Below are 115,343 nucleotides of genomic sequence, written 5' to 3'. Positions count from 1 at the left end.
TACTGCCGCTGGCCGTGGTCGCCAGCGCGGCTGATCCCTGCGGATCGGGTGGCAACCCCGTCGCGTGCGAGAACTCGAAGCCGGGCACTCCGATGTCCGACTGGTTCTCACCCAACGCGTACGGCAACGTCCAGGGGTTCTCCACCAGCCAGAGCGTCCAGGCCGGTGAGACCGTCCAGTTCAAGATCCAGTCGCCGACGCCCTACCATGTCTCGGTTCTCCGGCTCGGCTACTACGGGGGCGACGGCGCCCGCACGTTGTCGACCGCGGCCCAGGCCGCGGTGACCTATCCCGCCAACTTCACCAAGGACGGCACCGCCAACACCCCGATCGACACCACGGTGGTCGACGGAGTGCCGGACGGCAAGCCGCGCAACTGCACCAAGAAGCCCACCACCGGGCTGGTGGACTGCGGCAACTGGCCCGTCACGGCGAGCTGGACGGTGCCGAGTGACGCCGTCTCCGGTCTGTACATCGCCAACTTCGACCAGGCCGACGGCGAAGGCGTGATGCCGTACCCGTTCATCGTGCGCAACGACTCCAGCCACTCCGACATCGTCGTGCAGACCGACGACGAGACCTGGCAGGCGTACAACACGTGGGGTGGCCAGAGCCTCTACGACGGCGGCGGTCCCGCCCCCGACGGGCGCGCCTACGAGGTCAGTTACAACCGGCCGCTGAGCGTCGGCGGTGACAACGGGATCTACGGTTCCGAGTACGAGATGATCTCGTGGCTGGAGCAGAACGGCTACGACGTCAGCTACATGACCGGGCTCGACGTGTCGACCCGGGGCCCGCAACTGCTGAACCACAAGATGTTCATGTCGTCGGGCCATGACGAGTACTGGACCCAGGACCAGTTCACGAATGTGCTGAACGCGCGGCACGCCGGGGTCCACCAGACGTACTTCAGCGGCAACGAGGTGTTCTGGAAGACCCGGTTCGCACCGAGCATCGACGGGGCCAACGTCGCCAACCGCACGCTGGTCTGCTACAAGGAGACCAAACGGTTCCTCGCCCAGCCCGACGGCATCCCCGACCCCAGCGGCATCTGGACCGGGACCTGGATGGACCCCAACAGCACCGCCAACGGGCAGCCGTTCCAGCCGGAGAACATCCTCACCGGCTCGATGTTCACCGTGAACGGCTACCGCAGTGACGCGATCACCGTGCCGGGCACCTACAGCAAGCAACGGCTCTGGCGCAACACCACGGTCGCGAGCCTGACCCCGTCCCAGACCGCCACCTTCCCGACCGGAACGCTCGGCTACGAATGGGACAGCGATCTGTCCAACAGCACCAGACCCGCCGGTCAGATCGACATGTCGTCCACCACGGTGGACATCAACGACGGCAAGCTCCGACTCGACTACGGCAACACGTACGGCAACGGCACCGCGACGCACAACCTCGTCGCCTTCCGTGACCAGACGTCGCACGCCCTGGTGTTCGGGGCCGGCACCGTGCAGTGGTCGTGGGGCCTGACCAACATCCCGACGAGCAACCCGGACGACGCGGTGGTGACCGCGGACAAGCGGATGCAGCAGGCCACCGTGAACATCCTGGCCGACATGGGTCTGCAGCCGAAGACCCTGCAGAGCGGTCTGGTCCTGGCGTCGGCCTCCACCGACACCGTCGGTCCGACCATCAGCGTGACCAGCCCGGCGGCCAATGTCACCGTGCCCGCGCTCAAGCCGCTCACCATCAGCGGGACCGCGGCCGACTCCGGCGGCGTGGTGGCCCGGGTGGAGGTCTCCACCGACGGTGGAACCACCTGGAACCCGACCACGGGACTGACGTCCTGGAGCTACAGCTGGACCCCGACGAGCCCGGGCGCGGCGCAGATCAAGGTGCGGGCCGTGGACGACAGCGTCAACATCGGCGCCACCACCACGGTTCCGCTGACGGTCGGCCCGCAGCAGTGCCCCTGCACCGTGTGGCCGGCGGCGGCCGTTCCCGGCACCGTCAACGCCGGTGACGGGAGCTCGCTGGAGCTCGGTGTGAAGATCCGTTCCTCGGTGACCGGATCGATCACCGGTGTCCGGTTCTACAAGTCCCCGGCCAACACCGGGACCCACACCGGCAGCCTGTGGAGCGCCACCGGCCAGCGGCTGGCCACCGGCACCTTCACCAACGAGACGGCGTCCGGCTGGCAGCAGCTGAACTTCGCCTCACCGGTGCCCGTGAAGGCGAACACCACGTACGTCGCGTCGTACTTCGCCCCGAACGGCGGATACTCCTACGACAGCACCTTCACCGGGAACTCCGCGGGGCTGGCACCGCTCACGGCGCTGCAGAACGGCACCGACGGCGGCAACGGCGTGTACCACTACGGTGCGACGAGCGCCTTCCCGTCGACGGCCTCGACGGGCAGCAACTACTGGGTGGACGCGGTCCTGGACACCTCCGGCGCGAGCACCGTCCCGCCCGCGGTCAGCACGACCACACCGCAGTCCGCGGCGACCGGCGTGCCGATCACCTCACCGGTGAAGGCCATCTTCAGCGAGGGTATCGACGGCGACACCCTGACGTTCACGCTGAAGGACGCGGGCGGCGCCTCCGTTCCCGGGACCAAGGTGCTGACCGCCGCGAACAGCGCGACGTTCACACCCTCCACCGAACTGGCGCTGAACACCACGTACACGGCGTCCGTGCAGGCCGAGGACCTGTGGGGCAACGCGATGGCGGCGCCGACGACGTGGAACTTCACCACCAGTCCGACACCACCGGTCGTCAACTGCCCCTGCACCCTGTGGCCCGGCAGCGCCGTACCGACCACGGCCAACACGACCGGAGACACCAACTCCCTCGAACTGGGGACCCGGTTCCAGTCGGCGGTGAACGGCTACATCACCGGCATCACCTTCTACAAGGGTCCGGGAAACACCGGCACGCACACCGGCACCCTGTGGTCCTCCACCGGCACGCTGCTCGCGACCGGAACCTTCGGCAGTGAGACCACGTCCGGGTGGCAGCAGCTGCTCTTCGCCACCCCGGTGCCCATCACCGCGGGTACCGGCTACGTGGCCTCCTACCACGCACCGAACGGCAACTACGCGGTCGACGGCGGCTACTTCAGCGGGGCGCACCAGTCCTATCCGCTGGTCGCACCGGCCGACGGCAGCGGTGGCTCCAACGGGCTCTACGCCTACGGGACCACCTCGTCGTTCCCGAACGGCTCCTACGGGTCCGCGAACTACTGGGTCGGCCCGATCTTCACCACGACGCCGCCGGCCCTGGCCCAGACGGACAGTTCCACGGAGGTGGTACCGGCCAAGTAGTCCCGAGCCGGTCCGGGGCGGCGCCCCGGACCGGTCCGTTCGACCAACGTTTCCACCCGTACCCACCGGTCCGGGTCGGGGGAGGCGGCCCGGTGGGTCCGGGCCGCCTCCCCCGAGGCCGACCGGGGATTGGCTTCCTAACGATGAGCACCGTCAGCGTCGTGATCCCCTGCTACAAGTACGGCCATTTCCTGGCCGACTGCGTGCGCAGCGTGCTGGACGAGCAGGAGGGCCTCGATGTCCGGGTGCTGATCATCGACGATGCCTCGCCCGACGACTCCGCGCAGGCCGCGCACGCGCTGGCGGCCGCCGACCCGCGGATCGAGGTCCGGGTCCACGAGAAGAACAAGGGGCACATCGCCACCTACAACGAGGGCCTGCTGGAGTGGGCCGACGGCGACTACGTCGTCCTGCTCTCGGCGGACGACCGGCTGGTCCCCGGGGCGCTGGTGCGCGCGGCAGCGCTGCTGGACGCCCATCCGGAGGCCGGATTCTGCTACGGCAGACCGCTGCGCTTCCAGCACGGCGGCCCGCTGCCCAAGGCCCGCACCCGGAGCACCGGTTCCGTCGTCTACCCCGGGCAGTGGTGGCTGGAGCGGCGCTTCCAGGAGGCCACCGGCTGCATCACCTCGCCCGAGGTGGTCGTCAGGACCAGCCTGCAGCGCAAGGTGGGCGGCTACGATCCGGCGCTCCCGCACGCGGGCGACATCGAGATGTGGATGCGGCTCGCGGCGCACGCCGACGTCGGCTACATCCAGGGCGCCGACCAGGCCTTCTACCGAGTGCACGGCAACAACATGTCCACCACGGACTTCGGCGGACAGCTCGACGACCTCCGCCAGCGTCTGGTCGCCTTCGACGCGGTGCTCGACAAGTGCGCCGACCTGCTGCCACGGGCCGACCGGCTGTCGGCCGCGGTGCACACCCGGCTCGCCCGCTTCGCGCTGCGCCGCGCCTACCGGGCCTACGACCGCGGGCGTACCGATGTGGTTCCCGTCGATGAACTCGTGGCGTTCGCCGGTGAGTGCCTGCCGGGTTACGAGAAGCTGCCCGAGTACCGGGCGCTGCGCCGGCGGCAGCGGATCGGCGCGCGGACGATGCCGTATCTGCAGCCCCTGGTGCTGTCGGCGGTGGCCGACCGCGGCCGTGAGTGGCTCTGGTGGCAGTCCTGGAAGCGCCGGGGCATCTGATGGTCCTGATGGTCCGCCGACGCCGGTTCCCGGCTGCCTCAGCGGGGCAGCGGAACCGCCTGGATCCGGTCCTCGGCCGGACGCGGCCGGGCGGTGTCCGCGCCGCGGCGCAGCCGCCTGCGGTTCAGGAACTGGTCGGTCCACAGGGCGGCCAGCACCCCGCCGACGGCGCCCAGCAGCGCCACCCCGGCGAGCCCGCGGCTCTTGGTGCCGAGTTCCGCGGCGGCGCTGGGCGGCACCAGGAGGTCCACGCTCATCCGCGACGCGGACGGGATCCCCTGCGCCGACTGCATGTCCTGCAGGTGCTTGGTGTAGACCTCGATGATCTGCCGCACCGCCGCGTCCGCGGCGATCAGCTCCGGCTGTTCCGCCTGGACCTGCAACGAGGGGATCAGATAACGCGGAGTGGCACTGGTGCCGCTGTTGCGCGGAATCAGTTTGTACGTGCCGTGCACGCCGGCGGCGGCCAGTTCGGCCTCGCCCGCGGACGATTCCATCTGCTGGATGATCGCGTAGGAGACGGCGGCGAGCGGCGGCTGCAGATTCGCGAGCTGGTTCGGCTGGTTGTCGGTCACCGGCGGCTTGAGCACGACGACCGCCGAGCTCAGATACGACTGGGCGGGCCGGAGTACCTGATAGGCGCCGGCAGCGGTGAGCAGCACCGCCAGTACGAGTACGTACCAGCGGCGGAGCAGCGCACGGACGAGCTCGCCAGGCGACACGGGACTTCCTTCCGTCAGGACCGATACTCGCAGTTCACCGGGGAAGCCGCCACCGAATCGGGCACCCCGCGGACGGCACGGTGCCCGCGCCGGTACGACCTATGCTGGCCGGGGCCCCGGACCGACCGGCGCCGCGCAGGGGTGCCGGGGGTGGGTTCATGAGCCTCAGTGAGATCTGTGCCGTGCTGCGCAGGCGCTGGTACTTCATGGTGCCGATCACCCTGCTCAGTCTCTTCGCGGGCCTGTACCTGAACCGGACGGTCCCGGTGGCCTACCAGTCGCAGAGTTCCGTCGCCCTGCTCGACTCCAGGGGAGTCGCCAAACTGGCTCCGACCTTCGGCAACCCCATATCGAACGCCGGCGGTTCGCTGATCGTCACGGCGGACGTCCTGATCCGCACCCTGGCCTCGTCCGACTCGGCGCGCGACCTGAGCACCCGCGGTGTCACGGACCCGTACACGGTCGCCTTCGCGGCGAACACCTCAGGACCGCTCATCACCCTGACCGTCACGGGCACCGACCGGGCGAAGGTGCTCAACGAGACCACCACCATCACGGACTTCGCCGGCGAAGCGCTCAAGGCCCTCCAGACCGAGGCCAAGGTCTCGCCGGCGTACTTCGTCCAGACCACGCCCGTCGTACTGCCGCAGGTACCGGTCTCGCAGCTCAAGAGCCGGTACCAGCAGGTCATGGGCGTCATCATCATCGGCGTCGCCGCCGCGTTCGCGCTGTCCTTCGTGACCGAGAGCATCGCGTTGACCCGCCGCCGCAGGATCGCGGGATCGGACATCGACCCCTGGCCCGCCAAGCGGGTTCCCAGGGGCCTTTGGGGCCGGCGGCTGGACGCCACCGCGATCCTCACCGGGTACATGGCGCTGGCCCTCTTCATCCCCTCGGACCTCGCGCTGCCCGCGCTCGGCGGCGTCGGCACCCCCGCCAACGTCTTCGCCCTGCTCGGGCTCTTCTGGTACCTGGCGGCCTGGCTCACCGGCCGGATCCGCCCGGCCCCGGGCACCCGGCTGCCGCGGGTGGCGATGTGCCTGCTCACCGTCGCGGTGTTGATGTCCTACCTCGCGAACGCGGGCCGCAGCAGTTCGCACAAGGAGATCCTGGCCGCCGACCGGGGACTCATCGGGCTCCTGGTGTGGGTGTCCCTGGTGGTCCTGGTCTCCGCCGGAATCCAGACCCGCGACCGCCTCGACGTCCTGATGCGCCGGGTCATCGTGATGGGAACCGTGGTGGCCGCGATCGGCTACTACGACTTCTTCACCGCGACCAACATCGCCGACCACATCAACGTCCCCGGCCTGAACACGAGCGTCGCCCAGATCACCGCCATGGACCGCGGCTCCTTCACCCGGCCGCGCTCCACCACCGCGCAGCCACTGGAGTTCGGCGGGATGCTGGCCATCCTCGTCCCGTTCGCCATCCATCAGGCTTTCGATCCGGTGCGCAAGCACCTCAGCGTGTTCCGCCGCTGGGGGCCCGTCGCGATCATGGGCGGCGCCCTGCCGCTGACGGTGTCGAGGACGTCCATCATCGGCGCCCTGCTGGTCGCCCTCATCATGATGCCCCGCTGGACACCGCAACGGCGCTGGAGCGCGATCGGCCTGCTGATCGGGTCGGTCGCCTGCTTCAAGGTGATCATCCCCGGGCTGATCGGGACCATCACCACCCTGTTCGCGACGTTCCTGAACAACTCCGACAGCAGCACCCAGGCCCGCACCGTGAAGTACAGCGCGATCGTTCCCTATCTCACCGAACGTCCGCTGTTCGGACGCGGCTTCGGGACGTTCATGCCCGACCTCTACTTCTTCACGGACAACCAGTACATGATGACCCTGGCCGAGATGGGCGCCCTGGGGCTGGTCGCGCTCCTGACCCTGTTCATCGCCGGGATCCACAACGGGGGCGCCATCCGCCGCCTCGCCCGTACCGAGTCCGACCGCGAGCTGGGGCAGGCGTTCTTCGCCTCGGCCGTGGTCGCCCTCGTCATCAGTGCGACGTTCGACGCCCTCGGCTTCCCCATGTTCGCCGGAATCTTCTTCCTGACCCTCGGCGCCGGCGGCAGCTACCTGGGCTTCATCCGGCGCGACGCGGAAGCCCGGGCGGCCGACGTGCCCGCCGCCCCGCCCGTGACCCCGTCCGCAACCGAACCGAGGACCGCCGCGCCCGTCCGGCGCGAAGCCGAATCCCAACTCGTGGAGTCCTGATGCCCCCCAAGAACGCGGCCGAGGGCACCGGCCCTGTCGCCGTCCTTGTCGTCACCTGGAACAGCGCCGCGGTGCTCCCGGAGTTCATCGCCTCGCTCCCGGCAGGCATGGCCGGTCTCGACTGGCGGCTCGTCGTCGCCGACAACGACTCGGCCGACGACACCGTGGCCGTACTGAGCGCCCTCGCCCCCGACGCCACCGTCGTCCAGACCGGCCGCAACGCCGGATACGCGGCCGGTGTGAACGCGGCGCTGGGCGCCGCCGCGCAGTGGGACGGCGGCTTCCGTGCCGCGCTGGTGTGCAACCCCGACATCCGCATGCGGCCGGGCTGCGCCAAGGTGCTGGTCGACGCGCTCGGCAGCGAGCTGCCCGACGGCGACCGCGTCGGCATCAGCGTGCCCCTGCTGTACGAGGAGGAGGACGGTGCGCCCCTGCAGTCGCTGCGCCGCGAGTCGAGCGTGACCCGGGCGCTCGGCGAGGCGGTCGTGGGCAACCGCAGGGCCGGCCGCTTCCCGCGCTGGAGCGAAATGGTCACCGACCCCGCCGCGTACGAGGGCCCGACCCGGGCCGACTGGGCGACCGGGGCCCTGATGGCGCTGTCGAAGGACTGCCTGGACACCTGCGGTGCGTGGGACGAGTCGTTCTTCCTCTACTCCGAGGAGACCGAGTACTGCCTGCGGGCCGGGGACCACGGCTATGCGACCCGGCTGGAACCCGCGGCCAGTGCGATGCACCTCGGCGGCGACTCCCAGGTCTCGCCGCGCCTGTGGACCCTGCTGACGCTCAACCGCGTCCGGCTCTACGGGCGCCGGCACGGACCGCTGGCGACCACCGCCTTCCGGGCGGCGGTCCTGCTGCGGGAGACCTCGCGGGCAGCGCTCGGCCGGCCCGCGAGCAGGGCCGCCGCGGCCGCCCTGCTCAGTTCGTCCGCACTGCGCGCGACTCCCGGGCCCTGAGGCCGGACAGCCCTAGGCAGGCGGCACCGAGCCCTCCCACGCCGTGTAGAAGCTCGCCGGGTTCACCAGGTACCGGACGGTGGGGCACGGCACATGCCGCACCTCATGCCGTCTGCTGTAGCGGCGGATGAGCTCCCAGTCCTCCCGCGGCAGCACCTCGGGGGTCCGGCGCAGCCGGCTGAAGTGCAGCGAGCCGTTGCGGCGGGCCACGAAGGCGTTGGTGTCCAGGAAGGATTCCCGGGCCGACCTGCGGCGGTCGAAGGGCACCGACAGGATGTCCATCTCGGTCCCGTCGGGCAGGACGCGGCGCAGCGCGGTGTAGACGCCGTCGGGTCCGCCGGGCGCCTCCAGCACCGCCAGCGCCTGCTCCAGGTGGTCCGGCTCCCACAGGTTGTCGTCGTCCAGGAAGGCGACGTACCGCGAGCGGGTCAGCCGGATCCCGACATTGCGGACGATACCCGCGGTGGCGGTGTTCCGGGACAGCGACACCGCGAACAGCCGCGGGTCGTCGGGCAGTTCCGGCAGCCCCGCGCAGTCGTCCACGACGATGACGACGTGGTCCCGTACGGTCTGGTCCAGCGCGGAACGTACCGCTTCGAGCAGTGCCTCCGGACGCCGGTGGGTGGCGATCACGGTCGCGACCAGCGCTTCGGGGACCTGACCCAGGACAGCCGCCAGCCGAGCCGTCTCGGCGGTCTCGAAGCGGCGCAGCCGCAGGGCGGAGGGCGCCAGCACGAGCTTGTTCCTGGTCTCGAAGAGCACCAGCCAGCCGAAGGCCCACTTGAGCAGTTCCCAGGGGGCGCGGGCGATACGACGCATCGTTTCCTCTCTCATGTCGCCGTTCCGGGACGTGCGTGGTGTCCGCGGCGTCGCCCGGAGCCGCCGCTCAGCAGCAGGTGGAGCGGCCGCTCGACGATCCGCCACAGCAGCGCGGCAGCGCACAGGGAGCCGGCCAGCATGGCCAGTTCCACCGCGATCACCTGCGCCACCCCCCAGTCGGGGGCGCCCGCCGCCGGGACGTGCAGGGCCTTGCTCGCGAAGCGGATGACGAGTTGGTGCACCATGTAGAAGGCGAAGGAGACCTCGCCCAGCCAGACCGCCCGGCGGGTCGACCACAGCGTGCGCCGCCCCGCGAGGTCGGCGGTGGCGAGCGCCGGGATCAGCAGCGCCAACGGTACGACGGTGGCCGCGACGTAGCCGAAGCGCACCGGAAGATAGCCGACCGACACATACGCGGCGACCAGGAGCAGGCCGGCGGCCCAGATCGGGAAGCGGATCCACTGCCCGGTACGGACGATCCGGGCGAGCACCATGCCGAGGCAGAACTCGCTGATCCGGGTGGCCGGCAGGACGTAGAGGAACCAGTACGCGGTCGGCTCCGACCAGCCCGCCGTGACCAGCGGGAGGCAGCAGGTCAGCACGGTCAGCCCGGCCGCCAGCGGCCACAGCGCCCGCGGGCCCAGCCGGGTCAGCCCGCGCAGCAGCCAGGGGAAGAGCAGGTAGAAGAAGGCCTCGCAGGAGAGCGACCAGGAGACGGTGTTGAGCCCGAAGTAGACGTCCGGGTCGCGGCTCCAGGACTGGACGAGCAGCAGGTTCGGGACGACGACGCCCGGGGAGCCGCCGCCGGTGGCCGATGCCGCTCCCCCGGCCACGGCGACCAGCGCGGCGAGCGCGGTGATCAGGTGGTTCGGGTAGATCTTCGCGGCACGTTTGCGCCAGCTCCGGCGGGCCCGCTCCCCCGGCCTGGCGGACCAGGTCAGCACGAAGCCGCTGAGGATGAAGAAGAAGGACACGCCGATCGCGCCGTGCCCGAACACCCGGCCCAGCAGCAGGTCGCCGCTGGACCCGGCCGGGAAGAGGTGGGCGACCTGCAGATGGAACCCGAACACCAGGAACGCCGCGGCGAACCGCAACCCGGTGAGCGAGGGCAGCCGCCCCCGCTCCGGGGTATCCGCGGTCGGCGCCGCGGTCGGTTCCGTGGTCGGCGGCACCGCGATGGACCGCGGCGTCAGCCGGCCGGCGTCAGGCACGGCCTCGGTCATGTCATCCCCCAGTAGGTCCTGCTGCGGGCACGACCGGAGTGCCGTCCGACATCCGGTTCCCGCTCCAGACGTTCCCCGACCCGCCGGTGTTCCAGTGCGCGACCGCACCGTAGTGGCCGCTGCCGGGGTGGTACTCCGACGAGAAGACGTTGTTGATGACCTGGATCCCCTTGGCGCCGGCGCCCCCGCCGTACAGCGCGTAGGAGCCGCCGGCCAGCCAGTTGTTGTCCACGACGGTGCTCAGGACCGCGCCGGTGTCGTCGTACAGACCGATGCTCGCGGTCCCGCCCTTCTCGACGCCGACCGGGTTCAGCAGGGTGTTGTGCCGGACGATCAGCGGGGCGGAGCCTGCGCCGTCGCTGATCACGGCATCGGTGTGGGCCCACTGGCCGGACGAGTTGATGAACGGGACGAGGCCGTGCACGTAGTTGTCGTGCAGGTTTCCCTGCCCCATGGACAGCGAGTTGCTGAACACCGAGATGTCGCACCATCCCACCTCGATGGAGCTGCCGCCCATGTTGGAGACCCCGTAGTCCTCGCCGCCGTTGTCCGGTCCCTTGCCGGGGATCCCGGTGATGGTCGAGTGCAGCACCCGCAGGCCGCTGAACTTCGGGCGGAGGTTCACACCCCACCAGTTGGTGGAGGTGATCCGGCTGTCGATGATCGTGACGTTGTTGGCGTAGATGTCGAGCGAGCCGGTGATGTCCCAGCCGCGGATCACCGTGCCGTCCTTGGTGATGCTCAGCGCGCCGGTGTTGTGCGGCTTGAGGGCGATGCGCGGCCCGGTGGTGGTCGCGTCGGGGAAGCCACAGGCGGTGGGCGACGCGCACGGCCCTGATGCCGGGAACTTCCCGGTGCCGGTGCTCGCGCCCCCGGTGGTGGGGGGATGCACCGTCGGGAGGGGTACGGGCGTGCCGCTGCCGGCTCCGGGCACGGTCGTGCTGCTGCCGGGCGTGGGCGTGGGCGGGGCGGCGTCATCGGGGGGAGGCGACCCTCCTGGACACGTCAACGCACTGTCCGGGCAGTCCGCGACCGAGTGCTCACCGGTGCTGGAGCGGGTCGCCAGAAACACGGTCAGGACGCCTGCCAGCAGGACCCCCGCCAGTAAAAAGAGCACTATGCGGCTTCGTCTTCGGAGCATGTGGCCCACCTCGTGGTCTCTCGTCGGTACACGGTGCCGGGCCAGTTGCCCTGGTGCATGTCGTCGGGTGGTTCATCGGTTCACGCGATCTTCCGGTGCCGGCCGCCGCTGGGCCGGGTGCCACGCAGGAAGTCGCGGCTGGGCAGTACGCACACGATGTAGCTGAGCAGCGCGGCGGTGCCGATGGCGAAGAGGGCGGGCTTGCTGTCGCCGATGCCCCGCTCCAGGCCGAGGATGACCGCGGCCATCACGCCCCCGCCGAGGAAGGGCCAGGCGCAGGCCCGGCCGATCGACCGCAGGCTGATGCCTCCCCGGCTGAGCGCGAAGAGGAACACCGGCACCACGAGGCCGCCCGCGACCAGGACATGGCCCTGCGCGACCCCGACGATGCCCTCGGCGCGGCCGGCGAAGATCAGTACCGGGATGAGGGCGACCAGCCACAGGCCCTGCACCATGATCAGCGAACGGCGCTGTCCGATGGCGACCAGGCAGTCGTACGCGAGCTCGCAGCCGATGCGCACCAGTCCGAGCACCATCAGCCAGGGCAGTGCCTTCGCGGCGGGAAGCCACTGGTCCCCGTAGACGAGTCCGACGATCGGGCCCGCGAGGACCCCCAGCAGCACGCACAGCGGGACCGTGCCGGTGATCAGGACGCCCAGCGCGCGGCTGAACCCCTGGGCGAGCGCCTGTGGCGAGTCGGCCAGCCGGGAGAACCCGGCGAAGGAGACCCGGCGCGCCGCCTCGGAGATGATCCGCACGGGCCAGCCCGACATGTTGAACGCGAGCACGTAGAAGCCCAGCGCCACCTTGCCGGTGGTCGAGCCGACCACCATCGTGTCCACGTTGACCACGCCGAGGGCCAGCATGCTGGCCCCGGCGAGCGGCAGCCCGAACCGGAGCAGCGCCCGCGCCTGCTCCGGGTCCCAGCCGAACCTCAGCGTCCCCGGGGCGGCCAGACAGCAGCCGATCAGGGCCGCGACGTTCCCCACCACCGCTCCCCAGGCGAAGCTCATCGCGCCCCAGCCCTCGAAGGCCAGCAGCAGGGTCACCGCGGTGCTCAGCACGAAGTTGAGCGCGTCGATGACCATCCGTTTGCCCTGGGCGAACTCACGGGTGAGGAAGCCTGCGGGCACCTGCGACAGCCCGTCGAGCACCACACAGATGCACATCACCCGCAGCACGCCCGAGGCTTCGGGCGAGCCCAGCAGCCGCGCCACGGTCGGGGCGGCGGTGAACAGCGCCACGTACAGCACACAGCTGGAGATCGCGCTGAGGGTCAGCACGGTCGGCGCGAACCGGCGGGCGTCGCCCTCCCAGCGCACGATGGCCAGCCCGACGCCGAGTTCGTTCGCGGACAGCAGGACCAGCAGCACCGTCTGGGCGATGCCGTACACGCCCCACGCCGCCGGCCCCAGGACGAAGCGCGCCAGGATGATCCCCGTCGCGAAGTTGCCCAGTCGCATGACGACGGTGTTGATCAGGCTCCACCGGGCGGCCGACCTGACCTTCTGGCCCAGCGACGGCGGGGCCGGGGCCGTTTCCAGGTCGGCTGCCGGCCCGAGGGCGGATTCCGTGCCGGGCCCGGCCCCGTCGAGCACCGGGGGGACGGATATGCCGGTCGTACCGGGCGTTTCGCCGGCCGTGGTGGCCGTTACGCGTGCCCTCTCCATGAGACGACTCCTTGTCGAGCGGCTCGCAGGATGCGCGGGTCACACAAACCGATGCGCTTCTGTCTCGGTTGCTTCGGAGTCGGACTCCTCGACGGGCTTCGACCACCGGGGAGCCGGCCGGACCGTCGGTGTTGCCGTGGATGGTGCCGCGGGCTGTCCGGCCGGCTCCCCCGCCGCCGTCTTCTGGACCGCGGCCGGTTGCGGCGCCGCCGGCTGAACGGCGGCCGGCGGAACGGGACCTGCGACCGGCGGTGCCGCCGGCTGCTCGTCCGTCCCGTCCTCGACGGCCGGCACGCTCGCGACCACCGGCTGCGAGGCGGGCCGCGGCCGCCGCCGGGCCTCGACGTAGAACGCGGCCACCATGCTGGACACGAACCCCAGCAGGCCGGCCATGATCAGGTATTGCAGCCGCTTCTTGGTCTCGGCCACCGGGTTCTGCGGGGGCACGACCGTCGTCATACGGATCATGGCGTTCGGAGCCACCGACTGCTCCGTCTGGAACTGCTTCAACCGGGCCTCGGCGTACGTCGTCAGGATCTTGTCCGACTCCAGAACGCTCGCCGGGTCGGTACCCGTCACCGTGAGCCACATGAGCGGGCCCTGCGCGTTGTCGGCGATCTTCGCCTGGTAGACCCCGGTGAGGCCCTGCGCCCTGAGGTCCACGATCGAGGCATCGGAGTTCAGATTGCGGGCGAGGCTGTCCGCCATCCCCGTGAGCGAGGTCTGCGTGCTCAGGAAGGGGTTGCCGTCGAAGGCGACGGTGGCCTTCTGCGAGTTGAGGAGCGCCACCGTGCTCTGCGACTGGTACGTGACCGGCACCATCAGATACACACCGGCCGTCAGAGCTGCGGTGAGCAGCAGTCCGGGCAGCAGCACGTACCAACGCCTGCGCATGACCCGGCAGATCTCTGCGAGATCCATGGTGTTCCCCCTCGCGGCCCACGTTCGTGGGTATCGCGCGCCGCGGCGGCCGCGGCACTGTCGTATCTGTTCCGGTCGCCGGCCCGCCCCCGTGCCGACTGTGATCGAGCATATGGTGCATCCGGACCGGGTGCGGCCTGTTCCGGCCCCACTTCGGGCGGCCGTCCCACCGGCCGCCCGACTCCCGTCCGGACCGTACCTAGTTGCCCGGGTCGTCCTGCACCCGCAGGTCGGTGGGTCTCAGCCGGCCGCTCGCGCCGCCCCCTCCCAGCAGGACCTCGGCGATGCGGTCGCTGGCGTGCCCGTCCCACAGCTCCGGGCAGCGGGCCGCGGGCGGGTTGTCGAGCACCCGGTTCACCGTGGCGACGATCCGCTCGGGATCCCGGCCCGCCAGCACGTTGGTGCCCTGCTCGACGGTGATCGGGCGTTCCGTGTTGTCCCGCAGGGTCACGCACGGCACGCCCAGCGCGGTGGTCTCCTCCTGGATGCCGCCCGAGTCGGTCAGGACGACACGGGCGGAGTCCTGCAGGGCGATGAAGTCGAGGTACCCGGCCGCCGGCACCAGCCGGATCCCGCCGGGCACGCCCAGTTCGGCCAGCCGCCCGGCCGCCCGCGGGTGCACGGGCAGCAGCAGCGGACAGCGGCCGGCGATCTCGCCGAGCGCCTTGAGCAGCCCGGTGAGCGACTCCGGGTCGTCCACGTTGGCCGGCCGGTGCAGGGTGACCAGGCCGTACTCGCCCCGGGTGAGCCCGTACCGCTCCAGGACGTCCGACTTCCTGGCCCGTTCCAGGTTGGCGAGCAGGGTGTCGATCATGACGTTGCCGACGACATGGATCTGGTCGTCCCGGTACCCCTCGGCGCGCAGGTTCACCGCGGCGTCGGGCGACGGGGCCAGCAGATAGTCGCTGACCCGGTCGGTGGCGACGCGGTTGACCTCCTCCGGCATGCTCCAGTCGCGGCTGCGCAGCCCGGCCTCGACATGGGCCAGCAGCGGGCCGGCCTTCGCGGTCACCAGGGCGCAGGCGAGGGTGGAGTTGATGTCCCCGACCACCACCACCGCGTCCGGTGCCACCTCGTCGAGCAGCGGCTCGAAGGCCGCCATCACCCGTCCGGTCTGCTCGGCGTGCGTGCCCGAGCCGACGCCGAGGAAGCGGTCGGGGGGCCGGATCCCGAGGTCGCGGAAGAACACCTCGTTCATGGACTCGTCGTAGTGCTGTCCGGTGTGGACGAGAACCACCTCGGCGCCCCGGCGCTCCAGGGCGTCCATCACCGGTTTGATCTTCATGTAGTTGGGTCGCGCTCCGGCGACGCAGATGATCCTCATCGGGTCAGAGCACCTCGATCGTGGGTCCGGCGGACAGCTTGCGACGGCAGTCCAGGACGAAGGAGGCGTGCTCCGTGACGAGGTCGTAGTCGAAGGAGTCGTGGTCGGTGAGCAGGACGACCACATCGGCCGCCGCCAGCTCCTTCTGGGTCGGCTCGACCCGGACGAGCCGGGTGTCGACCGCCATGCTCTCCACCACGTGCGGGTCCGCCGCCCTGACCTTGGCGCCCATGTTGAGCAGCAGCTGGGAGATCCGCAGCGCCGGCGACTCACGGGCGTCGCCGGTGTTCTTCTTGTAGGCCAGTCCGAGCAGCAGGACGCGCGAGCCGTTCACCGAGCGGCGCTTGGTGTTGAGGACGTCGATGATCCGGCGCGTCACGTAGTCGGGCATGTGGCTGTTGATGTCGTTCGCCAGCTCGACGAAGCGGAAGCTCTGGCCGAGCTCACGCTGTACCCGCCAGGACAGGTACGAGGGGTCGATCGGCAGGCAGTGGCCGCCGACGCCGGGTCCCGGGGTGAACTTCATGAAGCCGAACGGCTTGCTGGACGCCGCTTCGATGGCCTGCCAGACGTCGATGTCGAGGTGGCGCGCGAACATCGCTATCTCGTTGACCAGCGCGATGTTCACATGCCGGAAGGTGTTCTCCAGCAGCTTGGCCAGTTCGGCCTCCTTCGGCGAGCCGACCGGCACCGTCGTGTCGACCAGGTCGTCATAGAAGCTCTGCACGGCCTTCAGGGACGCCGCGTCGACTCCCGAGACCACCTTCGGCGTCTGCTGGAAGCCCCAGACGGGGTTTCCGGGGTCGATGCGCTCCGGGCTGTAGCCGAGATGGAAGTCGGCTCCGGCGGTCATTCCCGAACCGTCCTCCAGGAGCGGTCCGAACAGCTCCTGGGTGGTGCCCGGATAGGTGGTCGACTCCAGGACGACCGTCGCCCCGGGGCGCAGATAGCGGGCCAGCGTGCGCGCCGACTCCTCGATGTAGCGCAGGTCCGGCACACCTTCGTGCAACGGGGTCGGCACGGTCACCACGGCGACGTCGAAGCCGCCGCAGTCCCGGGCCGACTCGCTCGCCCGGTACGCACCGCTCGCCGTGACGGCGCGCAGCCGCTCGGAGGAGACGTCCTCGACGTAGGACTCCCCCGCCGCCAGGCTCTTGACCCGCTGGGTTGCCACGTCGTAGCCGATCACCTCGTGACCGACCTCCGCGGCCCGAACGGCCAGTGGCAGCCCGACATATCCCTGTCCCACCACGACGACGCGCATCAGTATCTCCTGTTCGCGAAACCGGTTGCCGGTGTGCGGTGGATGAGCTCCCGCGCCGTCATGGCGAGGAAGAGAGCGTTGGTGGTGAAGTAGCGCTTGCCGAGCCGCCGCGGTTCCTGCAGCGTCCGGTAGAACCACTCGAGGCCCATCCGCTGCCAGACCTCGGGCGCTCGCTTGGTGATGCCGGCCAGGATGTCGAAGGAGCCGCCGACGCCGTGCACGACATGGGCGTCGGTCCGCTTGCCGTAGCCGGCGGTGAAGATCTCCTTCTTGGGCGACGTCATCCCGAGGAACAGCAGCTGTGCGCCGCTGTCGGCGATCGCGTCGGCGACGGCCTCCTGCTCGGAGTCGGCGAAGTAGCCGTTGCGGCTGCCGGCCACCCGCAGGGCGGGGAAGCGCAGACCGACCTGCCGCAGCATCATCTGGAGCACCTCCTCCTTGGCGCCGAGGAAGTAGACGGACATGTCCGCCTTCTCGGCCGCCGCGAGCAGGCGCATGAACAGGTCGATGCCCGCCACCCGCTCCGGCAGCGGTGCCCGCAGCACCTTGCCGGCCCAGACCACCGCCTGTCCGTCGGCGAGGACGAGGTCGCAGCCGGCCACCGCGTGGGCGAGTTGGGGATCGCGCCGCATGTTCACCAGCTTCGCGGCGTTGACCATCCCTATTTCGAGCTGTTCGCTGTTCCGCACCGCTTCGAGGCAGCGCTGAACGGTCTCATCCATCGTCATGGCGTCCAGTGCGACGCCGAACAAGATCTGCCGCTTCATCTCTGCGCTCCCCCGAGCCATGCGAACAGCATCCAGCCGAACTCGTACGGGCGGCACTCGCGGTCCACCGAGGCCGGGCGGAACACCCGGTCGAGCGGTGTGAGCCGTGCCGTCGGAGCGACGCGGGTGGTGAGCCCGCGGGCGGCGCGGACGGCCTTCTTCGGGTCGCCGCGGTAGACCTTGCGCCAGGTGACCCCGAGCTCGTCGAGGATCAACGGCTCGGGGACGGCGCCGGCTCCGGCGGACCGGGTCAGCTCCGGTACCTCCGTCATCCAGCGCAGCCCGCTGCGGATCGCCGCGGCGAAATCGGTGCCTCCCGCGTCGGCGAGGTCGAACAGCGCGGTCGGGGCCATCGCGTGCTGGTGGACGCTGTAGACGGGATACCCCTCCACGACACCCGCCCGGCGCGCGTCGTAGTGCCACCACCACTGGCCGCCGTCGCCCTGCAGTGCGCAGATACGGGTGGCGCACGCGTCGGACGCGGCGAGCGCCTCCGGGTCGTCACCGCTCGCATGGGCGCGGGCCAGCGCCTGCAACGGGTAGGTCTGGTCGGCGAAGCACGCCACATGCGACCGGTACCAGGGCACCAGGCCGGGTCCGGTGGCGTGCGGGAACAGCGGGCTGTTGCCGATCCTGGCGCGCAGCAGCCGGTCACGGGCGGCGGTGAGCCGGCTCTCGACGTCCACCGTGCCGCGGGCGGCCGCCAGGGCGGACAGCACCCAGGCCGCCTCGACCGTGTACTGGGGCCGGCCGGGCTCGTCGAGTGCGGCGACCCGTTCGAGCGCGTCCGACAGTTTCGGGTGGCCGGTCTCGGCGGCGGCCCAGGCGATGAGCGCCGCGTCCCCGAGGTTCCGCACCGCGGGCAGCCGCTGGACCAGCAGTCCGGTGAACTCCTCGGCGGTGTGCCCGCCGAGGACGGCGCGCTGCCGGTCCTCGGGCAGGAACCTGGCGCCCAGCGCGGTGATCGCCGCGTACCGGGTGCTCGTCCCGCGCTGCTCCAGGTGCCAGGAGCCGTCGGGAGCGGCGGTTCCCGCCCTGGTGAAGACGAAGGTGTCGCTGCCGGGGAGGTACATCCCGGGCAGTCCCGCCTCGGCCACCGCGAGGAGGCGTTCGGCGAGGGCGTGCAGCGGCTGGTCCGCGGCCGCCAGTGCTCCCAGTCGATCCGTGGTCATCGCACCCTCACCCCGATCACACACATCGCGGGGTGTTGCACGGTCGGTTCGGTGCGGATGATCGGTTCGGTGCGGATGAAACGTTCATGCCGTTGATCAGGCCGTCGGTCCTCCCGACGGCGCCCGCTGTGCACACCCGGCGAATCGGGTGCGTCGGCGAGACGTCTGCGCGGACCACGTATGTCCGAGCGGTGCGGCTCTGGCACACCTACCCCCCCTCTGGTCTCTCCTGGTTCAGACTTGCGGTTCTCGCTCCGCGGAGAGGGCCGTGCGTGACGCCGCCCGGGTCGGCCCCACGGCATCGCCCCCCGATGCCGTGCGCCGCTCGAACGTCGCACTACCTGCGTGCCCTTCCGACCACGTGTCGGAATCAGCCACGCCTGAACAGGCAGCATCCGTCGAAGCGGTTCTCACTTCGACCCAACTGCCACAGGTGCCCCCACCGCGTACAAACCCCCACTGCGCACCGCTTGTTGCGTGCTCAGCTCGCGCGTACATACACACGGTATGCCTACGGATGTTCGCTGATCGGCGTTTTGAGGAAATGGCGCCGCTCAACCTCTGTGTGCCTCGTCAGCCACGCTCGAAGAGCGCGCCGTCCTTCTCGTCGTGCAGCACGCCGGTGCTGGGACACTCCCAGACGCCCGGCTCGCCGTCGCGCTCCAGCAGCTTGACCCCGGCCCGGCCGACCCAGCCGATCCGTCGCGCCGGCACCCCCGCCACCAGGGCGAAGTCCGGTACGTCCCGGGTGACCACGGCCCCCGCCGCGACCAGTGCCCAGCGGCCGACCCGCACCGGTGCCACACACACCGAACGGGCGCCCAGCGAGGCGCCTTCCGAGACCTCCACACCGACGGGCTCCCAGTCCCCGCCACGTTTCTGCTTGCCCTCCGGATCCACCGAACGCGGATAGAAGTCGTTGGTGAGCACGACGGCCGGGCCGACGAAGACGCCGTCGCCGAGCACCGCCGGCTCGTAGACCAGTGCGTAGTTCTGCAGCTTCACGTTGTCGCCGATCCGGACTCCCGGACCGACGTAGGCACCCCGGCCCACGATGCAACTGCGACCGAGCCGGGCCTGCTCACGGATCTGCGCCAGATCCCAGACGGTGGTCCCGTCGCCGAGTTCGGCCGTGTCGTCGACCTGGGAGGTGGGTTGAATCCTGACACTCACGGCGCTGTCCCCTAACGGCGGGCGAGGGTGCACAAGTTGTGCAGGTCGAGCATAGGGGCTGTGAAGAGATCAGCCCCCGTCAGTCAACGGACTGTTCACGGAATCGCCTTCGGGACCGCATTCGGGACCGGATCCGGCCAGGGCCACCGCCGACGCCGGAACGGTGGCTTGGACTCTTCGACGGAGCTGCTGGACTCCCGGGTTGCCGACGTCACGGGTCTTGACATGCCCGAGCGCCGGAACGGGAGACTACGGCGTCAAACCTCCGATGACTTGATGGGCGGGGACCGAACCTGTCCGGTGTGTCCCAGGAAGGGAACCTCAATGTCCCGATCTCTCGACCCTCAGCACCGCGCCGAACACTCCGAACGTCCCGAAGGCCCCGAAGGTCCTGAACGCACCGCGGAAGGTTCGTCGCCGTCCCGCCGCGCATTCCTCGGCGGCTCGGCCGGTGCGATTCTGGCCCTCGCCGGGCTGCCGCGGTTCACCGCGCACGCGGATCCGGCCATCGTCCGCCCGTCCGCGGCGTCGCTGGTGCCCGAGGCCGATGCCGTGGCGCTGTGGTACCCGGCTCCGGCGAGCGAGGCCACGATCATGGAACAGGGCCTGCCCATCGGCAACGGCCGGCTCGGCGCGATGGTCGGCGGCCATCCCTCGCGGGACTTCCTCTACCTCTCCGACGCCACCCTGTGGACGGGCGGCCCGAACGCGTCCCTGGGCTCCGACGGACAGTTCCCCTACGGCACCGGCGATTTCGGCACCTTCGGGCTGCTGGCCAAGGCCTTCCTGAACCTCCCGGCGCACACCCCCCTGCGGTGACCGACTACCGGCGCCGGCTCGACCTCAGCAACGGGCTCGTCACCACCACCTACCGGCTCGGCGGCGTCACGTACCGCCGTGAGGTGTACTCCAGCCACCCCGACGAGGTGATCGTGGTGCGGCTGACGCAGAGCGGCGGCGGCTCGTACACCGGCGGTCTGACGCTGAACGGGACCCGCGGCGAGGCCGTCACCGCCGACAGCGTGGCGGCCACCGCGTCGTTCGCCGGCACGCTCGCCAATGGCCTGAAGTACGCCACCGCCGTACGGGCCACCGGAACCGGTGGAACGCTCTCCGCGGCCGGCTCCGACGTGACGTTCTCCGGGTGTACCGAGGTGCTGCTCGTCATCAGTGGCGGCACCAACTATTCTCCCACCGCCGCCGGGTTCAAGGACCCGTCCGCCGATCCGAAGGCCATCGCGGCCACCCGTGCCGCCACCGCCGCCGGGCTCGGCGGCGCCGCGCTGCTGGCCACCCACACGACCGACTACCAGACGTTGTTCACCTCGATGACGGTCAGCCTCGGCACGTCCTCGGCCGCGCAGCGGGCGCTGGACACCGGCGCCCGGCTCACCGCCCGCGCCGCTTCCGCCGCCGCCCCCGACCCGGAGCTGGAGGCCTCCTACCTGCAGTTCGGCCGCTATCTGATGATCACCGGTTCGCGCGGCAGCGTTCCGCTGAACCTCCAGGGCCTGTGGCTGGACCGCAACGATCCGGACTGGATGGGCGACTACCACACCGACATCAACGTCCAGATGAACTACTGGCTGGCCGACCGGGCGGGCCTCGCCGGCTGCTTCGAGGCGTTCGCGGAGTACTGCCTCGGGCAGCTGCCGTACTGGCAGGACCGTACCCGGACGCTGTTCAACGACTCCCGCAACGGCTTCCGCAACAGCAACGGCAGGATCGCCGGCTGGACCACCGCCATCTCCACCAACGTCTGGGGCGGGCTCGGATGGTGGTGGCATCCGGCCGGCAACGCCTGGATCGGCAACTCGCTGTTCGAGCACTACGAGTACACCCAGGACGCCGGCTATCTGGCCAGGATCTACCCGCTGCTCAAGGGCGCCTGCGAGTTCTGGGAGGCGCGGCTGATCACCACCACCGTCACCGACCCGGCCACCGGGGCCTCCCGCCAGGTGCTCATCGACGACAGCGACTGGTCACCCGAGCAGGGGCCGACCAACGCGAAGGGGATCACGTACGCGCAGGAGCTCGTCTGGCAGCTCTTCGAGAACTACCGCACCGCCTGCGCCGCCCTGGGCCGGGACGGCGCGTACGCCGCCACCGTCGCCGGGCTGCAGAGCCGGCTGTACCTGCCACAGGTCAGTGCCACCACGGGCTGGCTGGAGGAGTGGATGAGCAACGACAACCTCGGGGAGACGGCCCACCGCCATCTCTCCCCGCTGATCGGCCTGTTCCCCGGCGACCGCGTCAACCCCGCCACCAGCCCGGCCGCACTGCTCACCGGCGTCACCAACCTGCTCACCGCCCGCGGCATGGAGAGCTTCGGCTGGGCCTGCGCCTGGCGGGCGCTGTGCTGGGCGCGGCTGCGCAACGCCGACAAGGCCTACCAGCTGGTGCTCACCGTGCTGAAGCCGTCGGTCGGCCACAGCAACGGTGCGGCGGCCAACATGTTCGACATGTACAGCATGGGCTCCCGGTCCACCTTCCAGATCGACGCCAACTTCGGTACGCCGAGCGCCATGATCGAGATGCTGGTCCAGTCCCGGCCCGGCACCGTCGAGCTGCTTCCCGCGCTGCCCGGCGCCTGGGCGGCCGCGGGCAGCGTCACCGGTATCGGCGTCCGCGGCGGCTTCACCGTCGGGTTCGCCTGGAGCGCGGGCCAGGTCACGTCGATCACGCTGCACAGCGTGGGCGGCACCCGGACGACCGTCCGGGCCGGCGCCTGGAGCCAGGACGTCACGCTCTCCCCCGGCGGCACCACCACCCTGGTCCCCACCCCCGCGCCGACCGTCTTCACCCTGGTCAACCGCCGCAGTGGCAAGGCCATCGACGTACCCGGCGGCTCCACCTCCACCGGTACGGCGCTCATCCAGTACGGCGCGCACGGCGGAACGAACCAGCAGTGGACGTTCACCGGAACGGGCGCCGCCGGCAGTGAGCGGTTCCGGATCACCAATGTCCACTCCGGACTGGCGATGGACGTCAACGGCGGGTCGACGGCCGACGGCGCCACCATCATCCAGTGGACCCCGTCGGGCAGCACCAACCAGCAGTGGACGCTGGCCGACGCGGGCGGCGGCTACGTCAAGATCGTGAGTCTGCGCAGCGGCAAGCTCCTCGGAGTGGCCGGTGACTCCACCGCCGATCTGGCGGCCGTCGTGCAGCAGACCGACACCGGCAGCACGAGCCAGCAGTGGCGGCGGACGGCCGTGTGAGCGGCGGCGCGGCGCACGGGGGTGACCCGTGCGCCGGACCGCCGGCGCGTAGCGTGACCCTCTGCGTTGCCGGGCCGGCGGGTCCTGGCGAGCGTCACCGTCCCTGAGGAGTTGTCGTGTGGCATGACCTGATGTCCGTTCAGGTGCCGATCGCGGAGAAGATCGTCCGCACCGTCCTGGTCTACGCCCTGATCCTGATCCTGTTCCGGCTGGCCGGAAAACGGGGCCTGGCGAACCTGAACACCTTCGACTTCGTCGTGATCTTCCTGCTGTCCAACGTCGTGCAGAACGCCATCATCGGGGCGGACAACAGCCTGCTCGGCGGGGTGATCGGCGCGTTCACCCTGATCGCCGTCAACTCCGCGGTGAACCGCTGGCTGGCCGGCGACCCCCGCGCGGAACGGCTGCTGGAAGGAACCCCGACCACCGTCATCGAGGACGGCGAGCTCGTGCCGCAGGCCATGCGCGATCTGGCGCTGAGGTCCGCCGAGATCGAGCACGCGGTCCGGATGCAGAACGGCGAGGCCATCGCGGATGTGGCCTCGGGCCGGCTGGAACCGGACGGCCATCTGATCATCACCCTCAAGCCCGCCGAGCAGAACGCCACCCGCGGTGACGTCGAGGCGCTGCAGGCCCGCCTGACGGCGATCGAGAACCTGCTCAAGGACCTCGCCGCGGGCCGGCCCTCGTAGGTCGTGTCTTTGACGTCCCGTCAGGGCACCATGAGGCCATGCTGCTGCGTCAATTGGAGTACCTCGTCGCGCCGGCGCGGGAGCGGCACTTCGCCCGCGCGGCGGCGGCCTGCTACGTGTGCCAGCCGTCGTTGTCCGCCGGGATACGCCGGGATACGCCGGCTGGAGCATGACGTACGGCTGCACTACACCGGCTCTTCGACGAGAAGCTGATCGGCGCCATGAAGCGCGGCGCCTATCTGATCAACACCGCCCGCGCCAGGATCTGCGACCGGGACGCGGTCGACCGCGCGCTGCGCGGCGGACAGCTCGCGGGGTACGCCGGTGACGTCTGGTACCCGCAGCCCGCGGGGCCCGACCACCCCTGGCGCACCATGCCCCACCACGGCATGACCCCGCACATCTCCGGCTCCACGCTCGCCGCCCAGGCCCGGTACGCCGCGGGGACCCGCGAGATCCTCGAGTCCTGGTTCTCCGGTGCGCCCATCCGCGACGAGTACCTCATCGTCGACAAGGGAGCGCTGGCCGGAACGGGCGCCCACTCCTACTCCACCAGCACGCCCGCCGCCCGCTGAGGCCCGGGAAACACGAAGGCCCGCCGGCCCGGGATCGCTCCCGGGCCGGCGGGCCCCGCCGTGCGTCGCTCGTCAGCCGAGGGTCGCGATGGCGTCGTTGAACGTCTTCGACGGACGCATCACGGCCGAGGCCTTGGCGTCGTCGGGACGGTAGTAGCTGCCGATGTCGGTCGGTGAGCCCTGGACGGCGATGAGCTCGTCGACGATGGTCCGCTCCTGCTCGGCCAGCGTCGTGGCCAGACCCGCGAACGCGCCGGCCAGCTGCGCGTCGTCGGTCTGCTTCGCCAGCTCCTGCGCCCAGTACAGCGCCAGGTAGAAGTGGCTGCCGCGGTTGTCGATGCCACCCAGCTTGCGGCTCGGCGACTTGTCCTCGTTGAGGAACGTGCCGGTCGCCCGGTCGAGGGTGTCGGCGAGGACCTGGGCGCGCGCGTTGCCCGTGGTCTGCGCCAGGTGCTCGAAGCTGACCGCGAGGGCGAGGAACTCACCCAGGCTGTCCCAGCGGAGGTAGTTCTCCTTGAGCAGCTGCTGGACGTGCTTGGGGGCGGAGCCGCCGGCGCCCGTCTCGAACAGGCCGCCGCCGTTGATCAGCGGGACGACGGAGAGCATCTTGGCGCTCGTGCCGAGCTCCAGGATCGGGAAGAGGTCCGTCAGGTAGTCGCGCAGCACGTTGCCGGTGACCGAGATGGTGTCCTCGCCGCGGCGGATGCGCTCCAGGGAGAACGCCGTCGCCTGCTCCGGGGTCTTGATCTCGATCTGCAGCCCGTCGGTGTCGTGCTCGGGCAGGTACGCCTTGACCTTGGCGATCAGGTTGGCGTCGTGCGCGCGGCCCTCGTCGAGCCAGAACACCGTCGGGTTGCCGGTGGCGCGGGCCCGCGTCACGGCGAGCTTCACCCAGTCGCGGATCGGCACGTCCTTGGTCTGGCACATGCGGAACACGTCGCCCGCGCCGACCGTCTGCTCGAGTACGGCGTTGCCGTCGGTGTCGACGACCCGGACGGTGCCGGTGGCCGGGATCTCGAAGGTCTTGTCGTGGCTGCCGTACTCCTCCGCCGCCTGCGCCATCAGGCCGACGTTCGGGACGGAGCCCATGGTCGCCGGGTCGTAGGCGCCGTGCGCGCGGCAGTCGTCGATGACGACCTGGTAGATGCCGGCGTAGCTGCTGTCGGGGATGACGGCGAGGGTGTCGGCCTCCGAGCCGTCCGGGCCCCACATGTGGCCGGAGGTGCGGATCATGGCCGGCATCGAGGCGTCGACGATGACATCGCTCGGGACGTGCAGGTTGGTGATGCCCCGGTCGGAGTCCACCATGGCCAGCTCGGGGCCCTCGGCGATCTCGGCCTCGAAGGACGCCTTGATCTTCGCGCCCTCGGGCAGCGACTCCAGGCCCTTGAGGATGCCGCCGAGCCCGTCGTTCGGGCTCAGGCCGGCCGCGGCCAGGGTCTGGCCGTACTCGGCGAACGTCTTCGGGAAGAAGGCCCGCACGACGTGGCCGAAGATGATCGGGTCGGAGACCTTCATCATCGTGGCCTTCAGGTGCACCGAGAACAGCACGCCCTCGGCCTTGGCCCGGGCGACCTGCGCGGTGAAGAACTCACGCAGCGCGGCGACCCGCATGACGGACGCGTCCACGACCTCGCCGGCGAGCACGGGTACCGACTCGCGCAGCACCGTGGTGCTGCCGTCGTCGCCCACGAGCTCGATGCGCAGCGAACCGTCCGCGGCGATGACCGTGGACTTCTCGGTGGAGCGGAAGTCGTCGGCGGTCATGTGCGCGACGTTCGTCTTCGAGTCGGCCGTCCACGCGCCCATGCGGTGCGGGTGCGCCTTGGCGTAGTTCTTGACGGACGCGGGTGCGCGGCGGTCGGAGTTGCCCTCGCGGAGCACCGGGTTGACGGCGCTGCCCTTGACCTTGTCGTAGCGGGCGCGGACGTCCCGGTCCTCGTCGGTCTTCGGGTCGTCCGGGTAGTCCGGCAGCGCGTAGCCGATCGACTGCAGCTCGGCGATGGCCGCCTTGAGCTGCGGGATCGAGGCCGAGATGTTCGGCAGCTTGACGATGTTGGCTTCTGGGGTCTTGGCCAGCTTGCCGAGCTCGGCGAGCGCGTCGTCGACACGCTGGTTCTCCGCGAGACGCTCGGGGAAGCTGGCGATGATGCGGCCGCTGAGCGAGATGTCGCGGGTCTCGACGCGGACGCCCGCGGTCGAGGCATAGGCCTGGATCACCGGCAGGAGCGAATACGTCGCCAAGGCCGGGGCCTCGTCAGTGTGCGTATAGATAATGGTCGAGTCAGTCACCAGTACTCCGCTTCACGTCGACAAACGTCTCGACATCAAGATATCTCGTGAGCGCCGCTACCTGAAACCGACCCCCGGCGTCGGGCGGCGGCGCGCCCGCCGTGGCGGCTTCCGGGACCGGACGTCCGTGGCCGAAAAGGCGCACTTGCCGCAGGGTTCGCTCCGCCAGCACACTCACACCGGCACTCTTGCGGCATCCCCCACCCGAACCGGAAGTCCTGCGGTGCCTTCCGGATTCAAAGTTGTCATGCACCTGTCGCTACGTGCCTTCCCCCACACGAGAGGAAGAACGGTGAAGAACTTCCTGAAGCCACTCGGCCTGCAGCGCGGCCTGAAGCCCCTCAAAAGGTACGCGGCGCTCGGCGCGATCACCCTCGCCGTCTTCAGCCTGCAGCCCCTCAGCGCCCAGGCGACCGCCCCCAGCCCGGAGCCCGGGCCGTCCGTCGTCGGTGGCACCCGCGCGGCGCAGGGCGAGTTCCCCTGGATGGTCCGGCTGTCCATGGGCTGCGGCGGCGCGCTGTACACCCAGCAGATCGTCCTCACTGCCGCGCACTGCGTGAACGGCAGCGGCGCCAACACGTCCATCACCGCCACGGCGGGCGTCGTCGACCTGCAGAGCGGCAGCGCCATCAAGGTCAAGTCCACCCGGGTGCTGCAGGCCCCCGGCTACAACGGCAGCGGGAAGGACTGGGCGCTGATCAAACTCGCCAAGCCCATCAACCTGCCGACCCTGAACATCGCCGGCACGACCGCGTACAACTCCGGCACGTTCGACATCGCGGGCTGGGGCGCCAGAAGCGAGGGCGGCGGCCAGCAGCGCTACCTCTACAAGGCCAAGGTCCCGTTCGTCAGCGACGCGTCCTGCAGCAGCTCCTACGGCGGCGACCTGATACCCGGCGAGGAGATCTGCGCCGGCCTCTCCCAGGGCGGCGTCGACACCTGCCAGGGCGACTCCGGCGGTCCGATGTTCCGCAAGGACAACAACAACCAGTGGATCCAGGTCGGCATCGTCAGCTGGGGCGAAGGCTGCGCGCGAGCCGGGTACCCGGGCGTCTACACCGAGGTGAGCACCTTCGCCTCCGCAATCCAGAGCGCCGCCGCCGGCCTCTGAGCATCCCCCCACGTACGGTCCGCCGCCCGCGCGAAGCCACGCGCGGGCGGCACCTGCGTTCCCCGGCCCGGCTCGCCGGGGCCGCCTGGGGTGCGGCTCGCCGTATCCGGCCGATCGGTCCGCGCCGGGGCAGACTGAGGACATGCCAGAACTGCCGGAGGTCGAGTCCCTCACCCGCTTCCTGGCCGAACACGTCGTCGGCCGTTCCGTCGCGCGGGTGTACCCGCTCGCCGTCCACGCGCTCAAGACCTACGACCCGCCGCCGAACGCGCTCGAAGGCCTCGTCTTCGAGAGCGTGACCCGGCACGGGAAGTTCCTCGACCTCCAGGCCGGGGACCTGCATCTGGTCATCCATCTCGCCCGCGCCGGCTGGGTGCGCTGGAACGACGCCCTGCCGGCGGAGCCGCCGCGCCCCGGCAAGGGCCCGCTCGCGCTGCGGGTACGGCTCACCGAACCCGACGGTGCCGGGTTCGACGTCACCGAGGCCGGCACCAAGAAGCACCTCGCGGTCTACGTCGTACGGGATCCGCAGGACGTACCGGGCATCGCGCGGCTCGGGCCCGACCCCCTCTCGGCGGCCTTCACCCCGGAGGTCTTCGCCGGGCTGCTGAAGGACGACCGCCGCCAGATCAAGGGCCTCCTCCGCGACCAGAGCACGATCGCCGGGATCGGCAACGCCTACTCCGACGAGATCCTGCACACTGCCAAGATGTCGCCGTTCAAACTCGCGGCCAATCTCTCCGAAGACGAGGTGGCCCGGATCTACGCGGCGATCGGATCGAACCTCGCCGACGCGATCGAACGGTCCGGCGGACTCGCCCTGCGCGATCTCAAGAGCGAGAAGAAGAGCGGGCTCCGGGTCCATGGGCGGAAGGGCGAACCCTGCCCGGTCTGCGGCGACACCATCCGCGAGGTGTCCTTCAGCGATTCCGCGCTGCAGTACTGCCCCACCTGCCAGACCGGCGGCAAACCCCTCGCGGACCGGCGGATGTCCCGGCTGCTGAAATAGCGGCCGCAGGGAACGCTGCTGAGGCACCGATGGTGGTCAGCCCCATGGCCAGCCGGCCAGCGCCGCCGCCACACCGAGCGTTCCCGCTCCCAGCAGGGCGCTGACCACTCCGCGCCGGGCAGCGAGCAGCCAGAGGGCGGCGGCCGCCAGCACGGCGTACTGCCAGCCGTTCCGCAGGGCCAGGGAGAGCGGGATCGCGGATCCGGCGATGGCCCCGATCACGGCGGGACCGGCGCCGGTGAAGAACGCCTGCACCCGCTCGCTGGAACGCAGGGCGTCGAAATGCCGCCCGCCGAGGATCACGAACAGGAACGACGGGGCGAACGCCACCGCGGCGGCCAGCAGACCACCCCACCCTCCACCGGCCGCGTACCCGACCACGGCGACGGTCTGCACGACCGGGCCCGGGGTGATCTGGCCGAGGGCGACGGCGTTGAGGAACTGGCCGTCGGTCATCCAGTGGTAGTGGTCGACGGCGTCCGCCTGCATCAGCGGAATGATGACGAACCCTCCGCCGTACGACAGGGCTCCCACCTTGAGCGCCACCCAGGCCAGCGTCAGCATTCCCCCGCCGAGCACCGGAGCGGCAGCCGCTACCGGCCACGACGCGACACGTGGGCCGATGCGTCGGTCGCGGGCGCGTACGGCGATCTCCACCAGACCCGCCGCGAGCAGGACCAGCACGAGCCATGGCCCGGTCAGAGCGGCAGCGGCCGCACCCGCCAGCGCGTACCCGAGCCAGCGGGCACGGGCGGAACGTGCCTTCCCGGCACGCTTCCAGCTGCCGGGAGCCAACGACCAGGCCGCATGCACGGCAACGGCGGCGACGGCGGAACCAGCCCCGGCGGCCGCCCCGCGCACCCACAGCGGCGGGTTCCCGGACAGGAACAGCGCAGCCAGGGCCAGGATCAGCGCGAGGCCCGGCAGGATGAAACTCAGGCCGCCGACCAGCGCGCCGGGCAGGCCGCGCAGGCGCCAGGCGGTGAGAATCGCCAGCTGCGTGGAGGCCGGGCCCGGCAGCAGGTTCGTCGCGGTGATGGAATCCTCGAACTCCTCCGCCGGGATCCAGTCGCGGCGCTCCACACACAACTGCCGCAGGAGAGAGATGTGGGTCGGTGGTCCGCCGAAGCCGATACAGCCGATCCGACCCCACTCCCGCGCGATCGTCACCAGCCCCACCTGGCCCGTACCCGTGCTCCGGTCCGCGCTCCGGTCCGCGCTCCGGTCCGCCCTCACTCGTCGCTCGTTCCTCACGTCATCGGCTCGTACGGCGCCGTGACCCTATAGGACCCCGGTGACGTCGAGGTGCCGCACTTCCGCGCGGGTCGGACCGGCGGCGGGCAGGACACGGCGAGCCGTATGGATTTCGTTAAGACTGGTGAGCGACAACCAGTGGCACTCGGGTCGGCCCGATGACCTTTGGAAGACGTATTCCCCTGCTCTGCAAGGGAGTTGGCGGACAATCCCACCGGATCGCGGGCTCTGCGGCGCCCTGTCCGCCGCCATCCGGAACGCCGGGCGGCCCTTACGCTCCCCCGCGTGGCGAGAATCGTGGATGGAATCAAGCGGGTAGTCATCGGGCGGGCGTTGCCGAGCGAGGGGTTGCAGGAGACGCTGCTGCCGAAGCGGCTGGCGCTGCCGATCTTCGCGTCGGACCCGTTGTCGTCGGTCGCGTACGCCACGCAGGAGATCCTGCTGGTGCTCACCCTCGGCGGGCTGGCCTTTCTCCATCTGACGACCTGGGCGGCGATAGCCGTGGTCGGCCTGATGGCGGTCGTGGTGCTGTCCTACCGGCAGGTCGTGCACGCGTACCCGTCCGGCGGCGGATCGTACGAGGTGGTCGCCACGAATCTCGGCCCGTCCGCGGGACTCGTGGTGGCCGCATCGCTACTGGTCGACTACGTGATGACCGTCGCGGTATCGGTCGCCTCCGGCGTCGACAACATCATCTCCGCGGTGCCCTCGCTCAACGACTACCGCACCGCCATGGCCGTGGGGTTCGTGGCCCTGCTGGCCGCGGTGAACCTGCGCGGGGTGCGCGAGTCCGGCCGGGCGTTCGCGGCGCCCACGTATCTGTTCGTCGCGGGCGTGCTGATCATGTGCGCCACCGGGCTGTTCCGCTGGCTGGTGGGCGACGCCCCGGTGGCGGAGTCAGCCGCCTATGGTGTCACCGCGGCCCCTGGTAACAGCAATCTGACGGGTCTGGCGCTGCTGATGCTGGGCCTGCGGGCGTTCTCCAGCGGCTGCACCGCACTCACCGGCGTCGAGGCGATCTCGAACGGCGTGCCCGCGTTCCGCAAGCCCAAGTCCCGCAACGCGGCGTCCACGATGACCGCGATGGGCCTGATCGCCGTCGTGATGTTCTCCGGAATCACCGCCCTCGCGATGATCGCGAAGGTGCACATCACCGAGGACACCTGCCGGCTGACCGGCTTCGCCGGGGACTGCGCGACCACCCCGCAGCGCACCGTCATCGCCCAGCTGGCCGCCGCGATCTTCGGCGGTGACCACAGCTTCGGTTTCTTCTTCATCCAGGCCGCCACCGCGCTGGTGCTCGTACTGGCCGCCAACACCGCGTTCAACGGCTTCCCGTTGCTGTCGTCGATCCTGGCGCAGCACCGCTATCTGCCCCGTCAGCTGCACACCCGCGGCGACCGGCTCGCGTTCTCCAACGGCATCGTCGCGCTGGCCGTCGTCGCCGGTGGCCTCCTCTGGGTGTTCGACGCGTCGGTCACCAACCTCATCCACCTGTACATCCTGGGTGTCTTCACCTCCTTCACGCTGTCGCAGACCGGCATGGTCCGGCACTGGAACCGCGCCCTGCGCGACGAGACCGACCCGGCGCAGCGCCGCCGGCACCAGACCGCCCGGCTGATCAACGGGCTCGGGGCGTTCGTCACGGGGTTGGTGCTGGTCATCGTGCTGCTGACGAAGTTCATGCAGGGCGCGTACCTGGCGGTGATCGCGGCGGTGGCGTTGTGGCTGATGATGCGCGGCATCCGGCGGCACTACGACAGAACCGCCGCCGAACTGGCCGTCACCGACCCGACGGACGAGACGGTGCTGCCCGCGCGCGTGCATGCCGTCGTGCTGGTCTCGAAGGTCCACAAGCCGACGCTGCGGGCCCTCGCCTACGCCCGCGCCTGCCGCCCGGACACCCTCGAAGCGCTCACCGTCTCGGTCGACCGCGACGAGGCCAAGGTCCTGCAGGACCAGTGGGACGCCTTCGGGATCGACGTACCGCTGAAGACGTTGGCGTCGCCCTACCGGGAGGTGACCCGCCCGGTCGTGGAATACGTACGGTCGCTCAACCGCACCAGCCCCCGCGATGTGATCAGTGTCTTCATCCCCGAGTACGTCGTCGGGCACTGGTGGGAGAACCTGCTGCACAACCAGTCCGCACTGTGGCTCAAGAGCCGGCTGCTGTTCACCCCCGGCGTCATGGTCATCAGCGTGCCCTGGCAGCTGAGCTCGTCCGAACACCGGCCGCAGCGCCCGACCCGCCGCGCCCCCGGCTCCGTCCGCCGCGGCGAACCCGCCCTCACCCCCTGGGCGAACCACCCCGACCCCGCCGCCGAACCCGACCGGGCCCCGCACGTCGACACCCACTGACCCCCGGCCACCCATCACCCGACCACCACGAGCTGCCCCGGGCCCACCGGCGAGATCAACCGGCCCGGGGCAGCTCCATGTTCCGGTGCCTGCGCTGGGCCGCCACAGGGAAGGTGGTGGCGGCCCAGCAGGGTCCCGCCCGGCCTGACGGCCGGCGTTCGACGGTGCGACGGCTTCTCCGTGCTGTGTGTGCGCCCGGGACGGTGCCCCCGAGCCGTCGCCGTGCGACGTACCGGCCGCGATGGTCTCTGTCATGTCCGCGGCCCTCCAGCTTCACATCACGAACGGCCGACGACCGTTCCCGAACAGAGCCTCAACCCCGACATCGGTCACGTACACGGTTCTTGATACGCCTCTGACAGCGCACCGTCGATTCTTGACGCCGGGCTGACGCATCCCCCGAAAGCGCTGTCAGGAGACCGTCAGGGTTCGGCCGCTCCCCTTGAGTCCGGGCTCCGCAGTCTCCTTGGATGGAGACGTGAACAGCTGCCTGCGCCATGACGACCGGCCACCGCATACGGTGCCGCCGGCTGCGCCCTGTTCACCTCCGGTGCGCTGACGCACTTTCCCCGTCACCGCCCATCGCTCGACGAGCCCGGTGGCGCGTTTCCCGGCACCTCTGTGCCGTCTCGCTCTCCTGAGCCCTGTTCCACAACCAATCCGTAAACCCGCAATCCCCCATCCCGGAGTGGATCATGTCTTCACCCTCCTCACCCGTCCGTCCCACCGCGCTCGTCACCGGCGCCACCTCCGGTATCGGCTGGGAGACCGCCCGGCTGCTCGCCGAACAGGGCAGCACCGTCATCGTGCACGCGCCGGACCTCACCTCCGGGCAGCAGGCCGTCACCCGGCTGGTGGCCGCCGGCGTCGCGGCGTCCCAGCTGGACCTCGCGGTGGCGGACTTCTCCCGGCTGGAGGAGGTGCGGGCGATGGCCGCCAAGGTCGCCGACACGCATCCCGTACTGGACGTGCTGGTGAACAACGCGGCGGTCGCCGCCCCCGAGCGCCACACGATGACGCCCGACGGCAACGAGATCGCCTTCCAGGTCAACTTCCTCGCCGCGTTCCTCCTCACCCGCGAACTGACCGGGCCGCTGACCGCCCGGCCCGGCAGCCGCGTCGTCAACGTGTCGTCGTCCATGCACCGCACGGCGTCCATCGCCTGGAACGACCTGAACCGCTCCCGCCGTTACTCCCGGCTGGCTGCCTACGCTCAGTCCCAGCTCGCGCTGACGATCTTCGCCAGGGCGGGCGCGGGATCGGACGCCGGCTGCACTTCCGTCAGCGTGCACCCGGGTATCTGCGACACCGCCCTGCTGCCGCTGTACGCGCACGAGGGCGACTCGTCCGCCGAGGGTGCCGCCCGTGTGGTCCGGCTGTGCGACCCGGCGACCGAGCTCGTACCCGGTGCCTACTACGACCGCACCGCGGTCTCGCCCGCCGCGCCGGTCGCCATGGAGGACCGCACCGTCCGCCGGCTGTGCAAGGTCGCCGACCAGTTGGTCGGCCGGGCCGGCTGAACCACTGAGACCCCGAAGCGAGGCGGTACATGTCCAAGCGCGCCCGTAAGAAGAAGGCCCGCCGCAAGAAGAAGGCCCATCACGGCAGGAAGCCCAACGGCCGTTGAGACGAGGGCGGTGCGGTTCCCGTGGGGGGATCCGCACCGCCCTTCCCGGCCCTCCTGCGCACCTGTCGGCGCGTAGGAGGGGCACGGACCACCAGCTCTCGCCCACCACCACGTACCGTCGAACGGAACCCCGAACCCCGTGATAGAGCTGTCCCGCCACGCCCTCCCGGCCTCCGGGCCCTGGGTGGACTGGTTTCCCGGCGGTTCCCCCGGCACCGGAGCTCTCGCCGAGCATGCCCGCACCGCCACGACGGGGCGCTGGTGGGCCGACCGCCCGATCCGGCCCCGTGCCATCGCGGTCTCCTGCGCGGGCCACGTCCTGCTGCGGGGCGATCCGCGGGCCGTCGACCCCGGCGCCTTGGCGCCGCTGACCGGCGGCTGCTTCGACGCGCCGGACCGCTTCCTGCCCGTCCTGGGGGCTGCCTTCCACCGGATCACGCCGTGGGAACGGATGATGTGGCTGCGCACCGGACCGGCGCCGGCCTTCGGGCCGCCCCCAGGCGCTACCGTCCGGCGGCTGACCGCTGCCGACCGGCACACGATCCGGCATCTCGGCCCCGACCTGCAGTGGGTGACCAGCAGTTGGGGCGGAGCCCTGGCGGCCGCCGCGTCCGGCCACGTCTGGGGCGCGTTCCGCGACGGCCGGCTCGTCTCCCTGGCCGGTACGTACTTCCTCGGCAGCCGCTACGAGGACCTCGCCGCAGCCACCGCACCCGATCACCGCGGTCAAGGGCTGGCCCTGGCCTGCGTGACGGGCCTCTGCGCGGACATCTCCGCGCGCGGCCACGAGCCGAGTTGGACGTGCTCCCGTGACAACCGGCCGAGCCGCCGGCTCGCCTGGGCGGCGGGCTTCCGGCTGGTCCGCGAGTACGTCCACCACGTTGCCGGAGCCCCGGCCGTCCTGGGTCGGCGAACGCCGGTACCAGCAACGCCGGTAGCGGAGCCGCGCGCACTGTCCCCGGTCAGGGGATGATGCGCACCGCCCGGTACGCGTATCCGTCCTGACCGGGCGCTTCCCAGGTCAGCTGGACCCGCTGTCCCGCGCTGAGCGACCGGAATCCCTCGGCCACGATGTCGCTGAAGTGACCGAAGCAGCCCCCCGGTGTCTCGGCGCAGTCGAGAACACCCCAGCCCGCTTCGTCATCCCACTCCCGCACCACGGCCGGAACGGTTGATGTCCTCGAGATCCTCATGACGTGTCCGTGGCGGGGAGGTCGGGGCGGATCGGTGGGTGGTCGGCTACGGACGGTACGGAGAGGACCATCGTGAAGCCGCCGCCAGGGGTGTCCTCGGCGTTCAGGGTGCCACCCATCGCTTCGGTGAAGCCGCGGGCGACCGCGAGACCGAGGCCGACTCCCGCTCCCCGCGGGGCGTCGCCGTACCGCTGGAAGGGGGCGAAGATGCGGCTCTTGGCCTCGTCCGGGACACCCGGGCCGCGGTCGACCACGCGTACCTCGACCCGGTCGGCGATCGCGCTGGCCGTGACCAGCACCGGTTCACCCCCGGGGCTGTACTTCACGGCGTTCTCGACGACGTTGGCGACCGCGCGCTCCAGCAGCCCCGGGTCGACGGCGACCATCGGCAGGGCCTCCGGGATGTCGAGGACGACGCTGCCCTCGGGGACGCCGCCGAGTGCCATCGGCACCACCTCGTCGAGGTAGATCTCGCGGATCAGCGGGGTCACGGTGTCGGTCTGCAGACGGGACATGTCGAGGAGGTTGTCGACGAGGTGGCCGAGCCGGTCCGCTCCGTCCTCGATGCCGGCGAGCAGTTCGGCCTGGTCGGCCTCCGACCAGGCGACGTCGTCGGAGCGCAGTGACGTCACGGACGCCTTGATGCCGGACAGCGGTGTGCGCAGATCATGGCTGACGGCGGCGAGCAGGGACGTACGGATGCGGTTGCCCTCGGCCGACTCGCGGGCCTGCGCGGCTTCGCTCTGCAGTCGCTGCCGGTCGAGGACGACGGCGGCCTGGGCGGCGAAGGCGCCGAGCACCCGGCGGTCCTCGGCGGGCAGCACCCGTCCGGACAGGGCGAGGGCGAGGTGATCGCCGACCGGCATGTCGACGTCCGCGTCCTCGGGGCGCAGCACGGCACGCGGTCCGACGCTCCCGGTGCACGTCCAGGGCGCGACGTCGCTCTCGCGTTCCAGCAGGGCCACCGACTCCATGGTGAACGTCTCGCGGACCCGTTCCAGCAGGGCGTCCAGGCTCGTCTCACCGCGGAGCACGCTGCCCGCGAGGAAGGAGAGTATCTCCGACTCGGCCCGCAGGCGGGCGGCCTGCTGGGTCCGGCGGGCGGCGAGGTCCACGACGGAGGCCACCGACACCGCCACCCCGACGAAGATCACGATGGCGAGGATGTTCCGCGGGTCGGAGACCGTGAACTGGTGCAAAGGCGGGGTGAAGTAGTAGTTCAGGAGGAGCGAGCCGAACGCGGCGGAGGCGAGCGCCGGCAGCAGCCCGCCGAGCAGCGCGGCGGCCACCGTCAGCGACAGGAAGAGCAGCATGTCGTTGGCGAGGCCGAGGTCCGCCCCCGAGCTCGTCAGGAGCACCGAGAGCAGCGCGGGGCCCAGCAGCCCGGCCAGCCAGCCGGCGACGATGCGGGAGCGGCCGAGCGTGGCGCCGTGGTGCAGGGGCAGCCCGCGTCCCTTGGCGACCTCGTCGTGCGTGACGATGTGCACGTCCAGGTCAGGGCCGGAATCGCGGGCGACGGTCGCGCCGACACCGGGCCCGAAGATGTACTGCCAGGCCTTGCGGCGGCTGGAACCCAGCACGATCTGGGAGGCGTTGACGCCTCGTGCGAACTCCAGCAGCGCCTGGGTGACGTTGTCGCCCACGACGTGGTGGAAGGTGCCGCCCAGGTCCTCGACCAGCGTCCGCTGGCCGGCGAGTTCCTTGGGTGAGGCGGAGCTGAGGCCGTCGCTTCTGGCGATGTAGACGGCGAGCACCTCGCCGCCGGCGCCCTTCTCGGCGAGGCGGGCGGCGCGGCGGATGAGGGTGCGCCCCTCGGGCCCGCCGGTGAGGCCGACCACGATGCGTTCCCGCGCCTGCCAGGGAGAGCGGATGTTGTGCTCACCGCGGTACTGCTGGAGGTACTCGTCGACCCGGTCGGCGACCCACAGCAGCGCCAGCTCGCGCAGCGCCGTCAGATTGCCGGGGCGGAAGTAGTTGGACCGGGCCGCGTCGACCTTGTCCGGCTTGTAGATGTTGCCGTGTGCCATCCGGCGGCGCAGCGCCTCAGGGGACATGTCGACCAGCTCGATCTGGTCGGCACGGCGAACCACTTCATCGGGCACGGTCTCCCGCTGCCGGATGCCGGTGATCGACTCGACCACGTCACCGAGCGACTCCAGATGCTGGATGTTGACGGTGGAGACGACGTCGATTCCCGCCGCGAGCAGTTCCTCGACGTCCTGCCAGCGCTTGGCGTTGCGCGAGCCGGGGACGTTGGTGTGCGCGAGTTCGTCCACCAGGGCGACGGCCGGGCGGCGCTCCAGCACCGCGTCGACGTCCATCTCCGTGAAGACGGCGTCGCGGTACTGGAGCTCCTGGCGCGACACCTGCTCGAGGCCGTGCAACAGCACCTCGGTGCGCGGTCGTTCATGGTGTTCCACGAACGCCACGACACAGTCGGTGCCGCGCTCCACGCGCCGGTGGGCCTCGGACAGCATGGAGTAGGTCTTGCCGACCCCTGGTGCCCCACCGAGGTAGATGCGGAACTTGCCGCGCGTCATGATGCAGATCTCCGTGGTCGGGGGTCTTCAGATCTCAAAGCGGTAGCCCATGCCGGCCAGGGTGATGAGGTGGCGGGGGTGCGCCGGATCCGTTTCGAGCTTGCGTCTGAGCTGGGCCATGTAGACGCGGAGGTAGTTGGTGCGGGTGACGTGGCCGGGGCCCCACACCTCCTGGAGCAGTTGTCGCTGGCTGACGAGCCGTCCCCGCTCGCGGATGAGGATCTCCAGCAGGTGCCATTCCGTGGGGGTGAGTCGCAGATCCCGCCCGGCGCGCCGGATCTTCTTGGCGAGCAGGTCGACGGTGAAGTCGGCGGTCTCGACGAGTGCCGGACCGTCGTAGCGCGCCACGGTCTCCTTCGAACGGATCGCCGCCCGCAGTCGCGCCATCAGCTCTTCCATGCTGAACGGCTTGGTGACGAAATCGTCCGCGCCCGCGTCGAGAACCTCGACCTTCTCGTCGGAGGTGTTGCGGGCCGAGACCACGAGAATCGGTGCCCGGAACGAGCCGCGCAGTTCCCTGATCACGTCGATGCCGTCCATGTCGGGCAGGCCGAGATCCAGCAGGACGGCGTCCGGAGGACGCGCACCGGCGAGTCGCAGGGCGGTTCCCCCGTTGGGTGCCGTGTCGACCTCGTACTTGCGTGCCTTCAGATTCATCTCCAGAGCCCGCACGAGCTGTGGTTCGTCCTCCACCACCAGCACCCGGGTCATCGGTGTGCCGCCTTCCTGTCGTGCGTGAGGGAGTGTGTGCCGGAACGCGGCCGGGTCTGCGGCCCGAGAGAGACGTCTCGGGCCGCAGACCTCCGGCCGCGCACCAGCTGTAACGCGATCAATGCGCGATGAGCGCTTTGAGGGCGATGTTGAGCTGCAGGACGTTCACCCGCGGCTCACCGATGAAGCCGAGGATCCGGCCGTCGGTGTGGTCCCGCACCAGCTTCTCGACCTGCTGGGCGTCGAGCTTGTTGAGCGCGGCGACCCGGTGGACCTGGAGCTCGGCGTACTCGGGCGAGATCTGCGGGTCGAGGCCGGAGCCGGAGGAGGTGACGGCGTCGGCCGGCACGTCCGAGGGCTTGACCTTGAAGTCCGCCGTGGAGTTGTCCTTGACGACGGCGGCCTTGGCCTCCGTCACCCACTTGATCAGGTCCGCGTTGTCGCCGGAGCGGTTGGTGGCTCCGGAGAGGATCAGCGAGTACTGGGTGTTGACCGAGTTGGTGCCCAGTCCGTTGGACGGCCGCGGCTGGAACCACTTCAGGTCGGGCGCGGGGGTCTCCTCGCCGTTCTTCAGCGGCAGGTTGTAGGTCTGTCCGATGAGGCTGGAACCGACGACCTTGCCGCCGTCCTTGATCTCCGAGCCGTTGGCCTTGTTGTTGAACAGGCCCTGGGCTATGCCGGTGATCAGGAGCGGGTAGAGCACGCCGCAGACCAGGGTCAGGACGAGCAGCGCGCGCACCCCGGCTCCGAACAACCGCACGGTGTTTCCAAAGGAGTTGTTCATGACGTCACCCGATGCCAGGGATGAGGGAGATGAGCAGGTCAATGATCTTGATGCCGATGAACGGGGCGATCAGGCCGCCGAGTCCGTAGACCGCGAGGTTGCGGCGGAGCATCTTGTCGGCGCCCATCGGCTTGTACCGCACGCCCCGCAGGGCCAGCGGCACCAGCGCGATGATGATCAGCGCGTTGAAGATGACGGCCGACAGGATCGCGGACTGCGGGCTGTGCAGGCTCATGATGTTGAGCTTGTCCAGGCCCGGGTACGCGACGGCGAACATGGCGGGGATGATCGCGAAGTACTTCGCGACGTCGTTGGCGATGGAGAACGTCGTCAGCGCGCCACGGGTGATCAGCAACTGCTTGCCGATCTCCACGATCTCGATGAGCTTGGTGGGGTTGGAGTCCAGGTCCACCATGTTCCCGGCCTCCTTGGCGGCCGAGGTACCGGTGTTCATCGCCACACCCACGTCCGCCTGGGCGAGTGCGGGAGCGTCGTTGGTGCCGTCACCGGTCATCGCGACGAGCTTTCCGCCCGCCTGCTCCCGCTTGATCAGCGCCATCTTGTCCTCGGGAGTCGCCTCCGCGAGGAAGTCGTCCACCCCGGCTTCCTCGGCGATCGCCTTGGCGGTCATGGGGTTGTCACCGGTGATCATCACCGTGCGGATGCCCATCCGGCGCAGCTCGTCGAACCGCTCCCGCATGCCCTCCTTGACGACGTCCTTGAGGTTGATCACGCCCAGCACGCGGGCGCCCTCGGTGTCCTCGACGGCGACGAGCAGCGGCGTACCGCCGGCCTGGGAGATCGCGTCGGTGAGCGCCTGGGCGTCCTTGGCGACGACTCCGCCGCGCTCGTTGACCCAGGTGATGACCGAACCGGCCGCGCCCTTGCGGACCTTACGGCCGTCCACGTCCACACCCGACATGCGGGTCTGGGCGGTGAACGCGACCCAGTCGGCGCCCGTCAGCTCGCCCTGCTGCCGCTCGCGCAGCCCGTACTTCTCCTTCGCCAGCACGACGATGGAACGGCCTTCCGGCGTCTCGTCGGAGAGCGAGGAGAGCTGAGCGGCGTCGGCGAGCTCGGCGTCCGTGGTGCCCTGGACGGGTACGAACTCGGACGCCTGGCGGTTGCCGAGGGTGATGGTGCCGGTCTTGTCGAGCAGCAGCGTGGAGACGTCGCCCGCGGCCTCGACGGCCCGCCCGGACATCGCGAGCACGTTGCGCTGCACCAGCCGGTCCATACCGGCGATGCCGATCGCCGACAGCAGCGCGCCGATGGTCGTCGGGATGAGGCAGACCAGCAGCGCGACCAGCACGATCATCGACTGCTTCTGGCCGGCGTAGATCGCGAACGGCTGGAGCGTGACGACCGCCAGCAGGAAGACGATCGTCAGCGAGGCGAGCAGAATGTTCAGCGCGATCTCGTTCGGCGTCTTCTGCCGCGAGGCGCCTTCCACCAGCGCGATCATCCGGTCGATGAACGTCTCGCCCGGCTTCGTCGTGATCTTGATGACGACGCGGTCGGAGAGCACCTTCGTGCCACCGGTCACCGCGCAGCGGTCACCGCCGGACTCCCGGATGACCGGCGCCGACTCACCGGTGATGGCCGACTCGTCGACGGAGGCGACACCCTCGACGACGTCCCCGTCACCGGGGATGACGTCGCCGGCCTCGCAGACCACCAGGTCACCGATGCGCAGTTCGGCACCGGGAACGCTCTCCTCCACGCCGCCGTTGAGCCGCCGCGCGACGGTGTCGGTCTTCGCCTTGCGCAGGGTGTCGGCCTGCGCCTTGCCGCGGCCCTCGGCCACCGCCTCCGCCAGGTTGGCGAAGATCGTGGTGAGCCAGAGCCAGCCGGCGATGGCCCAGCCGAACCAGTCGCCCGGATCGGTGAACGCGAAGATCGTGCTCAGCACGGAGCCGATCTCGACCACGAACATCACGGGGGACTTGACCATCACCCGCGGGTCGAGCTTGCGGACCGCGTCCGGGAAGGACCGGATCAGCTGCTTGGGGTCGAACAGGCCCCCGCCGACGCGTGCGCTGTCGGTCTGGTGACCGGTGGGCACGTCCTGGTGCGGGGCACGGGTCGGAGTGACAGTGGACATCGAGTCCTCTTGCTTCAGACGAGTGGTCATGACCCCAGCCCCTCGGCGAGCGGCCCCAGCGCCAGCGCCGGGAAGTAGGTCAGGCCAGTGACGATGATGATCGTGCCGACCAGCAGCCCGGTGAAGAGCGGCTTGTGGGTGCCCAGGGTGCCCGCGGTGGCCGGGACCGGCTTCTGCTCGGCGAGCGAGCCGGCCAGCGCCAGCACGAACACCATCGGCAGGAACCGGCCGAGCAGCATCGCGAGCCCGATCGTGGTGTTGAACCACTGGGTGTCGGCGTTGAGCCCGGCGAAGGCCGAGCCGTTGTTGTTGGCGCCCGAGGTGTACGCGTACAGGATCTCGGAGAAGCCGTGCGCGCCCGAGTTCGTCATCGACGTCATCGGGGTCGGCAGCGCCATGGCGGCGGCGGTGAAGCACAGCGCCAGTGCCGGGGTGATGAGGATGTAGCAGGCCGCGAACTTGATCTCGCGGGTGCCGATCTTCTTGCCCAGGTACTCGGGGGTGCGTCCCACCATCAGGCCCGCGATGAACACCGCGATGATGGCCATGATCAGCATGCCGTAGAGGCCGGAGCCGACACCACCGGGAGCGATCTCGCCGAGCTGCATGCCCAGCATGGTGATACCGCCGCCGAAGCCGGTGAACGAGGAGTGGAACGAGTTCACGGCGCCGGTCGAGGTCAGCGTGGTCGCCACCGCGAAGATCGACGAGCCGCCGACTCCGAACCGGGTCTCCTTGCCCTCCATCGCACCACCGGCGATGTTGAAGGCCGGGCCGCCGTGGTGGAACTCGGTCCACATCATCAGCGCGGTGAAGCCGATCCAGATCGTCACCATCGTGGCGAGGATCGCGTAACCCTGCTTGACGCTGCCGACCATCTTGCCGAAGGTGCGGGTGAGCGCGAAGGGGATGACGAGGATCAGGAAGATCTCGAAGAGGTTCGAGATGCCGTTCGGGTTCTCGAAGGGGTGCGCCGAGTTGGCGTTGAAGTAGCCGCCACCGTTGGTGCCCAGCTCCTTGATCGCCTCCTGGGAGGCCACCGCGCCGCCGTTCCACTGCTGCGAGCCACCCATGAACTGGCCGACGCCGTGGATACCGGAGAAGTTCTGGATCGCGCCACAGGCGACCAGCACGATCGCGCCGATCACGGCGATCGGGATCAGGATGCGTACGGTGCCGCGCACCAGGTCGGCCCAGAAGTTGCCGAGCTCACCGGTGCGGGAGCGGGCGAAGCCGCGTACCAGGGCCACCGCCACGGCGAGGCCGACGGCCGCCGAGACGAAGTTCTGCACCGCGAGGCCGCCGGTCTGTACGACGTGGCCCATGGCCTGCTCGCCGTAGTACGACTGCCAGTTGGTGTTCGACACGAAGGACGCGGCGGTGTTGAACGCCTGGTCCGGGTCGATCGCGGAGAAGCCGAGCGAACCGGGCAGGCTGCCCTGGATCCGCTGCATCACGTAGAGGAAGAGGACGCTCGCCGCGGAGAAGGCGAGGACACCGCGCAGGTACGCGGGCCAGCGCATCTCGGTGGACGGGTTGGCGCCGATGGCCTTGTAGATCCACTTCTCGACACGCAGGTGCTTGTCGGAGGAGTAGACGCCGGCCATGAAGTCGCCGAGCGGACGGTATGCCAGTGCGAGCGCGGCTATCAGCGCGAGCATCTGGAGCACACCGGCGAGGACGGGGCTCATATCTGGACTCAGAACCTCTCCGGGTAAAGAAGGGCGAGGACGAGGTAGCCCAGGAGGGCGACGGCCACGACGAGGCCGACGATGTTCTCGGCGGTCACAGCTTTGCCACCCCCTTGGCGATGAGAGCCACCAACGCGAACACCGCGATCGTGGTGACGACGAAGGCCATGTCGGCCATCGTGTGCTCCTAGAAGAGTCGGAATCTCTGACCCCCGAAGCAAACCTCCTGAACAGGCCGCTTCCTCTTTCGTTGATGCGTCCCTTACGGCCACTGGCACGCTTTTGACGCCTCTCTTACGCACCCGGCCCCACCTGCGGAAAAGCCGGCGCCAAGGGCTGCGCACGCCGGATTCCGGACGCCTGCTCCGCCGCTGGTGCGCCCCGCGCCGCCGCCCGATCCTGACGCGTCCCTGAGGCGCCGGCGGTGGCCGTCGGGCCGGGCCCCGGCGCAGACTGGGACAGGTCCCGGTCCCGGTGCAGGGGGAGGTCCTATGGCGGACGGAGTCGTCGGCGTCTTCGCCGGTTTCGCGGCGATCAGTGGCGTGGTGGTGTCCCTGGCCGGGCTGGCCGGGTTGCGGGCCATCCGCCTGATCGGCGGCGTGGGGGCCGAGGCCCGGGCCCTGGTCAAACGCACCGGGCCGGCCGCCACCGACTCCGCGGTCCGGCCACTGCTGCAGTTCACGGTGGCGGACGGCCGGGTGGTGGAGATCTCCTCACCGGTTCCCGCGTCCAGGCGCCGGCCGCTGACCGACGGCTCCCTCGTGCGGGTGCGCTACGACCCGGTCGACCCGCGGGACGTGGTGGTTGTCGGCCGGGAGCGCCGCGGCCTCGAGTACGCACTGGTCGGCATCGGAGCGCTCTTCGTGCTCATCGGCCTCGGCCTGCTGATCGCCTGAGCCGCCGCGACGGCGGCCCGAACCCTGCGAACGGATCCGGGCCGGCCCTCCCCGCTGCCCGTGCGTCGCCGGACGGCTCCGCATCCCGGCAGCGGGATGCGGAGCCGGTGGCTCACTGGTCGGACGGAGCCGCCAGGCGGAAGCGGAGTCGGCAGATGACGGCGTCCGTGTCCCGGCGGACGGCGTGGGCGACGACCGCGCCGCGCTGGTTCTGCAGCAGGCGCTGCCACATGTGGGCGGGCTCTACCTCCGGGATCAGGACGGTGATCCGGGTGCCGGGCTGATCGGCGGCCATCTGACGTACGAGGGCGGCGACGGGGCGGCCGACGGAACGCGTGGGTGACGGCAGGTCGCGCAGTTCGACGCCGGGCGACCACAGCGCCCAGTCGCGGTGCAGGGCCTCGGTGCGTTCGCGGTCGTCGGGGTCGGTGACGGTGACCGCGATGACCTCGTCGCCCAGGGAGACTGCGGCGGTCAGCGCCTCGCTGGTGAGACGGGACAGCGACGCCACTGGGACGATGATCACGGACCGGTCGCGGTGCGGGGCGTCGGGAATGAATCCCAGGCCCAGCCGGCCGGCGATGCGGACATAGGCGCGGTGGACCGCCTCGAAGAGCAAGACGAGGAGCGGGAGCGCCAGCACGATCATCCAGGCGCCCTCGGTGAACTTGACCGACGTGGTGATCACCGCGGCGACACCGGTCAGTACGGCCCCGAAGCCGTTCAGCGCCGCCTTCGCCCGCCACCCCGGCGATCGCTCCGCGCGCCAGTGGCGCACCATGCCGGTCTGGCAGATGGTGAAGCCGACGAACACCCCGATCGCGAAGAGCGGCACGAGCGTGTTGGTGTCGCCGCCCGAGAACACCAGCAGCAGCGCGGACACGGCGGCGAGCGCCAGCACGCCGTGGCGGTGGACCTGACGGTCGGCCTTGAGACCGAAGACGTGCGGGAGGAAGTTGTCCCGGGCCAGCAGTCCCATCAGCACGGGCAGCCCGCCGAACGAGGTGTTCGCGGCGAGTGCGAGCAGCACGACGGTCGCGAACTGGACGACGTAGAAAGCCCAGTTGTGGCCGAGCGAGGCGTCGGCGAGCTGGGCGAGCACGGTCACGCCCTCGACCGGCTGGAGGTGGAAGCGGCCGATGAGTACCGACAGGCCGATCAGCATGACACCGAGCAGCCCGCCCAGTGCCACCTCGGTGCGCTGGGCGCGCTTGCGCGCCGGGGCGCGGAAGGACGGGACGGCGTTGGCGACGGCCTCGACACCGGTCAGGGCGGAGCACCCCGCCGCGAACGCCTTCATCAGGAGCAGCGCGCCGACCGTGGTCGCGTTGGCGCCCAGCGCGGAGGCGTGGCCGGCCGCGGCCTCGGTGCTGGCAGGGGCGTCACGGAACAGCCCGACGACGATGATCGTGAGGATCGAGCCGACGAAGACCGCGGTGGGGATGATGAACGCCCTGGCCGAGTCGACGATGCCGCGCAGGTTGACGGCGGTGACGAGCACCAGGACCGCCAGGCAGATCCACACCCGGTCGCCGTACAGGGAAGGGAACGCCGAGGTGAGCGCGGCCACTCCGGCGGTCACCGACACGGCCACGTTCAGGACGTAGTCCAGGATCAGGGAGGCCGCCGTCACCAGGCTGGTGCGCCGCCCCAGGTGCCGCTTGGCGACCGCGTACGAGCCGCCGCCGTCCGGGAAGGCCGCGATCACCTGACGGTAGGAGGCGACGAGGACGGCCAGCAGGCCGGCTATCGCGAGGGTGACGGGAAGGGTGAACCCGAGCCCGTACCCGCCCGCCGCGGCGAGCACCAGGACGATGGCCTCGGGGCCGTACGCCACCGAAGCCATCGCGTCCAGCGACAGGGCGGCCAGCCCTTGCAGCGCGGTCAGCTTGTGCTGCTCCTGAGCCGGGTCCGGGGGCTCCCCGTCGGATGCCTCGAGAGTCGGCTCGCTGGTCAGAACGGACATCGTGGTCGTACCTCCATGGTGTGGATACCCAGCGTGGAGGCGGCTCCCGGAGCCGATGCGCCGTCCGTACGCGGTCCTGACGCCGAACGGCGCCATCTTGACGCTTTCCTGTCGCCGTCTTCACCCCCGCCATCAGAAGGCCGTCAAGAGCCCAGGGGCCCGCGTCAGCGATGCGTCAACGGCCGCTGCCAGCACCGCGGCCGCTCCTACCGTCTGCCGCATGGGACGCGCAGACGAAGCCGAGGACGTACTTGCCCACGACCGGACCTGGGAGGGCGAGGCGTTCACCGCGCTGTCCTCCTCGGCGGCGGTCCTCGCGCTGCTGCTGGTCATGGACTGGGGGTCGGGCGGGTTCAACACGACCCGCGCCGTGCTGTGGACCGGGCTGGCGGCCCTGCTCTATGTCATCCTCCATCCGCCCCGGGTGACCGCGGGCCACGGATGGCTGGCGGTCGGCGGACTGCTGCGCGAGCGGCGCGTCCGCACCGACTGCCTGGTATCGGTGCGCCGCATCGACGGCGTCGCCACCCGCCTCGTGCTGCGCGATGTGTACGGCAACCGCGCGGAGTTCAACCCGAAGGTGCTCGCCGCGAACCCGGCCCTGTGGCTGCTCGTCAACGCGGGGGCGTGCCGCTCGTGGGAGAGCGGCACGCTGCTCTGCGGCTGGACCGAGGTGGAGGCCATGGCGGCGCGGTACGGAATCGGCCCTTCGCTGAGTGCGTGAGTCCGGCCGAACCGGTGACGTGACCGAGGTGCTTCCGTCCGGGCGATCGACGTTAAAAATCCATCAGCGATGCATCAAAGCACGGTGTTTCGACGTGCGGCGTGTCTAGCGTCGGCCGTATGGGACGGCGAACCGCACGCTCCGCTCCGCTGGGCGGGGCCTATTCCGCGGACTCGGGTTGGACAAGCGCCCGCGACCGCTTCTGGGCCGGAGAGCTCCGATCGGCGGCGGGCTGCGCCGGTGCGCTCTTCGCCGCGCTGACGCTGGCCGACGCCTGGAAGGGACAGCTCACCGCGCCGCGTGCCGGGATCTGGGCGGCGCTGGCCGTCCTGCTGTTCGCCGTGCTCGCACCGGCGAGGGTGTCGGTGGACCAGGAGTGGCTGGTCTCGCGCGGACTGCTGCGCCGCCACCGGGTCCGCACGGACCACCTGGCGAGCGTCCGCTGGCACCAGGGCACGGCTCCCCGGCTCGTCCTGCGGGACACGCTCGGTGGCGTCGTCGAACTGAACGCACGGGTGCTCGTCGACAATCCGCTGCTGTGGATCGCGCTGGATGCCGGTGTCCGCCACTCCCTCGGCACCGGGACCCTGCAGAGCGGGGCCGGTGATCTGCTGCGGGCGGCGGAGCAGATCGACGGGGCCGCGGCGCGGGCCACCTTCCGCGCATCCGGGCTGGAGTAGCGGGCGACGTCGAACGCTCACGTCAGCGGAACTCCGCCAGGCGGGGGCGCAGCCCGAGGACGGTGAGGACGGCCGCTGCGAGCAGCGCGCCACCTGCCGGCCAAAGGCTCCCGGCGACGAGGGCGCGTCCGTCACCGGCAGCGTCGTCGAAGGCCGCGCGGTTGATGCCGATGACCTTCTGCAACGCGGTGTCGTACTGCGCGAAGTGGTAGTTGGACGCGCCCTGACTCCAGCCGATACCGAATTCCACGGCGTCCTGCAGGCGGCCCTGTTGCACCAGGCCGCGGATGGTGCGGTCGTCGCGCTCATAGACCGCGTAGGCCTGGACGGCCGATTCGGCGGCGGCGCGTTCACCGGGGAAGGTGATGTTGCGGAACTCGTTGCCGTAGTAGCCGGTGAAGCGCAGATCGCGGTGGTCGGCGCCGTAGGCGGTCCACGCCTCGTCGAGGCGGGCGTTGTAGGTGTCCAAGGTGGCGCCGGGCAGGGTGAGGAGCCGCTGCGACGTGTCCTGGAAGGCCTGCTCGTAGGTGCCGTGGCGCTGTACGTCGAGCAGGAAGCGGCTCTCGTCGGCGTTGGCGTCGTAGGACAGCGCGCGGGCCTGGGACAGGGCCACGACGGAGTCGAAGGCGTCATGGCGGGCGACGCGCAGATCCTCGGCCTCGGTCGCCAGCGCCGTGGCGCCAAGGACGGTGGTCAGCACCGTGCAGACCGTGGCGGCGAGAAGCCCCGGGTTGATGATCCGGCGGAAGCGGCGTGCCAGATACAGCTGAGTGGCGACCAGGACGACGGTGAGCGCCAGTCCCAGGGCGATGACAGCAGCGGTCTGTCCCCCGAGAGTGCGGTGCCGGGCGTTGTAGGTCGCCTCGAACGCGCCGTCGTTGGTCTGTCCCAGGTGCTCCGCCTCCGGCAGCAGCGTCTGCCGGAGTAGGTCCGTGGCCGTGCGGTAGTCGGTGAGGGCGTCGGTCTTGCGCCGGTCGTGGGCGTCGTTCTCCAGGGCGCGGCCGATGAGTTCCTGGTAGCGGGCGAAGTCGTCGGTGAAGCGGACGACGGTGGCCTCGGCCTGCGGGTCGCCGTGGGCGGCCCCGGCCAGCAGGAGGAGTTCGGCGCTGACGGTGTGGCGGGCGGCGGCGTAGACCTTCTCGGCCGCCTCGTGCTGGGCCGGCATGGCCGCCACCTGGGGGCCACCGCTGGACAGCAGCTGGTTGGCGGCCTGCGCGTCCATGTCGTTGAGCGCGAAGTACAGATCACCGGCACCGGTCACCCGCGGGGCGTTCCGCTGGGTGATGTCGTCCCAGGTGCCCGCCACACCCAGGCCCGCGGCGGTCACCGTCGCGGCACACGCCAGGACGAGCAGCAGCACCGCCGACCGCAGCAGCCGCAGGCGCTCGGGAGTCGAGTTCCAGAAGCGGCCGCGCAGCGCGGCCGCCAGGATCGCGGGCTTCGACGGTCCGGGCCGCCGCTGGGGAGGCAGCGGCGGCCCGGCGGGCTCCCGGCCGACGGGCCGGTTGTGCCCCAGGAGGGCGGTGTCGGCATGGGGCGCAGGCGTTCCGTCAGGGCCCCCCGGCCCGTTGCCTCGCGATATACCGGCCACGATGGTCTCAGCCATCCAACGGCCCTCCAGCCTCGCACCACGGACGGTGGTCCGTCCCCCTGACACGACAGCCTTCCGCTCAACAGTTCTACGGGGTAAGGGCGTTGATGATCTCCTGACGCCTGGTGGGTGACTCTTGATGAGTTCCTGACGACCACCGCGGCAGTGGGCTCCCGTCAGCCCAACCCTTCGGTCCCGGCGGCGGGGAGGGAGACGACCATGGTCAGGCCCCCGCCGGGCGTGTCCTCGGGGGTGAGGGTGCCGTCCATCGCCTCGGTGAGACCGCGGGCCAGGGCCAGACCGAGCCCGATGCCAGTGCTGTTGTCGGTGTCGCCCAGCCGTTGGAACGGTTCGAAGACCCGGTCCCGGTCGACGTCCGGCAGCCCCGGACCCCGGTCGACGACCCGCAGTTCCACGCGGTCGGCCAGCGCGCTGGCGCTCAACAGGACGCACTCCCCGGGCGGTGTGTGCCGGGCGGCGTTGCTGATGAGGTTGGCGATCACCCGTTCCAGCAGCGGTGGATCGGCCAGCACGGCAGGCGCCGCTTCCACGCCCTGGAACTCGACATCAGGACCGTCCGCGGGCAGCGAGTCCAGAGCCGCTGGCAGGACTTCCTCCAGTGCGGTGGCCCGCAGGTTCAACGTGAGCGCGCCGGCCTGGAGCCGGCTCATGTCCAGCAGATTGTCCACCAGCCGGTTGAGCCGGATCAGGGACTCCTCAGCGGTGGCGAGCAGTTCCTCGCGATCCTCCTCGGAGAAGTCGACGTCGCGGCTGCGCAGCGAACTGATGGCCGCCCAACCGCTGGCCAGCGGGGTGCGCAGATCGTGGCTGACGGCGGCGAGCAGCGCGGTACGCATCCGGTCGGCGGCCTTGACCGGTTCGACCTCGGCGGCCGCTTCGGCGAGCCGGTCCCGCTCGACCGCGGCGGTGACGTGCGCGGCGAACGCGGTCAGGACGCGGCGCTCGGAGGCGGGCAGCGTACGGCCGCGCAGCACGAGGAAGGAGTCGGAGCCCACCGGCACCCGGAGGGCGGTGTCGTCGGCCATCGGTCCCTCGACCAGTTCGGCCGAGTCCATGCCGAACGTCTCCCGCGCGCGTTCCAGCAGGGCCGGGACCGCCTGGTCGCCGCGCACGATGTTCCCGGCGAGTGATGACAGCGTCTCCGCCTCGGCCGTCGCCCGGGCCGCGCGTCGTGACAGCCGCAGTGACCGGTCCACGATGGCGGCGACCGTGCCCGCGACGGCGGCGAAGACCCCCAGCGCCAGGATGTTGTTGGGCTCGGAGATGGTGAAGTGGCCGACCGGCGGGATGAAGTAGTAGTTGAGCAGGAGCGAGGCGGTCACCGACGCGACCACGGCCGAGACCACGCCGCCGACGCACGCCACGCCCACGACCACCATCAGGAACAGCAGCGCCTCGCTGGTGAGGTTGAGGCTCCCCCGGGTGTGCGTCAGGATGAAGGTGAGGGCCACCGGAAGCACCAGACCGGAGACCGGCCCCGCGATCAGTCGCGAGGTCGGCAGCGTACGGCGCCGCGAGGGCAGCAGCCGCCCGCGGCCGGCCCGTTCGTGCGTGACCATGTGGACGTCGATGTCGTCGGACAGGCCGACGGCCGTCTCGCCGATGCCGCGCCCGGTGAGGAAGCGCTCGAGACGGCCGCGGCTGCTGGTTCCCAGTACCAACTGGGTGGCGTTCTCGGCGCGGGCGAACTCCATCAGTGCGGTGGGCACGTCGTCGCCGACGACGGAGTGGTAACTGCCGCCGAGGCTCTCGATGAGCTGGCGCTGCTTGGCCAGGGACGCGGGTGAGGAGCCGGTGGACAGTCCGTCGCTGCGGGTGATGTGGACGGCGAGCAGATCGCCCCCCGCGCTGCGATCCGCGATACGGGCGGCCCGGCGGATGAGGGTCCCGCCCTCCGGGCCGCCGGTCAGGGCCACCACGACGCGTTCACGGGTCTCCCACACGCCCGCGATGCCGTGCTCGGAGCGGTACTTCTGCAGTGCCTCGTCGACCCGTCCGGCCACCCACAGCAGTGCCAGTTCGCGCAGCGCGGTGAGATTGCCGACCCGGAAGTAGTTGGACAGCGCGGCGTCCACCTTCTCCGGGGCGTAGACGTTGCCGTGCGCCATACGGCGGCGCAGTGCCTCGGCCGGCATGTCGACCAGCTCGATCTGGAAGGCCCGGCGGACGACGTCGTCCGGCACGGTCTCGCGCTGCGGCACCTTGGTGATCTTCTCGACGACGTCGTTGAGCGATTCCAGGTGCTGGATGTTGACGGTCGTGACGACGTCGATCCCGGCGGCGAGCAGTTCCTCGACGTCCTGCCAGCGCTTGACGTTGCGGCCGCCGGGCACGTTGGTGTGCGCGAGCTCGTCGACCAGCGCCACCTCGGGATGCCGTTCCAGCACCGCGTCGAGGTCCATCTCGGGGAACTCGGCGCCGCGGTAGTCGCGCCGGGTGCGGGGCAGCACCTCCAGACCGTCGAGCATGTCCTCGGTGTGCCGGCGCTTGTGGCACTCGACGAACGCGACCACCACATCGGTGCCGCGTTCCCTCCTGCGGCGGCCCTCGTCGAGCATCCGGTAGGTCTTGCCGACGCCGGGGGCCGCGCCCAGGAAGACCTTCAGCCGTCCGGGCCGAACGTCCGTAGTCACCAACGCGCCGTCCTCCTCCTGCCGAAAGCTCGCCCCGGCCGCACAGAGGGAACCTGTGCGGCCGGGGCGCGGTGTGTGCTGTTCATCATCGGGCGAGATCGGCCAGGGCAAGGTTCAGCTGGACGATATTGACGCGTTCCTGACCCATGAAGCCGGCGTTGCGTCCCTGGACGTGGTCAGCGACCAGCTGGCGGACCGTGTCCACCGGCAGGTTCCGGGCCCTGGCGACCCGTGCGACCTGCTCATCGGCGTAGGCCTTGGAGATGTGCGGGTCGAGACCCGAACCACTCGCGGTCAGGGCGTCCACCGGAACCTGGTCCGGTGCGACGCCGTCGAAGGCTGCGACGTCCTTGCGCCGCTGCTCGATCGCCTTGATCAGGTCCTCGTTGTTCGGGCCGAGGTTGGAGGCGCCGGACGCCTTCGGGTCGTAGCCGCCGGCGGAGGGCCGGGGCTGGAACCACTTGGGGTCGGGCAGCGCCGCCTCGTCCGCGTCGTCGGGGTTCTTCTTGGGGAGGTCGAAGGTCTGACCCAGCAGGCTGGAACCGACGACCTTGCCGTTCTGCCGCACCTCGGAGCCGTTGGCCTGGCCGGGGAACACGGCCTGGGCGATGCCGGTGACCGCCAGCGGATAGATGATGCCGGTGACGACGGTCAGCAGGAGCAGCATGCGCAGCGCCGTCAGGTGCTGGCGGACTGCGGCCGGGAAGAGCTTGGACATGGGGAACACCTTCTTTCGCGGGTCAGCGCAGTCCGGGGATGAACTGGATGATCAGGTCGATGACTTTGATGCCGATGAACGGGAGGACGAGCCCGCCGAGTCCGTAGACCATGATGTTGCGGTTGAGCAGGGCCGCGGCCGAGGACGGGCGGTAGCGGACGCCTCGCAGCGCGAGCGGGATCAGCGCGATGATGATCAGCGCGTTGAAGATGATCGCCGAGGTGATCGCGGACTGCGGGCTGTGCAGGCTCATGATGTTGAGCTTGTCCAGGCCGGGGTACGCGACGGCGAACATGGCGGGGATGATCGCGAAGTACTTCGCGACGTCGTTGGCGATGGAGAACGTCGTCAGCGCGCCACGGGTGATCAGCAACTGCTTGCCGATCTCCACGATCTCGATGAGCTTGGTGGGGTTGGAGTCCAGGTCCACCATGTTCCCGGCCTCCTTGGCGGCCGAGGTACCGGTGTTCATGGCCACGCCCACGTCCGCCTGGGCGAGTGCGGGAGCGTCGTTGGTGCCGTCACCGGTCATCGCGACGAGCTTTCCGCCCGCCTGCTCCCGCTTGATCAGCGCCATCTTGTCCTCGGGAGTCGCCTCCGCGAGGAAGTCGTCCACCCCGGCTTCCTCGGCGATCGCCTTGGCGGTCATGGGGTTGTCACCGGTGATCATCACCGTGCGGATGCCCATCCGGCGCAGCTCGTCGAACCGCTCCCGCATGCCCTCCTTGACGACGTCCTTGAGGTTGATCACGCCCAGCACGCGGGCGGTGCTGGTGTCTCCCTTCCGGACGATCTCGCCGACGACCAGGGGTGTGCCGCCGGCCGACGAGATGCCGTCGACGGCCGGGCCGACCTCGTCGGTGGGGTGGCCGCCGTTGTCGCGGACCCACTTCATCACCGCGGTGGCGGCGCCCTTGCGCAGCGACCGGTCGGCCAGGTCGACACCGCTCATCCGCGTCTGTGCGGTGAACGGCACGAACGTTGCGTGCCCGAGCTCCCCTTCGGCCCGGCCGCGCAGTCCGTACTTCTCCTTCGCCAGCACGACGATGGAGCGGCCCTCGGGCGTCTCGTCGGACAGCGAGGACAACTGTGCCGCGTCGGCGAGCTGCTCGATGTCCACCCCACCGACCGGCAGGAACTCGGCTGCCTGACGGTTGCCGAGGGTGATGGTGCCGGTCTTGTCGAGCAGCAGCGTGTTGACGTCACCTGCGGCCTCGACGGCACGGCCCGACATCGCCAGCACGTTGCGCTGCACCAGCCGGTCCATACCCGCGATGCCGATCGCCGACAGCAGCGCGCCGATGGTGGTCGGGATGAGGGCGACCACCAGGGACACCAGGATGACGATGGACTGCTCGGCGTTCGCGAAGATCGCCATCGGCTGGAGCGTGACGACGGCCAGCAGGAAGACGATGGTGAGCGAGGCGAGCAGGATGTTCAGCGCGATCTCGTTCGGCGTCTTCTGCCGCGAGGCGCCTTCCACCAGGGCGATCATCCGGTCGATGAACGTCTCACCGGGCTTGGAGGTGATCTTGATGACGACGCGGTCGGAGAGCACCTTCGTGCCACCGGTCACCGCGCTGCGGTCACCGCCGGACTCCCGGATGACCGGGGCCGACTCACCGGTGATGGCCGACTCGTCGACGGAGGCGATGCCTTCGACGACATCGCCGTCGCCCGGGATGATCTGACCGGCTTCGACCACCACATGGTCGCCGAGCCGCAGTTCGGCGGCGGGGACCGACGCTTCCTTGGCGGTCTGCGAGCGCGGCTGCCAGCCGTCGAGCCGGCGCGCCACCGTCTCGGTCTTGGTGCGGCGCAGCGTTTCGGCCTGTGCCTTGCCGCGTCCTTCGGCCACGGCCTCCGCGAGGTTCGCGAAGATGGTGGTGAGCCAGAGCCATACGGTGATCACCCAGGCGAAGACGCTGGGGTCCTTGATCGCGGACAGCGTGGTGAGGACCGCGCCGACGCCGACGACGAACATGACGGGGTTGCGGACCAGCGTGCGCGGATCGAGCTTGCGCAGCGCGTCGGGAACGGCCTTGAGCATCTGCTGGGGATCGAGGAGACCGCCCGAGACGCGGTGCGGTCCCTGGGAGGCGGGCGGCGGGCCGCCCGGCGATGCCGGTGGTCTGGCGGTGGTGAGGGACATCAGTGCAGACCTTCCGCGATCGGGCCCAGCGCGAGCGCGGGGAAGTAGGTGAGACCGACGACGATGAGGATCACGCCGACCAGCAGGCCGACGAACTGCGGCCGGTGGGTCGGCAGGGTGCCCGCGGTGACGGGCACGGGCCGCTGTTGGGCCAGCGACCCGGCCAGCGCCAGCACGAAGATCATCGGTAGGAAGCGGCCGAAGAGCATCGCCAGGCCGAGGGCGGTGTTGTACCACTCGGTGTTGACGCTGATGCCCGCGAACGCCGACCCGTTGTTGTTCGCGGCCGAGGTGAACGCATACAGGACCTCGGAGAACCCGTGTGCGCCGGAGTTGAGCATCGAGGCCCGCTCCCCCGGCAGCGCCATCGCGAACCCGGTGCCCACCAGTACGACCGCCGGGGTGGTGAGGATGTACAGCGAAGCGAACTTCATCTCGCGGGCGCCGAGCTTCTTGCCCAGGTACTCCGGGGTGCGGCCGACCATCAGTCCGGCGACGAAGACGGCGATGATCGCGAGGATCAGGATGCCGTAGAGGCCGGAGCCGGTGCCACCGGGTGCGATCTCGCCCAGCATCATGTTGAAGATCGTCATACCGCCGCCGCCGGGCGTGAACGAGTCGTGGAAGGAGTTGACGGCGCCGGTCGAGGTGAGCGTGGTCGACACCGCGAAGAGCGCCGACGCCCAGATCCCGAACCGCTGTTCCTTGCCCTCCATCATCCCGCCGGCCGCGTGCCCGGCGCTGCTGCTGACGCTGTGCAGCTCGTTGGCCGTCACGATCGCGACGGAGCCCGCCCAGATCAGGGCCATGACCGCGAGGATCGCGTAGCCCTGGCGGTTGTCACCGACCATCCTGCCGAAGGTGCGCGGCAGCAAGAACGAGATCACCAGCAGGAGGTAGATCTCCAGCAGGTTCGTGAACGCGTTGGGGTTCTCGAAGGGGTGAGCGGAGTTGGCGTTGTAGAAGCCGCCGCCGTTGGTGCCCAGCTCCTTGATGGCCTCCTGCGAGGCCGCCGGTCCACCCGTGAGTGACTGGTGGTCGCCCGCCAGCGTGGCGATGTCGTGGATCCCGTGGAAGTTCTGGATGGCGCCGGCCGCGACCAGGACCAGCGCGAAGACGAACGCCATCGGAACCAGGAGGCGTACGACAATGCGCGTCAGGTCCACCCAGAAGTTGCCGACCCGGTCGGTCCTCCTGCGGGTGAAGCCGCGGATCAGCGCGGCGACGACCGCGATGCCCACCGCGGCGGAGACGAAGTTCTGCACCGCCAGGCCCATCATCTGGACCAGGTGCCCCATCGTCACTTCACCGGAGTACGACTGCCAGTTCGTGTTGGTGACGAAGGACGCCGCGGTGTTGAACGCCTGGTCCGCCTTGACCGGTGGGAAGCCGATCGAGAGCAGCAGGTGGTTCTGCAGCCGCTGGAAGCCGTAGAGGAAGACGACGGAAACGGCGGAGAAGGCCAGGACGCTGCGGAGGTAGACCGACCACCGCTGGTCTGCGTCAGCGTCCACCCCGCCGAGCTTGTAGATACCGCGCTCCACCCTCAGGTGTTTGGTGGTGGTGAGGACATGGGCCATGTAGTCGCCCAGCGGGCGGTAGGTGAGGGCCAGCGCCCCGACCAGGGCGAGGATCTGGAGCCATCCGGCGAGAGTGTCGTTCACTAGAACTTCTCCGGGAAGATGAGAGCCAGCACCAGGTACCCCAGCAGGCCCGCGGCGACGACGAGGCCGACGATGTTCTCAACGCTCACAGCCGGTCCACCCCCTTGGCCACCAGGGCGAGAACGACGAACACGGCAACCGTGACGCCGATGAAGACGAGATCGGACATGGGCGATGCACCCCTGATGTCATGAAGGACAGCACCGCGCGGCAGGAGCCGGACGGTGATGGGAAAGGACCCCGCAGTGGCACCGGCCGGAACCGGCCTCCATACCGAACTGCGCGGAAGTTCCACTGAGGAGTGCCTTTAACGCTTCCCTGGCACCTATCGGCAGGACATTGACGCTGCCTTGACAGGGGTTGGGCCGATAGGGTCAAGGCGGTGTGCCGGGAAGACTGGTCGGCGAGACGGGCCTGCATGGCCTGAACTCGATCCAGGGGGCGGCATGCGCGGTGTGGGTACGGTTCTGATTCTCGTGGTGCTCGCCACCGTCGTGGCCACCGGAGCCCGCCGCTGGCGTATCCCCGCACCCTCCCTGCTCGTCGTCGCGGGCCTCGTCGTCGCGCTGCTGCCCGGAACGCCGGAGATCCGTGTCACTCCCGAGATCATCGGGCTGGTGGTGCTGCCGCCGCTGCTGTACGCCAGCGCCGAGGAGCTCTCCCTGCGCGAGCTGCGCGCGGTCTGGAAGCCGGTCAGCATCCTCGCGGTCGGCCTGGTCCTGGCCTCGGCGGCGGCCGTCGGCGCGGTCGCATGTCTGCTCACCCCGCTGACCTGGCAGCTGGCCCTGGTGCTGGGTGCGGTGCTGGCCAGCACCGATCCCGTGGCCGTCACCGCGCTCGGCAGGCGGCTGGCGCTGCCGCCGAAGGTGCAGACCCTGGTACAGGCGGAGAGCCTGTTCAACGACGCCACCTCCCTGGTGCTCTTCCGGGTCGCGGTCAGCATCGCCGTCGCGTCCACGGCAGTGTCCTGGCAGAGCGCCGGCGGCCAGTTCCTGCTCCTGGCCGGTGGCGGCACCCTCATCGGAGCCGCGGTCGCCCTGGTGGTGTCGGCGATCCGGCGGCGGACCGAGGACCCGGTGCTGGAAACGGTGATCGCACTCGTGACCCCGTACGCCGCCTACGTCCTCGCCGAGGCGGCCCACACCTCCGGCGTGACCTCCGTGGTGGTCGCCGGAGTCGTCCTCGGCGGACGGGGCGACCGGCTGACCAACGCGGGCATCCGCCTCCAGTTGCACGCTGTCTACGGCACCGTGGTGTTCCTGCTGGAGAGCGTCGTCTTCAGTCTCATCGGCCTGGCTCTGCCCACCCTCATCTCCGCGCTGTCCGACGAGGACCGGCTGTGGCCGCTGCACGCGGTCGCCCTGGCCGCGACGCTCGTCGCCGTACGGATGCTGTGGATCTTCCCGCTCTCGGCCGTCGTCCAGTGGAAAGGCGGCCGGCGAGCCTCGTGGCGGGTGCCGGTGGTGATGTCCTGGGCGGGCACCCGGGGCGTCGTACCGCTGGCGGCCGCGCTGTCCATCCCCCTCGTCACGGACGACGGAGCCGCGCTCGGCCACCGCCCCCTGGTTCTCGTCCTGGCCACCTCGGTCGTCGTCGTGACCCTCGTGGCGCAGGGCTTCACCCTCGCCTCGGTCGTCCGGCGCTCCGGGATCGCTCTCGAACCCGACCACACCGAACGGGAGGAGGCCACCGCCCGCTGCGATCTCGCCGAGGCGGGCATCCGCCGCCTGGACGAACTGTCCGAACTCGAAGCCGCCCCCGACGTGGTGATAGACCGTCTCCGCCGCAGCTTCCAGTCCCGTATCGACCACGCCCACGACCGTCTCAGCGACGCCGATCACACCGAATCCGCCGACCACGTCTACCGCCAGCTGCGCCGCGACCTGATCGTGGTGGAGACCGCCGAGCTCCAGCGCCTCTACGACGACCACCGGATCAGTGACACCACCCGCCGTCGGTTGCAGCGTTCGCTGGACCTCGAGGAGGCCCGTCTCGCGGGCACCTGACCCACCATCCGCCCACGGGTGCCGGCGTCACCACAGGTGCCGGTATCAAGATCGCGCAAGGGCCCGGCCGGAAAGCGCCAGGGATACGTCAAAAGCACGGCAGTCCACCAGTGGTGGACGGTTGGCTGACAGCGCCGGTCCGCTCCGGTGCTGCGCCGAGTGGTCCCGCCGGGCAGCCCGCGCCCGTATGCCCAGGGGTAGATCCCGTATGTCTTTCACGGCGCCTGAGAAGGCTTCCGCCCGCGACACCCCCGCACCGCACCGGACGGAGGGCCCGCACCGCATAGCCGCCGGGCTGATGGACCCTCAGCAACTGATCAGCTCTTTCCCGGAGGCGCTGCGGAAGCTGCACCCCCGGGTGATGGTGAAGAACCCGGTGCTGTTCGTCGTGGAGATCGGCGCGTCCCTCACCACCTTGTCCGCGGTCTTCGCGGCGACCGTGTTCGCCTGGCTGATCACCGTGTGGCTGTGGCTGACCGTGGTCTTCGCCAACCTCGCCGAAGCCGTCGCCGAAGGGCGGGGCAAGGCGCAGGCCGAATCGCTGCGCAGAACCCGTACGGAGACGGTCGCCCGCCGTCTGCACCGCTGGCACTTCGGGGAGACCGACTGCCCGGAGGACATCGTCCCGTCGACGGAACTACGGCCGCGGGACGTCGTGGTCGTCGCCGCAGGCGAGGTCATTCCCGGGGACGGCGAGGTCATCATCGGCATCGCCGCGGTCGACGAGTCCGCCATCACCGGTGAATCGGCCCCGGTCATCCGTGAATCCGGCGGCGACCGCTCGTCCGTCACCGGCGGCACCCGGGTGCTGTCCGACCGGATCATCGTGCGGATCACGTCGAAGCCGGGCGGCACGTTCATCGACCGGATGATCGCCCTGGTCGAGGGCGCGGAGCGCAAGAAGACCCCCAACGAGACGGCGCTGAACATCCTGCTCGCCTCGCTGACGATCGTCTTCCTGCTGGTCGTCGTCACCCTGCAGCCCATGGCCGGTTACGCGCACTCCGCCCAGTCCACGGTCGTGCTGGTCGCCCTGCTGGTGACCCTCATCCCGACGACGATCGGCGCGCTGCTGTCGGCGATCGGCATCGCGGGCATGGACCGGTTGGTGCAGCGCAACGTCCTGGCGATGTCCGGCCGGGCCGTCGAGGCGGCGGGCGACGTCTCGACCCTCCTGCTCGACAAGACCGGCACCATCACCTTCGGCAACCGGCAGGCCACCGCCTTCGTCCCCGCCGCCGGGATCGAGGACCGGCAGTTCGCGGACGTCGCCCAACTGTCCTCCTTGGCCGACGAGACCCCCGAGGGCCGGTCCGTCGTCGTCCTCGCGAAGGAGCGCTACCGGCTGCGCGCCCGCGACCAGGGCGAACTTCCCGGCGCGCGCTTCATGGCCTTCTCCGCGCAGACCCGGATGAGCGGTGTCGACCTGGCGGACGGACGCATGATCCGCAAGGGCGCCGCCGCCGCGGTGGCCGCCTGGGTCACCGGTCAGGGAGGCACGGTCGAGGAGGGCCTGGACCGCGTCGTCGCGGAGATCTCCTCATCGGGCGGTACCCCGCTGCTGGTCGCGGTGTACGACGGCTACGGGCCCCGCGTTCTGGGAGTCATCCACCTCAAGGACGTCGTCAAGGACGGCATCCGCGAGCGCTTCGCCCAACTGCGCCGGATGGGTATCAGGACCATCATGATCACCGGCGACAACCCCCGCACGGCCGAGGCCATCGCCGCGGAAGCCGGCGTGGACTCCTTCCTCGCCGAGGCCACTCCCGAGGACAAGCTGGCCCTGATCAAGCGCGAGCAGGAAGGCGGCAACCTGGTCGCGATGACGGGCGACGGCACCAACGACGCGCCGGCGCTCGCGCAGGCCGATGTGGGGGTGGCGATGAACACCGGTACCTCGGCCGCCAAGGAGGCCGGGAACATGGTGGACCTGGACTCCAACCCCACCAAGCTCATCGAGATCGTCGAGGTGGGCAAACAACTCCTCATCACCCGCGGTGCGTTGACCACCTTCTCCATCGTCAACGACGTCGCCAAGTACTTCGCGATCATCCCCGCCATGTTCGCCGGCGCCTACCCGGGCCTGGACGCCCTCAACATCATGGGCCTGCACAGCCCCACATCGGCGATCGCCTCAGCGATCATCTTCAACGCCCTGATCATCGTCGCCCTCATCCCCCTCGCCCTGCGCGGCGTCCGCTACACCCCCTCCTCCGCCTCCGACCTGCTGCGCCGCAACCTGATGGTGTACGGGCTCGGCGGCCTCGTCCTGCCCTTCATCGGCATCAAACTCATCGACCTGCTGGTCCAGTTCATCCCGGGCATCGGCTGAGGTCGTACGGGCACCAGCCTGGTCCCCTTGGCGTGACCGGCCTGCGCCTCCCCCGCCGCTCCGTGGTCGGGTTCCGCGGGGACACGGCCGCGGCTCAGGGGCGTGGGGGCGGGCGTCCCGTGGTCGGGTTGCGTACGCTGACCTGGCCGTCTCGTCGACGGCCGGCTCACTTCGCAGTCCGATCAGCCCGAAGGAGTTCACGGTGGCCACCTCCGACCAGGCGGAATCCGGATCCGGGGGCCGGGCCCCGTGGCGTCTGCGTCCGTGGCTGCTCGAGGGCCTGGCGGACATGGGCAAGCAGGGGTCGGGGGCGAAGGCGCAGGCTCCCGGTGCGCACCACGGGCAGCGGTGGTGGCGGGTGATGTGCCTGACGGGGCTGGACTACTTCTCGACGCTGGGTTACCAGCCGGGTATCGCCGCCCTGGCGGCCGGTCTGCTGTCCCCGCTGGCCACGGTGGTGCTGGTGGCCGTGACTCTGGCGGGCGCACTGCCGGTGTACCGGCGGGTGGCGGAGGAGAGCCCGCACGGCGAGGGTTCGATCGCGATGCTGGAGCGGCTGTTGTCGTTCTGGAAGGGCAAGCTGTTCGTGCTGGCCCTGCTCGGCTTCGCCGCGACCGACTTCCTGATCACGATCACCCTGTCGGCGGCCGACGCCACCGCCCACCTGGTGGAGAACCCGCACTTCACCAGCGCTCTGCACGGCCACCAGATGGCCATCACCCTGGTGCTGGTCGGCCTGCTCGGCGCGGTGTTCCTCAAGGGATTCACCGAGGCCATCGGGATCTCGGTGGCGCTGGTGGGGGTCTACCTGGCACTGAACGTCGTGGTCGCGGTGGTGGGGCTGTGGCACGTGATCAAGGCGCCGCACCTGATCACCGACTGGTCGTCGGCGCTCACCACCGAACACGGCAACCCCTTCGCCATGATCGGTCTGGCCCTGCTGATCTTCCCGAAGCTCGCGCTGGGCCTGTCCGGATTCGAGACCGGCGTGGCCGTCATGCCCCACATCGAGGGTGATGCGGGCGACACCGAGGATCGGCCCACCGGGCGCATCCGGGATGCGAAGAAGCTGCTGACCACAGCCGCGGTGATCATGAGCGTCTTCCTCATCGTCACCAGCGTGATCACGACCCTGCTCATCCCGCAGGAGGAGTTCAAGGCCGGCGGACAGGCCAACGGACGGGCCTTGGCCTACCTGGCCCACCAGTACCTGGGCTCGGCCTTCGGCAGCGTCTACGACGCGTCCACCATCGCCATCCTGTGGTTCGCCGGCGCCTCGGCCATGGCCGGCCTGCTCAACCTGATGCCCCGCTACCTGCCGCGGTACGGCATGGCACCCCACTGGGCGCGCGCGGTGCGCCCCATGGTGCTGGTCTTCATCGCCGTCGCCTTCCTGGTGACCTGGATCTTCAACGCCGATGTGGACGCCCAGAGCGGCGCCTACGCCACCGGCGTCCTCGTCCTCATCACCTCCGCCGCGGTCGCCGTCACCATCGCCGCCCGGCGGGCCGGGCAACGCGGCTGGACGGCCGGCTTCGCCACCATCGCGCTGATCTTCCTGTACACGACAGGGGCGAACATCGTCGAGCGGCCCGACGGCGTGAAGATCGGCGCCTGCTTCATCGCGGGGATCATCGCCATCTCCCTGCTGTCCCGCATCGCCCGCGCCTTCGAACTGCGGGTCACCGACGTGGTCCTCGACGCGGCGGCCGAGCGCTTCGTACGCGATGACGCCACCCGCAAGCTCCGGTTCATCGCGAACGAACCGGACCGCCGCGACGAGGCCGAGTACCACGACAAACTCCAGCAGATCCGCGCCGACAACGACCTCCCCGAGGACGAGGACTTCGTCTTCGTCGAGGTCACCGTCCTCGACCCCTCCGATTTCGAGAGCGAGGTGAAGGTGACCGGCGAACTGCTGCACGGCCGCTACCGCGTACTCGCCCTGGAGAGCTCCACCATCCCCAACGCCCTCGCCGCGCTGATGCTGCACGTACGGGACCTCACCGACCGGCGGCCGCACATCTACTTCGAGTGGACCGAGGGCAACCCCTTCGCCCAGTTCCTGCGGTTCTTCCTCTTCGGACAGGGCGAGGTCGCACCCGTCACCCGCGAAGTACTGCGCGAGGCCGAACCCGACCGCGACCGACGCCCCCGCGTCCACGTCGGCTGAACCCAGGCCGCTCAGCGCAGGCGAAGAGCGTGTCAACATCGCGTCACCCGCCCATGGGCGGAGATCAACGTTGTGTCAGGAACAACCCCGCACAGACACCCAGCGCCTAGGATCGAACGCAATCGAACTGTGAAACGGGGGAAACAGTCGGATGGAAGGGGCACGCCCGGAAGTGGCCGCAGTACTGGATGTCGGGTGCCACAGCGCGTTGCTGGCAGTGGTCCGGCGGCGAACCGGCGGCGGGTTGAAGCCGGTCTTCTCGTACAAGGCGCGGCTGCGGTTGCACGAGGCGCTCGACCGAAGGGGCCGCATACGCGAGGCGGGAATCACCAGCGTGCAGCGCGCGGTGGCCGAGGCGACGGCCGCCGCCCGGTTCGGCTGCCCGTCGGCGGTGTTCCCCTTCGCGACCTCCGTCATCCGGGACGCGCCCAACCGCGACGAGATCATCGCGCGGGTGGCCCGCGCCACCGGGACCCGGCTGCGGGTTCTGCCCGGCGAGGAGGAGGCCCGCCTGGCCTATGTGGCGGCCCGGCAGTGGGCGGGCTCCGGGACCGGCTCGCTGCTGATGCTGGACATCGGCGGTGGCACCGTGGAGATCGCCTCGGGCCGCGGAGAGCAGCCCCGCAGCACGCTTTCGCTGCCGCTGGGCGCCCGCCGGATCACCCGGGACTGGTTCCCGGCCGGCACCCTCCCGTCGGCGGGGCGTCTGCAGGAGATCCGCGAGTACCTCAGCCATGCCCTGGGGACAGTGCCCGACCTGCCGGTGGCCTCACGGAACGGGCGCGTCGTCGCCTGTTCCAAGACCTTCGAGCAGCTCGCCGAACTGGCCGGCGCCCCGTGCCCGGACATGAAGCCCCATGCCGGGCAGCAGCTGACGCTGCCCCAGTTGCGCAGGTGGATCCCGGTGCTGGCCGCAGCGGACCCCGCCCTGCTCACCCAGCTGCCGGGCATCTCCCGGCACCGCGCCGGACAGTCCCTGGCCGGCGCTCTGGTCGCCGAGGCCCTTCTCTCCGCGTGCGGGGCCAAGAGCGTAGACATCTGCCCCTGGTCCACCCGGGAGGGACTACTGCTGGAGCGCCTCGGCACGGCCTCCGCGGCACCCCGGAACGACCTCCCCCTCGTCGGCTGAACTGCGGCTCACCCGGCTCGCCGATCACACCCTGTCCTCCTTCTCCCGCCGTCGGAGAGACCGGCACCCTGGGCGGATCCGGGAAGCCGGGCTTGCGGTGATCGCGTGTGCCTGTTGCGTCATCTGGGCTGCGCTGGCACGGATCGCATCCTTGGTGGCGGGTACGGTCACCGGTTCGTTGGCGATGCTCGCGTTCGGCCTCAGCTCGGTGATCGACGGTTCAGCGTCGGCGGTCCTGATCTGGCGATTCAGACGTGAACCCGATCGAGCGGGCGGCCCCTCCCCTGATCTCCGCCAGGTCGAGCGGGTCGCAACGCGGACCGTCGCCGTTGCGATGATGGCGTCAGCGGCATACGTCCTGGTCCAGGCCGGCCGCGCACTGATCCAGCAGGCCCGTCCCGAGCAGGGTGCCCTGGGCATCGGGCTCCTGATCGGCTCCGTACTCGTGCTTCCGCCGGTCGGTGTCGTCAAACATCACCACCGCCGTGCTGTTGCTCGTGGTCGGGCCGGTCGTGTCCCAGCTGGCCGCCCGGGCCCACCGCCTCCAGGTGATCGCCATCACCGACGCCGAATACCTCGCCCAGATCCACCACACGGCCAAGCTGGCCCAATCGGCCACCCCCTACGGGCGTGGTCGACCAGGTACGAGCGCAGCTCGTCGGACTCGTACACCCTCGTCCTGCCACCCGGCTGGAAGTAGATACCCCTGCGCCAGGGCACCGACGACGCCGTCCACCGCATCCTCGACCTGACTTTCGAGAACTTCCCGCGCGACGAGGTCTTCACCTACCGCCGCGATCTGGAGAAACGCCTCGCCCTGCAGATCCGGCAGGCCAGGGACGCCGCCGGGCTCGATCTCTATCTGCCGGTGGAGTTGATGCACGGCATCCCCATCGCCGCGTCGATTGTCGTCTCCGAGGTGTCCTTCGGTTCGGTCGAGGACATCGACCCCGACATGGTCGCGCTGCGGCTCGCCACCGCCGCGGACGGCAGTGAGACGGTCCTGCTGGACGGCGCGATCGCCGTGCGCACCGACAGGGTGGCTGCGGCCGATCCCGCCCGGCAGGCCGAATTCCCGTCCCGCCGCGTGGACTTCGTCATCTCGGTTCCGCAGGATCCCGACCGCTGGCTCGCCGTCGTGTTCTCCACCATCAGCGCCGGCGACCCGTACGACGAGATGTCCGAACTCCTCGTCGGCCTTTTCGACGCCATCATGTCGACCTTCCGCTGGGAGAACCGATGACCGCCGCCGGCACCCTCACCTGGTCCCAGCGCCCCGCCGACCACTGGGCAACCGCCGAAGCGCCCTCCGACGCATGGATCCCGCTGCCGCTCGACTTCGACGGCACGCCCTGGCCCGACGCCACCGCGTATGCCGCCTGGGCAGCGGAGTCGGTGGCCGCCCGGCACCCCGTGGGCGCTCCCTCCGACCTGCACACCCGATGCGAGCAGACCATCCTCAGCGCCTACGGAACGCTCATCGGCACCGTCCCCGCTCACCTGCACTTCCTGTACTGGCCCGACCCCGCCAGACCGCCGCTTCCCGTCTTCGTCGCACTCTGGCAGGCCGAGCACAGCACCGAGGACGCCCTGCTGTACTACTCCGGCGCCCGCACCGGCGAGGAGACCGAAGGCGCCGAGCCCCCGATCATGGAGATCTTCATCAGCGACCACCTCGGCGAGGGGCTGCGCGTCCTGCGCTTCGGCCCCTTCGGCCCCTTCGGCTCCTTCGGCCCCTTCGGCTCCTTCGGCGACGGATCGGAAGGAACCTCCGAGGCGCTGCTCGCCACCCTCGGCTACGCCTGGCGCGCCGAGGCCCATGCCATGGACGTCCAGATGTTCGCCTTCACTCCCGACCTCGGCCTGCTCTACGCGGCCCTCGCCGACCTCGACGCCTTCGCCCGCGTGATCGTCCCCACCCCGGATCCGGGAACGTGACGCCCGCGCCGCACCGCGCCTGGGAGCGTGAGTCAGTAACGTGCGAGCGACTGGTAGCACGCAGTGTTGAGGAGCGGTTCAGGTGCGGGCCAGTGCGGTGGTGATGAAGCGGGCGGCGCGGGTCAGGGCCGCGTCGGCCTCGTCCAGCAGGCCCTCGAAGGCCTGGAAGACGTGGGGAACGTCGGCGGTGATGTCGAGCTGGACGTCGACCCCGGCAGCGGCCGCCCGGACGGCGAACCGGGTGGAGTCGTCCAGCAGGACCTCGTTGGAGCCGGCCTGGAGCAGCAGCGGTGGCAGTCCGGTCAGGTCGGCGTGGAGGGCCGGGCTCAGCAGGGGCTGGTCGGGGTCCTGTCCGGCCAGGTAGTGGGCGAAGACGGTGGTCAGGTCCGCGCGGGTGAAGAGCGGGTCGGCGTCGTGCTTGGTGGTCATGCTCTCGCCCGAGCGAGTGGCGTCCAGGCCTGGGGAGAAGGCGACCGCGGCGGCCGGCATCGGCAGTCCGGCGTCGCGGGCGGTGAGCAGGGTGGTGATGCTGAGACCGCCGCCGGCCGACTCCCCGGCCAGGACGATCTGCTCGGCCGGAGTGCCCTGGTCCAGCAGGTCGCGGTAGGCGGCGAGGCCGTCCTCGACGGCAGCGGGGAAGGGGTGCTCGGGGGCGAGCCGGTAGTCGACCGAGACGGCGCGGACGCCGGTGCGGCGCACCAGCGCGGCGGTGAGTTGCAGGGCCGTGGCGGGTGAGCCGAGGACCCAGCATCCGCCATGGAAGTAGAGGATCGTCCCGGTGGCGGGGTTGCCCTGGGGCTCGACGGTCAGGGCGGGACGCCCGCCGAGGACGGAGGGGGTGACGGTCACCCCGGCCGGGGCCGGGCCCGAGGTCATCTGGGTTTCGAAGTCCTTGCGCAGTTGCTCCGGCGGGAGGCTGCCGTCGAACGGTGCCTGCCGCATCAGGGTGTCGATTGTCGCGCGCTGTGCCTTGCTCATGCGATCCTCCAGATGAGTGCCGTTCTTCACTAGGAACTATATTCCTAGGAATATCATTCCCGCGAATCTGGAGCAGAGTGTGACCGACCTCTCACAGGTGTTCATGGACCTCGTCCGCTACGAGACCAGGCTCTACAACGCGCTGGGCGAACGACTGCGCGCCGAGCACGGTCTGACGATGGGCCAGTTCGAGTTCCTGCGCATCATCGACGCTCGGGACGCCTGCCGGGTCAACGACCTGGCCGAGGAGGCCGCCATCACCGTCGGGGCAACCAGCAAGGCGGTGGACCGCTTGGAGGCCGCCGGCTGGGTGGTCCGGCGACCCAATCCCAGCAACCGCCGCTCGTCCCTGCTGGAACTGACCCCCGATGGCGGCACGCTGCTGGCCGCTGCCACGCCCACTTTCGAGGACGGGCTGCGCTTCTGGCTCGCCGAGCCGCTGACGGCCGGCTCGCTGGAGCGGTTGGCATCCACCGTCGCCCTGCTGCGCAGGACGCTGGAGGACGCCTCGGCGGGAATGCCTGCCGGCTAGGGCCTGTCCCAGCAATGGGCTACCCGCCCGTGTTTCGTGATCATTCGTGCGGGGGGATGGTGGTCAGCGCAGTGGGGACGGTTGTTCGGGGTCGAGCCGGCCGAAAGAGTCGGTCGCAGGGCCGTGGGGCGGTGGCGGACAAGCGGTTCCGGGCGTTCGACCCGCACCACGCGGACGCATCCCGGCGAACGCCGCCCTCAAGGAACGGACGGCCCGCAAACTGCGGACCACACCAGGCAAGGCCGCCTACTGCCGCCCCAAGGCCATCGCCGAACCGTCCTCAGACAGATCATCACCTGCCACAACGGCGCCTAGCCTTCCGGTGCAGGTGGTTCCCCGATCGGGAACAGGATCGGGGAGAGCAGATGTTGCGTCCGGTCCGGTGACGGCTCGTGGCCCAGCTGGGCCACGATCGCGGCGCGCATTCCGCCGATCATCTCGGCGAGTTCGTCCTGGCTGAGCCACAGCGCGTGCTGCCGGTAGCCCACCGAGTCGGCGGTGGGGTCGGCGTCGTCCCGGTCGAGGTAGGCGTTGAACTCGGCGATCAGAGTGGCCATCGCGACGGCGAACGCCCGGCGGTGGTCGTCCACCGAGACCGACGCGGCCGCGTCGGCGCCGATCACCGCCCGCTCCCGGTGCAACCGGTACGTGCGTTCCACGGCGCCGCGCACCCGCTGCTCACCGTCCACCTCCAGCACTCCGCCGTCGGCGAGCAGGGCGACGTGCCGGTACACGGTGGCCTTCGAGGCGTCGGTCAGGCGGGCGCACAACTGGCTGGTGGTGAGGGCCTGTCCGCCGGACAGGGCGTGCACGATGCGCAGCCGCACCGGATGTACGAGGAGTTCCAACGTGTCCACGGTGGCATGATCTCATATGCGATACCGTTCGCAATGTTGAGAACGTAGGACGGGCCCGGGTCGGCTCCTGCCTGCCTCAGTCGGCATCTGTCGGCCTCCGTCGGCCTCTGTCGACCCGGGACGGTCCGGCATGCCCAGACGCCGAAGGAGCAGCGATGCACCGTCCCTCACCCGAAGTTCACCCCGGGACCACCGCCGACGCGGCGCCGTCCGGGCCGCCGCTGGGACGCTTCCATGACGTGGACGGGCGGCGGCTGGCGCTGCACCGCTCGGGCACGGGCGGCCCGAGCGTGGTGCTCCTGCCCGGCGCAGGACTGGTGGGCCTGGACTTCCTGAACATCCAGCAGGGCGCGGCGGAACGCACCACGAGCGTGCTCTACGACCGCGCCGGAACCGGCTGGAGCGAGGACGCCGAGCTCCCCCGGACCCCTACCGACGTGACCGACGAACTCCGGCACCTCCTGCGCGCCGCCGGCGTCCCCGCGCCCTACCTGCTGGCCGGCCACTCCCTGGGAGCGATGTACGCACGCCGCTACGCCCAGCGCTTCCCCGACGAGGTGGCCGGCCTGCTCCTGCTCGACCCCGGCCACGAGGACATGCTCTCTTACCTGCCGCGGCAGGTGGCCGAGATGAACGACCGGATGAAGCCGGACCCGGAGCAGCTGCCGGAACTGACGGAGGAACAGATCCGCTCCGCCCGCGGCCAGTACACGCAGCTCTACGCGCAATGGCCGGATCCGCTGCGCGAGGTGCTCATCGAGCACCACCTCACCACCTGGCGGACCGGCATCCGCGAGACGCTCAACTTCGAGGACGAGGTCTACGACGAGCTCCGGCACGGCGGACCGCTGCCCGACGTTCCGCTGACCGTACTCACCACCACGGGCAGCAACCCGTACTGGGCCCGCTTTATGTCCGACGAGCTCCAGCGCGAGGCACACGACGGCGTGCACGCCCTCCATGCGGCGCTGGCGGGATCCGTTCCGCGCGGCGAGCACCGCGTCATCGACGGCGCGTCACACCAGTACGCCCATGTCACGCACCCTGACGCCGTACTGCGGGCCCTCCACGATCTCCTCGACGCCACGACGGACAGCGGAGCGTAGAAACGACCGGGCGGCGCACGCCGACGCGGGGTCGGAGTACGCCGCCCAGGGGCTGAAGGAGTTGCGGGAGGTGGCCCGCACTGTCATGGCGGTTACTTCGGGTCCTGGTTGAACTTCGAGGTCGACCAGAAGTATCCGAGCACGGTCAGGCCCAGGCTCCAGGCGACGGTGAGCCATCCGTTGTTGCCGATCCCGGTGCCGAGCAGCAGGCCGCGCAGGGTCTCGATGGCCGGGGTGAAGGGCTGGTACTCGGCGATCGGCCGGAACCAGCCCGGCATGGTGTCGATCGGGATGAAGGCGCTGGAGAAGAGGGGCAGCAGGATCATCGGCAGCGCGTTGTTGCTGGCTGCCTCAGCGTTCGGACTGATCAGACCCATGCCGACCGCGATCCAGGTGAGTGCCATGGCGAAGAGCACGAGCAGCCCGAACGCCGCCAGCCACTCCAGGACGGTGGCGTCCGTGGACCGGAAACCGATGGCCACGGCGACCGCGCCGACGAGCACTACGCTCATCACCGACTGCAGCACACTGCCGACGACGTGCCCGACGAGCACCGAGCCGCGGTGGATCGCCATCGTCCGGAAGCGGGCGATGATGCCCTCGGTCATGTCGTTGGAGACCGACACCGCGGTCCCGACCACGGTGCCGCCGATCGTCATCAGCAGGATGCCCGGAACGATATAGGCGATGTAGTCGGAGCGGTCGGCACCGCCGCCACCGATCCCAGCACTCATCACGTCGCCGAAGATGTAGACGAAGAGCAGCAGCAACATGATCGGCGTGAGCAGCAGGTTCAGGGTGAGGGACGGGTAGCGCCGGGCGTGCAGGAGATTGCGGCGCAGCATCGTGTTCGAGTCGCGGACGGCGAGGGCGAAGGCGCTCATCGGACGGTCTCCTTGGACTGGTTGGGCTGGTTGGGGACGGTGCTTCCGCCGGTCAGCGCGAAGAAGACGTCGTCGAGGTCGGGGGTGTGCACCGTCAGCTCGTCCGCCTCGATCTCGGCGGCGTCCAGCCAGTCGAGGATGGCGCGCAGCTCGCGCTGGCTGCCGTCGCAGAGGATCTGCAGCGCCAGCGCCTCGTCGTCCCGGGTGACCTCGCGCAGCGCGACGGCGGCGGCCCGGTACGCGGCCGGGTCGGTGAACCGCAGCCGCACATGGCCGCCGGGGATGAGCCGCTTCAGTTCCTCCGCGGTGCCTTCGGCGGCGATCTTCCCGTCGTTGAGCACGGCGATACGGTCGGCGAGTTCGTCGGCCTCGTCCAGGTACTGGGTGGTGAGGAAGACGGTGACGCCGTCGGAGACCAGCTCGCGGATGATCCCCCACATGTTGTGGCGGCTCCGCGGGTCGAGGCCGGTGGTCGGCTCGTCGAGGAAGATGATCCGCGGATTGCCGACCAGCGTCATGGCGATGTCGAGGCGCCGCTTCATGCCGCCCGAGTAGGTGGAGGCGGGCTTCTTCGCGGCCTCGACGAGATCGAAGCGCTGCAGGAGTTCGGCGGCGACCTTCCGTCCCTCCTGCTTCGGCAGGTGGTGCAGGTCGGCCATGAGGAGCATGTTCTCCTCGCCGGTGATCAGGCCGTCGACCGCGGAGAACTGCCCGGTGACACCGATCGCGGCCCGCACCGCCTGTGGGTCGGCGGCCAGGTCGTGGCCCGCGACCTGGGCCTGTCCACCGTCGGCGGTGATGAGCGTGGAGAGGATCTTGACGGCGGTGGTCTTGCCGGCTCCGTTCGGGCCGAGCAGCGCGAAGACGGTGCCGGCCGGGATGCGCAGGTCGATCCCGTCGAGGACGAGCTTGTCGCCGTAGGACTTGCGCAGGCCGACGGCGGAGACGGCGGCGGACGGCTCCTGACCGTCACCACTGCTGGGCATGGGCATGACAGATGAAGGCATGGGCCTCTCCCGATCGAAGGCTGGAGCGGAGCGACTGGATGGGGCGACTGCAATGGAGTGACTGGAAGGGAGCGACTCAAAGGGAGTGTGGGCCGGGCTCTCAGGCGCGGGCGCGACGGACGTCGATGTTGCCCCAGCGGGTCCGGGCGCGGACCTCGACGGTGTCCTCGGTCTTCTCCGGGGGCTCGGAGGCGTCGAGCGCGTTCCGTACCTGCCCGCGGCCGGAGCTGACGTCGAGCCAGGCGGCGGTGCCCTCACGGATGCCGATGTCGATGGCGCCGTAGTTGGTCTCCAACTGAACGTTCCCGCGCGCGACTTCGGCGACGCGCAGGGTGCCGTTCGCGGTGGTGGCGGCGACCGAGCCCTCGGCGCGCTCGATGGTGATGTCACCATTGGAGCCGCTGACCCGCAGGTCGCCGGTCGCGGTGCCGACGGTCGTGGTGCCGTGCGAGTTCTTCAGGACGGCCGTGCCGCTGACGGTGCCGACGCGCAGGCTGCCGGAACTGGTGGTGACCTCGGCGGAGCCCTCGACGTGGTCCACGGTGATGGACCCGTGGGACGCGGTCAGGTGCAGCGGCCCGGTCGTGTCGAGGCGGACGTCACCGGACGACGTCTTCACCCGGACCTCGCCGAGCCGGCCCTCGCCCAGCACCTGGGTCCAGGAGCCGGTCATGTCGACGCGCGAGCCCGTGGGCAGCTCGACCGTCACGTCGACGGCGCCGGTGGCCCCGACGAGATAGCGCGTCTTGGGAGTCCTGATGGTCAGGACGCCGCCCGAGTAGGTGACCTCGGTCTGCTCGGCGGCCCGCACGTCCTTGTCCTTCTTCGGGTCGCGGGGCGTCACGTCCACGACGGTGTCGGCGCGGTCGGCCGCGGTGAACTGGATGGATCCCGCGTCCACGCGGGCGTTGACCGAGATCGGCTGGGGAGTGTCGAAAGCAGGCATGGCTGTCCCGTCCTCTTGGGTCGTCTTGGGTTTTCGTGCGGGTATGCGTGCGGATACTCGTGCGGGTAGGCGTGCGGGTTCGGTCAGTGCACCCAGCCCGTGAAGCTCTGGCCGACGGTCCTGGTCTTCCCGGGGGTACGGGGGGTGGCGGCGTCGCCCGTGTCGACCGCGGCCGACACGACACGTACGAGCCATGCGTTGACCGAGAGGCCCTCCCGCGCCGCGGCGTCCTCGGCGCGGTTCTTGAGGTGGGCGGGCAGGCGCAGATTGACACGTGCCGTGCCGCCCTCGTCCGTTTCGGCGGGCACCGGGGCCGGTGCGGGCGCCGGTGCGTCGAGGGGTTCGTTCCGGTCCTCGTGTTGCGGCAGCACCACCACGAAGTCTGGGTCGAGACCACGCAGTCGTACGTCGACCGAGCCGGGGGCGAGTTCACGGGTGACCTCGGCCATGGCGGCGGACAGCACATTGAGCATGGTCAGGCGGGTGGCCGACTCCAGCGGCGCGGTCAGCCGCTCGGCGAGCTCGCGGGCTTCGTCACCCCCGGCTTCGGCGGCCACCGCCAGTTCCCTGCGGAGCGTTTCGACGTACGGCGTGAGGTCCATGACGCAATAGTGGCACCACTATGGCGCCATGGGCAAGCACATTGGCGTCACCCGTGGCGCGAGGCATGACCCAGAAGCGTCAGACGGGTACGTCGTTGCAGGTCAATGGCGTATGAGAGGCGGCGAGGGCTTATGGCGCCAGGTTGTCACCGGGTGGCGCCAAGCGGCGCCATCACCCAGCGGTGAACCACCCGGGCCGGCGTCGTGGCCCCATTCCGGCGCCTCGTCGGCCCGGACGTCAGTGCCCAGGACGTCTACGCAGGACGGCCGAGGACCCTACTCACGTGCGCACGACAGCGGAAGGCGGACCCGGACGGGATCCGCCACCGACATCGGTGCGCGACAATCGACGAGTGCCCGGTTACCCCTCCCTCACCGCACTCGACACGCTGCTCGCCTCACTGCCCGGCATAGGAGAAGCTCGCCGGCGCCAACTGGGCATGGTGCAGCGGGAACTCGCGGCGGCACTGGCCCGGGACGCGCTGCCGGTGGCGGCCCGGCGCAGCCTGCGACGGCTGCTGGAGACCGGGACGCTCGACAGCTACCTGCGCCTCGCCGAGTCCGGCGCGCTGCGCCACCGGCTTCTGGGCGGACGGCGCCCGCCGACCTCCCCGCCCACCAACCAGGCCCGCTACGACTGTCTGAACCTCGCCCGGCAGGCACTGGGCCTGCCACGGCTGCCGCTCGGCGGCGGCACCCCCATCCTGCGGCCCACCCCCGAGTCAGGTCAGCTGGCCGCGCTGCGGCGGCAGCTCGACCGCGACCTCGCCGGCCACCTCTCCCCCGGCCGGATCCGGCTGACCGCCGTACTCGCCCTGCTGCTCGACACCCGGTCGCGGTCCGGCGAACTGGCCGGGCAGCGCGTCACGCATCTCACCGGCGACCAGACCCGCCCGCACACCGGAATCCACTCGCGGCGGCAACCGCAGCACGGCACCGGCGTCGCGACCGAGAGCGAGTGGCTGCCGCTGTCGGACCTGAGCCGGGCGGCACTCGACCGGTGGCTGCCACTGCGCGCCGATCTGATGAGCCACGCGCACGGCACCACTCGCCTATGGGTCAGCCTCCGCATGAACCACGCGGGCACCCTGGACGACGACGGCCGGGCCACCCTGCGGCCGGCCGGGATGCCGCTGGAAGAGAACGGACTGATCACCTCCTACCGCGCGGGGCGGTCCCGGTACGAGGAACTGGGACGGCTCCTGCCCCCGAAGATGGAACAGCTGCGCCGGGCCGCCGAGGACCAACACGTCGCATCACAGCTGTAGTTCCGCGCTGTAGTTCCGCGCCGCGGTTCTGCGCTGAGGATCCTCCTGGGCGCGACCGTGAGTCCCTCTCCCCCTGCTGCCTGTTCTGTCTTTTCCTCGACGACAACAGAGAAACCACAGGGCTTGTTATTATCTCCGACGTACCGTTGACGGTGCCGGCACCAGCGGACCTGAGGGCGGCTGCAGGCCGGATGCGCTGCCGACGACCCGGCGGCCACCGCCCCTGACCTCACCCCCTACGCTGGAGCCCGCCACGTCGCGGATGCGGAAGACCGCCGGAGAACAACCGGAAGACCGCCGGACGACGCGCGACGGAATTGAACCAGGATGGGACGGAGCAAGGGTGACGACGGGGGACACGAGCGGCGGCGAGCTGGTCGGTACGGTCATAGCCGGGCGTTACCGGGTGACGGCGCAGTTGGGCCGGGGCGGCATGGGCGTCGTCTGCCGCGCGGTGGACGAGGTGCTGGGCCGGGAGGTCGCGGTCAAGGTCCTGCGCGCGTACAACGACGCGTCAGGACCCGAACTGGCCGATCTCCGGGCCCGGATGCAGCGCGAGGCGCGGGCCGCCGCCCGTATCCGTCACAGCGGTGTCATCACCGTGCACGACGTGACCGAGGAGCAGGGCCTGCCGGTCATCGTCATGGAGTTGATCGAGGGTCCCTCGCTCGACGGCGTGCTGGCGGAGAACGGCGCGATGGATCCCCGCGAGGCCGCCGCGATCGGCGCCAAGGTGATGGACGCGCTCGACGCGGCGCACCGGGCCGGGGTGCTGCACCGGGACGTCAAGCCCGGCAATGTGCTCCTCGACCGCAGCGGGCGGGTGGTGCTCACCGACTTCGGCATCGCGAGCGTGGAAGCCCCCGACGAGGGCGCGCTGACCAAGCTGACCCAGGACGGGGTCATCGTCGGTTCGCTCGACTTCCTGGCGCCGGAGCGCGCCAAGGGCCAGGAGCCCGGCCCCGCCTCGGACATCTGGGCGCTCGGCATGACGCTCTACGCGGCGGTGGAGGGTGGGTCGGCGTTCCGCCGGACCTCCGTCTGGTCCACGCTCAACGCGATCGTCGGGGACCCGCTGCCGGAACCCCGGCAGTCCGGTCCGCTGGCGCCGGTACTCCTCGCACTGATGGCCAAGGAACCGGCGGACCGCCCGTCCGCCGATCAGGCGCGCCGGATGCTGGAGGCGGTCGCCGCCGGCAGCGGCACGAGTGTGCTGCCCGCTTCCGTGGCCGGAGTTGCTCCGCTGCGCCGGCCGGTGCCTCCGGCGGGCGCGGGATCAGCTGACGCGACCGCCGGCCGGCCGGTCGCGCCCGCCGCCTCTCCCGCGGAGGCGGCGCCGCAGCCCGGAGTCGCCGGTTATCGGCCGTCCGCCGGCCTGGGCGGCTCGGGCGGCCCTCTCGTCTCCCCCGCCGGTGGCAGGGAACGGCGCACCGAGCCGCTCCCCTCGCGCCGTCGCAACCGCGGCCGGGTCACCGTCGCGGCGGCGGCCGCCGCCGTCGTCCTGGCCGGCGGCGGACTGGCGTACGCCCTGGTGGGAACGGGTGATTCGGGCGGCGGTGGCGGGTCGAAGAACCACGCCGCCGGCTCCAGCGGCACCCCGCAAGGCGAAGCCAACATCGCGGGCGAGAAGGCCGGTGGGAAGACCGGCAAGAAGGCCGGCTCGAAGTCCCCGGGAGCGTCCGTGTCCTCCCCTCGCACGTCCGGAAAGCCCGCGAAGCAGTCCGGCGGCGCGAGCCCGGGTGACGCCGGCAGCCCGTCCGCCTCCGGCAGCAAGGCCGGCGGCGCACCGTCGTCGCCGGCGGCCCCCACCACGTCGGCGAGCGCGGTGTCGAAGAGCTGCACCGGATGGACCCACCAGGACCCGCATCCCGGCACCTACGGCTACATGACCGGCAGCTTCCACCTCACGACCGGCCCGTACGCGGTATGTCCGGACGTCGCGGCGGTCACGTCGGGAGCGAAGGTCTTCTACCACTGCTTCATCCTCAACGCGTACGGCCACACCTGGACGTACGTGCGGATCGACGGCACCAAGACCGCGGGCTGGATGTCCAACGACAACCTCACCAAGCAGAAGGGCCCCGCCTACCACTGCTGAGCCCCCGCCGAGCCCCGCCCCCGCTCCCCCACCGGCCCGGTCGTACGGTCCGACCGGGCCGGTAGGGTGCGCGAGTGATATTCGCACGAGCCACTTTCACCGCCGCCGTCGCCGCCTTCGAGGCCGCGGTGCGCGCACAGGACTCCCGGGCGTCGGAGAAGTCCTTCGGGAAGCTGCGGCAGTCCTTCCAGCGGGCGGACGACGCCGAACTCGCCGCGGCCGCACCGCGGCTCGCCGCGCTCCTGCCCGACGTGCCGGCCGGCACCCGTTCGGTGATCGCGGTCGTCGTGGGTGCCTGTGTGGAGCGCGGCGCCGATCCCGCCGGGTGCGCTCCGGCGGTCCTCACGGAGCTGGGGAAGGCACTCGCCGGCGCGGCGGAGTTCGTCGAGCGGTGGGCCGCCACCGGTGGCGGCGACCTGCCGCAATCCGACGGGAGCGGCCCGGACGCCGCGGTGGTCGACCGGGTCGGCGCGGACGCCGCCCAGGCGTGGTGGTCGCTGCCGCAGTGGGAGATGGCCACGGTCGCCGTGCTCAACCACCGGGCGGTACGGGCCCAGGTGGACGGACGTCAGGAGTTGGTCGCGGCCGCCCGCCGCCTCGCCGAGGCGAGCGGCGACGAGCTGAAGTGCCTCATCTACGCGCTGCTCGTCCTCGACGACGAGCCGCTGGTGGTCCTGCACCGCGAGAGCCGGTCCGGCTACCGGATGCGGATGAGCGGGCTCGGCGACAACTTCCAGCTCCACACCCTGCTGGCCGCCGAACTGGTCGGCGCCGGGCACGTCCCCGGCGAGGCGCCCGCCCCCGAGGCCGTCGCCGTGTGCCGGAACGCCCCGGGCCAGGTGCCCACGACCGGTGCGTTCAACCTGGCCGCACCCGACGGGACATGGATCTGGAACGAGGGCACGCCGTCCGACGTCCCGGTCGTGGACGGCGTGCGGCTCCTGGTGCTCGACCCGCCGCCGTACTCACGGGGGTGGCCCGCCGGCCGCTTCTTCCCCGGCATGCCCGGCGAGCTCGTGCTGGAAGGCGTGCTGGACGCGGCGGAGACCGAGAGCTGGTTCGCCAAGGTCGCCGACGCCAAAAGCTGACTCACCTCTGGGGGACGGACCGGGCGGACACGGCGGCCCGGCAGGTCAGCGCCGCCGCAGCACGCCACGGATGAAGGCCGCCTGCCCCGCGTGCTGCAGGTCGTCGGAGATGACGCTCACGAGGCGTACGCCCTGCGTCACCGCCGGGGTCCAGGCCTCGTCCACGACGCGGTCGAGGTCGGCGTCACCGAGCCCTCGCACGTAGCCGACGGTGTGCTCGTGAACGGCGTCGTAGTAGCCCAGGAGCAGCGCCGGGGTGTCCACACGGACGGCGGCCACGTCGTCGGCACGCTGGCCGTAACCGGTGGCTCCGGTGGAGAACGGCAGCTGGAAGCGGTCGAACCAGCCCTCGGCGGTCCAGATCTCCTCGGTGCCCGCCAGGTCGGCGACATGATCGTCCTGAATGCGCGTCAGATGCCACACCAGCCAGGCGATCGAGTTGGCCTCCCCGTCGAGCCGCACGGACAGCTCGTCCGCGCTGAGTCCTTCGACGGCGCCGTGGACGGTTTCCTGGACTCGGCCGAAGGCATCGGCCAGTAGCTCCGCGCTGTTCATCCGTGACTCCTCAGAAAGTGGCAACGTTCCGACCCTTCCGATTGTGCACGCCACCCGGCGGGGTGGGCGGGAGCACGGGCGGCGGGGCGCCGGCCGGGCCGGTCCGGAAAAAATCACCGGAGTCGCCGCTGCGCTCCAATTCGAACACGTGCTTGAATTACCGGGTGATGTACTCCTTCCCCCACGACCTCCTGCAAGCACAGCGCGAGTGGTACGCCGTGTACGGCCAGCTCGCCGACCGCACCAGTAGCAGCACCGCCGCACAGACCACGGCGCTGCGCCGCCGTCTGCACCGGCTGTCCGTCCAGGTGTCCACGCATCCGTACTGGGAGGCACATACCGGACGGGCGCCGGCGGCGCGCATGGCGCTGCGTGAACTGGCACGCTCCTAGGCACAGTTCGACGGGACATCTCCGTGGCAGGTCCGCCCGTCAGTGGTATCAAGGGGCAGACGTTCAACGGAGGAGGGGCCATGCCGGGTTACGCCCGTCGGTACGTCGGAAACTTCGTTCTCGCCCTCTTCATCAATCTCTCGGTGCCGGCGGTCCTCCTCATCGCCGTGGCCGCCGCCGGCCCCGGAGTCGACGGGAGGTTGTCGGCCGCTTCCCTCGGCCTGGGGCTGCTCGGTGCCCTGTCCGTACCCTTCTCGGCGAAGCGTCTCGCGCGGGCGGACTTCCCGCGGATCACCCGCGGGGACCTCGTCAAGGACGCGGGCCACCACGAGGACGATGCGTTCGCCCTGTGGGCGCCGCGCGCCGATGACAGCATCCGGCAGGGCCGGTTGGCCAGGGCCGATGTGCTGGAAGCGACGTTCGTGTCGTACACCCCCGACACGGAGGCGAGCTTCGTCCACTACGTCGGCGACGTCGACCCCACCGAGGTCAAGCCCCTGATCCGGCTGAAGCTCCTGGTGCGCGGTGACGGAATCGACTCCTTCGAGACCACCGACGACGTACGGGTACAACCGCTGTGTCTGGCCGCCGTCACCGCGGGACGCCTCGCCGTCTACGTCGATCCGGACAGCTGCACGGTGCGGGGCGTCGACTGGCCGCGCAGCGCCCTGCTGTCCGGGGCCAGAACCTGCAAGGTGCTCGGTCTCGACGGCCGGAGCGTCGATCTGACCGGCCGTCCCGACCTCCTGATGGAACAGATGCAGATCTCGCGCGCTGCCGGCGGGATCGCTCTGGTCGTCGACACGGTCGTTCTCCAGCGGCTCGAACCCGCGGTGGCGGCACGCATAGCGGGGCTGGCCGAGCGGGCATGCGCCACCGTGGCGGACCGGGTCCGCCCGGCCCCGCCGGGCGAGGGGCCGACCTGGGTGGTCGACGAACTCCCCGGTGAGACGGGAGCGTTCGGCCAGGTCGGCAAGGGCTGGGCGCGCAGAGGCGGGCGGCTGGCCCGTGCCCGGTTCCTCGAGATCCGGGGCACGACGACCTTCCAGAGCGACGGCCCGGTGGTGAAGACGATCCTGCGCATCCGCCCCGAGGACGGCGGCGCCCCCTTCGACGTCCGGCGCAAGCTGACGGTGCCGATGAACTATCTGGCCCTGCTGCACCGTACGAAGGACGTCGTCGTCCGCGTCAGCCCGAACGGGAGGGCGCACGACATCGACTGGGAGCGCACCAATCTTCTCGCCGGGGTCAGCCCGGCCGTGGTGATCGGTCCCGACGGGCAGCGGTTCACCCTGACGGGACAGGCCGATCCGCTCTGGGCCGTGATGAAGCTGCTCGTGACCAACGCCGTCAGCAACTCCAGCGGCACTCTGGACCTGCGCGAGCACCGCCCCGAGGTGGCGGATCAGGTCCTCGACGCCCTCAGACGGACGGCCTAGTCCTCGTCGGCGGTCTCGCCGAGGAACAGCGGGCAGGTCCAGGCCTCCGGGCCGCTCACTTCCGAAATCCGGTTCCCCATCCGCACCCCGGTTCACTACACTCGCAACGAATCGCGCGCCGCCACGTCTTCGTCATCGCGGCGCGCACCGTGACAAGTGAGGGGAGACCGGTCGTGCGTTACCGCACCGCTGTCGTTGTTCCCCAGTCACGGTACGAGGTGATCCTGGTGTCTTCGTGCCCCCAGTGCCGGCTGCGCGGCTGCCACTGGATGTCCGTGACGAACGCCTGACCCCTGCGCCGACCCCGCACTCGTCCCGCCCTGTGGTGAACCGCCGGGGCGGGTACGTCCCGATGCGGTGTGCCGCGTCAGGGGGTTACGTGCGGCCCGACCTGGCCGCAGCCGCAGGCCGTCTTCGTCCGGAATCGCGCCGACCCGTTCCAAGGATCACCCCGAAAGGCCATGGGCCGTGCGTACCGACCTGCATCGTCAACCCGTCAATCCACTGACCGCCGTCCGCAATCTGGGCATCCTCGCCCACGTCGACGCCGGAAAGACCACCGTCACCGAACGGATCCTGTACTTCACCGGCGCCACCCACAAACGGGGCGAGGTGCACGACGGGACGACCGTCACCGACTTCGACTCCCAGGAGCGCGACCGTGGCATCACCATCTTCGCCGCCGCGGTGAGTTGCGCGTGGGACGGACACCGGATCAACCTGATCGACACGCCCGGCCATGTGGACTTCTCCGACGAGGTCGAGCGTTCGCTCCGCGTCCTCGACGGCGCGGTCGCCGTGTTCGACGCCGTCGCCGGGGTCGAGCCGCAGAGCGAGTCGGTGTGGCGGCAGGCCGACCGGCACGGCGTACCGCGGATCGCGTTCGTCAACAAGCTGGACCGTGTCGGCGCCGATCTCGACGCGGCCGTCGAGTCGATCCGGGAGCGGCTGCATCCGGCTCCGCTGGTGGTCCAGCTGCCGATCGGTAAGGAGGACGGGTTCACCGGGGTGGTGGATCTGCTCCGCATGCGCGCGCTGGTCTGGGCCGGCGACGGTGACACGTTCGAGGAGGGCCCGGTACCCGAGGCCCTGCTCGAAGAGGCGCGCCGGCGCCGCCGGTTGCTCGAGGAGGCGGTGGCGGAACTCCACCCGCTCGCGTTGGAGGAGTTCTGTACCGAGTCGACGATCTCCGCGGCGACGCTGGCCGCGGCGCTGCGCGACCTGACCCGTACCGGTGAGGGCGTTGTGGTGCTGTGCGGTGCGGCCTACCGCAACCGCGGTATCGAGCCGCTGCTCGACGCCGTCGGGGCCTATCTGCCGTCGCCGCTGGACGTTCCGGCGGTGCGCGGCACCCTGCGCGGCACGGAGGAGGAGCGGGCCGCCGATCCTTCGGCGCCGTTCGCGGCGCTGGTGTTCAAGGTGACGTCGACGTCCACCGGGCGGCTGACCTATCTGCGGGTGTACTCGGGAACGATCCGGAAGGGAGACACGGTGATGGACGTGGGCGCGCGGCGCTCCGAGCGGGTCAGCCGGATCCTCCGGGTGCAGGCGGACCGGCACGCGGAGCTGGACCAGGCGGTCGCCGGGGACATCGTCGCGGTGATCGGGCCGAAGGCCGCCCGCGCCGGAGCCACCCTGTGCGTACCCGAGGCTCCGCTGGTCCTCGAACCGCCGACGACGGCCGATCCGGTCGTCTCCGTAGCGGTCGAGGCGCGGAGGAGCACCGATACGGACCGGTTGGTGTCGGCGTTGGTGCGGCTGGTCGAGGAGGATCCCTCGCTGGTGGTCAGGACCGACACCGAGACGGGTCAGACGGTCCTGTCGGGCATGGGCGAGCTGCATCTGGAGGTCGCGGTGGAGAAGATCCGCCGCGCCCACGGTCTGGAGGTCGGCGTCGGCCGTCCGCAGGTGGCGTACCGGGAGACGGTCTCCCGCGGCGTCACCGGACTGCTGTACCGGCACGTCAAGCAGGACGGCGGCGCGGGCCAGTTCGCCCATGTCGTCCTCGACGTGGATCCGCTGGAAGCCGCCGATGCCGTCGGCGAGGAAGGCGGCGGCAGCGCGGTGGAGTTCGTGTTCCGGTCGGCCGTGGTCGGTGGACGGGTTCCGCAGGAGTACGTCCGGGCGGTGGAGGCCGGCTGCCGGGACGCTCTGATCGAGGGTCCCCTCGGCGGTCACCCGGTCACCGGACTGCGGGTCACGCTGACCGACGGAGCCACCCATCCCAAGGACTCCTCGGAGATGGCGTTCCGTACGGCCGGCCGGCTCGCGCTCCGGGAGGCACTGCGCGCCAGCGCGATGGTGCTGCTGGAGCCGGTGGTCGAGGTCACGGTCACCGTGCCCGACGACGCCGTGGGCGGGGTACTCGGTGATCTGGCCGCACGGCGCGGCCGGGTCTCGGGCTCGGCCGCGCGGGCGGGCACGGCGGTGATCACCGCGGCCGTGCCGCTGGCCGAGCTGTTCGGCTACGCGACCCGGCTGCGCAGCCGGACCCAGGGCCGGGGGACGTTCACCACCCGGCCCACCGGCTACGCCCCGGCCCCGGCTTCGGTCACGGCCTCGGCCTCGGTGGCCACCCGCTGAGCAGGTGGCTCAGGGTCGGCCCCGCTCGCGCACGCGAGCGGGGCCGGCTCCCGGCACGCGGGACCGGGACCCGCTACGCGCCGGCGTCGGGCGCGTTGAGGAGAGTCATCTCCTGCTCCGTGAGACGCAGCGCGCCGGCGGCCACATTGGCGGTGAGGTGGTCCGGATTGCCGGTACCGGGAATGGCCAGCACATGCGAACCCTGCTGGAGCGTCCAGGCCAGCCGGACCTGCGCGGGCGACCCGCCGTGCGCGTCGGCGATGACACGTACCTTGGCGTTCTCCGCACCGGTCGCGCCCGACTCGCGCCCTTCACCGGCGATGGCGAAGAACGGCACGAACGCGATCCCCTGCTCTCCGCAGAGGTTCAGGAATTCGTCGGCGCCCGGGCGCCGCGCGTCGATGCCGTAGCGGTTCTGGACGCAGACGACGGGTGCGACGGCCTGGGCCTCGGCGAGATGTTCGGCGCGGACGTTCGACAGGCCCAGATGACGGATGAGACCGGCGTCGCGGAGCTCGGCCAGCGCCCCGAAGTGCTCGGCGATCGGGCCGGGTGCGTTCATCCGCAGATTCACCACGTCGAGGTGGTCCCGTCCGAGCTGACGCAGATTCTCCTCCACCTGGCCCCGCAACTGATCCGGCGTGGGCCAGGGCAGCCACGCGCCCGACGCGTCCCGGCTCGGACCGACCTTCGTGACGATGACCAGATCGTCCGGGTACGGGGCGAGCGCCCGATTGATCAGCTCATTGGCGGAGCGCAGCGACGAGAAGTAGAACGCGGCGGTGTCGATGTGGTTCACACCGAGCTCGATCGCCCGGCGCAGCACCGTGATCGACCGGTCCCGGTCGCTCGGCGTCCCGAGGTCGAACGCGGCACTCCCGGTCAGGCGCATCGCGCCGAGTCCGATCCGGTTGACCGTCAGGTCACCGAGCTTCCAAGTACCTGCGGCCCCGGCGGTGATCGTCCGTGCGGGCAAGGGCGGCCCTCTCCATCGATCTTCGTCCGGTGGTCCCGGCAGCACTGCGGAGATCGGATTATGAGGTCCCGGCCAGCGAGCCGGGAAGCCGGGAGAGGTGCGGTGATCATCACATCCGGAACGGGAATCCGCGGCCGGGGATTCGGGTTGAGAGTTCGGATGGGCAGCGACAGCACGCTGCCGCCGGGGACGGCGCCTGGCATGACGCTCTACCGCGCGGGGCCGCTCCTCGACACTGCCGAGGAGCGGCCCTGAAACCGTGCGGCGTCTCAGACTGCGCCTCTGACGGTGCCTCAGACGGCGCCGCGTCGGGCGCCGCGGTCGTGGGCCTGCTCCGCGGGCGACGGGAAGAAGGCGCGGGCGGCTGAGGTGCCCAGGCCACCCGGGGCGGCCCAGACGTGCCCTTCCGGAGAGGGCAGGGACGGGAGTGCCAGGGGCTCGGACGGGAGGGCGGTCCGGGGCGTGGGTGTGTGCGGGACGCCGCCGTAAGGCAGGGTGGTCGGCAGGTCGGCGTCGTAGTAGCGGCGTACGCCCCGGTGCCAGTTGAGGATGCCGACGAGCCAGTCCTGCAGTTCCTTCATGTACGCGTCCATCGTCGCCCGGCCCTCGGCGTCCAGGTCGAAGTCGTCGTAGAGCACCGGAAGTTCGTGCTCCATCGCGTGCTGGAACTGGGCGAGCCGGGACGACATCAGATCCGCGACGATCTTCAGTGCGGTCGGATAGTCGCAGTCGAAGAAGTTCTCGACGACGAGGATGAGGTTGTGGATCTCTCCCTCGTACTGGATCTCCTTCTGGTACGAGAAGACGTCGTTGATCAGGAATCCGTAGTCGGAGACCGCGTTCTCGATCGCGCGCAGCGTGCCGCTCTCATAGATGCCCGGCGGCAGCTTCTTGCCGTGCCGCATCCGGCTCAGACTCATGGTGAGGTCGGAGCCGAAGGTGAACCGGCGCATCTCCAGATAGTCGATGGGGTCGGGGATGCGGTTCTGGTGCTGGTTGTGGAGTTCCCACAGCCAGCTGTCCAGCATGACCTCGATGGTGCGCTGAAAGGCCCGGCGCTGGTCCATGTCCATGGGCACGACGGTGCGGCCCCACAGGTCCGCGAGGCCGCGTTCCATCGGGGTGACCGCCAGGGCGGCACCGACGGCCGGTTCCTCAACGGTCATACAGGCCTTGAGACGGTCGGTGCACAGTTTCGCGCCGGCGAGGTCGTGGGTACGGCCGAAGGCGAGCGGATACAGGTCGTCGCCGTAGGTCCCCCACGTCAGCCACTCCGCGCTGAGCTCCAGCTCCTCCCGCGTGGCGTCCGGATCGAGGCCGGCCGAGCAGAGGGCGAAGTCGTAGCCGGCGAGCTTGTCCTCGTCCCAGATGTCGGCGAGCAGGCCCATCCGCCCGGCCCAGGCGATGGATTCCTTCCGCGCGTGATCGAGGTGGGGACTGACCGCCAACGTGAACGGCAGCTCGAAGTCCGGCAGTTGAGAAGGGCCGACATGCCGGCGCGGCACGTTGCTGTGACTCCGCAGCCGGGCCTTGGCAGGCCGGCCGAAAAGCGACTTGATGTCCAGGACCGACAGGCCGACGGCTCCCCCGAACAGGGCGTTCGGGGTGGTGACCGCGCCTTCGTTCATATAGCGGCTGGAGCGCAGATGCCACTCGTGGCCGCCGGACTGCCAGTCCTGCAGCCCCTTCACGTACGCGGCGACGGCCGCGCACTGCGCCGGATCCAGGCCCTTCTCGACGCAGAGCAAGGGGACTTCGGTCAGCGCGGAGTTCTCGAACTGCTGCAGCCGTGAGGTGAGCAGGTCGTTGACGGCCTCGGCGGCCTCCTGGGTCGTGCAGCCCAGGAACGTCTCCAACACCAGCACGCCGTTGCTGAGTTCGCCCTCCTCCTCCACCTCCCGCTGATATGAGAAGAGGTCGTTCCGCAGGTGGACGCCGTCCGAGAAGGCGTCGGTGAGGACGCGCAGCGGACGGGTCCCCGCGACCGGGACCGGGAGCTCGGCGTTCGCCGCGAACTCGATGATCCCTGCGGACCAGGGCGCCCCGCCCACCTTCCGCCGCATCTCGATGTACTCGACGGGGTTGGCGATCCGCCCCGTGTCGATGTTGGCGAGTTCCCACAGGGACTCGTTGAGGAGGTTGCGGGTCGACTCCGCGAAGCGCTCGCGCCAGGCGTACGACATGCTCGGCACGGTGCGCGCCCACAGATCGGCGAGCCCGGCCTCCACCGGGTTCTGCGGCTCCGGGAAGCCGTCCGCCAGATCCATCGGCATGAACGCCGGCAGCCGGTCGAGATACTCCTTGCCGCCCTCCCGGTCCGGTGTCCGTTTGTAGAGCTCCAGGAAGTGGTCGTCGAAGAAGAACACCCACACGTACCAGTCGGTGACCAGCGACAACACGTCGGCGTCACAGTCCGGGTGGGTGTACGAGCACAGCAGGGCGTAGTCGTGGGCGTCGAGGTCCTTCTGCTCCCAGATCCCTGAACCCTCCAACATGCCCATTCCCCGGGCCCACACCCTGGACTGCTCACGGGCCGCTTCCAGATGCGGGTTGAGCCGGGCCGGGTACGGCATGTAGAACTCGGGCAGGTCAAACGGCTGAGTCACTGGGCCGCCCCTCCAATTTTGCGCGCCAGTTGGTCAGGCCCAGTCATGCCCAAGTGGCCGGTGGCCATACGGAGTACCGCGTCGTCTCACACGAAAGTATGACGTTCCGCCAAAACACCCCGCCCGCGCGGCCGGTTCTGCAGATGGAACCGCGCGGACGTTCCATGTGGGCGTTCCGTGTGCCCGTTCCCTGTGCCCGTTCCGGGTGCGCGTTCCGGGTGGCCGGTTTCAGCCGTTCCAGGTCCAGTCCGCGACCTCGGGCAGGTCCACCCCGTGTTCGCGGATCCAGGCGTGGTGGCGCAGTCGGACGTCCTCCATGTCCTGGCGGACGGTGGCGGCGCGGACGGCGAGGCCGGGGACGCGGTCGATGACGTCCATGACCAGGCGGTAGCGGTCGAGGTCGTTGCGGACCACCATGTCGAAGGGCGTGGTGGTGGTGCCCTCCTCCTTGTAGCCGCGCACGTGCAGGTTCGCGTGCCCGGCGCGGCGGTAGGCCAGCCGGTGGATGAGCCACGGGTAGCCGTGGTAGGCGAAGACGACCGGCCGGTCGCGGGTGAACAGGGCGTCGTACTCGGCGTCGTGCATCCCGTGCGGGTGTTCCTCCTTCGGCAGCAGCCGGGCCAGGTCGACCACGTTCACGACCCGCACCCTCAGCTCCGGCAGGTGTGTGCGCAGCAGCTGCGCGGCGGCCAGGACTTCCATGGTGGGCACGTCGCCGGCGCAGGCCAGCACCACATCGGGCTCGCCGGCGCCGTCCTCCGTGCCGGCCCATTCCCAGACGCCGGCGCCGCGGGCGCAGTGCGCGCGGGCCTGGTCCAGGGTGAGCCAGTCGAAACAGGGCTGCTTGCCGGCGACGACGACGTTGACGTAGTCCCGGCTGCGCAGCACGTGGTCGGCCACCGCCAGCAGCGTGTTGGTGTCCGGGGGCAGATAGACCCGTACGACCTCGGGGCTCTTGTTCAGGACGTGGTCGATGAAGCCGGGGTCCTGGTGGGAGAAGCCGTTGTTGTCCTGCCGCCACACGTGCGAGGTGAGCAGGTAGTTCAGCGACGCGATGGGGCGGCGCCAGGGCAGCCGCCGCGAGACGCGCAGCCATTTGATGTGCTGGTTGACCATCGAGTCGACGATGTGGACGAACGCCTCGTAGCAGGAGAACAGACCGTGCCTGCCGGTCAGGAGATAGCCCTCCAGCCAGCCCTGGCAGGTGTGTTCCGACAGGATCTCCATGACCCTGCCGTGCCGGTCCAGGTCCTCGTCGACCTCCAGGGTCTCGCCCTGCCATGCCTTGCCGGTGGCCCGGTAGACGCTCTGCAGGCGGTTGGACGCGGTCTCGTCGGGGCCGACCAGCCGGAAGTCACGGCGCTCCGCGGTGTCCTCCATGATCGTCTCCACCAGGTCGCCCAGGACGCGGGTGGGCTCGTGGAGGGTCGCGCCGGGTTTGTCGACGGGGACGGCGTACCGCTCGAGCGCCGGGATCGGCAGGTCCCGCAGCAGCAGACCGCCGTTGGCGTGCGCAGTCGCACCGAGCCTTCGCTCGTCGACCGGCAGGCATTCCAGCACCTGATCGCGCGGGCGGCCGTGCTCGTCGAACAGCTCGGCCGGCCGGTAGGACCGCAGCCAGGCCTCCAGCTGGCGCAGGTGCTCGGGGTTGTCGCGCACGTGGGACAGCGGGACCTGGTGGGCGCGCCAGGTGCCTTCGACGGGAAGCCCGTCGACCTCCGCGGGACCGGTCCAGCCCTTGGGGGTGCGCAGGACGATCATCGGCCAGCGGGCGCGCTCCGCACCGCCCTCCTCGCGGGCGGTGCGCTGGATGAGCGCGATACGGTCCAGCGCGGTGTCCATGGCGCGGGCCATGGCCTGGTGCACGAGCAGCGGGTCGTCCCCGGTGACGTGGATCGGTTCGTGGCCCAGTCCGCGCATCAGGTCGTCGAGTTCGGACTCGGGGATCCGTGCCAGGACGGTCGGGTTGGCGATCTTGTAGCCGTTCAGATGCAGGATCGGCAGGACCGCTCCGTCGTTCACCGGGTCGAGGAACTTGTTGGAGTGCCACGAGGCGGCCAGCGGCCCCGTCTCGGCCTCACCGTCACCGATGACGCAGGCGACGAGCAGACCGGGGTTGTCCAGCGCGGCACCGTAGGCGTGCGCGAGCGAGTAGCCCAGCTCCCCACCCTCGTGGATCGATCCGGGGGTCTCCGGCGCCACATGGCTGGGGACCCCGCCGGGGAACGAGAACTGCCGGAACAGCTTGCCCATGCCCGCCGCGTCCCGGCCGATGTCCGGGTACGTCCGGCTGTAGGTCCCCTCCAGCCAGGTGTTCGCCAGCACCGCCGGCCCCCCGTGCCCCGGCCCCCACACGCACAGCGTGTCCTGGTCGCGCGCCTTGATCACCCGGTTGAGATGGGTGTGGACGAGGTTGAGACCGGGCGAAGTGCCCCAGTGGCCCAGCAGCCGCGGCTTGATGTGCTCCGGGAGCAGCGGTTCAGTGAGCAGCGGGTTGGCCATCAGGTAGATCTGGCCGACGGCCAGATAGTTCGCCGCCCGCCAATGCGCGTCCAGCGCCGCCACTTCGGCATCGTCAAGGTAACTGTCCTGGTGCGTCGATGAGCTGATGCCAGGCATATCCATCTCCTCCGCAAGCGCCGAACCGGCGTCGCTCCTACCCTGCGACGCGGTGCGACCCCGCCTCTTGGGCCGATAGGGGACATCCGGGGGGCCGAACGGCCCCCACTTCCAGCGGTGTCAGCGCGGTGTCAGCCGTCGTCTTCCAGACCGCCCACCGATACGGAGCTGTCGCGATACTCACCGAACGGGCCGTACAGGTCGAGCAGCCGGGTGCGCGTGGAGTGCAGCCGGCCCCCGATGACCTCGGCGCAGAGCAGGACGAATTCGTGTCCCAGTCCGGGATCGGCCGCACAGAGTTCACGGACCTCCGGCGCCGGGAACTCCCTGGCCCGCACGGCGGTGTGCGCCTGTGCGCCGAGCTGCCACCGGAACGGCGGGAACAGCCAGGACCAGCCGAGGAGTTCGCCCGCCGAGACGGTCTGCACGACGACCGCCTGCCGCCCGGGGACGTGCAGATCCAGGGCCACCTCGCCGCGGTCCAGGACCCAGAAACGTTCGGCGGACCGGTCGGCGTCGAAGATCCGGGTGCCCGAGGGAAAGGCGACCGCTGTGGACAACGCCAGCAGTCGGTCACGGTGTGCGGTGGTGAGCCGGTCGAGAATGGAGTGTGTGGTGGACATCGCACTGTCCGTTTCCGCGGCTCCGCGGTCTTCGACGTGTGCAGACGTGGTCGCGCTTCGCCGCTTTGGTTGTCCGTGCTTCGGTGGTCGTGCTTCGGTCGTCCATCGATCCTGCCTGCCCTCCCATCCTCACCCAGGCGGCGCTGACGCGCAGGGTCCCGAACGTCCTCAGTTGCCGGCAGGGCAGAGCGAACGGTCAGTGCGCGCCGGTCACCCTCGGTGACCGGCTCCGCGCCCAGCTCGGCGGGCAGCCGTGAGATGCGGGTCTGACACCATGCAGCGAGTTCACCCGGTGCCATGGCGCCGGTCGACGACCCCAGAAGGCGGTAGATCCCGATGAGCAGGCCCGACGACCAGGCGCGGCACCATCCGGTTGTCGTCGCGCACCGCGCCAGCCGTTCTTCGGACCTTCAGCTGCGCATCGCCGATGCGATCACCAAGTTCGCCGGCTCGATGATGTTCGTCTATCTCCACGGCGTCGCGTTCGTGGTCTGGATGCTGGTCGTCGAGACCAACCCCTGGCCCACGTTGACGCTCGTCGTATCGCTCGAGGCGATCTTCCTGTCGACGTTCGTCATGATCGGACAGAACCGGCAGGCCGTGTTCCAGCAGGCCAAGGCGGATCACGACTTCGTCGAGCAGGAGCTGGAGCTCAAGACCAACACCGAGCTGACGCGGGCCATCCACGCCATGACCACGGAGATCCACCGCCGACTGGCATCGGGCGAGGCCGAGGCCGACCGCAACGCCTGACGTTCCGGGTCCGGGTGTCTCAGAACTCCGAGTTGGCGAACCAGTGCGCGAGCAGTTCCTCGTCGCCCTCGATCCCGAAGAGGTCCGCGGCACGGTCGAGCCGGCCGTAAAGGAGCAGCAGCAGATCCGCTGCGGCGCCTCGCACGGTCGCGTCGGCGGTGGGCGTCGCCGGCCCGGCGGGGTGCGGGTCGATCCCGAAGCCGTCGGGCCGCAGGCGGACCAGCCAGCCACCGTTGCCGCTGACGTTGCCGGTGCCGGTGCCGCTGACGTCCGTGCACTGGAACCGGATGGTCTTCCCGTCGCCGCGCAGATTGGACACCTTGGGCGCGAAGGACGCGGCGAACGGCAGATTGGTCAGGAACTCGTCGACGCCGTCGGCCGCCAGGTCGCGGTCGATCACCGGCCGCAGGTCCAGCGCGCGTTCCGCGTCGGTGCGGTGCACCAGCGTTTCGAAGAGCATCCGCCGCACCCAGAACCGGGCGTGGTGGTCGGCGCCCCACACCCACATCGGGGCATCGGGGTCGGTGGCCGCGAAGGCGTTCGCGGCCTCGGCCGCGCTCGCCGTCAGCCAGTCGGGGTAGCCGTCATCGGTCGGGGGCAGCCGCAGCTCGACGTCACGGCTTCGCGGCCGTTCCTGGACCTGCTGGCGCAGCAGGACGGAGAACCAGCGCTGCACGCTCCCGGTGTGCTTGACCAGGTCGGCGAGCGTCCAGCCAGGACAGCTCGGCACCGGGGTCGCCAGGTCGGCGCCCTTGACCGCCGCCACGAACCGATCGGTCTCGGTCGCGACGGCGACGCGGTGATCGGCCGAGGTCACTGTGCGTCCCGAATGATCCGACGTTGTGCTCACCGTGGCGTACCTCCGTGATGTGTCCGGCCCCGAAGACGGCGGTCCGGGGGGCCGGGTTTCTCCTCGCAGCCTGCCACAGCACCGGCCGGGGGCGGCCCACCGCATCCAGGCCGCGCGGGCGGCCCGTACCCGGGGCCTGGATGCGATCGCATCGCCCGAGGACCCCCCCATACAAAAGATTTACCGCCAATGGTATAGACAACAACTACTTTTGCCGTCCAGTATGGGCGGTATGTAGCGGGTCGTGGGACAGGTCCCAGCGCTGGACCCGGCCGCTCCGGCGATTCCGGTGAATCCGGCGCCCGGGTGAACGAGGAGGCGGTCATGTCCACGGCGGACACCTATCGGGGTCGGGCGCGGGCCGCTGCCTATCTGCGCTGCTACCCGTACGACCAGTGGCGGATGGCGGTCCATCTGCACGCCCTCGAAGAGCACGCCGACCGGCTCGGCCACCACGCCCCGGAGATCTTCCTGGACAACGGCGTCTCCTGCCGGGCGGTGCGGCCGGAGCTGAGCCTGCTGCTCGCCCGGGTCGCGGTGGGGACCATCGACACGGTGTTGATACCCGGTCGCTGGGTGTTCTCGCTCGACGACCGCACGGCGGACTCCGTCATGGACTTCGTCCGGGGGTGCGGCGCCGAGGTCGTCGAGCTTCCGCATCACCGGGACCTCTCTCCCTCGCCGTATCCCGCCCTCGCCGGCTACCGGGTCCAGCGAACGCTCTGAACGCCACCGAGTGAACCGCCGCCCCTCCGACCGGCTCCCGTGCCCCCTCGGCTGACACCCACTACAGTGTGGGCATGTCCGGTGAATTGGTGCCCGATCACGGCGAGCTGCGCGCGTCTCACGAAGACCGGGACCAGGTCGTGGAGCGGCTGCGGGTCGCCGCGGGAGACGGCCGGTTGACCGCCGAAGAGCTGGACGAACGGCTCGAGGTGGCGTTGACGGCGCGTACTTACCGAGAACTCGAAGCGGTGCTCACGGATCTGCCGGCGACCGGACCGTCGTGGACGGGCGGTGTCCCCTCCCCCGCCCCGAAGGACAGGTCGCGGATCGCGGTCGACAGCGCGAGCGCGAAGCGCGAGGGCACGTGGGCGGTGCCCCGGCAGATGGAGATCGAGTCCAACAGCGGCTCCGTCGTGCTCGACTTCACCAGTGCCGTCATCGGGTCGCCCACCCTGGAGATCGAAGCGTCGGTGCGCAGCGGGTCGGTGACCCTGATAGTGCCGCCGGACGTTTTCGTGGACGTCGACGAGGTCTCGGTGAGCAGCGGCAGCGTGCGCCATCGGGCACATGTCTCCGCCGGGACGCCGATCCGGCTGCGTATCCATGTGACGGGAAAGGTGCGCAGCGGCAGCATCACGGTGCGACCGCCCAGGCCGCCCCGCCGCGGTTTTCTGCAGTGGCTGCTGCGCCGGCCCGGGCCGATGAAGTCGATCGCCCGCTGACGCAGGGCGTGACGGCGTTCGCACCGCGGACTACGGATCGGCCCGCTCCGCGCTGTCCGCGGGCGGCAGGTCCTGTTCGGCCCAGATCGTCTTGCCCGTGGGCGTGTAGCGCGTTCCCCAGTGCTCGGTCATCTGGGCGATGAGGAAGAGGCCGCGGCCGCCTTCGTCATCGCTCGCCGCGTGGCGCATATGGGGTGAGGTGTGCCCGGAGTCGGAGACCTCGCAGATGAGGGTCTGATCGCGGATGAGCCTCAGCAGGATGGGGCCCTCGGCGTAGCGGATGGCGTTGGTGACCAGCTCGCTGACGATCAGTTCGGTGGTGAACGAGACGTCGTCCAGGCCCCATTCGCCGAGCTGCCCGGTGGCCGCGGCGCGGGCGCGGCCGACCATGACCGGGTCGGCGGCCAGCTCCCACACGGCCACCCGGTACTTGTCGAGCCTTCGCGTGCGGACGAGGAGCAGGGCCGCGTCGTCGTCCGACGGCCCGGGGAGCAGCGTCGAGACGGTCCGGTCGGCGAGCTCCTCCAGGGGGCGCCGGTGCTCGGCGAGGATTTCGTCGAGCCGGTCGAGCCCGGCGTCGATGTCGCGGTCGGAGGACTGGACCAGACCGTTGGTGAAAAGTGCGATGAGGCTGCCTGCGGGCAGCTGCAGGTCCGTGCTCTCGAAGGGCAGGCCGCCCAGTCCCAGGGGCGGGCCCGCGGGGAGCTCCGGATAGCTGACGAGGCCGGTCTCCGCGTCGACCACGGCCGGCAGCGGGTGGCCCGCGCGCGCCATGCTGCACTGTCCGGTCACCGGGTCGTACACCGCGTACAGGCAGGTCGCGCCGAGGGCTTCGTCGTCCTCCGGGCCGCCGCCCCGCACGCCCCTGACCGCGGCCCACTCCTTGGCGGACTGGCCGACCAGGTTGTCCAGCCGCGTCAGGAGTTCGTCCGGGGCGAGATCGAGCTGGGCGAGGACCCGGACGCTGGTGCGCAGGCGCCCCATGGTGGCGGCGGCTCCCAGGCCGTGCCCGACCACATCCCCGACCACCAGGCCGACCCGGGTGCCCGACAGCGGAATGACGTCGAACCAGTCGCCGCCGACCCCGGCCCGGCTGTCGGCGGGCAGATAGCGGTACGCCAGCTCGACGGCCGTCTGCGGTGGCAGGCTCTGCGGGAGCAGGCTGCGTTGCAGCCGGAGAGCGGCCGTGTGCTCACGGGTGAACCGGCGGGCGTTGTCGATACAGACCGCGGTACGCGCGACGAGCTCGTCGGCGAGGTCCAGCTCACCGTCGTCGAACGGGTCGGTGTACCGGTTCCGGAAGAACGTGACGAGTCCGATCGGGCTGCGCCCGGCCCGTAGCGGCACGGCGAGACACGAGCGGAGCAGCGGTTCCTGCGCCGCCTTCGCGTCCGGAGTCTCCTTCACGTCGTGCGCCGTGTGCTGCGGGTTCGGGCCGGTCTCCAGAATCTTCCGGCCCAGGGCCAGGCTGCGGGCCTGGGCCGATGCCGGTGGGTAGTCGACCAGCCGGCGTGCCGAACGTCGCGGGGCTCCCGCGCCCGTCGTCCCGCCGGCCCGTCCGGTGTCTCCCCACATCCGGACCAGCCGCCGTCCGGCGGTGGTCCCCGGCGTGGTCTGGTCCCCTTCCAGTACCGCCTCCAGCAGGTCCACGGTGATCGCGTCCGCGAACTGCGGCACGGCGACCTCGGCGAGCTCCCGCGCCGTGCGACTCATGTCCAGGGTCGTACCGATGCGCGCTCCGGCGCGCACCAGGAGGGCCAGCCGCTGCTGGGCCCGGTAACGGTCGGTGATGTCCACCGACTCCTCGCACATGCCCAGGGATTTCCCCTGGGTGTCCTGAAGCCGGTAGTAGGAGCACGACCAGACGCGGTCGTGCTCCGGATCGACGGGTGCGCGGCCGCCGTAGTGCAGATCGATGACGGGCTCGCCGGTGGCGAACACCGTCCTCATGACCTGTTCCAGCGTGGGCGGATACCCCTCGGACAGAACCTCGCCGTCCAGGAGCATCTCGTCCGGGGACATGCCGACGTACTGTGTGGAGCCCATTTCGCGGTTCAGCTCGGCGTTGATCCACACCACCCGCATGTCGGCGTTGTAGATGGCGAGGCCGACGGAGGAGCGGGTGACGAGCCCCTGCAGCATCGCCTGCTGGGCCTCCCACTGGTCCAGCTCCTCCGAATCGGCGGCGACGAAGAGCCAGGCCGGCCCGGACCCTTCGGAGGACACCGGGACCATCGTCGTGGCGATCCGCAGCGAGCGGCCGTCCCGGTGGCGCAGATGGAGAACCACGCTGCGGGTGCTCTGCTCCGCCCCTGGCGGGCCGGCGCGCCCGCCGGTGCCCGCACGGCGCGCCAGCAGCTCGTCAGCGGGGCGCCCGAGCACGTCGTGCGCCTCATAGCCGAGCAGCTCCGCCGCCGCCGGGCTCCACCCGATGACCCGTCCACGGGCGTCGAGAACCGCTGTGGCTGCTCTCGTGACGTCGAGGGGTCCACGGGAGTCCACCCCGTCAGCTCCGTCCATCGCACAGTTCCGCCTTAATCCACTACCTCATGGTGGGCCCGGAGCCCTGGCGCCACAACCGCTCTGCCACGCCCCGGACTCCCCCGTCGGGCGCCGGCCGGGTCCGCCCCACCCTCCGGTACACCCGAATGGCGCAACGCTGAGCCCGGCCCCACCCACCAGGGCCGGCGGCGTCGGGCCGCCGGGCCGCACCCGTCAGCAGCCGCCCGACGCGGTGCGCATGGGGATGACGGTGCCGATCCGGAGGGTGGCCGGGGCCGAGCAGCAGCCTCCGCCGTCGGTGGCGGCCTCGGTTTCGTCGAAGAGACCCGCTCCGCCGCACACTCCGGTCTCGGGCAGCGTCAACTCGACGCGTTCGGCGGACTCGTGATCACCGGCGAGCGATGCGGCGATGGAGCGGACCTGCTCGTACCCGGTCATGGCCAGGAACGTCGGCGCGCGGCCGTAGGACTTCATACCGACCAGGTAGACGCCGGCCTCGGGGTGGGAGAGCTCCTTGACGCCGTGCGGGTGGACGGTGCCGCACGAGTGGACGTTGGGGTCGATCAGCGGTGCCAGTGCGGCGGGCGCCTGGAGGCGCTCGTCCAGGCCGAGGCGCAGTTCGCCGACGAACGACAGGTCCGGGCGCAGACCGGTCAGGCCGATGATCTCGTCGACCGGCTCCAGACGGGTGCCGTCCTCCCCGACCAGCACGAGCCGCTCGCCGTCACGCTCCACAGCGGCCGTACGGAATCCGGTGACGGCGCCCGCGTGGCCGGCCTCGACGGCGGCCTTCGCGCGCAGACCGAGGGCGCCGCGGGCGGGGAGCTGATCGGCTTCGCCGCCGCCGAAGGTGCTGCCGCTGAGGCCACGGCGCAGAATCCACACCGCGTGGGTACCGGGGACCTGCTCGGCGAGGTCCGCCAGATAGGCCAGGGCGGTGAAGGCGGAGGCACCGGAGCCGATCACGGCGGTGCGTCTGCCGGCGTACCGGGCGCGGACGGCCGGGTCGGCGAGGTCCGGGACGCGGTAGGCGATGCGGTCCGCGGCGGCGCGCTCGCCGAGCGCCGGCAGGCCGTCGCCGCCCAGCGGGGCGGGGGTCGACCAGGTGCCGGAGGCATCGAGGACGGCGCGGGCGGTGATCCGCTCCTCGGCCCCGCCGGAACGGGTGATGTGGACGGTGAAGGGCTGCTCGGCACGGTCGGCGTCCACGACGCGATCCCGTCCGGCCCGGGACACGCCGGTCACCCGGGCGCCGTACCGGACCCGATCGCCCAGAGCGTCGGCCAGCGGCCGCAGGTAGCTCTCCACCCAGTCGGCGCCCGAGGGGTAGCCGGCCCCGTCGGGGCGGATCCAGCCGGTGGGGGTCAGCAGCTTCTCCGCGGCCGGGTCGACGACCTCGCTCCAGGTGGAGAAGAGCCGGACATGCCCCCACTCGCGCACCGAGCTGCCCGCGCCGGTACCGGTCTCCAGCACCAAGGGCTCCAGCCCGCGCTCCAGCAGCTGGGCGGCGGCTGCCAGCCCGATGGGACCGGCTCCGATGACGACGACGGGAAGAGCGCTGGTCGTACTCATGGTGGTTGAGCCTTTCCGGGCGGCGGGAGGGGGCGGGAGGGCGCTGGGCAGGAGAGGACATGGCCGGAAAGCCATGCGGCGGCAGCGACCCGACGCCCGTTGCTTTGACATCCATCGATACAGCAAAGCTTGTCACCGGCTTCGATGGGTGTCAACATAGACGCATGTCGAATTCAGAGGTCGCCGAGTTGCCGGTCCTGCGGCCGGCCGTGCCGTGCTGCCCACCGCTGACGCAACGGCCGCTGACCGTCCTCGAGGCCGAACTGACCGCGGCGATGTTCAAGGCTCTCGGCGATCCCGTCCGACTGCGGCTGTTCTCCCTGGTCGCCTCGCACGACGGCGGCGAGGCCTGCGTCTGCGACATCTCCGACGTCGGCGTCTCGCAGCCCACGGTCAGCCACCATCTGAAGAAGCTGCGCGAGGCCGGGCTGCTCACCTCCGAGCGGCGTGGCACCTGGGTCTACTACCGCGTGGTCCCCGCGGTGCTCGCCGCCATGGCCGGTGTCCTGACCGCGTGAAACCAGGGGTCAGCCGACCCGCTCCGCCAGGAAGTCCTCCCAGGTCCGCTCACCCACGGCCGCCCCGTCGAGCGACAGGTTCTCGGCGGCCCGGTAGGCGCGGCCGGCCTTTCCTGGCATCCGCACGGGCATCATCAGGCGGTGCTTGCCGCGTGCCCGCAGATAGCCGCGGCTCAGGTCGGCCATCCCGTACACCTTCGGCCCCGCCAGGTCGGGCACCAGCCCGGCCGGTTCGCCGAGGGTCAGCTCCACCAGCCGGGCCGCGACATCACGCGAGTCGACCGGCTGGAACCGCAGTCCGCCCGGGACCGGGATCACCGGCAGCTTCCCCATCTTCTCCACCACCGTCAGGACCAGGTCGTGGAACTGGGCCGCGCGCAGCGTCGTCCACGGGACGCCGGATTCGGCGACGGCCCGCTCCGCGCCCAACTTGGCCTGGAACCAGGCCAACGGCATCGTGTCCGTGCCGATCACGGAGACGTGCACCACGTGTCGCACCCCGGCCCGTGACGCGGCCCGCATCAGATTCCGCGTCGCCTCGTCATCGCCCTTGGGCCCGCCCGCGAGGTGCAGGACGACGTCGACGCCGTCCACCGCGGCCTCGATTCCCTCGCCCTTGAGGAGGTCGCCGCTCACATACGCGACGCCGTCCACGGACTCACGGCGCTGCCGGCTGAGGACGCGAACTTCGCGCCCGGCCGCCCGCAGCAATGGGAGGACGTGGCCGCCCAGAGTTCCCGTACCACCGGTGACCAGGATCGTCGACGTCATGGCTGCTCCCCATTCGTTCGGTCCGGGAGTCGGCCTCCCGGTACCTTCAACTCGGTTTCGTGGATCTACTGCTATGACCCCCGCGACGAAGGAATGTGACCGATGGACGAGAACGCATCGCTGATCGAGCGATTCGAGGAAGACCGGGTTCGTCTTCGGGCGGTGGCCTACCGGATGCTCGGCTCGGTGAGCGAGGCCGACGACGCCGTGCAGGAGACCTGGCTGCGGCTCAGTCGCACCGACGCTGACAGCGTGCAGAACCTCGGTGCCTGGCTGACGACCGTCGTGTCACGCGTGTGTCTGAACCTGCTGCGCTCGCGCGACCACCGCCGCGAGGAGCCCCTCGAATTCCACGAGCCCGACCCGGCCCTCGGCCGGCCCGCCGGCATCGACCCCGAACAGGAGGCGTTGATGGCCGACTCCGTCGGTCTGGCCCTGCTGGTGGTGCTCGACACGCTGACGCCGCCCGAGCGCCTCGCCTTCGTGCTGCACGACATGTTCACCGTGCCCTTCGACGAGATCGCCCCGCTGATCGAACGCTCCCCTGCCGCGACGCGGCAGCTCGCGAGCCGGGCCCGCCGCCGGGTCAAGGGTGGCGCGGCGGTCCCCGACGCCGACCTGACCCGTCAACGCCGGGTCGTCGACGCCTTCCTGGCCGCCACCCGCGGCGGCGATTTCGACGCACTCGTCGCCCTGCTCCACCCGGACGTCGTGCTGCGGGCCGACCGGTCCGTCGTCCCGACCCCCGAGCCCATCGTCTTCAGCGGCGCGCAGACCGTGGCCAAGGGCGCGATGGCCGCCATGGAACGTGCGCAGTCCACCGTGACGGCACTGGTCAACGGAACGGTCGGGCTCGCCATGGCCCCGCTCGGACGGCTGTTCCTGGTGCTCGACTTCACGATCACCGACGACCGGATCACCGAGATCGACGTCATCGCCGACCCGGACGGCCTCCGCCAGGTCGACCTCGCCGTCCTCGACAACTGACCTCACTCACCACTCAACGCTCCACACCCCAGCACGGCCGGGAGCACGAACACGAGGTGCTCCCGGCACGAGCGCATGAGCGCATGGGCGGACTGGCGCATGCGACGCATCCATGACCGTCTCAACCGCCGCAGAGCCGCTGCCCACCGCGGTCACGCAGCCGGCGCAGGAAGGACAGCACTCCCGCACCGCCCGTCGCCCAGGCGGAGTCGGAGCCGACGAGGGTGTTGTCGGGCAGCAGCGGCCGGTGGGCGGTTCCGCCACTGCGGGCCAGGATCAGCCCCGCCACGTCCTCCGCGTCCCGCCAGAAGCTGTCGTCGCCCGTGGCGACGGCCGCGTCGACGAGCAGTTCGCCGACGCCGGCCAGCCCGCAGCACTGGGAGACCAGGCTCATCCGCGGCGCGAGCGCGCGGCACACCCGGGCACAGCGCAGGCCGAGTTCGAGAAGCTGCCCGTCCTCGTCCCGGCTGCCCACGGTGATCAGGACGGCGCCCGTTCCCGCCATTCCGCGGCACCACGCTCCGTAGCGCCGGGAGGCGCCGGGGCGTGCGGCGGCGGCGAGCAGGCCGGGGGTGTCCGCGGCGAGTTGGGCGAGGCCGGCCCTGGCCGCGGCGCCGGCGACCAGGTCGGCGGTGGCGCGGTGGTAGGCGTACAGGAAGTGGACGATGCCCGCCCTGCCGTGAGCGAAGCCGTGGTCGTAGGCCGCGAGCGAGGGGGCCTGCGGCTGCTCCGATCCTCCTTCCCCGGACGGCCCGGTCCAGTTCGACAACTCCCGTGCGCACCGGCCCGCGGCGGCCAGGTGCGCGGCCGCCTCCTCCTGATGTCCCGCGGCGCGGGCCAGGTGTGCCAGGAGCAGGAGCCCCGTTCCGGTGCCTGCCGCGCCACCGATCTGGTCGCCGCTGCCGTCGTAGCGCGGCAGACCGGACGGATCCGCCGGCACCGGGCCGCTGTGAGAGGACGGGAATGCGCCGGCGGCCGATGCCAGGAACAGCTCGACTCCGGTGCGGCCGGTGTACAGAGCGGCGGTCAGCGCAGCCACCTCGGGGTGTTCCGCCGTTCGGCGGGCCAGGTCGGCGACGGCCCGCGGTACGCCCGGGTGGTCGGTGTGGTGCAGGAGTTCCAGGCCCACTCCGGACGAGCCCGCGTAGAGCGTCACGGTCGACCCCGTATGGCGGCCGCCCGGCCCGGCGGGCGACCGGGAGGCGCGCACACAGCCGGCGACGGTGTGCGCGATCACGTCGTCCAGCAGCCCGGCGGTGATGCGGGGCGGGCCGGGCGGACGGCGCCCGCCGACCGGTTCCGGCAGGCCGGCCCGTAACCGTCCAGCGCAGGCCACTCGTTCCGCGGGATCGAGGCTGAGCAGCCCGGCGACCAGCGCGCGGACTTGACGGTGGGCGGCGCCGGGCAGCGCGCCGTCCAGGCAGGCCAGTGTTCGGTCACGGTTGACGGCGTGGTCGGGGTCGACGACCACCGGATCCATGCCGGTCAGCGCGTAGTGCAGGGTCGCGCCGAGTGCGTAGAGGTCGTCGGCGGGGTGGGGCTGGGCTCCGGCGCGGTAGACGGGGAGGGTGTAGCCGGGTGTCGCACCGGCCGGGCGCTCCGATCCCAGGGCGCTGATACCGAAGTCGACAAAACGACAGGTGCCGTCCGAGGAGATGACCACGTTGCCCGGTTTCAGATCGCACACCACCACCCCTCTGGCATGCACCGCGTCGAGCACGGCCAGCAACTGACGCGCCAGCATCGATATCTGACGCCCCGTGCGATGGGCGTCGGCACCATAAGGCCCGTGCTCCAGCACGTCGCGACGCAGGTCACGGGGACCGCAGTCCGTGGTGACCAGATACTCGTCCTCGCCGTGCCGCACGTGGTCGACGAAGCGCGGTACGCCGTCGAGGCCGTCCAGCGCCGCCAGCACGGCACGCTCGTTGCGGAGCCGGCCGCGGGCGTCCACTCCGTGCTCGTCCTCACCGGCATACGCTCTGGCCTGCTTGACCACCACCCGGCCGCCGGTCACCGTGTCCAGGGCGCGGTAGACGTCCCCGTGCGGGGACCGCGCGATACCTCCGGTGAGCCGGTATCTGCCACCGACAAGGCGTGCGGCCGGTCGCCCCGTGCCGGGCGCAGGCGCCCCGAACGGATCCTGCGTCCAGGGTGGTTGGCGGTACCGGGTGCTCGCGCGACCGGCGAAACTCTGTCCGTCAGGACCGGTCATGACGAGCGCCGACTCGCCCGCCCCGGCCGCCCGGAAGGGACCGTAACGGTAGTAGACCGGAGCGTCCGGCCGCACCCGGCGGTCGCTGAGCACCCGTGGTCCGCCCCGGCCGACCAGGACCTCGGCCAGTTCCCGTCCGAGCGCCGCCACATCCTGCCCGCGGGGATAGACGGTGACCGCCTTCCCGACGAGGGCCTGGTCCCGTACCCCGGCGTTCAACTCCCCCAGCACCGCCGCGCTCCGCGCGAACTTGGCTTCGCAGGTGTAGCGCAGCAGCACCGGGACGAGGAGCTCCATGGTCCCGGCGAAGTCGTCGGACCGGGCGGAGACGTGCAGCTTCCAGCCGTGTTCCATCGCCGGCATGCGCGGATCGAACAGATAGCGCCAGACCTCGTCCGCGCCGCTCCGACGCTCGTGGCCGGCCATGAGTGCGGCGAGCCACTCCCCCAAGTCCGGCGCGGACCCGCCCGGGACCGCCCCCGGGACCGACTCCGGCATCAGTCCGGGCCCCGGTATCGGACCGGACCCCGGCATCAGTCCGGGCCCCGGCATCAGTCCAGGGCCCGGCACCGACACCGGCACCGGGACCGGGACCGGCCTCAAAGGATCGGTTCCGCCGACGGTGGACCGGCCGGGCTAGTCACATGCGAAACGCGTGGTCGCGGTGACCCAGGGATCGGCCAGGCACGCTTCGGCACCGCGGCCGGGATGCAGGTCGTCCTCGAACGCGATCCCCTCCGCTTCCACATCCAGCGGACCGGCGTCACGGATGTCCAGTTCCACAGGGCTCATATCGATCCTTTCGCGAAAGAGCGGGCATTTCATCTCACGAACCGAGCGACTTCACGGGCGTCCACGCCGTCCCGCCGCGCCGGAGAGCGCGCAGCCAGAGCAGCGGATGGCGGGCTGTCGGACCGTCACAGTCTCCAGGACGTCCGCGAAGGAGGAACGTCGTAAACCAGCCGACTTACCGGCGGGAATTCGCACAAGATCATCCGCAGTGGAACCAGGGGAACCAAACGCGGCGCCGGCCTCTCTTCGACGGCGAGAAGGTGCGCGGCATACGCGGGAAGCGAATCCGCGGCTGCGATGATCACCGGATCATCCGCGTCGGAACAAGGAGTGTCATGGTGCAAGGCAAGTTCGGTAGGCGCGCGGCGATGAGCGCTTCGGTGCTGGCTCTCGTCGTCGCCTCGGTCCCGGCCCTCGCGGCCCGGTCCGAGGCCCGGACCCTGGCGGGGACCGGAGCGGGCAGCGCCACTCGGCAGGCGCCGGACGACGGACTCGCGAAGCCGGATCTCGATGCCCTGCACAAGGTCTTCGAGCGGGTGATGGCCGGCGGCGCGCCGGGCGTGATGACCCGTATCGACAGCGGGAGCACCGTCTACCGGGAGACCGCCGGGGTGGCCGACCGCTCCAACGGGCAGGCCATGAACACCGATGCGCGCTTCCGCATCGGCAGCATCACCAAGTCCTTCTCGACGGTGGTGCTGCTGCAGCTCGTCCAGGAGGGCAAGGTCGCGCTGGACGCGCCGGTCGACCAGTACCTGCCGGGTCTGCTGCCCGACCCGACGATCACGGTGCGGCACCTGCTGACCCACCGCAGCGGTCTGTGGGACTACACGAACGACATGTTCGCCAACACCGTCCCCGGGTTCGAGGCGGTCCGGAACAAGGTGTTCACGTACCAGGAGCTGGTGAAGCTCTCGCTCGCCCACCCGAGGACGGCCGAGCCGGGCGCGGCCTACCAGTACTCCAACACCAACTTCGTGATCGTCGGCGCCCTGATCGAGAAGGTCACCGGCAACCCGGTGGGCACCGAGTACCAGCGGCGCATCATCACTCCGCTGCAGCTGAACGACACCGTCTACGTGCACCCGAGCGCCACCATCCCCGGCCGCCACATCAAGGGCTATCTGACCCCTGACGAGGCGGGTGCGCCGCTGGTCGACTCCACCGACCAGACGGTGTCCTGGGCCCAGTCCGCCGGTGCGATGGTCTCGAACCCGCGCGACCTCAACCGCTTCTTCTCGTCCCTGCTGGGCGGCCGTCTGCTGAGCGCGGGCATGCTCACCGAGATGCTCAGGATGACCCCGAGCGACGACACCGGAACCCGCTTCTACGGGCTCGGCCTGCGCCAGCGCGACCTGTCCTGCGGGATCTCGGTCTACGGTCACACCGGCACCGTCCAGGGCTTCTACTCCTACGCCTTCACCACCCGCGACGGCCGCCGCAGCGTCAGCTCGATGGCCAACACCTCCAACAACGGCAACGTCAACACCATCCTCGGCGACACCCTCGAAGCGGCCTTCTGCGGCAAGCCCGCCGCCCCGAAGACGCCGGCCGCCCAGGGCCCGTCCGCGAAGCGGTCGGCGGCCGCCACCCCGAAGACCCCGTTCTACGAGGACATCGCGCCGAACGTCGCCCGGCGCTGAGCACGTTCCGGCCGGTGGCGTGCGACCCGGCGAGGGCGCGCGGCCACCGGCCGGGGAGCACCCGGCACGGCGGGCCGGATCAGACGCCCGTCACGGCCCGCCGGCCGATCTCGGCGTCGTCCTCGTGCGGCGTACGGTCACGTCGCGGGAGCAGGAACGGCGTCGCCAGCATCAGGAGTCCGGCGACCATGATCGCGGTGCGCGGGCCGGTGACGGCGGCGAGCAGGCCCCACAGGGCGGTCAGCACGGCGATGGTGGCGTTGCTGGTGACCGACCACGCGGAGAGCGTGCGGGCGACCCGGTCCGTCGGGGTCTGTTCGAGCCGGTAGGTGACGAGCACCGGGTTGAACACGCCCATACAGGTGATCAGCCCGAGTTCGACGGTGATGACGAGCACCAGCCCGGTGACGCCGGGGCGGATGAAGACCAGCCCGGGCAGCCAGCAGGCGCGCAGCGTCCCGGCGGTGAGCATGACCTTGTGCTGACCGAACCGCGTGACGAGGGGGCGGGCCAGCCGTGAGCCGATGAGACCGCCGACGCACGGTGCTCCGAACGCGAGGCCGTACTGCCACGGCGCGAACCCCAGATGACTGAGCATCAGGACGGCGAGCACCGGCGAAGTCGCCATGATCAGGCCGCTGACCAGGATCGTGTTGAAGAACAACGGGCGCAGTGCCGGGTGGCCCAGGATGTACCGCCACCCTTCGAGCAGGTCGCCGGCCCGGAAGCGGGATGCCGCGGTTCGCGTGGGGTGCGGCTCCTTCCCGCCGATCGCGCGGATCCCGGCCGCCGAGAGCAGATAGCTGACCGCGTCGGCCACCACGGTCGTCACCGGGCCGAAGAGCCCGATCGCCGCCCCGCCGAGCGGCGGTCCGAGCGCGGTGGCGGTCCAGGCGGTGGACTCGAACCGGCCGTTGGCGACGAGCAGGTCCTCCGGCGGCACGAGAGCCTTCAGGCATGCGCCGGCGGCCGATCTGGAGGTGATGTTGGCCGCGGCGACGACGACCGACACGGCCAGCAACTGGATGAAGGTCAGCCCGCCGAGCGCGTACGCGGCCGGGATGCTCATCAGCGCCGCGAACCGGGTCAGGTCCATCGCCATCATCACCGGTCGTTTGCGGCGGAACTCCACCCAGGGGCCGAGCGGCACCGCGACCGCCGCCCCCACCGCCAGCCCCGCGGCCGCCAGCCCCGACACCGCGGCCGGTCCGGCGTGCAGCGCGAGGATCGCGATCAACGGGAACGCGTCGAGCGCGATCCAGCTGCCGAACGTGCTGACCGCGTACGACGCCCAGAGCCACTCGAACTGCCGCCCCAGTGATCTCCTGCCCAGCATCCCGAGCCCGCCCCCCGCCGTACCGCCCGCACGCACCTCGCATTGACCAGTGCGATCCAAGCGGTCCGGGCACAGGCGGGTCAAACCACCGATCGTTCGGACGCCAGGTGGCCGCGGAACTCCTGAGGCACGGGGGCGAAGCGGTACGCCATGGTGATCGACTCGGGGTTCGGCACGGTGAGGCGGTAGCGGGTGCACATCAGATAGCACAGCGCCATCAGCTGGATCATGCCGATGTCGGCGCCGACGCAGTTCTTCGGCGCCCAGCCGAACGGTACGTAGTGGCCCTTGTCGACCGGTCCGTGCGGCGCGCCGGGCAGGAAGCGGTCCGGGTCGAACGTGTCGGCCTGCTGCCAGTACCGGGGGTCCCGGTGGATCATGTGCGGGCTCAGCAGGTAGCCCTGGTCCTTCTCCAGCCGGGTGGTACCGAGATCGAACGAGAACCGGGAGCGCCGCATGAGGAGCAGCGGCGGGCTCCACATGCGCAGCACCTCCTTGACGAACCGGTGGGTGACCGGTGCGGCCTTCGTCGGTGCGGCACAGAACCCGGCCGGGTCGACGGCCCGCAGTTCGGTGGCCAGCCGCCGCGCCCACTCCGGATTCCTGGCCAGCTCGTACAGCACGCTCGCGGCCGCCGCACCGGGCGGACCGCCGATCGCGGTGAGCACGGCGGTGACCACGTCCAGCGCACGATCCATGCCGAGCTCCGGAAGCAGGTCGACGATCGGATCGGCGAGGTCCAGCTCCCGGGGGCGGCGGCCATCGGCCCGCTCGCGCAGCACCCGCCGTACGACGCTGCCGGCCCGGACCTGCACGGCGACGAAACGCAGGTGGTGCCATGGTCCGGCGCCCGGTTGCCGGGCGATCAGCCGGAGCAGCTTCTGATTGAGGTCCTCGCTGATGCGGGCGGCCTCGCGGGGGGTGAGGCCCGACAGGGCGACCGGCAGCATGGACTGCACGGCGACTTCCTGCGCGAGCATGACGAGGTCCACGTCGTCGCCGAGCCGCGCGTCGACGATCCGTTCCATCCGCGTGATCAGGTCGGCGTTGTGCTCGGCGGTGGTGAGCTTGTGCAGCTGGGCGAGCCACGCGCCGCGTACCCGGGTCCACCGCATCTGCGGGCTGTGGCGCCGCCGGATCTGATCGACGAGGCGGTCCGGCATGACGAGACGGTGCCAGTTCGCACCGCTCACCTGACGGGCCGCGTTCGGCTCGAAGACGGCGAGCAGATCGTCCTCCAACCGGAAGACGCCGCCTTCGGCAGCGCTGCGCAGGCGCAGGTCGTGCAGGAAGTCGGTGGCATGGTGCGGAGTGGTCATGGCTTCACCTCTCGCGGCGTGCGGGGCGCCGCCGGCCGGCGGCGCCCCGCACGCCCTGCCGATCAGATGTGGTGGTAGACGTACCAGTGCATGTACGAGGCGTAGCCGCGCCGGACATTGAGAGCCGACAGGGCCGAGCGGTAGAGCTTCCTCATCGTGTTCACCTCCTCCCTGGGGAATCGACGCGGGCGTGGAGTTCCGCGGTGAAACGCGGAGGAGCCAGCGCGGGGCCCGGGCGGGGCCTGTCGCCGCCGGCTGTGACCGACAGCCGCCAGTCGCGGGTGATGATGCGGATCAGGTCCACGAGCAGCGTCATCGTGACGGTCGCGCCGGCGCAGGTGTGCGGCCCGAATCCGAACGGCAGGTAGGCCGGGTCCGGTACGGACCGCGCCCAGCGGCGTGGCGTGAAATCGTCGGGGCGGGCCCAGTGCCGCGGGTGGCGGTGCACGAGGTAGGAGCACACGTCCACCTCGTCCCGCGGGCCGACCGTGACCCCGGCCAGCTCCTGCACGCGGTTCGGCGTCCGGGCGAACAGCCACGCGACCGGACGGAGCCGCATCGCCTCCCGGACGATCCAGTCCGGCTCGTCGCCCTCGGTGCCGGGGTGTGTGCCGACGAGGAGGACCGCCCAGCCGAGGGCGAAGCCGATCGAGCCGACCGTGGCGAACAGGAACGACAGATAGACCTCGGCGAGTTGGCCGGGATCCGCCACCGGTCCGGCTCCGGTGATGGTCACGTCGATGAGGTCGCGCGGCTCGCCGTCGCGAGGGCCCGCGCTCCGGCGGGCCTGGACCTCCCGGATCAGGACGCGCATCGCGCGGCGGCGGAACACGAGCCGCGACAGCGCGGAATGGCGCAGCCGTGCCCCGGACAGCACCGCGCGGGTGATGATGGCGTCGACGGCTTCGTGCAGCTCCGCAGGTGCCTCCGGGCACAGCAGGACGTCCCGCAGGTGTTCGCGGACCAGGAGGTTGCCGGCGTCCGGCCAGTCGCTGGAGGGCGCCAGCCGTTCTTCGACCAGGAGCGGCAGCCGGTCCCGGTGGGCGTCGAGCCGGTCGCGCACCAGCGCGCGGGCCGCCCGGCCGATCTCGATCTGCGCGGCCCTGGGCCCGAAGACCCCGTCGCGGGTGTGGAAGAAATCGGACGTCTCGACGAACAGCCCGCGGCGGTTGCCCATCACCGCGCGCGCGGCCTCCGGATCGGCCACGCACAGCCGGCCCGATGCGGAGCGCCACACATCGTGGTCGGCGTCGAACTCCGCCTCCAGAAACGCCAGGGGGTCCCGGCGGTAGGCGGCCGCGTCATGGTGCGGCCCCGCCGCTCGACCGTTCGTTCCGCCGCCGGCCGCCGACACCATGGCACCCTCCTCGAACGGACGGGAGGCCACGGGAAACGATGGGCCTGCGTCCGGCCGCGGTGGATGCCGCGCCCCCTGATACCGGACCGCCGTGAGAAGCGTGCCTCCGCCGGCGGCGCCCTGTCACGGCCTAATCCGGCCCAGTCGGTGCGGTCCGTCGGCCGGACAGTCCCTAGACGCAGGAGGGGCACAGTCCGCGGTAGGTGACCTCGACCTGGGACACGGCGAAGCCGAAGCGTTCCTCCGCCGGGAGGGCGGCCAGCGGATCGCCGGTCGGGTGAACGTCGCGGATGGTGCCGCAGGTGGAGCACACCAGGTGCTGGTGCGGGTGGTGGGCGTTGGGGTCGTAGCGCTTGGCGCGGCCGTCGGTGGCGACCTCTATGACCTCGCCGAGGGACACCATCTCGCCCAGGGTGTTGTAGACGGTCGCCCGGGAGATCTCGGGCAGCCGCTGCGCCGCGCGGGCGTGCACCTCGTCGGCCGTGAGATGCACGTGGTCGCCGTCGAGGACCTCCGCAACGACACGTCGCTGGGACGTCATCCGCCAGCCACGGCCACGCAGTCGTTCCAGCAGGTCACTCATATCGGTTCACCTATTCAGGTTCGGTGGGATGCCCGAAGTTTACCGATGGATGTCCGGGTTCCGATTGGATGTGGGCCTGGCGTGCTTCTTGACTTGGAATCTGTCCATCGTAGGATCGGTTCCGGCAATAGCCAAGAGACAGGAAGCCTCCAGTACGGCAGGAGACAGAGACGTACGGGACCACCGCCGAGGAGCTGCGCGGTGCCGGCCTGCGGGTGACGGCCGCCCACGTCGCGCTGCCCGGGACCGTCCGGGACGGTGACCACCACGGCGTCGAGGCGATCGCCTCCGGGGTGCGTGATCGCGTGCGCCCTGTCTCCCCGCACCTCGCTGGTGCGGGTCTCCAGGCACTCTCCGCGGCAGGACCCGTCCGCCGCGGTGAACCAGCCGTCCACCGGGGCCCGCGCCCCGGCTGTTCCCCCCGCCCACAGTTACAGAGCACCGTGATCACCCAGGTCCGGAAGGATTCCCATGACTGAGAACCATGACGCGATCGTCACAGACGCGAAGGCGGAGGGCGGGGGTGGCTGCCCGGTCGCGCACGAGCGCGCCCCGCACCCGACGCAGGGCGGCGGCAACCGCCAGTGGTGGCCGGAACGGCTCAACCTGAAGATCCTCGCCAAGAACCCCGCCGTGGCCAACCCGCTGGGCGAGGACTTCGACTACTCGGCGGCGTTCAGGACGCTCGACCTCGCGGCCGTGAAGCGGGACATCGCGGAGGTGCTGACCACCTCGCAGGACTGGTGGCCTGCCGACTACGGCAATTACGGACCGTTCATGATCCGTATGGCGTGGCACAGCGCGGGCACCTACCGCATCAGTGACGGCCGCGGCGGCGCCGGGGCCGGCCAGCAGCGGTTCGCCCCGCTGAACAGCTGGCCGGACAACGCGAACCTCGACAAGGCCCGCCGCCTGCTGTGGCCGGTCAAGAAGAAGTACGGCAAGAACCTCTCGTGGGCCGACCTCATCGTCCTCACCGGCAACGTCGCCCTGGAGACGATGGGCTTCGAGACCTTCGGCTTCGGCGGCGGCCGTGCGGACGTCTGGGAGCCCGACGAGGACGTCTACTGGGGTCCCGAGACCACCTGGCTCGACGACGAGCGCTACACCGGCGACCGTGAGCTGGAGAACCCCCTCGGCGCCGTCCAGATGGGCCTCATCTACGTCAACCCGGAAGGCCCCAACGGCAACCCGGACCCGCTCGCCGCGGCCCGCGACATCCGTGAGACGTTCCTGCGGATGGCGATGAACGACGAGGAGACGGTCGCCCTGATCGCGGGCGGTCACACCTTCGGCAAGACCCACGGCGCCGGCCCGGCGGACAGCGTCGGCGACGACCCCGAGGCCGCTCCGCTCGAGCAGCAGGGCCTCGGCTGGAAGAGCTCCTTCGGCACCGGCAAGGGTGGCGACGCGATCACCAGCGGTCTTGAGGGCGCCTGGACCAACACCCCGGTGAGCTGGGACAACAGCTTCTTCGAGATCCTGTTCGGCAACGAGTGGGAGCTGTCCAAGAGCCCCGCGGGCGCCCACCAGTGGAAGCCGAAGAACGGCGCGGGAGCGGGTACCGTCCCCGACGCGCACGACCCGTCGAAGAGCCACGCCCCGACGATGCTGACGACGGACCTCGCGCTCCGCATCGACCCGGCCTACGAGCAGATCTCGCGGCGCTTCCTGGAGAACCCCGCCGAGTTCGCGGACGCCTTCGCCCGCGCGTGGTTCAAGCTGACCCACCGCGACATGGGCCCGGTCGTGCGCTACCTCGGCCCGGAGGTCCCCACCGAGACGCTGCTGTGGCAGGACCCGCTTCCCGCGGTGACGCACGAGCTCGTCGACGCCGGGGACGTCGCCTCCCTCAAGGGGCAGATCCTCGCCTCGGGCCTGTCGGTGGCCCAGCTCGTGTCCGCCGCCTGGGCGTCGGCCGCGTCCTTCCGCGGCAGTGACAAGCGCGGCGGCGCCAACGGCGGGCGCGTCCGTCTCCAGCCGCAGAGCGGCTGGGAGGCCAACGACCCCGACGAGCTGGCGCAGGTGCTGCGCACGCTCGAAGGCGTCCAGCAGGCCTTCAACGCCACCCTGAGCGGCGGCAAGGAGATCTCGTTCGCCGACCTGATCGTGCTCGCGGGCGGTGCCGCCGTCGAGAAGGCCGCCAAGGATGCGGGCTTCGACGTCGAGGTCCCGTTCACGGCGGGCCGCGCCGACGCGTCGCAGGAGCAGACCGACGTGGAGTCGTTCGCCGCGCTCGAGCCGGCCGCCGACGGGTTCCGCAACTACCTCGGGAAGGGCAACCGGCTGCCGGCCGAGTACCTGCTGATCGACCGGGCGAACCTGCTGACGGTGAGCGCCCCCGAGATGACGGCCCTCGTCGGTGGTCTCCGCGTCCTGGGCGCGAACCACCAGCAGTCGGCGCTCGGTGTCCTCACCACGACCCCCGGGACCCTGACGAACGACTTCTTCGTCAACCTGCTCGACCTGGGCACGACGTGGCAGCCGACGTCCGGGGACGCGAACACGTTCGAGGGCCGCGACGCCACCACGGGCGCGGTCAAGTGGACCGGCAGCCGGGCCGACCTCGTCTTCGGGTCGAACTCCGAGCTGCGCGCGCTCGCGGAGGTCTACGCGAGCGATGACGCGAAGGAGAAGTTCGTGACGGACTTCGTCGCCGCGTGGGTCAAGGTCATGAACCTCGACCGGTTCGACCTCGTCTGATCACGGCCACCGATCACCACCGGTGATCAGCGCGTCCGGGTCGGCCCGCACGGGCCGGCCCGGACGTTCCCGTTCTGCCGGACTTCCGGGCCTAGCGCAGGATGCCGGCGGAGCGGGCCGCCTTCAGCCAGGACGGGAACTCCTGCAGCAGACGGTCGTACAGCTCCTCGTCCGAGACCTGGTCGATGTCGTCCACGGCGAAGAACCCGACGTTGTCGACCCTGCGGCCGGGCATGGTGTCGAACTTCTCCAGCACCCCGAAGTTGGCCCGGCCGAGCCCGACGAACTGCCAGAACACCGGCTCCTCCACGGCCGCGCGCAGCTCCTGCTCGATCTCGGCGTTGCGGTACACCCCGCCGTCCGAGAAGAACAGCACCAGCGTCGGCGCCTGCGCCGGGTTGTCGCGCACGAATCCGCGGACCTCGGCGATGACCTTCTGCTCCTCGTTCTGGATGCCGACCACGCGCATGTCGACCTGTCCCGGCCGCTGCCCCTTCGGCGGCTTCTTGCGGCCGAACAGGCTGATCTGGCCGACCCGCACATGGAGTTCGAGCCAGTCGGGCAGACCGCCGACGGTCAGGTCGGGCAGCCGGGCCGGCTGCGAGGCGAACGTCCAGGCCTGCATCTCGCCGTCGTCGTCGACCTGGGCGGCGACCGCGGCCATCCGCTCCACGACGCTGTGGACGGTGCCGCGCGAGTAGAGGCCGGCCATCGATCCCGAGGCGTCGAGGACCAGGACGACCCGGGCGACCACGCCTTCCGCGCCGTGCTTGCGCAGGCTGACGGCGACCTGCTGCTTGCGCAGCGAGAGCCGCTTGCGCATGTCGACGGGCAGGTTCTCCTCGCCCTTGGTGAGCCGGGCGGGGATGGCCGGGGCGGGGCCCGCCGGTGACGGCGAGGGCGGCGGCTGTACGACGGGCACGGGTGCCGGCGTCGCGGCCGGCGGCTCCTCGTCCACGCTGATCCCGAAGTCCCGCGCGAGGCCCGCGAGGCCCGACGCGTACCCCTGTCCCACCGCGCGGAACTTCCAGCCGTCCCCGCGCCGGTACAGCTCCCCGCCCAGGAAGGCCGTCTCGGTCGTGGCCGTCATGTCGAACCGCGCCAGCTCGGCGTCGGTCGCCAGGTCGAGGAGCCGCAGTCGCAGCCCCGGGACCTGGCCGAACGTGCCACCGTCGGCGGACGCGCCCAGCAGGACGCGCCCGATGCCGGGCTCGATCCGGCCCAGGTCCACGTCGATCACGTCCTCGCCGGACGCCGCCGAGCCCACGTGGCGCACCGCGCCCATGGGGTGTTCCGGCTGGTTGTAGAAGACGAAGTCGGCGTCGGAACGCACTCGCCCCGCCTCCGTGAGCAGCAGCGCGGAAGCGTCGACGTCCGGCACGCCCGGGCCCGCGCCCCAGGTCAGCACGGCCCGGACGGCGCTGGCGGCGACGGGGACGTTGGCGCCCTTACCGAGCGAAGGTGTCGAGGTCACGACGGCCAGTCTGCCGCACCGGCGGAAAAATACACCGGAGCCCGTCGGCTCCGGGCGACGCCGAGTGGGTGCCGCACCGGCGGCACCCACTCGACGATCGGTCCTACGGCTGCATCTCGTACGCGCCGGACAGTGCCTCCACCTGGGTCCAGACCCGGGCCGCACGGCCGGCGTCCGAGACCGGGCGGCGGATGTGGGCCAGCGCCCAGGCGGCCTGCTCGTCGGTGGTCGAGCTCTTGCCGTGCAGGTCGGTGGCGTGGGTGGAGAAGTCGCGCACCAGGACGTCGAAGATCTCGTCCAGCAGATCGGCGTCCAGGCCGGTCAGCTCGGCCTGCTCGAGCACCAGCTGGCCGTAGACGACCAGGGCGAAGAGCTGGCCGATCTCCAGCAGGAAGTCCAGGTCCTGCTGCTGGGCCTCGCTCGGCGCGTGGGTGCGGAGCAGGGTGCAGAGGCCGTCGGCCTGCTCGCGGAAGCGGGCCACGTTGGGCAGGTGCGCGTGCGTGTCGTACGCGGTGCGCCAGTCGTGGAAGCGGATCGCGCCCAGGCCGCGGGCCGGGCCCTGCTGGAACAGGAAGGTGTCGTCGGCCGGGTCGAGACGGCTCGGCACGGCGGGGTACTCGGCCGGCGCGAACAGGTAGTTCGCCATGAACTTGAGGATCAGGGCGAGGTTGACGTGCACCGTGCCCTCCAGCTTCGGCAGACCGCGGATGTCGCGCGCGGCCTTGTCGAAGTAAGTGTCCGTCTCGAAGCCCTTGGCCGCGATGACGTCCCACATCAGGTCGATGACCTTCTCGCCCTCGGTGGTGACCTTCATCTTGGTCATCGGGTTGAAGAGCAGGTAGCGGCGGTCCTCGGGCGAGGCGGAGCGGAAGTAGTCGACGGCGCGGTCGCTGAACAGCTTCATCGCGGTGAGGCGGGTGTACGCGTCGGTCAGCTCGCGCCGCACGTGCGGGAAGTCGGTGACCTTCCGGCCGTACAGCACCCGGTTGTCCGCGTGCGTGACGGCCTCGTACATCGCGTGCTCGCAGATGCCGATGGACGCGGTGCAGAGGTTGAACTTGCCGACGTTGACGGTGTTCAGCGCGGCGTCGAACGCGGCCTTGCCGGTGTGCAGCACGTCCTCGGCGCGCACCGGGTAGCCGTCGAGGCGGAACTCGCTCACGTACATCTGCGAGTTCACCACGTTCTTCACGAGGTGGTACGCCTCGTGCCGGCTGTCGGCGGCGAAGAAGACATAGCCCTCGGGGCCCTCGACGTCCGAGCGGCGGCCGAAGACCGAGACCAGGCCGGCGACGTTGCCGTTGCCGATGTAGTACTTGGAGCCGCTCGCGGTGAAGCCGCCCTCGCCGTCCGGGGTGAGGATCATGTCGGTCGAGTAGATGTCCGCGCCGTGCGTCCGCTCGGAGAGGCCGAAGGCCATGACGTGGCCCTCGCTCAGGAGCTTCGCGGCGCGGGCCCGGGCGGCCTCGTTCCCGCTCTGCCAGACCGGTCCCAGGCCCAGGATGGTGACCTGCCAGGTGTACCAGTAGCCCAGACCGTAGAAGCCCAGGATCTCGTTCAGCTCGGCGATCCGCGCGGTGTCCCAGCGCTTCGAGTCGTCCGCGGAGGACGGGGTGAGGAACTCCGCGAAGAGCCCTTCCTTCGCCGCGAACTCCAGGAAGTCGCCGTACCAGGCGCGGTCGACGTAGGTGTCGATGAGTGCCTTCTTGCCGCGCGACTCGAACCAGTCGACGGTGGCGCGGAGCAGCTGTCGGGTGCGCTCGTCGAACTGTACGGGGTCATAGGTACGCGGGTTGAAGAGCATGTCGACTCCAGGGGAATGAGGGTCAGTTGGCGATGCGGTGGAGCGTGGCGAGCACGTCGTCCAGCCAGGCGAGGGTCATCCGCTCGTACTCGATGCCACCGCGCAGCACCACGTGCTGCAGCTCCTGCTGGGCGGCGGGCGAGGCCTGGTCGGGAAAGTCGCGCCGCTCGCCGGTGAGGTAGCGGGCCAGCAGCGCGGCATGGCTCTCGCGGTGCCGCTCGACCTCGGAGATGAGTGAGGTCAGTGCGGCCGGATCGTCGAAGGCGGCGGCGCGGATCTTGACGGCGAGCTCGTGCCGGACGGTCTCCGGTTCGACGGGCTCGCGGAGCCAGGACGCCAGGGCGGCCCGGCCCGGCGCGGCGGCGGAGTACACCTTCTTGTCGGGGCGGCTGTCCTGGGCGACCTCCTCGACGGCGATCCAGCCGTCCGTCTCCATCCGCCGCAGCACCCGGTAGATCTGCTGGTGGGTGGCGGTCCAGAAGCGGCCGATGGAGCGGTCGAAGCGGCGCGCCAGCTCGTACCCGGAGCCGGGCTGCTCCAGCAGGGAGACGAGGATCGCGTGCTCTAGGGCCATGCCGTCATCCTGCTATGCAACGAGTTGCATAGGCAATGAGGCCCGGCCGGGTTGAGACACGGATCACGCGCCGGCCCCCGGCACGTCGGCGCTGCGCTCGCCGGGGCCGGTGCCGCGCGGGATGATGTGAGCCAGGAGACCGTCCACGTCGTGGGCCGCACCCCGGGCCTGCCGCACGCGATCTAACGAGGATCCGATGTCGCACTCCCCGTCCCCCTCCGCGGGCGGCAACGGCCGCCCGGCCGGCCCGCCCGCCACCGGCAGCTACGGCAGGGACCTCTTCCCGCCCGAGGTGCACGGCGAGGCGACCCGGATCGACTACGGCGCGCTGGCCTACGACGACGTGACGTTCCGGCGGCTGGAAGCCCTCGGGGCCGGGCCCGGGTGGGCCTGCCTGGACGCGGGCGCCGGAACGGGGACCATCACCCGCTGGCTGGCCGGGACGGCGGGCGTCGAGAGTGTGGTCGCCGTCGATCGCGACACCCGATTTCTGGCGGTGCAGCCGGGAGGCCGCGTCCACACGGTCATCGCCGACCTCGCCGACCCGGAACTGGCCGATCCGAACCTGGCACCGGGCCGGTTCGACCTCGTGCACTGCCGGTTCGTCCTCATGCACCTGCCCCGGCACGATGCGGTACTGGCGCGGCTCGCCGACTGGGTGGCCCCCGGAGGCTGGCTCGTCGTCAGCGACGCCGTCGATCTGACCACGGCCCGTTCCGCGCACGTGGCGTACCGCCGCACGATGGCCGCCATGTGGCACGCGCTGAGCGACACGATCGGCACCGACATCAGCTGGGTCACCGGCTATCCGGAGCTGCTGCGGTCCCATGGACTGTCCGACGTCGGAGCGGAGATCTACGTGCCGCCGCTGACCCCGGACGCACCGGTGACCGCCTTCTGGCGGTCCACCTGGGAACGGATGCGTCCCGGCCTGGAATCCAGCGGGCTGGTGGACGCGTCGACGGTGGACGAGGCGCTGGCGTATCTGGCGTCCCCGGAGCTGGCCGACCTCTCCCCCGGCATGATCACCGCCTGGGGCCGCCGCCCGGCCTGACGCCGCCGCGTGGGGTTCAGGGACGGCGGCGGTCCAGCGAATGCGACGCTCCCGGGCCGATGCGATGCTGGAGAGGAGCACGCGGACCGACGGACGAGGCTCCATGGACGCTGAACCGGAGGACGGCGGGCCGGCCCCTCCCGCTCCCGGCCGGGTCTCGCGTCCGCGGGCGCTGCGCCTGGCCCTCGCCGGCTGGCGCACCAGCGGGGATCCGGTGCCGACCACGATCCGCCGTGCCGTACGGATCACCCTCGCCGCCTGCGCGGGTTTCTACACGTGCCTGTACGGGTTCCACCAGCCCGTGGCCG

90 protein-coding genes and 5 pseudogenes (2 of these 95 only partly in view) are annotated in these 115,343 nt (G+C 70.6%); 44 read left to right on the top strand and 51 right to left on the bottom strand.

Annotated features, from left to right (window positions below):
- A protein-coding gene (locus LNW72_RS34545) for a DUF4082 domain-containing protein (RefSeq protein ID WP_250978974.1) crosses the window boundary here: on the top strand, positions 1-3,281 show its 3' portion. 13 nt of this gene lie to the left of the window's left edge; the window shows 3,281 of its 3,294 coding nt (coding positions 14-3,294); the start codon falls outside the window, past its left edge; it ends in the stop codon at positions 3,279-3,281.
- A gap of 143 nt (positions 3,282-3,424) precedes the next feature.
- Positions 3,425-4,471, top strand: a complete 1,047-nt coding sequence (locus LNW72_RS34540) for a glycosyltransferase (protein WP_250978973.1) — start codon at positions 3,425-3,427, stop codon at positions 4,469-4,471.
- A 38-nt stretch (positions 4,472-4,509) separates the two neighbouring features.
- Here the strand turns inward: LNW72_RS34540 and LNW72_RS34535 are convergent, their stop codons facing one another.
- Positions 4,510-5,193 (bottom strand): hypothetical protein, encoded by a 684-nt coding sequence (locus LNW72_RS34535; protein ID WP_250978972.1) that lies wholly within the window; start codon positions 5,191-5,193, stop codon positions 4,510-4,512.
- A 158-nt stretch (positions 5,194-5,351) separates the two neighbouring features.
- Between LNW72_RS34535 and LNW72_RS34530 the strand changes: the two genes are divergently transcribed.
- Positions 5,352-7,406: an O-antigen ligase family protein gene (locus LNW72_RS34530; RefSeq protein WP_250978971.1), complete on the top strand. Its 2,055-nt coding sequence runs from the start codon at positions 5,352-5,354 to the stop codon at positions 7,404-7,406.
- Positions 7,406-8,362 (top strand): glycosyltransferase family 2 protein, encoded by a 957-nt coding sequence (locus LNW72_RS34525; protein WP_250978970.1) that lies wholly within the window; start codon positions 7,406-7,408, stop codon positions 8,360-8,362. The genes LNW72_RS34530 and LNW72_RS34525 overlap by 1 nt, the downstream gene beginning before the upstream one ends.
- 12 nt (positions 8,363-8,374) lie before the next feature.
- Here LNW72_RS34525 and LNW72_RS34520 read toward each other — a convergent pair whose 3' ends face one another.
- From LNW72_RS34520 to LNW72_RS34475, 10 genes are all read right to left on the bottom strand, one after another.
- Complete coding sequence (locus tag LNW72_RS34520; protein ID WP_250978969.1) at positions 8,375-9,196, bottom strand: glycosyltransferase family 2 protein; 822 nt, start codon at positions 9,194-9,196, stop codon at positions 8,375-8,377.
- The gene (locus LNW72_RS34515) at positions 9,193-10,404 is read right to left on the bottom strand and encodes an acyltransferase (protein WP_250978968.1); all 1,212 of its coding nucleotides are present in this window, start codon (positions 10,402-10,404) and stop codon (positions 9,193-9,195) included. Before LNW72_RS34515 ends, LNW72_RS34520 begins: the two co-directional genes overlap by 4 nt.
- A 1-nt stretch (position 10,405) precedes the next feature.
- Complete coding sequence (locus LNW72_RS34510) at positions 10,406-11,296, bottom strand: hypothetical protein (RefSeq protein ID WP_250978967.1); 891 nt, start codon at positions 11,294-11,296, stop codon at positions 10,406-10,408.
- Positions 11,297-11,625: 329 nt separating this feature from the next.
- Positions 11,626-13,215, bottom strand: a complete 1,590-nt coding sequence (locus tag LNW72_RS34505; RefSeq protein ID WP_250978966.1) for a lipopolysaccharide biosynthesis protein — start codon at positions 13,213-13,215, stop codon at positions 11,626-11,628.
- Positions 13,216-13,254: 39 nt separating this feature from the next.
- Positions 13,255-14,136, bottom strand: coding sequence for a chain length determinant protein (locus LNW72_RS34500; RefSeq protein ID WP_250978965.1), 882 nt, complete (start codon positions 14,134-14,136; stop codon positions 13,255-13,257).
- A 199-nt stretch (positions 14,137-14,335) separates the two neighbouring features.
- A complete protein-coding gene (wecB, locus tag LNW72_RS34495) occupies positions 14,336-15,460 on the bottom strand; it encodes a non-hydrolyzing UDP-N-acetylglucosamine 2-epimerase (protein ID WP_250978964.1) in 1,125 nt (374 codons plus the stop codon).
- A 4-nt stretch (positions 15,461-15,464) separates the two neighbouring features.
- Positions 15,465-16,724: a nucleotide sugar dehydrogenase gene (locus LNW72_RS34490; protein WP_250978963.1), complete on the bottom strand. Its 1,260-nt coding sequence runs from the start codon at positions 16,722-16,724 to the stop codon at positions 15,465-15,467.
- Positions 16,724-17,491 (bottom strand): WecB/TagA/CpsF family glycosyltransferase, encoded by a 768-nt coding sequence (locus tag LNW72_RS34485; protein WP_250978962.1) that lies wholly within the window; start codon positions 17,489-17,491, stop codon positions 16,724-16,726. Before LNW72_RS34485 ends, LNW72_RS34490 begins: the two co-directional genes overlap by 1 nt.
- On the bottom strand, positions 17,488-18,663 hold the full coding sequence (locus LNW72_RS34480) for a hypothetical protein (protein WP_250978961.1): 1,176 nt from the start codon (positions 18,661-18,663) through the stop codon (positions 17,488-17,490). Before LNW72_RS34480 ends, LNW72_RS34485 begins: the two co-directional genes overlap by 4 nt.
- Positions 18,664-19,236: 573 nt before the next feature.
- Entirely contained in the window at positions 19,237-19,836 is a 600-nt protein-coding gene (locus LNW72_RS34475) for an acyltransferase (RefSeq protein ID WP_250978960.1), read from the bottom strand.
- A 324-nt stretch (positions 19,837-20,160) separates the two neighbouring features.
- Here LNW72_RS34475 and LNW72_RS34470 point away from each other — a divergent pair.
- From LNW72_RS34470 to LNW72_RS34455, 5 genes and pseudogenes are all read left to right on the top strand, one after another.
- A pseudogene (locus LNW72_RS34470) lies at positions 20,161-22,610 on the top strand (glycoside hydrolase N-terminal domain-containing protein); the annotation flags it as partial.
- Complete coding sequence (locus tag LNW72_RS34465) at positions 22,608-23,057, top strand: RICIN domain-containing protein (protein ID WP_250980425.1); 450 nt, start codon at positions 22,608-22,610, stop codon at positions 23,055-23,057. The pseudogene LNW72_RS34470 and the gene LNW72_RS34465, both read left to right, overlap by 3 nt.
- Before the next feature lie 116 nt (positions 23,058-23,173).
- Positions 23,174-23,749: a YetF domain-containing protein gene (locus tag LNW72_RS34460; protein ID WP_250978959.1), complete on the top strand. Its 576-nt coding sequence runs from the start codon at positions 23,174-23,176 to the stop codon at positions 23,747-23,749.
- 38 nt (positions 23,750-23,787) lie between these two features.
- A pseudogene (locus tag LNW72_RS41385) lies at positions 23,788-23,901 on the top strand (LysR family transcriptional regulator); the annotation flags it as partial.
- A gap of 36 nt (positions 23,902-23,937) precedes the next feature.
- Positions 23,938-24,324 (top strand): annotated as a pseudogene (locus LNW72_RS34455) (NAD(P)-dependent oxidoreductase); the annotation flags it as partial.
- A 72-nt stretch (positions 24,325-24,396) separates the two neighbouring features.
- Here the strand turns inward: LNW72_RS34455 and LNW72_RS34450 are convergent.
- Entirely contained in the window at positions 24,397-26,616 is a 2,220-nt protein-coding gene (locus LNW72_RS34450; protein ID WP_250978958.1) for an NADP-dependent isocitrate dehydrogenase, read from the bottom strand.
- Positions 26,617-26,935: 319 nt separating this feature from the next.
- Between LNW72_RS34450 and LNW72_RS34445 the strand changes: the two genes are divergently transcribed.
- Together LNW72_RS34445 and LNW72_RS34440 are read left to right on the top strand one after the other, a co-directional pair.
- Positions 26,936-27,727: a serine protease gene (locus LNW72_RS34445; protein ID WP_250980424.1), complete on the top strand. Its 792-nt coding sequence runs from the start codon at positions 26,936-26,938 to the stop codon at positions 27,725-27,727.
- Positions 27,728-27,869: 142 nt separating this feature from the next.
- A complete protein-coding gene (locus LNW72_RS34440; RefSeq protein ID WP_250978957.1) occupies positions 27,870-28,736 on the top strand; it encodes a DNA-formamidopyrimidine glycosylase family protein in 867 nt (288 codons plus the stop codon).
- A 36-nt stretch (positions 28,737-28,772) separates the two neighbouring features.
- On the opposite strand, the gene chrA is transcribed toward LNW72_RS34440, so the two are convergent.
- Complete coding sequence (gene chrA, locus LNW72_RS34435; RefSeq protein WP_250978956.1) at positions 28,773-29,906, bottom strand: chromate efflux transporter; 1,134 nt, start codon at positions 29,904-29,906, stop codon at positions 28,773-28,775.
- Positions 29,907-30,275: 369 nt separating this feature from the next.
- On the opposite strand from chrA, the gene LNW72_RS34430 reads away from it, so the two are divergent.
- The 4 genes from LNW72_RS34430 (at position 30,276) to LNW72_RS34420 (ending at position 34,948) form a co-directional block, all read left to right on the top strand.
- Complete coding sequence (locus LNW72_RS34430) at positions 30,276-32,348, top strand: APC family permease (RefSeq protein WP_250978955.1); 2,073 nt, start codon at positions 30,276-30,278, stop codon at positions 32,346-32,348.
- A gap of 695 nt (positions 32,349-33,043) precedes the next feature.
- Positions 33,044-33,868, top strand: a complete 825-nt coding sequence (locus LNW72_RS34425) for an SDR family NAD(P)-dependent oxidoreductase (RefSeq protein WP_250978954.1) — start codon at positions 33,044-33,046, stop codon at positions 33,866-33,868.
- 29 nt (positions 33,869-33,897) lie between these two features.
- The gene (locus LNW72_RS42195) at positions 33,898-33,975 is read left to right on the top strand and encodes a 50S ribosomal protein bL37 (RefSeq protein ID WP_374117437.1); all 78 of its coding nucleotides are present in this window, start codon (positions 33,898-33,900) and stop codon (positions 33,973-33,975) included.
- 139 nt (positions 33,976-34,114) lie between these two features.
- A complete protein-coding gene (locus tag LNW72_RS34420; RefSeq protein ID WP_308402074.1) occupies positions 34,115-34,948 on the top strand; it encodes a GNAT family N-acetyltransferase in 834 nt (277 codons plus the stop codon).
- On the opposite strand, the gene LNW72_RS34415 is transcribed toward LNW72_RS34420, so the two are convergent.
- The 7 genes from LNW72_RS34415 to kdpF (LNW72_RS34385) form a co-directional block, all read right to left on the bottom strand.
- Positions 34,938-35,168 carry a cold shock domain-containing protein gene (locus LNW72_RS34415; protein WP_250978953.1) on the bottom strand — a complete coding sequence of 77 codons (231 nt, stop codon included), beginning with the start codon at positions 35,166-35,168 and terminating at the stop codon, positions 34,938-34,940. The two genes, LNW72_RS34420 and LNW72_RS34415, sit on opposite strands and share 11 nt — an antisense overlap.
- On the bottom strand, positions 35,165-37,708 hold the full coding sequence (locus LNW72_RS34410) for an ATP-binding protein (RefSeq protein WP_250978952.1): 2,544 nt from the start codon (positions 37,706-37,708) through the stop codon (positions 35,165-35,167). The genes LNW72_RS34415 and LNW72_RS34410 overlap by 4 nt, the downstream gene beginning before the upstream one ends.
- A gap of 27 nt (positions 37,709-37,735) precedes the next feature.
- On the bottom strand, positions 37,736-38,419 hold the full coding sequence (locus tag LNW72_RS34405; protein WP_250978951.1) for a response regulator: 684 nt from the start codon (positions 38,417-38,419) through the stop codon (positions 37,736-37,738).
- A gap of 118 nt (positions 38,420-38,537) precedes the next feature.
- Positions 38,538-39,203, bottom strand: coding sequence for a potassium-transporting ATPase subunit C (locus LNW72_RS34400; protein ID WP_250978950.1), 666 nt, complete (start codon positions 39,201-39,203; stop codon positions 38,538-38,540).
- A gap of 4 nt (positions 39,204-39,207) precedes the next feature.
- Positions 39,208-41,337, bottom strand: coding sequence for a potassium-transporting ATPase subunit KdpB (kdpB, locus tag LNW72_RS34395; RefSeq protein ID WP_250978949.1), 2,130 nt, complete (start codon positions 41,335-41,337; stop codon positions 39,208-39,210).
- A complete protein-coding gene (gene kdpA / locus LNW72_RS34390; RefSeq protein WP_138352474.1) occupies positions 41,334-42,998 on the bottom strand; it encodes a potassium-transporting ATPase subunit KdpA in 1,665 nt (554 codons plus the stop codon). The genes kdpB (LNW72_RS34395) and kdpA (LNW72_RS34390) overlap by 4 nt, the downstream gene beginning before the upstream one ends.
- A gap of 8 nt (positions 42,999-43,006) precedes the next feature.
- A complete protein-coding gene (gene kdpF, locus LNW72_RS34385) occupies positions 43,007-43,096 on the bottom strand; it encodes a K(+)-transporting ATPase subunit F (RefSeq protein ID WP_078075662.1) in 90 nt (29 codons plus the stop codon).
- Positions 43,097-43,489: 393 nt separating this feature from the next.
- Here kdpF (LNW72_RS34385) and LNW72_RS34380 point away from each other — a divergent pair, with 393 nt between their 5' ends.
- Complete coding sequence (locus tag LNW72_RS34380; RefSeq protein WP_250978948.1) at positions 43,490-43,894, top strand: DUF3592 domain-containing protein; 405 nt, start codon at positions 43,490-43,492, stop codon at positions 43,892-43,894.
- A 112-nt stretch (positions 43,895-44,006) separates the two neighbouring features.
- Here the strand turns inward: LNW72_RS34380 and LNW72_RS34375 are convergent, their stop codons facing one another.
- Positions 44,007-45,860, bottom strand: coding sequence for an APC family permease (locus LNW72_RS34375; RefSeq protein WP_250978947.1), 1,854 nt, complete (start codon positions 45,858-45,860; stop codon positions 44,007-44,009).
- A 220-nt stretch (positions 45,861-46,080) separates the two neighbouring features.
- Between LNW72_RS34375 and LNW72_RS34370 the strand changes: the two genes are divergently transcribed.
- Both LNW72_RS34370 and LNW72_RS34365 read left to right on the top strand, forming a co-directional pair.
- On the top strand, positions 46,081-46,584 hold the full coding sequence (locus LNW72_RS34370) for a hypothetical protein (RefSeq protein WP_250978946.1): 504 nt from the start codon (positions 46,081-46,083) through the stop codon (positions 46,582-46,584).
- Between the two features lie 119 nt (positions 46,585-46,703).
- Entirely contained in the window at positions 46,704-47,264 is a 561-nt protein-coding gene (locus tag LNW72_RS34365) for a hypothetical protein (protein WP_250978945.1), read from the top strand.
- Positions 47,265-47,286: 22 nt separating this feature from the next.
- Here LNW72_RS34365 and LNW72_RS34360 read toward each other — a convergent pair whose 3' ends face one another.
- The 6 genes from LNW72_RS34360 to kdpF (LNW72_RS34335) all read right to left on the bottom strand — a co-directional run bounded on the left by LNW72_RS34360 (position 47,287) and on the right by kdpF (LNW72_RS34335) (position 56,132).
- On the bottom strand, positions 47,287-48,870 hold the full coding sequence (locus tag LNW72_RS34360) for a hypothetical protein (protein ID WP_250978944.1): 1,584 nt from the start codon (positions 48,868-48,870) through the stop codon (positions 47,287-47,289).
- Positions 48,871-49,031: 161 nt separating this feature from the next.
- On the bottom strand, positions 49,032-51,509 hold the full coding sequence (locus LNW72_RS34355; protein ID WP_250978943.1) for an ATP-binding protein: 2,478 nt from the start codon (positions 51,507-51,509) through the stop codon (positions 49,032-49,034).
- Between the two features lie 85 nt (positions 51,510-51,594).
- Complete coding sequence (gene kdpC, locus LNW72_RS34350) at positions 51,595-52,227, bottom strand: K(+)-transporting ATPase subunit C (protein WP_250978942.1); 633 nt, start codon at positions 52,225-52,227, stop codon at positions 51,595-51,597.
- A gap of 22 nt (positions 52,228-52,249) precedes the next feature.
- Positions 52,250-54,379 (bottom strand): potassium-transporting ATPase subunit KdpB, encoded by a 2,130-nt coding sequence (kdpB, locus tag LNW72_RS34345; protein WP_285369865.1) that lies wholly within the window; start codon positions 54,377-54,379, stop codon positions 52,250-52,252.
- Positions 54,379-56,043, bottom strand: a complete 1,665-nt coding sequence (kdpA, locus tag LNW72_RS34340; protein WP_250978941.1) for a potassium-transporting ATPase subunit KdpA — start codon at positions 56,041-56,043, stop codon at positions 54,379-54,381. The genes kdpB (LNW72_RS34345) and kdpA (LNW72_RS34340) overlap by 1 nt, the downstream gene beginning before the upstream one ends.
- On the bottom strand, positions 56,043-56,132 hold the full coding sequence (gene kdpF, locus LNW72_RS34335; protein WP_250978940.1) for a K(+)-transporting ATPase subunit F: 90 nt from the start codon (positions 56,130-56,132) through the stop codon (positions 56,043-56,045). Before kdpF (LNW72_RS34335) ends, kdpA (LNW72_RS34340) begins: the two co-directional genes overlap by 1 nt.
- Before the next feature lie 357 nt (positions 56,133-56,489).
- Between kdpF (LNW72_RS34335) and LNW72_RS34330 the strand changes: the two genes are divergently transcribed.
- From LNW72_RS34330 to LNW72_RS34300, 7 genes are all read left to right on the top strand, one after another.
- A complete protein-coding gene (locus tag LNW72_RS34330; protein WP_250978939.1) occupies positions 56,490-58,049 on the top strand; it encodes a Na+/H+ antiporter in 1,560 nt (519 codons plus the stop codon).
- Between the two features lie 208 nt (positions 58,050-58,257).
- Positions 58,258-60,381, top strand: coding sequence for a potassium-transporting ATPase subunit KdpB (gene kdpB / locus LNW72_RS34325; RefSeq protein ID WP_285369864.1), 2,124 nt, complete (start codon positions 58,258-58,260; stop codon positions 60,379-60,381).
- A 202-nt stretch (positions 60,382-60,583) separates the two neighbouring features.
- A complete protein-coding gene (locus LNW72_RS34320) occupies positions 60,584-62,554 on the top strand; it encodes an amino acid transporter (RefSeq protein ID WP_250978938.1) in 1,971 nt (656 codons plus the stop codon).
- Between the two features lie 172 nt (positions 62,555-62,726).
- Positions 62,727-63,683, top strand: coding sequence for a hypothetical protein (locus LNW72_RS34315; protein ID WP_250978937.1), 957 nt, complete (start codon positions 62,727-62,729; stop codon positions 63,681-63,683).
- 184 nt (positions 63,684-63,867) lie between these two features.
- Positions 63,868-64,383: a hypothetical protein gene (locus LNW72_RS42190; RefSeq protein ID WP_374117436.1), complete on the top strand. Its 516-nt coding sequence runs from the start codon at positions 63,868-63,870 to the stop codon at positions 64,381-64,383.
- Between the two features lie 177 nt (positions 64,384-64,560).
- Complete coding sequence (locus LNW72_RS34305; RefSeq protein ID WP_250978935.1) at positions 64,561-64,926, top strand: hypothetical protein; 366 nt, start codon at positions 64,561-64,563, stop codon at positions 64,924-64,926.
- Positions 64,923-65,621, top strand: a complete 699-nt coding sequence (locus LNW72_RS34300) for a hypothetical protein (RefSeq protein WP_250978934.1) — start codon at positions 64,923-64,925, stop codon at positions 65,619-65,621. Before LNW72_RS34305 ends, LNW72_RS34300 begins: the two co-directional genes overlap by 4 nt.
- A gap of 78 nt (positions 65,622-65,699) precedes the next feature.
- Here the strand turns inward: LNW72_RS34300 and LNW72_RS34295 are convergent, their stop codons facing one another.
- Entirely contained in the window at positions 65,700-66,599 is a 900-nt protein-coding gene (locus LNW72_RS34295) for an alpha/beta hydrolase (protein WP_250978933.1), read from the bottom strand.
- 79 nt (positions 66,600-66,678) lie between these two features.
- Here LNW72_RS34295 and LNW72_RS34290 point away from each other — a divergent pair, with 79 nt between their 5' ends.
- Positions 66,679-67,131 carry a MarR family winged helix-turn-helix transcriptional regulator gene (locus LNW72_RS34290; protein ID WP_250978932.1) on the top strand — a complete coding sequence of 151 codons (453 nt, stop codon included), beginning with the start codon at positions 66,679-66,681 and terminating at the stop codon, positions 67,129-67,131.
- A gap of 154 nt (positions 67,132-67,285) precedes the next feature.
- A pseudogene (locus LNW72_RS34285) lies at positions 67,286-67,440 on the top strand (IS1182 family transposase); the annotation flags it as partial.
- A gap of 2 nt (positions 67,441-67,442) precedes the next feature.
- Here LNW72_RS34285 and LNW72_RS34280 read toward each other — a convergent pair.
- A complete protein-coding gene (locus LNW72_RS34280) occupies positions 67,443-67,988 on the bottom strand; it encodes a helix-turn-helix domain-containing protein (RefSeq protein ID WP_250978931.1) in 546 nt (181 codons plus the stop codon).
- Positions 67,989-68,143: 155 nt separating this feature from the next.
- On the opposite strand from LNW72_RS34280, the gene LNW72_RS34275 reads away from it, so the two are divergent.
- The gene (locus LNW72_RS34275; protein ID WP_250978930.1) at positions 68,144-69,094 is read left to right on the top strand and encodes an alpha/beta fold hydrolase; all 951 of its coding nucleotides are present in this window, start codon (positions 68,144-68,146) and stop codon (positions 69,092-69,094) included.
- 92 nt (positions 69,095-69,186) lie between these two features.
- Here LNW72_RS34275 and LNW72_RS34270 read toward each other — a convergent pair whose 3' ends face one another.
- From LNW72_RS34270 to LNW72_RS34255, 4 genes are all read right to left on the bottom strand, one after another.
- Entirely contained in the window at positions 69,187-69,978 is a 792-nt protein-coding gene (locus tag LNW72_RS34270; protein WP_250978929.1) for an ABC transporter permease, read from the bottom strand.
- Complete coding sequence (locus tag LNW72_RS34265) at positions 69,975-70,985, bottom strand: ATP-binding cassette domain-containing protein (RefSeq protein ID WP_250978928.1); 1,011 nt, start codon at positions 70,983-70,985, stop codon at positions 69,975-69,977. Before LNW72_RS34265 ends, LNW72_RS34270 begins: the two co-directional genes overlap by 4 nt.
- A 100-nt stretch (positions 70,986-71,085) precedes the next feature.
- Complete coding sequence (locus LNW72_RS34260) at positions 71,086-71,931, bottom strand: DUF4097 family beta strand repeat-containing protein (RefSeq protein WP_250978927.1); 846 nt, start codon at positions 71,929-71,931, stop codon at positions 71,086-71,088.
- A gap of 83 nt (positions 71,932-72,014) precedes the next feature.
- Positions 72,015-72,533 carry a hypothetical protein gene (locus LNW72_RS34255; RefSeq protein WP_250978926.1) on the bottom strand — a complete coding sequence of 173 codons (519 nt, stop codon included), beginning with the start codon at positions 72,531-72,533 and terminating at the stop codon, positions 72,015-72,017.
- A gap of 353 nt (positions 72,534-72,886) precedes the next feature.
- Between LNW72_RS34255 and LNW72_RS34250 the strand changes: the two genes are divergently transcribed.
- The 3 genes from LNW72_RS34250 to LNW72_RS34240 all read left to right on the top strand — a co-directional run bounded on the left by LNW72_RS34250 (position 72,887) and on the right by LNW72_RS34240 (position 76,987).
- A complete protein-coding gene (locus tag LNW72_RS34250) occupies positions 72,887-73,801 on the top strand; it encodes a hypothetical protein (protein WP_250978925.1) in 915 nt (304 codons plus the stop codon).
- Between the two features lie 343 nt (positions 73,802-74,144).
- Positions 74,145-75,899 (top strand): serine/threonine-protein kinase, encoded by a 1,755-nt coding sequence (locus LNW72_RS34245; protein WP_250978924.1) that lies wholly within the window; start codon positions 74,145-74,147, stop codon positions 75,897-75,899.
- A gap of 74 nt (positions 75,900-75,973) precedes the next feature.
- Positions 75,974-76,987, top strand: a complete 1,014-nt coding sequence (locus LNW72_RS34240) for a hypothetical protein (protein WP_250978923.1) — start codon at positions 75,974-75,976, stop codon at positions 76,985-76,987.
- Between the two features lie 45 nt (positions 76,988-77,032).
- On the opposite strand, the gene LNW72_RS34235 is transcribed toward LNW72_RS34240, so the two are convergent.
- Positions 77,033-77,542, bottom strand: a complete 510-nt coding sequence (locus LNW72_RS34235; protein ID WP_250978922.1) for a DUF664 domain-containing protein — start codon at positions 77,540-77,542, stop codon at positions 77,033-77,035.
- A 167-nt stretch (positions 77,543-77,709) separates the two neighbouring features.
- On the opposite strand from LNW72_RS34235, the gene LNW72_RS34230 reads away from it, so the two are divergent.
- The 3 genes from LNW72_RS34230 (at position 77,710) to fusA (ending at position 81,956) form a co-directional block, all read left to right on the top strand.
- Entirely contained in the window at positions 77,710-77,934 is a 225-nt protein-coding gene (locus LNW72_RS34230) for a hypothetical protein (protein ID WP_187145353.1), read from the top strand.
- Between the two features lie 80 nt (positions 77,935-78,014).
- Positions 78,015-79,373, top strand: coding sequence for a hypothetical protein (locus LNW72_RS34225; protein WP_250978921.1), 1,359 nt, complete (start codon positions 78,015-78,017; stop codon positions 79,371-79,373).
- 468 nt (positions 79,374-79,841) lie between these two features.
- Entirely contained in the window at positions 79,842-81,956 is a 2,115-nt protein-coding gene (fusA, locus tag LNW72_RS34220) for an elongation factor G (RefSeq protein ID WP_250978920.1), read from the top strand.
- Positions 81,957-82,029: 73 nt separating this feature from the next.
- Here the strand turns inward: fusA and LNW72_RS34215 are convergent, their stop codons facing one another.
- The 4 genes from LNW72_RS34215 to LNW72_RS34200 all read right to left on the bottom strand — a co-directional run bounded on the left by LNW72_RS34215 (position 82,030) and on the right by LNW72_RS34200 (position 88,780).
- On the bottom strand, positions 82,030-82,932 hold the full coding sequence (locus LNW72_RS34215; protein WP_250978919.1) for an oxidoreductase: 903 nt from the start codon (positions 82,930-82,932) through the stop codon (positions 82,030-82,032).
- 293 nt (positions 82,933-83,225) lie between these two features.
- Entirely contained in the window at positions 83,226-85,538 is a 2,313-nt protein-coding gene (locus tag LNW72_RS34210; RefSeq protein WP_250978918.1) for a germacradienol/geosmin synthase, read from the bottom strand.
- Positions 85,539-85,766: 228 nt separating this feature from the next.
- Complete coding sequence (locus LNW72_RS34205) at positions 85,767-88,157, bottom strand: phosphoketolase family protein (protein WP_250978917.1); 2,391 nt, start codon at positions 88,155-88,157, stop codon at positions 85,767-85,769.
- A 131-nt stretch (positions 88,158-88,288) separates the two neighbouring features.
- A complete protein-coding gene (locus LNW72_RS34200) occupies positions 88,289-88,780 on the bottom strand; it encodes a cyclic nucleotide-binding domain-containing protein (RefSeq protein WP_250978916.1) in 492 nt (163 codons plus the stop codon).
- 336 nt (positions 88,781-89,116) lie between these two features.
- Between LNW72_RS34200 and LNW72_RS34195 the strand changes: the two genes are divergently transcribed.
- Entirely contained in the window at positions 89,117-89,533 is a 417-nt protein-coding gene (locus tag LNW72_RS34195) for a DUF1003 domain-containing protein (RefSeq protein ID WP_250978915.1), read from the top strand.
- Between the two features lie 19 nt (positions 89,534-89,552).
- On the opposite strand, the gene LNW72_RS34190 is transcribed toward LNW72_RS34195, so the two are convergent.
- Positions 89,553-90,350 carry a maleylpyruvate isomerase family mycothiol-dependent enzyme gene (locus LNW72_RS34190; protein ID WP_250978914.1) on the bottom strand — a complete coding sequence of 266 codons (798 nt, stop codon included), beginning with the start codon at positions 90,348-90,350 and terminating at the stop codon, positions 89,553-89,555.
- A 357-nt stretch (positions 90,351-90,707) separates the two neighbouring features.
- Here LNW72_RS34190 and LNW72_RS34185 point away from each other — a divergent pair, with 357 nt between their 5' ends.
- Together LNW72_RS34185 and LNW72_RS34180 are read left to right on the top strand one after the other, a co-directional pair.
- Positions 90,708-91,109: a hypothetical protein gene (locus tag LNW72_RS34185; protein ID WP_250978913.1), complete on the top strand. Its 402-nt coding sequence runs from the start codon at positions 90,708-90,710 to the stop codon at positions 91,107-91,109.
- Between the two features lie 74 nt (positions 91,110-91,183).
- On the top strand, positions 91,184-91,831 hold the full coding sequence (locus LNW72_RS34180) for a DUF1707 domain-containing protein (protein WP_250978912.1): 648 nt from the start codon (positions 91,184-91,186) through the stop codon (positions 91,829-91,831).
- A 30-nt stretch (positions 91,832-91,861) separates the two neighbouring features.
- On the opposite strand, the gene LNW72_RS34175 is transcribed toward LNW72_RS34180, so the two are convergent.
- Together LNW72_RS34175 and LNW72_RS34170 are read right to left on the bottom strand one after the other, a co-directional pair.
- Positions 91,862-94,351, bottom strand: coding sequence for a SpoIIE family protein phosphatase (locus LNW72_RS34175; RefSeq protein WP_250978911.1), 2,490 nt, complete (start codon positions 94,349-94,351; stop codon positions 91,862-91,864).
- Between the two features lie 195 nt (positions 94,352-94,546).
- On the bottom strand, positions 94,547-95,905 hold the full coding sequence (locus tag LNW72_RS34170) for an FAD-dependent oxidoreductase (RefSeq protein WP_250978910.1): 1,359 nt from the start codon (positions 95,903-95,905) through the stop codon (positions 94,547-94,549).
- 164 nt (positions 95,906-96,069) lie between these two features.
- On the opposite strand from LNW72_RS34170, the gene LNW72_RS34165 reads away from it, so the two are divergent.
- Positions 96,070-96,423: a helix-turn-helix transcriptional regulator gene (locus LNW72_RS34165; RefSeq protein ID WP_138352832.1), complete on the top strand. Its 354-nt coding sequence runs from the start codon at positions 96,070-96,072 to the stop codon at positions 96,421-96,423.
- 9 nt (positions 96,424-96,432) lie between these two features.
- On the opposite strand, the gene LNW72_RS34160 is transcribed toward LNW72_RS34165, so the two are convergent.
- On the bottom strand, positions 96,433-97,194 hold the full coding sequence (locus LNW72_RS34160; RefSeq protein ID WP_250978909.1) for an NAD(P)H-binding protein: 762 nt from the start codon (positions 97,192-97,194) through the stop codon (positions 96,433-96,435).
- 102 nt (positions 97,195-97,296) lie between these two features.
- Here LNW72_RS34160 and LNW72_RS34155 point away from each other — a divergent pair, with 102 nt between their 5' ends.
- Entirely contained in the window at positions 97,297-98,181 is an 885-nt protein-coding gene (locus LNW72_RS34155) for a sigma-70 family RNA polymerase sigma factor (protein WP_250978908.1), read from the top strand.
- 121 nt (positions 98,182-98,302) lie between these two features.
- Here LNW72_RS34155 and lanL read toward each other — a convergent pair whose 3' ends face one another.
- Both lanL and LNW72_RS34145 read right to left on the bottom strand, forming a co-directional pair.
- Positions 98,303-100,894: a class IV lanthionine synthetase LanL gene (lanL, locus tag LNW72_RS34150; protein WP_250978907.1), complete on the bottom strand. Its 2,592-nt coding sequence runs from the start codon at positions 100,892-100,894 to the stop codon at positions 98,303-98,305.
- 138 nt (positions 100,895-101,032) lie between these two features.
- On the bottom strand, positions 101,033-101,188 hold the full coding sequence (locus LNW72_RS34145) for an SflA family class IV lanthipeptide (RefSeq protein ID WP_250978906.1): 156 nt from the start codon (positions 101,186-101,188) through the stop codon (positions 101,033-101,035).
- A gap of 335 nt (positions 101,189-101,523) precedes the next feature.
- On the opposite strand from LNW72_RS34145, the gene LNW72_RS34140 reads away from it, so the two are divergent.
- Positions 101,524-102,831: a serine hydrolase domain-containing protein gene (locus LNW72_RS34140; RefSeq protein WP_250978905.1), complete on the top strand. Its 1,308-nt coding sequence runs from the start codon at positions 101,524-101,526 to the stop codon at positions 102,829-102,831.
- 79 nt (positions 102,832-102,910) lie between these two features.
- Here LNW72_RS34140 and LNW72_RS34135 read toward each other — a convergent pair whose 3' ends face one another.
- From LNW72_RS34135 to LNW72_RS34120, 4 genes are all read right to left on the bottom strand, one after another.
- Positions 102,911-104,167 carry an MFS transporter gene (locus tag LNW72_RS34135; protein WP_250978904.1) on the bottom strand — a complete coding sequence of 419 codons (1,257 nt, stop codon included), beginning with the start codon at positions 104,165-104,167 and terminating at the stop codon, positions 102,911-102,913.
- 80 nt (positions 104,168-104,247) lie between these two features.
- Positions 104,248-105,486, bottom strand: coding sequence for a cytochrome P450 (locus LNW72_RS34130; RefSeq protein ID WP_250978903.1), 1,239 nt, complete (start codon positions 105,484-105,486; stop codon positions 104,248-104,250).
- A gap of 160 nt (positions 105,487-105,646) precedes the next feature.
- Positions 105,647-106,843: a cytochrome P450 gene (locus LNW72_RS34125; protein ID WP_250978902.1), complete on the bottom strand. Its 1,197-nt coding sequence runs from the start codon at positions 106,841-106,843 to the stop codon at positions 105,647-105,649.
- 172 nt (positions 106,844-107,015) lie between these two features.
- A complete protein-coding gene (locus tag LNW72_RS34120; protein ID WP_250978901.1) occupies positions 107,016-107,426 on the bottom strand; it encodes a Fur family transcriptional regulator in 411 nt (136 codons plus the stop codon).
- Between the two features lie 194 nt (positions 107,427-107,620).
- On the opposite strand from LNW72_RS34120, the pseudogene LNW72_RS34115 reads away from it, so the two are divergent.
- Positions 107,621-107,821: pseudogene (locus LNW72_RS34115) on the top strand (transcriptional repressor); the annotation flags it as partial.
- A 76-nt stretch (positions 107,822-107,897) separates the two neighbouring features.
- Positions 107,898-110,129: a catalase/peroxidase HPI gene (gene katG / locus LNW72_RS34110; protein ID WP_250978900.1), complete on the top strand. Its 2,232-nt coding sequence runs from the start codon at positions 107,898-107,900 to the stop codon at positions 110,127-110,129.
- Between the two features lie 91 nt (positions 110,130-110,220).
- On the opposite strand, the gene LNW72_RS34105 is transcribed toward katG, so the two are convergent.
- From LNW72_RS34105 to LNW72_RS34095, 3 genes are all read right to left on the bottom strand, one after another.
- Positions 110,221-111,603: a VWA domain-containing protein gene (locus tag LNW72_RS34105; protein WP_250978899.1), complete on the bottom strand. Its 1,383-nt coding sequence runs from the start codon at positions 111,601-111,603 to the stop codon at positions 110,221-110,223.
- 103 nt (positions 111,604-111,706) lie between these two features.
- Entirely contained in the window at positions 111,707-113,407 is a 1,701-nt protein-coding gene (locus LNW72_RS34100) for an acyl-CoA dehydrogenase (RefSeq protein WP_250978898.1), read from the bottom strand.
- A 22-nt stretch (positions 113,408-113,429) separates the two neighbouring features.
- Positions 113,430-113,981: a helix-turn-helix transcriptional regulator gene (locus LNW72_RS34095; protein ID WP_250978897.1), complete on the bottom strand. Its 552-nt coding sequence runs from the start codon at positions 113,979-113,981 to the stop codon at positions 113,430-113,432.
- Between the two features lie 196 nt (positions 113,982-114,177).
- On the opposite strand from LNW72_RS34095, the gene LNW72_RS34090 reads away from it, so the two are divergent.
- Together LNW72_RS34090 and LNW72_RS34085 are read left to right on the top strand one after the other, a co-directional pair.
- Positions 114,178-115,035, top strand: a complete 858-nt coding sequence (locus LNW72_RS34090) for a class I SAM-dependent methyltransferase (protein WP_250978896.1) — start codon at positions 114,178-114,180, stop codon at positions 115,033-115,035.
- Positions 115,036-115,138: 103 nt separating this feature from the next.
- Positions 115,139-115,343, top strand: the 5' portion of a protein-coding gene (locus tag LNW72_RS34085; RefSeq protein WP_250978895.1) for an FUSC family protein. Its footprint extends 2,138 nt past the window's final position; the window shows 205 of its 2,343 coding nt (coding positions 1-205); its start codon is at positions 115,139-115,141; the stop codon falls past the right edge of the window.

The sequence above is a fragment of the Streptomyces sp. RKAG293 genome (genome assembly GCF_023701745.1).
Classification (GTDB): Bacteria; Actinomycetota; Actinomycetes; order Streptomycetales; family Streptomycetaceae; genus Actinacidiphila.
This window is presented reverse-complemented; position numbering and strand designations above follow the sequence as displayed.

What these genes read in the sequence shown, in the direction of transcription:
- kdpB (WP_285369865.1), bottom strand. Translation starts at nt 54,379, where the DNA reads ATGTCCCTCACCACCGCCAGACCACCGGCATCGCCGGGCGGCCCGCCG.
- LNW72_RS34235 (WP_250978922.1), bottom strand. Translation starts at nt 77,542, where the DNA reads ATGAACAGCGCGGAGCTACTGGCCGATGCCTTCGGCCGAGTCCAGGAA.
- LNW72_RS34265 (WP_250978928.1), bottom strand. Translation starts at nt 70,985, where the DNA reads ATGCCTTCATCTGTCATGCCCATGCCCAGCAGTGGTGACGGTCAGGAG.
- LNW72_RS34095 (WP_250978897.1), bottom strand. Translation starts at nt 113,981, where the DNA reads ATGGCCCTAGAGCACGCGATCCTCGTCTCCCTGCTGGAGCAGCCCGGC.
- LNW72_RS34485 (WP_250978962.1), bottom strand. Translation starts at nt 17,491, where the DNA reads ATGAAGCGGCAGATCTTGTTCGGCGTCGCACTGGACGCCATGACGATG.
- LNW72_RS34100 (WP_250978898.1), bottom strand. Translation starts at nt 113,407, where the DNA reads ATGCTCTTCAACCCGCGTACCTATGACCCCGTACAGTTCGACGAGCGC.
- LNW72_RS34140 (WP_250978905.1), top strand. Translation starts at nt 101,524, where the DNA reads ATGGTGCAAGGCAAGTTCGGTAGGCGCGCGGCGATGAGCGCTTCGGTG.
- LNW72_RS34130 (WP_250978903.1), bottom strand. Translation starts at nt 105,486, where the DNA reads ATGACCACTCCGCACCATGCCACCGACTTCCTGCACGACCTGCGCCTG.
- LNW72_RS34480 (WP_250978961.1), bottom strand. Translation starts at nt 18,663, where the DNA reads ATGACCACGGATCGACTGGGAGCACTGGCGGCCGCGGACCAGCCGCTG.
- LNW72_RS34360 (WP_250978944.1), bottom strand. Translation starts at nt 48,870, where the DNA reads ATGGCTGAGACCATCGTGGCCGGTATATCGCGAGGCAACGGGCCGGGG.
- LNW72_RS34540 (WP_250978973.1), top strand. Translation starts at nt 3,425, where the DNA reads ATGAGCACCGTCAGCGTCGTGATCCCCTGCTACAAGTACGGCCATTTC.
- katG (WP_250978900.1), top strand. Translation starts at nt 107,898, where the DNA reads ATGACTGAGAACCATGACGCGATCGTCACAGACGCGAAGGCGGAGGGC.
- LNW72_RS34380 (WP_250978948.1), top strand. Translation starts at nt 43,490, where the DNA reads ATGGCGGACGGAGTCGTCGGCGTCTTCGCCGGTTTCGCGGCGATCAGT.
- LNW72_RS34120 (WP_250978901.1), bottom strand. Translation starts at nt 107,426, where the DNA reads ATGAGTGACCTGCTGGAACGACTGCGTGGCCGTGGCTGGCGGATGACG.
- LNW72_RS34205 (WP_250978917.1), bottom strand. Translation starts at nt 88,157, where the DNA reads ATGCCTGGCATCAGCTCATCGACGCACCAGGACAGTTACCTTGACGAT.
- LNW72_RS34500 (WP_250978965.1), bottom strand. Translation starts at nt 14,136, where the DNA reads ATGGATCTCGCAGAGATCTGCCGGGTCATGCGCAGGCGTTGGTACGTG.
- LNW72_RS34425 (WP_250978954.1), top strand. Translation starts at nt 33,044, where the DNA reads ATGTCTTCACCCTCCTCACCCGTCCGTCCCACCGCGCTCGTCACCGGC.
- LNW72_RS34405 (WP_250978951.1), bottom strand. Translation starts at nt 38,419, where the DNA reads ATGACCCGGGTGCTGGTGGTGGAGGACGAACCACAGCTCGTGCGGGCT.
- kdpC (WP_250978942.1), bottom strand. Translation starts at nt 52,227, where the DNA reads ATGTCCAAGCTCTTCCCGGCCGCAGTCCGCCAGCACCTGACGGCGCTG.
- LNW72_RS34300 (WP_250978934.1), top strand. Translation starts at nt 64,923, where the DNA reads ATGACCGCCGCCGGCACCCTCACCTGGTCCCAGCGCCCCGCCGACCAC.
- LNW72_RS34180 (WP_250978912.1), top strand. Translation starts at nt 91,184, where the DNA reads ATGTCCGGTGAATTGGTGCCCGATCACGGCGAGCTGCGCGCGTCTCAC.
- kdpB (WP_250978949.1), bottom strand. Translation starts at nt 41,337, where the DNA reads ATGACCACTCGTCTGAAGCAAGAGGACTCGATGTCCACTGTCACTCCG.
- LNW72_RS34440 (WP_250978957.1), top strand. Translation starts at nt 27,870, where the DNA reads ATGCCAGAACTGCCGGAGGTCGAGTCCCTCACCCGCTTCCTGGCCGAA.
- LNW72_RS34530 (WP_250978971.1), top strand. Translation starts at nt 5,352, where the DNA reads ATGAGCCTCAGTGAGATCTGTGCCGTGCTGCGCAGGCGCTGGTACTTC.
- lanL (WP_250978907.1), bottom strand. Translation starts at nt 100,894, where the DNA reads ATGCCGGAGTCGGTCCCGGGGGCGGTCCCGGGCGGGTCCGCGCCGGAC.
- LNW72_RS34415 (WP_250978953.1), bottom strand. Translation starts at nt 35,168, where the DNA reads ATGAGGATCTCGAGGACATCAACCGTTCCGGCCGTGGTGCGGGAGTGG.
- LNW72_RS34185 (WP_250978913.1), top strand. Translation starts at nt 90,708, where the DNA reads ATGTCCACGGCGGACACCTATCGGGGTCGGGCGCGGGCCGCTGCCTAT.
- LNW72_RS34490 (WP_250978963.1), bottom strand. Translation starts at nt 16,724, where the DNA reads ATGCGCGTCGTCGTGGTGGGACAGGGATATGTCGGGCTGCCACTGGCC.
- LNW72_RS34410 (WP_250978952.1), bottom strand. Translation starts at nt 37,708, where the DNA reads ATGACGCGCGGCAAGTTCCGCATCTACCTCGGTGGGGCACCAGGGGTC.
- LNW72_RS34260 (WP_250978927.1), bottom strand. Translation starts at nt 71,931, where the DNA reads ATGCCTGCTTTCGACACTCCCCAGCCGATCTCGGTCAACGCCCGCGTG.
- LNW72_RS34330 (WP_250978939.1), top strand. Translation starts at nt 56,490, where the DNA reads ATGCGCGGTGTGGGTACGGTTCTGATTCTCGTGGTGCTCGCCACCGTC.
- LNW72_RS34175 (WP_250978911.1), bottom strand. Translation starts at nt 94,351, where the DNA reads ATGGACGGAGCTGACGGGGTGGACTCCCGTGGACCCCTCGACGTCACG.
- LNW72_RS34305 (WP_250978935.1), top strand. Translation starts at nt 64,561, where the DNA reads ATGCACGGCATCCCCATCGCCGCGTCGATTGTCGTCTCCGAGGTGTCC.
- LNW72_RS34525 (WP_250978970.1), top strand. Translation starts at nt 7,406, where the DNA reads ATGCCCCCCAAGAACGCGGCCGAGGGCACCGGCCCTGTCGCCGTCCTT.
- LNW72_RS34255 (WP_250978926.1), bottom strand. Translation starts at nt 72,533, where the DNA reads ATGGACCTCACGCCGTACGTCGAAACGCTCCGCAGGGAACTGGCGGTG.
- LNW72_RS34275 (WP_250978930.1), top strand. Translation starts at nt 68,144, where the DNA reads ATGCACCGTCCCTCACCCGAAGTTCACCCCGGGACCACCGCCGACGCG.
- LNW72_RS34170 (WP_250978910.1), bottom strand. Translation starts at nt 95,905, where the DNA reads ATGAGTACGACCAGCGCTCTTCCCGTCGTCGTCATCGGAGCCGGTCCC.
- LNW72_RS34225 (WP_250978921.1), top strand. Translation starts at nt 78,015, where the DNA reads ATGCCGGGTTACGCCCGTCGGTACGTCGGAAACTTCGTTCTCGCCCTC.
- LNW72_RS34400 (WP_250978950.1), bottom strand. Translation starts at nt 39,203, where the DNA reads ATGAACAACTCCTTTGGAAACACCGTGCGGTTGTTCGGAGCCGGGGTG.
- LNW72_RS34165 (WP_138352832.1), top strand. Translation starts at nt 96,070, where the DNA reads ATGTCGAATTCAGAGGTCGCCGAGTTGCCGGTCCTGCGGCCGGCCGTG.
- LNW72_RS34160 (WP_250978909.1), bottom strand. Translation starts at nt 97,194, where the DNA reads ATGACGTCGACGATCCTGGTCACCGGTGGTACGGGAACTCTGGGCGGC.
- LNW72_RS34125 (WP_250978902.1), bottom strand. Translation starts at nt 106,843, where the DNA reads ATGGTGTCGGCGGCCGGCGGCGGAACGAACGGTCGAGCGGCGGGGCCG.
- LNW72_RS34155 (WP_250978908.1), top strand. Translation starts at nt 97,297, where the DNA reads ATGGACGAGAACGCATCGCTGATCGAGCGATTCGAGGAAGACCGGGTT.
- LNW72_RS34370 (WP_250978946.1), top strand. Translation starts at nt 46,081, where the DNA reads ATGGGACGCGCAGACGAAGCCGAGGACGTACTTGCCCACGACCGGACC.
- LNW72_RS34520 (WP_250978969.1), bottom strand. Translation starts at nt 9,196, where the DNA reads ATGAGAGAGGAAACGATGCGTCGTATCGCCCGCGCCCCCTGGGAACTG.
- LNW72_RS42190 (WP_374117436.1), top strand. Translation starts at nt 63,868, where the DNA reads ATGCTCGCGTTCGGCCTCAGCTCGGTGATCGACGGTTCAGCGTCGGCG.
- kdpB (WP_285369864.1), top strand. Translation starts at nt 58,258, where the DNA reads ATGTCTTTCACGGCGCCTGAGAAGGCTTCCGCCCGCGACACCCCCGCA.
- wecB (WP_250978964.1), bottom strand. Translation starts at nt 15,460, where the DNA reads ATGAGGATCATCTGCGTCGCCGGAGCGCGACCCAACTACATGAAGATC.
- LNW72_RS34145 (WP_250978906.1), bottom strand. Translation starts at nt 101,188, where the DNA reads ATGAGCCCTGTGGAACTGGACATCCGTGACGCCGGTCCGCTGGATGTG.
- LNW72_RS34195 (WP_250978915.1), top strand. Translation starts at nt 89,117, where the DNA reads ATGAGCAGGCCCGACGACCAGGCGCGGCACCATCCGGTTGTCGTCGCG.
- LNW72_RS34365 (WP_250978945.1), top strand. Translation starts at nt 46,704, where the DNA reads ATGGGACGGCGAACCGCACGCTCCGCTCCGCTGGGCGGGGCCTATTCC.
- LNW72_RS34295 (WP_250978933.1), bottom strand. Translation starts at nt 66,599, where the DNA reads ATGAGCAAGGCACAGCGCGCGACAATCGACACCCTGATGCGGCAGGCA.
- LNW72_RS34135 (WP_250978904.1), bottom strand. Translation starts at nt 104,167, where the DNA reads ATGCTGGGCAGGAGATCACTGGGGCGGCAGTTCGAGTGGCTCTGGGCG.
- LNW72_RS34505 (WP_250978966.1), bottom strand. Translation starts at nt 13,215, where the DNA reads ATGGAGAGGGCACGCGTAACGGCCACCACGGCCGGCGAAACGCCCGGT.
- LNW72_RS34515 (WP_250978968.1), bottom strand. Translation starts at nt 10,404, where the DNA reads ATGACCGAGGCCGTGCCTGACGCCGGCCGGCTGACGCCGCGGTCCATC.
- LNW72_RS42195 (WP_374117437.1), top strand. Translation starts at nt 33,898, where the DNA reads ATGTCCAAGCGCGCCCGTAAGAAGAAGGCCCGCCGCAAGAAGAAGGCC.
- LNW72_RS34090 (WP_250978896.1), top strand. Translation starts at nt 114,178, where the DNA reads ATGTCGCACTCCCCGTCCCCCTCCGCGGGCGGCAACGGCCGCCCGGCC.
- LNW72_RS34200 (WP_250978916.1), bottom strand. Translation starts at nt 88,780, where the DNA reads ATGTCCACCACACACTCCATTCTCGACCGGCTCACCACCGCACACCGT.
- LNW72_RS34230 (WP_187145353.1), top strand. Translation starts at nt 77,710, where the DNA reads ATGTACTCCTTCCCCCACGACCTCCTGCAAGCACAGCGCGAGTGGTAC.
- LNW72_RS34270 (WP_250978929.1), bottom strand. Translation starts at nt 69,978, where the DNA reads ATGAGCGCCTTCGCCCTCGCCGTCCGCGACTCGAACACGATGCTGCGC.
- LNW72_RS34375 (WP_250978947.1), bottom strand. Translation starts at nt 45,860, where the DNA reads ATGTCCGTTCTGACCAGCGAGCCGACTCTCGAGGCATCCGACGGGGAG.
- kdpA (WP_138352474.1), bottom strand. Translation starts at nt 42,998, where the DNA reads ATGAGCCCCGTCCTCGCCGGTGTGCTCCAGATGCTCGCGCTGATAGCC.